General features: G+C 73.0%; 77 protein-coding genes and 1 pseudogene (1 of these 78 only partly in view). 31 read left to right on the forward strand and 47 right to left on the reverse strand.

The genetic code is table 11. The annotated features are described in order from the left end of the window. A protein-coding gene (locus tag ACFXDE_RS12820; RefSeq protein ID WP_380493597.1) for a tetratricopeptide repeat protein crosses the window boundary here: on the reverse strand, positions 1–1,142 show its 5' portion. 1,015 nt of this gene lie to the left of the window's left edge; only the first 1,142 of its 2,157 coding nucleotides appear in the window; it begins with the start codon at positions 1,140–1,142; the stop codon falls past the left edge of the window. Between the two features lie 699 nt (positions 1,143–1,841). On the opposite strand from ACFXDE_RS12820, the gene ACFXDE_RS12825 reads away from it, so the two are divergent. Both ACFXDE_RS12825 and ACFXDE_RS12830 read left to right on the forward strand, forming a co-directional pair. Further along, positions 1,842–3,008 (forward strand): sensor histidine kinase, encoded by a 1,167-nt coding sequence (locus ACFXDE_RS12825; RefSeq protein ID WP_380493599.1) that lies wholly within the window; start codon positions 1,842–1,844, stop codon positions 3,006–3,008. A gap of 133 nt (positions 3,009–3,141) precedes the next feature. Continuing rightward, positions 3,142–3,807, forward strand: a complete 666-nt coding sequence (locus ACFXDE_RS12830) for a response regulator (RefSeq protein ID WP_380444873.1) — start codon at positions 3,142–3,144, stop codon at positions 3,805–3,807. A gap of 6 nt (positions 3,808–3,813) precedes the next feature. Here ACFXDE_RS12830 and ACFXDE_RS12835 read toward each other — a convergent pair whose 3' ends face one another. Both ACFXDE_RS12835 and ACFXDE_RS12840 read right to left on the reverse strand, forming a co-directional pair. Further along, the gene (locus ACFXDE_RS12835) at positions 3,814–4,347 is read right to left on the reverse strand and encodes a signal peptidase I (RefSeq protein WP_380493602.1); all 534 of its coding nucleotides are present in this window, start codon (positions 4,345–4,347) and stop codon (positions 3,814–3,816) included. A 176-nt stretch (positions 4,348–4,523) separates the two neighbouring features. After that, a complete protein-coding gene (locus ACFXDE_RS12840; RefSeq protein WP_380493604.1) occupies positions 4,524–5,180 on the reverse strand; it encodes a hypothetical protein in 657 nt (218 codons plus the stop codon). Between the two features lie 260 nt (positions 5,181–5,440). Between ACFXDE_RS12840 and ACFXDE_RS12845 the strand changes: the two genes are divergently transcribed. Continuing rightward, the gene (locus ACFXDE_RS12845) at positions 5,441–6,319 is read left to right on the forward strand and encodes an LLM class flavin-dependent oxidoreductase (protein ID WP_380493606.1); all 879 of its coding nucleotides are present in this window, start codon (positions 5,441–5,443) and stop codon (positions 6,317–6,319) included. A 56-nt stretch (positions 6,320–6,375) separates the two neighbouring features. Here ACFXDE_RS12845 and ACFXDE_RS12850 read toward each other — a convergent pair whose 3' ends face one another. Beyond that, positions 6,376–6,819, reverse strand: coding sequence for a GntR family transcriptional regulator (locus ACFXDE_RS12850; protein ID WP_380493607.1), 444 nt, complete (start codon positions 6,817–6,819; stop codon positions 6,376–6,378). 249 nt (positions 6,820–7,068) lie between these two features. Next, entirely contained in the window at positions 7,069–8,352 is a 1,284-nt protein-coding gene (locus ACFXDE_RS12855; RefSeq protein ID WP_380493609.1) for a peptidoglycan-binding protein, read from the reverse strand. Between the two features lie 372 nt (positions 8,353–8,724). On the opposite strand from ACFXDE_RS12855, the gene ACFXDE_RS12860 reads away from it, so the two are divergent. Both ACFXDE_RS12860 and ACFXDE_RS12865 read left to right on the forward strand, forming a co-directional pair. After that, a complete protein-coding gene (locus ACFXDE_RS12860; RefSeq protein ID WP_380493611.1) occupies positions 8,725–9,417 on the forward strand; it encodes a response regulator transcription factor in 693 nt (230 codons plus the stop codon). 200 nt (positions 9,418–9,617) lie between these two features. After that, positions 9,618–11,006, forward strand: coding sequence for an ATP-binding protein (locus ACFXDE_RS12865; protein ID WP_380493613.1), 1,389 nt, complete (start codon positions 9,618–9,620; stop codon positions 11,004–11,006). Between the two features lie 228 nt (positions 11,007–11,234). On the opposite strand, the gene ACFXDE_RS12870 is transcribed toward ACFXDE_RS12865, so the two are convergent. Together ACFXDE_RS12870 and ACFXDE_RS12875 are read right to left on the reverse strand one after the other, a co-directional pair. After that, entirely contained in the window at positions 11,235–11,753 is a 519-nt protein-coding gene (locus ACFXDE_RS12870; protein ID WP_380493615.1) for an RICIN domain-containing protein, read from the reverse strand. Between the two features lie 219 nt (positions 11,754–11,972). Continuing rightward, the gene (locus ACFXDE_RS12875) at positions 11,973–12,902 is read right to left on the reverse strand and encodes a Gfo/Idh/MocA family protein (RefSeq protein WP_380493617.1); all 930 of its coding nucleotides are present in this window, start codon (positions 12,900–12,902) and stop codon (positions 11,973–11,975) included. Positions 12,903–13,344: 442 nt separating this feature from the next. Here ACFXDE_RS12875 and murJ point away from each other — a divergent pair, with 442 nt between their 5' ends. After that, positions 13,345–15,159 (forward strand): murein biosynthesis integral membrane protein MurJ, encoded by a 1,815-nt coding sequence (gene murJ / locus ACFXDE_RS12880; protein WP_380493619.1) that lies wholly within the window; start codon positions 13,345–13,347, stop codon positions 15,157–15,159. Between the two features lie 213 nt (positions 15,160–15,372). Here the strand turns inward: murJ and ACFXDE_RS12885 are convergent, their stop codons facing one another. Next, positions 15,373–16,164: a hypothetical protein gene (locus ACFXDE_RS12885; protein ID WP_380493621.1), complete on the reverse strand. Its 792-nt coding sequence runs from the start codon at positions 16,162–16,164 to the stop codon at positions 15,373–15,375. A gap of 232 nt (positions 16,165–16,396) precedes the next feature. After that, a complete protein-coding gene (locus ACFXDE_RS12890; protein ID WP_380493623.1) occupies positions 16,397–17,308 on the reverse strand; it encodes a LysR family transcriptional regulator in 912 nt (303 codons plus the stop codon). Positions 17,309–17,527: 219 nt separating this feature from the next. On the opposite strand from ACFXDE_RS12890, the gene ACFXDE_RS12895 reads away from it, so the two are divergent. Further along, the gene (locus ACFXDE_RS12895) at positions 17,528–18,898 is read left to right on the forward strand and encodes a TolB family protein (RefSeq protein WP_380493625.1); all 1,371 of its coding nucleotides are present in this window, start codon (positions 17,528–17,530) and stop codon (positions 18,896–18,898) included. A gap of 155 nt (positions 18,899–19,053) precedes the next feature. Here the strand turns inward: ACFXDE_RS12895 and ACFXDE_RS12900 are convergent, their stop codons facing one another. Then, positions 19,054–20,247, reverse strand: coding sequence for a glycine C-acetyltransferase (locus ACFXDE_RS12900; protein ID WP_380445827.1), 1,194 nt, complete (start codon positions 20,245–20,247; stop codon positions 19,054–19,056). Positions 20,248–20,359: 112 nt separating this feature from the next. Continuing rightward, positions 20,360–21,388 (reverse strand): L-threonine 3-dehydrogenase, encoded by a 1,029-nt coding sequence (gene tdh / locus ACFXDE_RS12905; protein WP_380445828.1) that lies wholly within the window; start codon positions 21,386–21,388, stop codon positions 20,360–20,362. Between the two features lie 469 nt (positions 21,389–21,857). Between tdh and ACFXDE_RS12910 the strand changes: the two genes are divergently transcribed. After that, on the forward strand, positions 21,858–23,312 hold the full coding sequence (locus ACFXDE_RS12910; RefSeq protein ID WP_380493628.1) for a serine hydrolase domain-containing protein: 1,455 nt from the start codon (positions 21,858–21,860) through the stop codon (positions 23,310–23,312). 60 nt (positions 23,313–23,372) lie between these two features. Here the strand turns inward: ACFXDE_RS12910 and ACFXDE_RS12915 are convergent, their stop codons facing one another. Beyond that, a complete protein-coding gene (locus tag ACFXDE_RS12915) occupies positions 23,373–24,434 on the reverse strand; it encodes an ATP-dependent DNA ligase (protein WP_380493630.1) in 1,062 nt (353 codons plus the stop codon). Positions 24,435–24,500: 66 nt separating this feature from the next. Between ACFXDE_RS12915 and ligD the strand changes: the two genes are divergently transcribed. From ligD to ACFXDE_RS12945, 6 genes are all read left to right on the forward strand, one after another. Beyond that, positions 24,501–25,508 (forward strand): non-homologous end-joining DNA ligase, encoded by a 1,008-nt coding sequence (gene ligD / locus ACFXDE_RS12920; RefSeq protein WP_380493632.1) that lies wholly within the window; start codon positions 24,501–24,503, stop codon positions 25,506–25,508. Between the two features lie 148 nt (positions 25,509–25,656). Beyond that, positions 25,657–26,022, forward strand: a complete 366-nt coding sequence (locus ACFXDE_RS12925; RefSeq protein WP_380493634.1) for a hypothetical protein — start codon at positions 25,657–25,659, stop codon at positions 26,020–26,022. Positions 26,023–26,119: 97 nt separating this feature from the next. Next, positions 26,120–26,818: an ABC transporter ATP-binding protein gene (locus ACFXDE_RS12930; protein ID WP_380493724.1), complete on the forward strand. Its 699-nt coding sequence runs from the start codon at positions 26,120–26,122 to the stop codon at positions 26,816–26,818. Between the two features lie 11 nt (positions 26,819–26,829). Further along, positions 26,830–29,028 carry an ABC transporter permease gene (locus ACFXDE_RS12935; protein WP_380493636.1) on the forward strand — a complete coding sequence of 733 codons (2,199 nt, stop codon included), beginning with the start codon at positions 26,830–26,832 and terminating at the stop codon, positions 29,026–29,028. Positions 29,029–29,139: 111 nt separating this feature from the next. Then, positions 29,140–29,790, forward strand: a complete 651-nt coding sequence (locus tag ACFXDE_RS12940) for a GNAT family N-acetyltransferase (RefSeq protein WP_380493638.1) — start codon at positions 29,140–29,142, stop codon at positions 29,788–29,790. Continuing rightward, entirely contained in the window at positions 29,787–30,650 is an 864-nt protein-coding gene (locus tag ACFXDE_RS12945; RefSeq protein ID WP_380493640.1) for an aminoglycoside phosphotransferase family protein, read from the forward strand. The genes ACFXDE_RS12940 and ACFXDE_RS12945 overlap by 4 nt, the downstream gene beginning before the upstream one ends. Here the strand turns inward: ACFXDE_RS12945 and ACFXDE_RS12950 are convergent. Next, positions 30,637–31,167: a hypothetical protein gene (locus ACFXDE_RS12950; protein WP_380493642.1), complete on the reverse strand. Its 531-nt coding sequence runs from the start codon at positions 31,165–31,167 to the stop codon at positions 30,637–30,639. The two genes, ACFXDE_RS12945 and ACFXDE_RS12950, sit on opposite strands and share 14 nt — an antisense overlap. Positions 31,168–31,306: 139 nt before the next feature. Between ACFXDE_RS12950 and ACFXDE_RS12955 the strand changes: the two genes are divergently transcribed. Next, the gene (locus ACFXDE_RS12955; protein WP_380493644.1) at positions 31,307–31,564 is read left to right on the forward strand and encodes a hypothetical protein; all 258 of its coding nucleotides are present in this window, start codon (positions 31,307–31,309) and stop codon (positions 31,562–31,564) included. Positions 31,565–31,690: 126 nt separating this feature from the next. On the opposite strand, the gene ACFXDE_RS12960 is transcribed toward ACFXDE_RS12955, so the two are convergent. Beyond that, positions 31,691–32,917 carry an 8-amino-7-oxononanoate synthase gene (locus tag ACFXDE_RS12960; RefSeq protein ID WP_380493646.1) on the reverse strand — a complete coding sequence of 409 codons (1,227 nt, stop codon included), beginning with the start codon at positions 32,915–32,917 and terminating at the stop codon, positions 31,691–31,693. A gap of 193 nt (positions 32,918–33,110) precedes the next feature. Here ACFXDE_RS12960 and ACFXDE_RS12965 point away from each other — a divergent pair, with 193 nt between their 5' ends. Next, the gene (locus ACFXDE_RS12965) at positions 33,111–35,603 is read left to right on the forward strand and encodes a DEAD/DEAH box helicase (RefSeq protein ID WP_380493648.1); all 2,493 of its coding nucleotides are present in this window, start codon (positions 33,111–33,113) and stop codon (positions 35,601–35,603) included. A gap of 130 nt (positions 35,604–35,733) precedes the next feature. Here the strand turns inward: ACFXDE_RS12965 and ACFXDE_RS12970 are convergent, their stop codons facing one another. Further along, positions 35,734–36,579 carry a hypothetical protein gene (locus ACFXDE_RS12970; RefSeq protein WP_380445837.1) on the reverse strand — a complete coding sequence of 282 codons (846 nt, stop codon included), beginning with the start codon at positions 36,577–36,579 and terminating at the stop codon, positions 35,734–35,736. Positions 36,580–36,850: 271 nt separating this feature from the next. Between ACFXDE_RS12970 and bioB the strand changes: the two genes are divergently transcribed. From bioB to ACFXDE_RS12990, 4 genes are all read left to right on the forward strand, one after another. Further along, complete coding sequence (gene bioB / locus ACFXDE_RS12975; RefSeq protein ID WP_380493650.1) at positions 36,851–38,122, forward strand: biotin synthase BioB; 1,272 nt, start codon at positions 36,851–36,853, stop codon at positions 38,120–38,122. A 97-nt stretch (positions 38,123–38,219) separates the two neighbouring features. Next, positions 38,220–39,527, forward strand: a complete 1,308-nt coding sequence (locus ACFXDE_RS12980; RefSeq protein ID WP_380493652.1) for an adenosylmethionine--8-amino-7-oxononanoate transaminase — start codon at positions 38,220–38,222, stop codon at positions 39,525–39,527. Then, entirely contained in the window at positions 39,524–40,318 is a 795-nt protein-coding gene (bioD, locus tag ACFXDE_RS12985) for a dethiobiotin synthase (protein ID WP_380493654.1), read from the forward strand. Before ACFXDE_RS12980 ends, bioD begins: the two co-directional genes overlap by 4 nt. Before the next feature lie 76 nt (positions 40,319–40,394). Continuing rightward, positions 40,395–40,841 carry a hypothetical protein gene (locus ACFXDE_RS12990; protein WP_380445841.1) on the forward strand — a complete coding sequence of 149 codons (447 nt, stop codon included), beginning with the start codon at positions 40,395–40,397 and terminating at the stop codon, positions 40,839–40,841. 49 nt (positions 40,842–40,890) lie between these two features. On the opposite strand, the gene ACFXDE_RS12995 is transcribed toward ACFXDE_RS12990, so the two are convergent. Further along, positions 40,891–41,340: a heme-binding protein gene (locus ACFXDE_RS12995; protein WP_380493656.1), complete on the reverse strand. Its 450-nt coding sequence runs from the start codon at positions 41,338–41,340 to the stop codon at positions 40,891–40,893. Continuing rightward, complete coding sequence (locus ACFXDE_RS13000) at positions 41,337–42,317, reverse strand: NADP-dependent oxidoreductase (RefSeq protein WP_380445843.1); 981 nt, start codon at positions 42,315–42,317, stop codon at positions 41,337–41,339. The genes ACFXDE_RS12995 and ACFXDE_RS13000 overlap by 4 nt, the downstream gene beginning before the upstream one ends. A gap of 143 nt (positions 42,318–42,460) precedes the next feature. On the opposite strand from ACFXDE_RS13000, the gene ACFXDE_RS13005 reads away from it, so the two are divergent. The 3 genes from ACFXDE_RS13005 to ACFXDE_RS13015 all read left to right on the forward strand — a co-directional run bounded on the left by ACFXDE_RS13005 (position 42,461) and on the right by ACFXDE_RS13015 (position 44,848). After that, on the forward strand, positions 42,461–42,850 hold the full coding sequence (locus tag ACFXDE_RS13005) for a winged helix-turn-helix transcriptional regulator (RefSeq protein ID WP_380445844.1): 390 nt from the start codon (positions 42,461–42,463) through the stop codon (positions 42,848–42,850). 184 nt (positions 42,851–43,034) lie between these two features. Next, a complete protein-coding gene (locus ACFXDE_RS13010) occupies positions 43,035–43,889 on the forward strand; it encodes a polysaccharide deacetylase family protein (protein ID WP_380493659.1) in 855 nt (284 codons plus the stop codon). Next, the gene (locus ACFXDE_RS13015; protein WP_380493661.1) at positions 43,886–44,848 is read left to right on the forward strand and encodes a TAXI family TRAP transporter solute-binding subunit; all 963 of its coding nucleotides are present in this window, start codon (positions 43,886–43,888) and stop codon (positions 44,846–44,848) included. Before ACFXDE_RS13010 ends, ACFXDE_RS13015 begins: the two co-directional genes overlap by 4 nt. A gap of 50 nt (positions 44,849–44,898) precedes the next feature. Here the strand turns inward: ACFXDE_RS13015 and ACFXDE_RS13020 are convergent, their stop codons facing one another. From ACFXDE_RS13020 to ACFXDE_RS13035, 4 genes are all read right to left on the reverse strand, one after another. Beyond that, positions 44,899–46,311, reverse strand: a complete 1,413-nt coding sequence (locus ACFXDE_RS13020; protein ID WP_380493663.1) for an ATP-binding protein — start codon at positions 46,309–46,311, stop codon at positions 44,899–44,901. Continuing rightward, a complete protein-coding gene (locus tag ACFXDE_RS13025) occupies positions 46,308–47,015 on the reverse strand; it encodes a response regulator transcription factor (protein WP_380493665.1) in 708 nt (235 codons plus the stop codon). The genes ACFXDE_RS13020 and ACFXDE_RS13025 overlap by 4 nt, the downstream gene beginning before the upstream one ends. A 25-nt stretch (positions 47,016–47,040) precedes the next feature. Continuing rightward, the gene (locus ACFXDE_RS13030; protein ID WP_380493667.1) at positions 47,041–48,411 is read right to left on the reverse strand and encodes an MFS transporter; all 1,371 of its coding nucleotides are present in this window, start codon (positions 48,409–48,411) and stop codon (positions 47,041–47,043) included. 148 nt (positions 48,412–48,559) lie between these two features. After that, a complete protein-coding gene (locus ACFXDE_RS13035) occupies positions 48,560–48,928 on the reverse strand; it encodes a MerR family transcriptional regulator (protein ID WP_380493669.1) in 369 nt (122 codons plus the stop codon). Positions 48,929–49,024: 96 nt separating this feature from the next. Here ACFXDE_RS13035 and ACFXDE_RS13040 point away from each other — a divergent pair, with 96 nt between their 5' ends. Beyond that, a complete protein-coding gene (locus ACFXDE_RS13040; RefSeq protein ID WP_380445852.1) occupies positions 49,025–49,810 on the forward strand; it encodes an amidohydrolase family protein in 786 nt (261 codons plus the stop codon). A gap of 306 nt (positions 49,811–50,116) precedes the next feature. Here the strand turns inward: ACFXDE_RS13040 and ACFXDE_RS13045 are convergent, their stop codons facing one another. From ACFXDE_RS13045 to cseB, 4 genes are all read right to left on the reverse strand, one after another. Then, a complete protein-coding gene (locus ACFXDE_RS13045; protein ID WP_380493672.1) occupies positions 50,117–52,672 on the reverse strand; it encodes an ABC transporter permease in 2,556 nt (851 codons plus the stop codon). A 27-nt stretch (positions 52,673–52,699) separates the two neighbouring features. Continuing rightward, positions 52,700–53,449 carry an ABC transporter ATP-binding protein gene (locus tag ACFXDE_RS13050; protein ID WP_380493726.1) on the reverse strand — a complete coding sequence of 250 codons (750 nt, stop codon included), beginning with the start codon at positions 53,447–53,449 and terminating at the stop codon, positions 52,700–52,702. A 148-nt stretch (positions 53,450–53,597) separates the two neighbouring features. Then, entirely contained in the window at positions 53,598–54,842 is a 1,245-nt protein-coding gene (locus tag ACFXDE_RS13055) for a sensor histidine kinase (protein ID WP_380493674.1), read from the reverse strand. A 5-nt stretch (positions 54,843–54,847) separates the two neighbouring features. After that, a complete protein-coding gene (gene cseB / locus ACFXDE_RS13060; protein WP_380445855.1) occupies positions 54,848–55,564 on the reverse strand; it encodes a two-component system response regulator CseB in 717 nt (238 codons plus the stop codon). A gap of 251 nt (positions 55,565–55,815) precedes the next feature. Between cseB and ACFXDE_RS13065 the strand changes: the two genes are divergently transcribed. Beyond that, a complete protein-coding gene (locus tag ACFXDE_RS13065; RefSeq protein ID WP_380445856.1) occupies positions 55,816–56,244 on the forward strand; it encodes a hypothetical protein in 429 nt (142 codons plus the stop codon). A 73-nt stretch (positions 56,245–56,317) separates the two neighbouring features. Here the strand turns inward: ACFXDE_RS13065 and ACFXDE_RS13070 are convergent, their stop codons facing one another. The 5 genes from ACFXDE_RS13070 to ACFXDE_RS13090 all read right to left on the reverse strand — a co-directional run bounded on the left by ACFXDE_RS13070 (position 56,318) and on the right by ACFXDE_RS13090 (position 62,116). Next, positions 56,318–57,739, reverse strand: coding sequence for a SufS family cysteine desulfurase (locus ACFXDE_RS13070; protein WP_380493677.1), 1,422 nt, complete (start codon positions 57,737–57,739; stop codon positions 56,318–56,320). Then, positions 57,726–59,147, reverse strand: coding sequence for a family 2B encapsulin nanocompartment shell protein (locus tag ACFXDE_RS13075; protein ID WP_380447643.1), 1,422 nt, complete (start codon positions 59,145–59,147; stop codon positions 57,726–57,728). The genes ACFXDE_RS13070 and ACFXDE_RS13075 overlap by 14 nt, the downstream gene beginning before the upstream one ends. A gap of 223 nt (positions 59,148–59,370) precedes the next feature. Next, complete coding sequence (locus ACFXDE_RS13080; RefSeq protein ID WP_380493679.1) at positions 59,371–60,231, reverse strand: NAD-dependent protein deacetylase; 861 nt, start codon at positions 60,229–60,231, stop codon at positions 59,371–59,373. 16 nt (positions 60,232–60,247) lie between these two features. Further along, entirely contained in the window at positions 60,248–61,327 is a 1,080-nt protein-coding gene (locus ACFXDE_RS13085) for a PP2C family protein-serine/threonine phosphatase (protein WP_380493681.1), read from the reverse strand. Between the two features lie 72 nt (positions 61,328–61,399). Beyond that, on the reverse strand, positions 61,400–62,116 hold the full coding sequence (locus tag ACFXDE_RS13090; RefSeq protein WP_380493683.1) for a rhomboid-like protein: 717 nt from the start codon (positions 62,114–62,116) through the stop codon (positions 61,400–61,402). Between the two features lie 140 nt (positions 62,117–62,256). Between ACFXDE_RS13090 and ACFXDE_RS13095 the strand changes: the two genes are divergently transcribed. Beyond that, the gene (locus tag ACFXDE_RS13095; RefSeq protein WP_380493685.1) at positions 62,257–62,955 is read left to right on the forward strand and encodes a DUF3152 domain-containing protein; all 699 of its coding nucleotides are present in this window, start codon (positions 62,257–62,259) and stop codon (positions 62,953–62,955) included. A gap of 5 nt (positions 62,956–62,960) precedes the next feature. On the opposite strand, the gene ACFXDE_RS13100 is transcribed toward ACFXDE_RS13095, so the two are convergent. Next, on the reverse strand, positions 62,961–64,196 hold the full coding sequence (locus tag ACFXDE_RS13100) for a glycosyltransferase (protein ID WP_380493687.1): 1,236 nt from the start codon (positions 64,194–64,196) through the stop codon (positions 62,961–62,963). 654 nt (positions 64,197–64,850) lie between these two features. Between ACFXDE_RS13100 and ACFXDE_RS13105 the strand changes: the two genes are divergently transcribed. Continuing rightward, positions 64,851–65,573 (forward strand): response regulator transcription factor, encoded by a 723-nt coding sequence (locus tag ACFXDE_RS13105; protein WP_380447631.1) that lies wholly within the window; start codon positions 64,851–64,853, stop codon positions 65,571–65,573. Positions 65,574–65,647: 74 nt separating this feature from the next. Here the strand turns inward: ACFXDE_RS13105 and ACFXDE_RS13110 are convergent, their stop codons facing one another. Beyond that, positions 65,648–65,866 carry a heavy-metal-associated domain-containing protein gene (locus ACFXDE_RS13110; protein WP_380447629.1) on the reverse strand — a complete coding sequence of 73 codons (219 nt, stop codon included), beginning with the start codon at positions 65,864–65,866 and terminating at the stop codon, positions 65,648–65,650. Between the two features lie 254 nt (positions 65,867–66,120). Here ACFXDE_RS13110 and ACFXDE_RS13115 point away from each other — a divergent pair, with 254 nt between their 5' ends. Further along, complete coding sequence (locus ACFXDE_RS13115) at positions 66,121–66,537, forward strand: GNAT family N-acetyltransferase (RefSeq protein WP_380493690.1); 417 nt, start codon at positions 66,121–66,123, stop codon at positions 66,535–66,537. A gap of 11 nt (positions 66,538–66,548) precedes the next feature. On the opposite strand, the gene ACFXDE_RS13120 is transcribed toward ACFXDE_RS13115, so the two are convergent. The 5 genes from ACFXDE_RS13120 to ACFXDE_RS13140 form a co-directional block, all read right to left on the reverse strand. Continuing rightward, positions 66,549–69,098 carry an FtsX-like permease family protein gene (locus tag ACFXDE_RS13120; protein ID WP_380493692.1) on the reverse strand — a complete coding sequence of 850 codons (2,550 nt, stop codon included), beginning with the start codon at positions 69,096–69,098 and terminating at the stop codon, positions 66,549–66,551. After that, entirely contained in the window at positions 69,092–69,835 is a 744-nt protein-coding gene (locus tag ACFXDE_RS13125; protein WP_380493694.1) for an ABC transporter ATP-binding protein, read from the reverse strand. Before ACFXDE_RS13125 ends, ACFXDE_RS13120 begins: the two co-directional genes overlap by 7 nt. Positions 69,836–69,930: 95 nt before the next feature. Beyond that, a complete protein-coding gene (locus ACFXDE_RS13130; RefSeq protein WP_380493696.1) occupies positions 69,931–71,760 on the reverse strand; it encodes a sialidase family protein in 1,830 nt (609 codons plus the stop codon). A gap of 409 nt (positions 71,761–72,169) precedes the next feature. Beyond that, on the reverse strand, positions 72,170–72,592 hold the full coding sequence (locus tag ACFXDE_RS13135) for a tautomerase family protein (RefSeq protein ID WP_380493698.1): 423 nt from the start codon (positions 72,590–72,592) through the stop codon (positions 72,170–72,172). A 68-nt stretch (positions 72,593–72,660) separates the two neighbouring features. Then, on the reverse strand, positions 72,661–73,368 hold the full coding sequence (locus tag ACFXDE_RS13140; protein ID WP_380493700.1) for an SDR family oxidoreductase: 708 nt from the start codon (positions 73,366–73,368) through the stop codon (positions 72,661–72,663). 116 nt (positions 73,369–73,484) lie between these two features. Between ACFXDE_RS13140 and ACFXDE_RS13145 the strand changes: the two genes are divergently transcribed. Then, on the forward strand, positions 73,485–74,075 hold the full coding sequence (locus ACFXDE_RS13145) for a TetR/AcrR family transcriptional regulator (protein ID WP_380493702.1): 591 nt from the start codon (positions 73,485–73,487) through the stop codon (positions 74,073–74,075). A 51-nt stretch (positions 74,076–74,126) separates the two neighbouring features. Here the strand turns inward: ACFXDE_RS13145 and ACFXDE_RS13150 are convergent. The 7 genes and pseudogenes from ACFXDE_RS13150 to ACFXDE_RS13180 all read right to left on the reverse strand — a co-directional run. Then, positions 74,127–75,007 (reverse strand): IS5 family transposase gene (locus ACFXDE_RS13150; RefSeq protein ID WP_380493704.1). Its coding sequence is split into 2 segments (ribosomal slippage): positions 74,127–74,653 and positions 74,653–75,007, totalling 882 coding nucleotides; the frame shifts between segments, so codons are not numbered across the junction. A 166-nt stretch (positions 75,008–75,173) separates the two neighbouring features. Further along, on the reverse strand, positions 75,174–79,118 hold the full coding sequence (locus ACFXDE_RS13155; RefSeq protein WP_380493706.1) for a glycosyl hydrolase family 18 protein: 3,945 nt from the start codon (positions 79,116–79,118) through the stop codon (positions 75,174–75,176). After that, a complete protein-coding gene (locus ACFXDE_RS13160; RefSeq protein WP_380493708.1) occupies positions 79,115–79,651 on the reverse strand; it encodes a hypothetical protein in 537 nt (178 codons plus the stop codon). The genes ACFXDE_RS13155 and ACFXDE_RS13160 overlap by 4 nt, the downstream gene beginning before the upstream one ends. An 81-nt stretch (positions 79,652–79,732) precedes the next feature. Next, the gene (locus ACFXDE_RS13165; protein ID WP_380493710.1) at positions 79,733–80,002 is read right to left on the reverse strand and encodes a hypothetical protein; all 270 of its coding nucleotides are present in this window, start codon (positions 80,000–80,002) and stop codon (positions 79,733–79,735) included. Then, positions 79,999–80,394, reverse strand: a complete 396-nt coding sequence (locus ACFXDE_RS13170; protein ID WP_380493712.1) for an ATP-binding protein — start codon at positions 80,392–80,394, stop codon at positions 79,999–80,001. Before ACFXDE_RS13170 ends, ACFXDE_RS13165 begins: the two co-directional genes overlap by 4 nt. Positions 80,395–80,594: 200 nt before the next feature. Beyond that, positions 80,595–81,023, reverse strand: a complete 429-nt coding sequence (locus ACFXDE_RS13175) for a hypothetical protein (RefSeq protein ID WP_380448359.1) — start codon at positions 81,021–81,023, stop codon at positions 80,595–80,597. A gap of 33 nt (positions 81,024–81,056) precedes the next feature. Next, a pseudogene (locus ACFXDE_RS13180) lies at positions 81,057–81,659 on the reverse strand (hypothetical protein); the annotation flags it as partial. A gap of 213 nt (positions 81,660–81,872) precedes the next feature. Here ACFXDE_RS13180 and ACFXDE_RS13185 point away from each other — a divergent pair. Beyond that, entirely contained in the window at positions 81,873–82,436 is a 564-nt protein-coding gene (locus ACFXDE_RS13185) for a polysaccharide deacetylase family protein (RefSeq protein ID WP_380493714.1), read from the forward strand. Positions 82,437–82,484: 48 nt separating this feature from the next. Here ACFXDE_RS13185 and ACFXDE_RS13190 read toward each other — a convergent pair whose 3' ends face one another. Both ACFXDE_RS13190 and ACFXDE_RS13195 read right to left on the reverse strand, forming a co-directional pair. Then, positions 82,485–83,276, reverse strand: coding sequence for a hypothetical protein (locus ACFXDE_RS13190; protein WP_380493716.1), 792 nt, complete (start codon positions 83,274–83,276; stop codon positions 82,485–82,487). 328 nt (positions 83,277–83,604) lie between these two features. After that, a complete protein-coding gene (locus ACFXDE_RS13195; protein ID WP_380493718.1) occupies positions 83,605–84,876 on the reverse strand; it encodes a hypothetical protein in 1,272 nt (423 codons plus the stop codon). 253 nt (positions 84,877–85,129) lie between these two features. On the opposite strand from ACFXDE_RS13195, the gene ACFXDE_RS13200 reads away from it, so the two are divergent. Further along, positions 85,130–86,242, forward strand: a complete 1,113-nt coding sequence (locus ACFXDE_RS13200) for a peptidoglycan recognition protein (protein ID WP_380493720.1) — start codon at positions 85,130–85,132, stop codon at positions 86,240–86,242. 121 nt (positions 86,243–86,363) lie between these two features. Here the strand turns inward: ACFXDE_RS13200 and ACFXDE_RS13205 are convergent, their stop codons facing one another. Beyond that, on the reverse strand, positions 86,364–86,627 hold the full coding sequence (locus ACFXDE_RS13205; RefSeq protein WP_380493722.1) for a hypothetical protein: 264 nt from the start codon (positions 86,625–86,627) through the stop codon (positions 86,364–86,366). Positions 86,628–86,765 lie beyond the last annotated feature (138 nt).

Raw genomic sequence — 86,765 nt, forward strand, 5'->3', positions numbered from 1 at the left:
CGGGCGAGTCCGACCATCGCGGCGATCTGGCCGTGGCGGTCCCCGTCGGCGAGGTGGAGGTGCAGCGCGGCCTGGTGGGTCTCCACCGCGCTCTCGTACCGGCCCTGCGCCTCCTGGACCAGGCCGAGCCCCGAGAGCGCGTACGCCTCGCCGGTGCGGTCGGCCAGGCCCCGGTACAGCTCCAGTGCCTGGGAGTACCGCTCCTCGGCCGCCGCCTGCTCGCCCGTCAGCCCGTCCAGCTCGGCCAGGTTGAGGAGCGTCTCGCCCCGGCCCGGCCGGTCGCCGATCAGGACGGCGCTGTCGAGCGCGAGGTGGTGCAGGACGCGGGCCTCCTGCCAGTGGCCCCGGCCGCGCAGGTAGGCGTGCAGCGCGGCCGGCAGGTGGACGGCGTGGGCGTGGCGGCCGTGCCGGATGGCGAACTCCACGGCGGCCTGCAGATTGGCGCACTCACCCTGCATCCAGGCGATCGCCCGCTCCGGGGTGGACAGGTCCGGGGCACGGTCCGCGCCCGGCGCGAGCCGTCCGGCCGCGAGGAGGGGGCGGCGGGCCACCTGGCGGTCGGCCGCCGTCGCGCAGGCGAGGTAATGGTCCAGGAACCGGTTGATGGCCGCCGCACGGGTGTTGGGGCCGTCACCGAAGGCCAGCACGCGGGCCGGCTCACGCAGCAATTCCGGCAGCCGGAAGCGCCCGTCGGCCGGCTCCTCGACGAGGTGGCGCCCGACCAGGCCGTCCAGCAGGGCCCCGACCGTGGCCGGATCGCTGTCGACGAGGGCGGAGGCGGCGAGGACGTCGAAGTCCGGACCGGGAACCAGCCCGATCCTCCTGAGCAGACGCTGCTGCGGAAGCGCCAGGTCGCGGTACGCCAGGTGGAACGCGGCGGCCACGACGGCGGGGACGGTAGCGGGCACGGTGGGTGCCCCCGTCGACCGCCGTGCCGTGGCGTCCAGTTCGGCGGTGAGGCTGCCGAGCGACCAAAGCGGCCGGTCCCGGAAACGGGCCGCCGTCAGCCGGACGGCGAGCGGGTGGTACCCGCAGCGGGCCACCGCCTCGGTCACCGCCGGGTCCTCCTCGGCGAGCCCGGCCCGGGCGGCCTCGGCGACGAAGAGCCGGGCGGACTCCCGGGCTGCCGGGGTGTCCGGCACGCCGGGAAGTCCGGGGAGTCCGGGGAGTCCGGGGAGTGCCACCGCCTCCGGGCCGCGATCGGGTGATGTCCTTGCCCGGCTGTCGGGTCGGGGCCTGGGCGGGCGTCCGGACGCGAGGGTCACGGCGGCCCGGACAAGGCCGGTGCTGCGGGTGCGAAGTCGGCGGATGCTCATGGCGCTTTCTCTGCGGAGTGGTCGTGCCGGATCGGCGGAGGCGGACGGAGGTCAGCGGGGCCGACCGACGGAGAGAGAGCCTCCGCTCTCCTTCGCGCCAGGGGTAGGCAGGTCGGTCGCCTCGGCGGACCGGAGGCCGGCCAGGATCCGACGGAGGACGGCCTCATGGGCGGTCCATTCCGCGGGAATGTCCTCGGGCAGGACGGGAATTGCGGGCACGGGGATTCCTGTCTTCGGAAGGGTGATCTCTCGGGCGCCAATGATCATGCCTGTGCCCATCCGTCCCGGCCACGGCCGAAGGTGGTCGGAAACGCATCCGGAGTTGTGAAATGCATTGCCATTCGTGCATGGCGAATCCGGCGTCGCCACGGAATACTTCCCCGCTCCGACCGCACCCTGCCGATGATCGAATTCCGCCCGCCGAGACGCCGCAGCAGTCGGGAGTCCGCAGCGATCAAGCACGAAAACGTCTAGAATCATCATCTTTCGCCCGAATCAGCCGCATTCGATCAAGGACCGCCCCCCGTGACGCCCTCCATCGCTCCGGACGCCTTCGAGCGCTGGTACACCGCCTTCACGAAGCCGGCCGGCCGGTCCCGGTGGACGCGCGCCGACCTGCTGATCGTGGGCCTGGTGGGCATCGGGTCGGTGAACAACGCCCTCAAGCCGACCACCGGCCTGCTGTGCGACGTCGTGCCCAGCCTCGTGGTCGCCCTTGTGGTGACGGCAGGCTTCCTGTGGCGTCGGCAGGCCCCCCTGGCGGTCACGGTACTGACCCTCGCGGGTCTCGTCCTGGACGGTGCCCGCACGCCGGTGTTCCTCGCGCTGTTCAGCCTCGCCAGGTTCCAGCCACGGCACCGCGCGGCGGTCATCACAGCCGCCGGCGTGCTGTCCGTCCCGTTGAAGGCGCTGCTCCCCGGCCGCCCCGGGGAGTCGTTGACGAACGACCTCCTCACCGCGGCCTTCTACGCCTTCTTCCCGGTCGTCTGCGGGTTGGGCGCACGGGCCTACGAGCACAGCATCGTCGCCCTGCGCGAGGAGCGCGAGCGCCGGGTGGCCCAGACCAGGGCGGAGGAACGCGTCCGGCTCGCCCGCGAGATGCACGACGTCCTCGGGCACCGCATCGCGATCATCGCCATGCACGCCGGAGCCCTCGAATTCGTCCCCGGCGTCAAGCCGGAGAGCCGGCAGGTGGCGCGTGCCATCGGCGACACCGCCCGGGCCGGCCTGCGGGACCTGCGCCAGGTGCTGGGCGCGCTGCGCGACGGCGACGACTCGGTGATCGCGGGCCACTGCCTCTCCGACCTGGAGAAGCTGGTGGCCGAGGCCCGCTCGTCCGGCCTGCCCGTCACCCTCGCCACGAACGTCTTCGGCCCCGTCCCGCCCGAGATCGCGCTGACGGCGTACCGCACCGTCCAGGAATCGCTCACCAACATCGTCAAGCACGCCCCGGAGGCGAGGACCGAGGTGCGGGTCTCCACGGCGGAGGGCAGGCTCGAAACCATGGTGCGCAACGACCCATCGCCGGTCCCCGCCCGGCGGATCGCGGTGGCGGGTGACGGCTTCGGGATGATCGGGCTGCGGGAACGCCTCTCGCTGCTCGGCGGGGACTTCCACGCCGGGCCGACCGACGGAGGCGGCTGGCGGGTCGTGACGTCCGTCCCGCTCGACGACCCGGCCGCAAGCCCGTGACTCCGGTGAGTCCCGTGAGTCCCCACTTTCGGCGGGCGCACCATTCACTTTCGTGAACATCCGCCGTGCGACCCTCGGAGATCTTGATCCGGAGCCCCGGATCGGGACAGGGACGAACCCAGAGGAGACGGACGTGATCCGCGTGCTTGTGACGGACGACGAGCCACTCGTCCGGTTCGGACTGCGCGCGCTGCTGGACGCCACCGACGACATCACCGTCGTCGGCGAGGCCGCCGACGGGGCCACGGCCCTCGCACAGGCCCGGGCCCTGGCGCCCGACCTCGTGCTGACCGACCTCCGGATGCCCGGCATGGACGGGATCACCGCCACCAAGCAGCTGCTGGCCCTGCCGAATCCGCCGATCGTCCTGGTCCTGACCACCTTCGACACGGAGGAGGGCGTCACCGAGGCCCTCCAGGCCGGTGCCGCCGGCTACCTCCTCAAGGACGCCCCGCCCGAGCAACTGGTCGGCGCGATCCGGCTGGTGGCGAGCGGCGGCACGGTCCTGGCCTCGGCCTCGGCGGCCCACCTCGTGAACGCCTCCCGCGACCGCTCCGACCAGGCGGTCCGAGTCCCCCCGGACCAGCGGCGCCGCCTGGAGAAGCTCAGCGAGCAGCAACGCGAACTGCTGCGCCTGGTCGGCGGCGGCCTGTCCAACGCGCAGATCGCCCAGCGGATGTACCTCGCCGAGGGCACCGTCAAGGCGTACGTCTCACGGCTGCTCACCGCACTCGCCGTCGAGAACCGGACCCAGGCCGCCATCCTGGCGCACAACGCGGGGCTCCTCGACGGGGAGTAGAAGACCTCACGCTACCGGGACGGCCACCCCGGACCGCCGGGAACCGGTCCAGCAGCCCCGCAGCAGCAGGACGTACAGCGCCACGGCGACGGCCAACGGCCCCCAGTCCCCGTCCTCGGCCCAGGTCCAGGCCTTGCCGGCCCACGGAACCGCGACCGTGACGATGCCCGTGAACTCCCCGGCCCTGACGAGCAAGGGGTCCGGATCGGGGTTGGCATCGCCCTTGGTCCGGTAGGCGGCACCACCCTCCAGACGCTCCACGGCACGGTGGGTCGTCGGGCGGCCGTCGTGCAGGGGGTCCTTGAACGAGATCACCGCTCCGCCGCCGACCTCGTCGAGGTCCGCGGACCGCGTGACGACCACATCGCCCCTGCTCAACGCGGGCCTCATGGAGTCGGAGACGACCACGGACGGACTCCAGCCCCAGACCAGCGCCGCCAGGGGCATCAGCACCAGGCTCGTGACCAACGTGACGACCGCACGGCAGAGCGCGACGCCTGCGACGGCCCACCAGCTCTCCACGTCGTCGGCGGCCGACACCTGATCGACCTTATGCCCCGTGGTGTCGCTCTCCGGAGTACCGCCGCTCTCGCCCACCGGCGTCGGCTCAGCTGTCATTTCCGTCATTTCCGCATGCCTTCCTGCCGCAACCGGTGGCCCCACCCTCGTGGGCGGCGCTCCAGACCTGTCTGAAGCGCCGCCCACGAGGTTCAAGATCAGGCCACCGTGTCGATCTCAGCACCGAGGTCGAACGTGATGGTCGACTTCGCAGCCTTCTCCGGCGCCTGCGGGTCCAGCGACCACGTCAGCCCGACCTTGGAAGCGTTCTCGGGAGCCTTGGGGTCGTTCCGGTTGAGCTTGGTGTCCAGCAGGATCGAGCGGCCGCCCTCGCCCTGACCCCACTGCCACCACTCGGCCAGGGTCTTCTCCACGACCTTGGGGGCCACGCCCTTGCCCTGATCGATGGTGAACGCGAGGTGCAGGTGCTTGGCGAGCTCGGAGTCCGCCACCGCCGGAACCACCTTGCCGTCGGCGTCCGTCGCCTTGTCGACCCGGAGCACCACGTGGCCCCGGCTCTCGTAACCGCCGTCCGCCTTGCTGGGCGCGAAGGTGTAGTTCACACCGGCGTTGCCCTTGTCGCCGGGCATCAGGCCCGAGACCTCGACGACGGCCTTGTCGCCCTTGTCGCTGGTGACCTTGGACTTCGTCCAGGTGCCGGACCGGACGGTGTTGTCCTTGTTCCAGGCCGAGGCCGTGACCGTGGCGTGGGTGGCGCCGAGCACCATCGCCCCCGCGGCCAGGACACCGACCGGCACGGCCGCCAGCTTCGTCCAGCGCTTGACGGTCTCGGTGCGCCGGTTGTTCATCGTCATTGAATTGATCTCCGCTTTTCGGATTTCTGCGAGCCGGCCGGGTCGGCCGAGCACCCATTGATCAAACCCCGGTCGGGCGAATCCAAAGTGGACCGGCCGGGCAGCGAAAGTGGCATTCCCCGGTGTTACCGTCCTTCTGCGCCCATTCGACCGGGAAGCGCCATGAATAACACCGCCCGCACACCGGAGTGGAATTCCCCGCACGCGGTTCGGGTCGGGACTCCACGGCTCCGCGACCCGAAAGGCTCCCCTCAACTCCGATGGAATTGATCGTCGATGATCAGGCGCCGATCCACGTGTCGGGCCGCGAGCACGCGTTGACGGGCACGGCGGCCGCCGCGCAGGAGGCCGTCCGGCTGGCGGTCGGCTGCGAGGAGCTGGGCTGGGACGGCTACTGGGCCGCCGTCGACCCCGGCACGGTCCGTCACTCGCACATGCTCACCGCCATGGCCTCCGCGGCCGCCACCATCACCGGATCCATACGGGTCGGAACCGGATTGGTCCTGCCCGAGGACGGAGGCCCGGTCCGCGGCGCCGCCGGGTTCATGTCGCTCGCCCACCTGCACCCGCGGCGGACCGATCTGATCGTCGCCACCGATCCGGACGCCGCTCACGGCACGCCTTTCCCGGGCCCCCGGCTCACCGCGTTGCTCGCCGCCCTCCGCCATGAGGAGGCACATGACTCCCCCACCGCTTCACCGCGGATCTGGCTGACCGGACAGCGCGCCGAGGACGCCGCCGTCGCGGCGGCGTACGGGCTTCCGTTCTGCCTCGGGCTCCCCGCCGATCACCTGCCGCGCCCGGACTTCCTGGACCACTACCGGAAGTTCTGCCGCACGGAGGCCGGCCCCGGGGCACCGCGCGTCGCGCTGGCGCTACGGATCGCGTGCGCCGACGACCCCGGCGAGGCCGCCGCGCTTCAGGCCCTGCTCGCCTGGGCGGAGCCGCCTACGGCCACCGCTCGGCCGCGGACGCTGGTCGGCACGCCGGACCGGATCAGGCCACACCTGGCCCACCTGCTCGACCTGTATCGGCCCGACACCCTCGCCGTCTCCACCCCGTGCCCGGACCACGCGCTGCGCATCCGCTCGTACACCCTCGTCCAGGACCTCGTCACCGGCCTGCGCCCCGCCCCTTGAAACACGAACAGCTGAAGCGCGAACAGCGCCCCTGCCCGGGGTGCTGTTCGCGGCGGTCACGGCCGTTCCTCGTTGACGTAGGTGCCCGGCGAACCGGGCCTGACCACCAGCAGGTGCTGTTCGATCAGCGCCTCGACGGCCTGGTTGACCACGTCGAGACTCACCCCGTACGCCTCCGCGAGCGCCCGCCGCCCGGGGATCCGCCCTCGCAGGCTGCGCGCCTCGATGCGCTCGCGCAGATCCGCGGCCACGCCCAGCCACGCCACCGATCCGGGGGGCTGCGGCAGGAGCCAGGGCGGTCGCCGGAGCAGGGTGACCGCAGCCCGCCGGACGAACTCCGCCGTGGGGACGGGGATTCGGTACAGGCGAGCGATCCGCCCGACCGCCGGGACCCGCTCGGGCGACCTGGGCCGGGGCAGCCGGCCGACCAGGTCGGCGGCGAGGTCCCGGTACTCGGGCCGCCTCTTCGTCCGCTCCGACCGGCCGACGTCATCGCACATCTCTTCCTCGATCCCTGTCGATGGTTCAGGCGGGTCGGTCCCACCGTGCATCGATCCTGGGTCCTCGCCAATCCCCCCGGTAGAGCGGAAAGTCGCCGGGGGGATGCACCAAAGTGCATCGAGGAAACCGCAGACCGGTACCCGCTCAGGGGCCCTCGATGCGCTCCACGATGAGGCTCGGTCCTACGTGTCGAGGACAGTGCCCGGGCCACCGTCCACACATGGCTGACCCGGCATCACGCATTCTCCTCAACGGAACAGCAGTCGCCACGTGTGCTCTCCCGGGTACCCGTCCGCGTCGACGCCGTGCCAGCCCTGGTCGGCCTGGAAGGCCTGCACCGCGCGGCGGTCCGACTCGCTCCAGGCAGGCCCCGGGCCCTGTCGGTAGTACCGGCCGTAGCCCTTGGCCACCAGTTGCCTGCCGAGCAGCGCCACGTGGTCGTTCCGCTGGCCCGGCCTGAAGTGCCCGGCCCCGGGAAATGCCGGGGGCCGGTTCGCGGGGTGGTCGGCGGGGCGGTCCGCGCCGGGTCCGATGTCCTTGCCCCGGCCCTCGACGAGCAGTCGCCAGGTCTGCGCCCCGGGGATCCCGTCTGCGGCCGCCCCCGACCATCCCTGCGCCTGCTGGAACGCCCGGGTGGCATCGCTGTCGGGACGGCCCCAGCGCGGGCCGGGCCCGTGCTGGTAGAAGCGCCCGGCGCCGCGGCCGATCAGCATGGTGCCGAGCCTGGTGACGTCCGCGTTGTCGGCCCCGGGGCCGAACCGTGCCGCGCCCGGGAAGGCACGATCTGAACCGTCTCCTGGTGCATCCTCCTCCCGAACGCCGTTGTAGCGGTACGGGATGTAGGAAGACCCGTGCGAGGTGTACGCATAGGGAATGGTCCGCTTGACCGCACCACGCCCGCCGGCCTGCTCCAGCACCACGTACCGCGTGTGCTCCCCGTCGGCCCAGCCGCCGAACAGCACCACGTGCGAACCCCGTTGGGGGTTCGCGGTGTTGTGGAAGAGCAGCATGTCCCCCGGGCGCAGCTCCGTCTTGGTGATGCGGGTCGCGTACTGGTGCAGGTCCCCGGTCCAGTGGCTGCCGGGCAGGGACCACGCCATCGAGACGAAGCCGGAGCAGTCGGTGCGGTAGCCCTGGCGGTAGCGGTTCATGCTGTACGGGACCTTGGCATCGATCCAGCCCTGGGCCCGGGCCAGGATCTGGGCGCGGGTCAGCCGGGGTGCGGCGGTCGCCGCGGAGCCGGTGGCGGGGCTGGGCATGCCCTGCGGGGACGGCGAGCCGTCGTCGTCGCCCGTCGGTGTACCGATGGGCGCGGACGGTGTGGCGCCCTCCGCCGCAACGGCCTCGGTGGTCCCGGCGGTCCCGGCACCGGCGAATGCCGCCGCGGTCATGGCACCCGCCGCGACCAGCCTGGTCGCCCGTACGCGGGTCGAACGGGCCACGGCCGCCCGGTCCTGCGCGGCGGCCTCGGCGCAACCGGGGCACGGGCAGTCGGCGGGTGCGGGGATCTCGCTGAATTCCGGCAACGACATCGTGGGCGTCCTTGTCTCGTGAGCAACGACGTCCTCGGCAGCAGAGCCGGGGCCGAGGACGGAAGGTGAATCGGCGGTCGGTGCAAGGAGCGGTCCGAGCTCAGCCTCCGGGCGCATCCCCCGCCGGACCGGCCGGTGACGGCCGGGGCCTCGCGATCGGGCGCTCTTCCGTGCATCGACGCCGGGAACACGCGGGCCCGGCGAACACGCGGGCCCGGCAAACACGCGGGCCCGGCAAACATGCGGGCCCGGCGCCGAACGTCCGGAGCCGCTGGGTGAAAGCTAGACCACGTACCGGCCGCCACCGGCGGTCTCCTGAAGTCTGCTTCAGGGTTACCGGAGGGTTGCGACGGCGGGCGTCATGCTGGCGTCATGCGTCTGCTGCTCGTGGAAGACAACGCCAGATTCGCCGACCTGCTCCGCCAGGGCCTGGCCGCCGAGGGCGTCGACGCGGATTGGGCCCCCGACGGGCACACCGGCCTGCGGCGGGCCTTGGAGGGCGGCTACGACGTGATCGTCCTCGACGTGATGCTGCCGGGGATGCACGGGTACGAGGTGGTCGCGCGCCTGCGGACGGTCGGCGACCGGACGCCGGTCCTGATGCTCACCGCCAAGGACGGGGAGTACGACATCGCCGAGGGGCTGGAGACCGGCGCCGACGACTACCTGGTCAAGCCCTTCTCGTTCGTCGTGCTCCTCGCCCGCCTGAAGGCGCTGGTGCGGCGCAGCGCGCAGCGGACCCCGACGGAGTGGCTGGTGGGCGACCTGCGGGTGGACCCGGTGTCGACCCGGGTCTGGCGCGGGGAGACGGAGGTCGAGCTCACCGGCAAGGAGTTCGCCGTCCTGGCCTGCCTGGCCGAACGGGCGGAGCAGGTCGTCGCGAAGCCGGAGATCATCAAGCGGGTCTGGGAAGGAGGGTCGCCCCGGCCGCTCAACGTCGTCGAGGTCTACATCAGCGCCCTGCGCCGGAAGCTCGACACTCCCTTCGGGCTGGTGAGCATCCTCACCGTGCGGGGCGCCGGCTACCGGCTCACGGCACGGCACCGCGGCACCTCCCGCCCGTGAGCCCCGTGAGCCCCGCGAACCCAGCGAACCAGCGAATGGCGAACTGACGCCGTACTCAGGACTCGTGGCCGGACCAGCCGGACCTGCGCACTCAGGCATCCTGGTGGGATGCGTCTGCTGCCCGTTCCGTCAGCCCCTCCCGTCACGACCGTCTCCTGTGAACAGCCCCGGGACGACGCCGCCCGGCCGATCGGCCGCCGGTGAACGAGCAGTCAGCGCGGTTGAGGCGGTCGGCTCCGCGAACGCTGCGCGCCCGGGCCACCGTCGCCGTCACCGCGGCGTTCACCCTCGCGCTGGTCGCGGCCTCGGCCGCGTTCCTCGCTGCCCTGCGGGCCGACCTGTGGGAAGCCGCGAGGGACGAAGCACGGCGGAACGCGGTCTCGGCCGTGGAAGTGCTGGAGGCGCGGAGCAGCTCCTCCGGCGGCAGCTACACGGTCCGGGGCGGCGCCGCCGGCGCCGTCAGCCTCGGCGACCCCGGTACGACGACCGCGCAGTGGGATCCCGGACCGGTCGCGCAGCACCCTTCCGCGTCGGTGTCACCGACCTCTGCCTCCCCGTCCGCCGGCGCCCCCTCGGACGCGACGGCCATCGTGAACTCGGGCGACGGCCGCTTCCAGGTCGCCGCGGTCGTCGACTTCGACGCCGCGCGCGCGACGCTGCTCAGCATGTCGTCGTGGATGATCCCCATCCTCCTCGTCCTCGTGCTGTTCTGCGCCTGGCTGACCTGGACCGCGGTCGGCCGTGTGCTGGCGCCCGTCGAAGCGCTGCGCCGCGAGGTCGCCGACATCACGGCCGGTGACCTGCACCGGCGCCTGCCCGTACCCGGCGGGCGCGATGAGATCGCCCGCCTGGCCACGGCCATGAACGCCACGCTGGACCGGCTCGACCACGCGGTGGCCAGGCTGCGCACGTTCACCGGGGACGTCTCCCACGAACTGCGCAGCCCCCTCGCCACCCTGCGTACGCGCCTGGAGCTGTCGCTGGCCCACCCGGACCGGACCGACTGGCCGCGGACCGTCGCGGACGCCCTGGAGGACACCGACGAACTGGCGGGGCTCGTCGACGACCTGCTGCTGCTCGCCCGGCTCGACGCGCACCGCCCGGGCCGCGAGAGCGAGGTGGACCTCGCCGAGCTGGCTCGTACCCACGGAGCGGTCCCGTCGAATTCGGCCGCCCCCGTCGTGCTCGTCGATGCGCCCGGCCCGGCAACGGTCCGGGGCGCTCCCGCGCACCTGGTCCGCGTCCTCACCAATCTCGTCGACAACGCCCGCCGCCACGCGCGCGCCGCAGTCCACGTCAGGGTCGCGACGGAGGACGGCAGCATCACGCTGGAAGTCGCCGACGACGGTCCGGGGATCCCGCCCGCCGACCGGGAACGGGTCTTCGAACGGTTCACGCAGCTCGACGCGGCCAGGACCAGGGGCTGCGGAGGAGCCGGCCTCGGCCTGGCGATCGCCCGGTCCATCGCCACCACCCACCACGGCACGCTCACGGCCGAGGCTCCTGCGGGGACGGTGCCCGGCGCCCGGCTCGTCCTGCGTCTGCCCGCCGCCGAGCGCCGACCACGGCCCAGGACGGACGGGAGCTGAGACCACGAAGGACCGCCAGACGTCAATGACGCCTGGCGGTCCCGGAATTGCTGCGGCGCCCGGCGTCCTTCAGGCCGGCACCGGATCCGCGTGGAAGAGCATGTCCCTGCTTGCGCCGCTTCTCCGGCCGGACCTTCTCCCTGGCGCCGACGGGCTCCTGCGGGTGCCCACCACACCGGGGAGAGTCATGCAGCGGTCCAACCACTGCGGAGATCGGCTCCGGGGTTGTCAGCCCACCTGAAGCTTCCACTGCTGATCGGGGATGTCGAGGCAGTCCCACTGGAGGGCGTCGGCCCCCTCGTTCTTGCTGCCCTCCCGGATGCCCAGGCAGTAGCCCGAGTTGCTGTTGACGAGCTGCCAGTTGGAGCCGTGGACGAAGTTGAGCTTCCAGTGCCGGTCGTTACTGCCGTCACACTTCGCCTGGACCGCCGGGGCGCCCTTGTTCTTGCTGCCTTCCTGTATGCCGAGGCACAGGCCGTGACCGTTCTCGATCGTGTACCCCTGCCCCACGGCCTTGAACGTCCAGCTCTGATCAGGCTTCTTGTTGCAGTCCCACTGCTGGACGAGGCGACCGGGTTCGGACCCAACAGGCTTGACGCCGAGGCACATGGCGGACCCGACGTTCTTGATCGGTGAACCACTTCCGGACGAGGCTTCGACCGCCGATGCGGTCGAAGCCCCTGCCAGCAGCAAGCCGCTGACCAGTGCGCCGATTGTTCCCGTGGCGAGGATTCCCTTGGAACGCAAGACATCTCCCTCTGAAGTCAATCAACAAGCCGTCCGCAACCCGGATGTTCGGGCGCATCAGCCGATGATCATGAAGGCTAGGCTTGCCAGTGAGTGCGCCCCAGAGGGCGGAGGTCCTGAAGAATCGGTCGGACGTCCTGTAGCCGGACGAAGCTTTCTGCACAGCACCCGGCGCAATGGGGACTGGTGGGTTCGAGGAAGCCGTCGACCGGTACCCGCTCAGGGGCCCTCGATGCGCTCCACGATCAGTTCGCACAACTCGTGGGTGCGCAGGGCGTCGTGGGCGTCGAGCGTCTTCCCTCCGCGGACGGCGTCGAGGAAGCCGAGGACGCACTGCTCGATGCCGCGCTGGCGGGCCACCGACACCCAGTCGCCGCGGCGGCGGGTGGTGGGCTGGCCGCGGTGGTCGATCACCTCGGCGAGGTTGTGGACCTCGCGCTTGGAGTCGGTGCCGGAGACCTGGAGGACCTCCTCGGTCGAGCCGCTGCGACGGTTCATGATGCCGAGGGCTGTGAAGCCGTCGCCGGCGAGCGTCAGGACGACGTGCTCGACCAGGCCGTCGACGCGACGGGCCCGGACGTCCACGTGCTCGACCTCGCCGGGGACGAGGAAGCGCAGGGTGTCGACGACGTGGATGAAGTCGTCGTACACCAGGGTCCGGGCTGCCTCGGGCAGGCCCTCGCGGTTCTTCTGGAGGACGATCAGGTCGCGGGGGCGCTCCAGGGCCTGCACGTAGCCGGGGGCGTGGCGGCGGTTGAAGCCGACCATGAGCGAACGGCCGGTGCGGTCGGCGAGGTCGACGAGGCGGCGGGCGCCGTCGAGGGTGTAGTCGAGCGGCTTGTCGACGTAGACGTCCACGCCGGCGGTGAGCAGCTCCTCGACGATCGGGACGTGCTGGTCGGTGGCCGCGTGCACGAAGGCGGCGCGGATGCCGCCCTTGATCAGCTCGCCGAGGTCGGTGTGGCGGTGGGCGGGGTCGATGCGGTGGGTGTCGCCGATGCGGTCGAGCTTGGCGCGGTCGCGGGTCATCAGGCGCAGGTCGAGGCCGGGCAGCGCGGTGAGGACGGGCAGGTAGGCCTTCTGCGCGATGTCGCCGAGGCCGACCACGCCGACGGGGAATGCGCTTTCGGGGGCGTCGGGCCTGCTCACGGGGTCTCCGTTCGGGTGGACGATCATCGGCCCCAGCCTATGCGCGAACCAGCCGGGGCAGGACGGGGCGGGGTCACCGACGGCGGAGGCGGGCGCCGGCTCCTCGCCGGCCGGTCCGGACGTCACGGCTCCTCCCGAGGCGACGGCCGGCGACGGCCGGTGAGGGCCGGCGACGAACCCGGCCCGACGCCGAGCCAATCGTCCGTGCACCGGAAGGTCAACGCTCCACTTCGCGCACCGGCACGAAGTCGCCAACTCCCCCGGCAGGTCGATCCCGACGGCCGACGGGCGGGCCGTCCCGACCGGTGGTCGCCGCCCGTCCGGCCCACCGCGCCGATTCGCCGAATTTCGTGAGTGCGGAAGTTCACCGAAGTCGATTTTCCGATGCCTAGTTTTCCTTCGGCATGGGCTCCGTGCAATCTCGAAATGCGGGAGGGAATTGATGGATCCGCTGCAACGCACCTTCACGACCAGCGGGACCGGTGCGATCGACGGGCTGACCGTGCCCAGGACCGGCGAGCCGGCCGGTCCGTGTGCCGACCCGATATCCCGCGGCAGCCTGATCATGGCGCTCGGCTCGCTCACCTCGCGCGCGCTCGGTTTCGTCCGGGCCGCGGTGATCGCCGCCGCCCTCGGCACCGCCGCGGTCGGGGACGGCTACGCCGTGGCGACCCTGCTGCCGAACACGATCTTCATCATGCTGATCGGCGGCGTCCTCAACTCGGTGTTCGTCCCGGAGTTGGTCCGGGCCGCCCAGCAGCACGACGACCACGGCGTGGCGTACACCAACCGGCTGCTGACGGCCTGTGGGACGGCGCTGCTCGTGATCACCGCGCTCGCCTTCACCTGTGCGCCGACGATCGTCGACGCGTACACCGGTTACGGTCCGCGCGACACGGCGCAGCGCGAACTCACCCTCGCGCTGGCCAGGTACTGCCTCCCGGCGATCCTCTTCCACGGGCTGTTCGGGCTGCTGGGGCAGGTGCTCAACTCGCGCGACCGCTTCGGGGCGATGATGTGGGCACCGGTGCTCAACAACGCCGTCGTCATCGCCGTCTTCACCCTCTACCTGGTGCTCTACGACTACGCGGGTTCGGCGGAGGACGTCTCCGACGGCGGAGCCGCGCTGCTCGGCCTGGGCAGCGCCTTCGGCATCCTGGTCCAGGCGCTCGCGCTGCTGCCCTCGCTGCGCGCCTCCGGCTTCCGCTACCGCCCACGGTTCGACTGGCGTGGCGCCGACCTCGCCGGCCCGTTGCGGGCGGCCGGGTGGGCCCTTCTGCTGGTTGTGGTCACCCAGTTGTCCTTCCTGGCCATCACGAACCTGGCCACCGGAGCGCTGTCCAAGGCCCACGGGAACGGACTGACCGCCGGTCTGGGCTACAGCGCGTACAACAACGCCTACCTGCTCTTCGTTGTCCCCCAGGGCATCGTCTCGGTCTCCCTGGTGACGGCGATCCTGCCGGGCCTGTCCCGCTCGGCGACGGCGGGCCGGTTCACCGAGGTCGGCCGGGAACTCGCCCGGACCCTGCGGACGACGGCCGGGATCATCGTCCCGGCGACCCTGGGCCTCCTTGCCCTGGCGGGCCCGATCACCGACCTCGCCTACGGTCACGGCGGCGTCTCGACCGCCGACACCGAGGTGATCGCCCAGACCCTGGCGGCCTTCGCGCTCGGCCTGCCGGCCTTCTGCGCCCAGTACACACTGGCCCGCGGCTTCTACGCGATGGGCGACGCCCGCACCCCCTTTTGGCTCACCACGGTGACCGCGGGGAGCAACGTGCTGCTCTCCTCCGCCGCCTTCCTGACGCTGCCCAGCCGCTGGATCATCGTCGGCATGGCGGTCGCGCACACCTTTGCCGTGGTGACCGGTGCCGCCATCACCAGCAGGGCGCTGGACCGTCGACTCCGCCAGGAGGCCGCGACGCTCCGGACCAGCTCTCCGCCAGCAGGCACCCAATACACGCCGGCCCGTAGCGGGCTGGACGACGGCGGGATCGTCCGCCTCCACCTGACGCTGGTGATCGCCGGCGCGCCCGGCGCGCTGGCCGGGTACTGCCTGGCCGGATGGTTCGACGACCTGCTGGACGGCGGGGCGATCGCCGCCATGACGTCACTTGGCTTCGGCTCGGCGGCCGTCCTCGCCTCGGTGCTGGTGCTGGCCCGCCCGCTCGGGGCCGACTCCGTGGTCGCCCCGCTGGCCCGCAGGCTGCGCATCCCCTGCCCGGCTCCGGCACGCCGGGGCAGACACCGCCGATGAGTCCTCACTTCCTGCGGGCGTCCGGAATCTGCGGGGAATCGTCGACAAGAAGACCGCGCGGCCAGAGAGCCAGAAAGCCAGAGAGCCAGAAAGCGAGTTAGTGGCTTCTGTGACACCACCTGCATCAGGCTCGCAGCGCCGATCCAACCCCGGCCTGACGGGAGCGGGCACGGCCGGATCCCTCCCGATGCGACGACACGCCTGGCCAGTAAGTCAGGCCCTGTTCCCGTCGGCACCACACGGGAGCGCGGCCCCGGGGTGGGCTGCTTGGAGGTCGTGCAGAACCTGGGTTTCGACGGTGTGGATGGCTGTGGGTGGGACGTTGATGAGCCGGTCGAAGGGCCGGTCGACGTTCTGGATGATGACGAGCGCGCCGCCCAGCAGGACCGTGATGGCGACGAGCGCCGCGAGCTGCCCGCGGTTGTCCCGGTGTGGCACGGCGATGCCCAGGGCGATCACCGTCATCGCGAGCACGGTCAGCAGGAACCAGAAGATCGGAGCCGGGACGCTGGGGCTGGCCTGCGCCACCCGTTCCTCTCGCGCGAGGGAGCGCTGGTCGTCGGCTGCGACGAGCATCCCGAACGCCTGCTCGGTACGCAGTGTCCGGAACACTCCGCGAAATGCGTGGCTCCACTGGTCCGAGGCGTCCGAGCTGCGTACGGCGGCCATGGCGGGCCATTCGGCCGTCCGTACGGTACGGGCGTAACAAACCACGTCCTGGAGCAGCTGGCTCTGCTGGGGCTCGGGGGCGTAGGTGGCCATGGCGGCCAGGTGGGCCAGCTCGTGGGCTTCGCGGCGGGCCGCGTCGCCGGCCTGAGCGTACGAAGCGGAGGCGGTGACCAGGACGAACGCCAGCAGCAGGATGGTCAGGGTCTGCATGGGGCCGATCAGTTCCTGGACCTTCATCCCCTGGTCGGTCTCGGTGACCATCCTTGGGCGCAGGTACCGGTTCGCAGCAACCGACGCCGACAGCGCGGCGGCGAGGACCACGATGATGACGATCACGACGGGGGCCACCTCCTGAAGCGATCTTCACGACACCGGATGTCCCGGGCGGGTTGACCCGCCGCACGCGCCGCCCGAACGGGTGAGACCGATGTCCGGCCATGTGCGCAGGTGAATGCCCGGCGGGCTCCGCTGGCGCTGTGGAAGCCTTCACTGCGCCAGATGTTGGGGCTGATGCCGAAGCCCGGTGCCGATCGGCTCGTTCTCCCGGGCCCGGCAGTTCGGCACGACCTCAGGCGGTCGTCGTGCCCGCCTCGGCCAGGGCCTCCAGCACCGGGCGGATCAGCGGGTGCCCGTCCGCGCCCGCGCGGACGGCGGCGAAGACGCGGCGGGTGGCGAGCTCGCTGTCCACCGGGCGGACGGCCACCTGCCCGAGGTCGACGCCGCGCAGGGCCGAGCGCGGCACCAGGGCCACGCCCGCGCCGGCGGAGGCGAGGGCGACGACGGCCCGGAAGTCGTCCGAGGAGTGGACGAGGCGGGGCTGGAAGCCGGCGTGCTCGCAGGCCAGCAGGACGACGTCGTGGCAGGGGTTGCCGGGGTAGGGCCCGATCCAGGGCTCGGCGGCGAGGTCGGCGACGGCGATCGGGCCGGTGCCGGCGGCCAGCGGGTGGCCGAGCGGCAGGACGGCCTCGAACGGTTCGGCGTACAGCGGCACGCGGGTGAGCCGGGCGTCGTCGGCGCGCGGGGCGCCACGGTACTCGACAGCCACCGCGAGGTCCGCGCGCCCGTCCAGGACCATCGGGAGGCTGGCGTCGCCCTCGGCGTCCAGCACCTTGAGCTTCACCCCGGGGGCCCGGTCGGCGAGCAGGCCGATCGCCGGGGCGAGGACGAGCGCGATGCCGGTCGCGAAGGAGGCGACGGTGACCTCCCCCGCGACACCCGCGCTGTACGCGGCGAGGTCGGCCTCGGCCCGTTCGAGCTGGGCGAGGACGGCGTCGGCGTGGCCGAGCAGGATCTCCCCGGCGGCGGTGAGGCGCACGCCCCGGCCCTCGCGGGCGAGCAGGTGGTGGCCGGTCTCCTGCTCCAGGGCGGCCAGCTGCTGGGAGACCGCGGAGGGGGTCAGGTAGAGGGCCGCCGCGGCCGCGGTCACGGTGCGGTGGTCCGCCACGGCCCGCAGGGTCCGCAGCCGTCGTGCGTCGATCACACCCCAATTCTGCCAGCGCGCCGGGGTGATCCCGGCCGCGCCGGCCGGGAGTTCGTCGACGGCCGCACGGATTCCGTTGTGCGGCAAGGATGTTGGCGGTTTTTGCGCCAATCTTCACGCTCGGACGTTGACCTTCCGCCGGAAGCCCGGTTGGCTCGATCCCGGCCGGCCGTGGGGGTACTCAGGACGGCCGGCTCGTGACCTCGGGAGGGAACCCGCATGACCACGAACCGTTGGCTCCTGCGCGGCGGAGGCGCCGTGCTCGCCGCGGCGGTGCTCACCGCCGTCGCCGCGCCTGCCGAAGCCCGGCCGCCCAAGGGCGACACCGCCCGGGTGAGCGTCGGCCTCGACGGCGCCCAGCCGAACGGCGACTCCACCGCGCTCGGGCTGAGCGCGAACGGCCGCTACGCGCTCTTCTCGTCCACGGCCGCCAACCTGGTGCCGGGCGACACCAACAACGCCTACGACGTGTTCCTGCGCGACCTGCGCAACGGCCACGTACAGCGGGTGAGCGTCGCCGACGACGGCTCCCAGCTGAACGGACCGACTACCCAGGCCTCGCTCAGCGCCAACGGCCGGTACGTCGTCTTCAGCTCCGGCGCGACCAACGCGGTCGCCGGGCAGGCGACGAACAACGCCGAGAACATCTACGTCCGCGACCTCTGGGCCGGCCGCACCGAGCTGATCACGGCCGGCGACCCGCACCCCGCCCAGGACCAGACCGGCCGCGGCTCCCACGACCCGGTGATCAGCGCCGACGGCCGGTACGTGGCGTTCGCGTCCTCCCGCAGCGACCTGGTGCCCGGCGCCAAGCGCGGCAAGGAGCACGTCTTCGTCACCGACCGCCGCGCCGGCACCACCAGGCAGCTCGACGTCGGCCCGGACGGCAGCACCGGCTCCAACAACGCCTTCCGGCCGTCGATCAGCGCGGACGGTGCCGTCATCGGCTTCACCTCGGCGGCGGGCAACCTGCTGCCGGACGCACCGGCCGCATCGGATGCCCCGGCAGGTACGGCGGAGCTCGCCGCCGGCATCCGCTGGTACTCCTTCTACGTCTACGACCAGCGCACCGGAAAACTCACCGGCGGCAGCCTGGACCCCGCCGGCGCGCTCCAGCCGACCGGCAACGACGGCGTGATCAGCGCCGACGGCCGCTACGCCGTCTACTCCCTCCCGGAGCCGGGCGGCCTGCCGCCGCACGCGGGCGTCCACCTGGACGTCTACCTGCGCGACCTGCGGGAGGGCACGGTGACGAAGGTCAGCGCGCCGCTGCCGGGCACCACCACGCGCGGTTCCTCGCAGGAGCCGGCCATCTCGGCGGACGACCGCTACGTCGTGTTCAGCTCGGACGCGGACAACCTCGTCCCCGGCCTGACCGCCAACAACGGCAACGTCCTGCGCCGCGACCTGCGGACCGGGCGCACCGAGGTGGTCAGCGTCGCCGGGGACGGCTCGGTGAGCCAGGGCGGCTCGTCCTACGGGCCGTTCATCGACGCCGACGGCGACAAGGTCCTGTTCAGCGCCTTCGACGGGACGCTCGTGCCGGGCGACACCAACAACGCCTCGGACGTGTTCCTGCACCGCTTCTGACCCGGATCCGCCGCCGGAACCGCGAACGGGAGGGGGAAGCCGCGGGGGGACGGCTTCCCCCTCCCGGGCGGGAGGGTGGGGCAGTTGGTTCTTGGAGCCCGTGGCCGGTCCGGTTCCGAGCGGACCGGCCACGGGCAGCTGAGGGGTGCCGGGGACTACTCCCCGAGCGCGGCGCGCGCGTCGACGAAGGCCGCCACGGCGCGCTCGACGTCCTCGGTGGAGTGCGCGGCCGACAGCTGCACCCGGATGCGGGCCTGGCCGTGCGGCACGACCGGGTAGGAGAAGCCGATCACGTACACGCCGCGCTCCAGCAGGAGCTCGGCGAGCCGGCCCGCCTTCGCCGCGTCGCCGATCATCACCGGGGCGATCGCGTGGTCGCCGGGCAGGATCTCGAACCCGGCCTCGGTCATCTTCGTGCGGAACAGCGCCGTGTTGGCCGCGAGCCGCTCGCGCAGCTCGTTCGAGTTCTCGACCAGGTCGAGCACCTTGAGCGAGGCGGCCGCGATCACCGGGGCGAGCGAGTTGGAGAACAGGTACGGGCGAGAGCGCTGGCGCAGCAGGGCGACGATCTCGCGGCGGGCGGCGACGTAGCCGCCGGAGGCGCCGCCGAGGGCCTTGCCGAGGGTGCCGGTGATGATGTCCACGCGGTCCATCACGCCGTGCAGCTCGGGGGTGCCGCGGCCGCCGGCGCCGACGAAGCCGACGGCGTGCGAGTCGTCGACCATGACCATCGCGTCGTAGCGGTCGGCGAGGTCGCAGATCTCGCGCAGCGGGGCGACGTAGCCGTCCATCGAGAAGACGCCGTCGGTGACGATCAGGCGGCGGCGGGCGTCCTGGGTCTCCTTGAGCTGCTGCTCCAGGTCGGCCATGTCGCGGTTGGCGTAGCGGTGGCGGCGGGCCTTGCTGAGCCGGATGCCGTCGATGATGCTCGCGTGGTTGAGCGCGTCGGAGATGACGGCGTCGTTGGCGTCGAGGAGGGTCTCGAAGACGCCGCCGTTGGCGTCGAAGCAGGAGGAGTACAGGATGGTGTCCTCCTGGCCGAGGAACGCCGAGAGGCGGTCCTCCAGCTCCTTGTGGACGTCCTGCGTGCCGCAGATGAAGCGCACCGAGGCCATGCCGTAGCCCCAGCGGTCCAGCGCGTCCTTGGCGGCGGCCAGCACCTCGGGGTGGTCGGCCAGGCCGAGGTAGTTGTTGGCGCAGAAGTTGAGCACCTCGCCGGGGCGGCCGCCGCCGGTGACGGTGACGGCGGCGCTCTGCGGAGAGCCGATCACCCGCTCCGGCTTGAACAGGCCGGCCTCGCGGATCTCGTCGAGGGTGGCGGCGATGTCGGCGCGCACGTTGTCGAACACGAACGGTCTCCTAGTCGATTCGGCGGGGCGGGTGCTCGGGCGGGCGGTGCTCGGGCGGGCGGAGCGGGGCGGTGCTCAGGCGGTCCGGCGGGGCTGACGCGCTCCGGCGGGCTCAGGCGGTCCAGTCGAGGATGATCTTGCCGCAGTTCCCGCCGGCCGCGTCGTCGAAGGCGGCCTCGAAGTCGTCGGCGGCGTAGCGGCCGGTGATCACCGGGCTGAGGTCCAGGCCGCCCTCCAGCAGCACGGACATCGCGTACCAGGTCTCGAACATCTCGCGGCCGTAGATGCCCTTGATGGTGATCATCGAGGTGACGACGCGGGCCCAGTCGACCGGGAAGTCGTCGGCGGGCAGGCCGAGCATGGCGATCTTCCCGCCGTGGGTCATGTTGGCGATCATCGACTGCATCGCCTCGGGGCGGCCGGACATCTCCAGGCCGACGTCGAAGCCCTCGCGCAGGCCGAGCTTCTGCTGGCCCTCCTCGATGGTGTGCTCGGCGACGTTGAGCGCCAGCGTCACGCCGACCTCTCGGGCCAGGTCGAGGCGGTACGGGGAGACGTCGGTGATCATCACGTTGCGCGCGCCGGCGTGCTTGGCGACGGCGGCGGCCATGATCCCGATCGGGCCGGCGCCGGTGACCAGCACGTCCTCGCCGACCAGCGGGAAGGACAGCGCGGTGTGCACGGCGTTGCCGAACGGGTCGAAGATCGCGGCCACGTCGAGGTCGACCGGCACCCGGTGCACCCAGACGTTGGAGGCGGGCAGGGCGACGTACTCGGCGAACGCGCCGTCGCGGTTGACGCCCAGGCCGATCGTGTTGCGGCACAGGTGGCGGCGGCCGGCCAGGCAGTTGCGGCACTTGCCGCAGACCAGGTGGCCCTCGCCGCTGACCAGGTCGCCGACCGCGATGTCCGCGACGCCGGCGCCGATCTCGGCGACCTCGCCGACGAACTCGTGGCCGATCACCATCGGGGTCTTGATGGTCTGCTGCGCCCAGCCGTCCCACTTGCGGATGTGCAGGTCCGTGCCGCAGATGCCGGTCCGCAGGACCTTGATCAGCACCTCGCCGGGGCCGATCTCCGGCTTCGGGACGTCCATCAGCCAGAGTCCGGGCTCGCTCTTGTGCTTGACGAGTGCCTTCACGGGCTTCGGCTCCTGACGTGCGAGTGGGCGCCTGCGGACGTGGGCAGGCCGAGGCGGCCCGCAGCGGCCGCTCCTGGCGACCGCACCTCCGGGCAGGCAGAAATCTGCCTGGTGGGGAGGGGTGCGGTCCATCGAGGAATTCTTAAGGGCGGCCACAGCTGGGCTAAACGATCGTGCCCGAGCTGGGCCCCGGCGCGGGTGCGGCGTGCCGTCGGCCACCCGTTCGGCGGAGCGTGCGGCCGCCACGGCGACACCAACCGGGCGTCCGGACGGGGTACTTGACAGCGCGCCGCCAGCCGGATTGGGGCACTCGGCTGACGGCGGGCCCGTTCGGATCAGCCGGAAGTCGGCCCGCGCGCGGCCGGTCGGCAGCGGTGCTTACGGTGGCGCTGCTCCCGTGCGGCCCCGTGGAGCAGCGGCTCCGGGGCCCTCCGCCCCAGAGATTCGCCCCAGAGAGGCGCCTCGATCCATGACCAAGACCCGACGGCCGCGCCCGGCCGTTCCCCGGTCCATAGCCGTCCCCCGGTGCACCGCCACGCCCAGCCCGGTCCGCCGGGCGGGCGCCGCCGCACTGGCGCTGACCGGCCTGCTCTCCGCCGCGGCCTGCTCCGGCTCGTCGTCCGGGAAGCAGGCCGCGGAGCCGGTGATCACCGCCGAGCCGGCCGCGCTCAGCCCGTCCTACGCCTCCCCGTCGGGCAGCACGTCCCCGAACGGCGTCGTGGCGCTCACCCCGGACGTCACCGCCAAGCTCGACGCGGCGGTCCAGCGGGTCCTGACCCAGACCGGTGTCCCCGGCATCAACGTCGGGATCATCACCCCCGGCGGGACGTACCTGAAGTCCTTCGGTGTCGCCGACAAGACCGCCGGAACGGCCATGGACCCCTCGCTACACCTGCGGATCGGCAGCGAGACCAAGACCTTCACGGCGACCGCCGTGCTGCGCCTGGTCGACCAGGGCAAGGTGGGCCTGGACGACCCGATCTCCAAGTACGTCGACGGCGTCCCCGGCGGCGACGGGATCACCGTGCGCGAGCTCGGCGAGATGCGCAGCGGGCTGTTCCCGTACAGCTCCGACCCGGACTTCGTGAACACCCTGATCAACGACCCGAACCACGTGTTCACCCCGGACCAGCTGCTCGCCTACGGGTACAAGCATCCGGCCGTCTCCCCGCCCGGCACGCAGTTCCAGTACAACAACAGCAACTACATCATCCTGGGCAAGCTGGTCGAGAAGCTCGGCGGGCAGCCGGCCGAGCAGTTCATCACGGACCAGGTGATCACGCCGGCCTCGCTGAGCCAGACCAGCTTTCCCTCGGGCACGTCCATCCCGTCCCCGTACGCGCACGGCTACACCGAGCAGACGCCGACCGGGGCGATCGCGGACGCCACGAACTGGGACCCGTCCTGGGCCTGGACGGCGGGCGCCATCGTCAGCACCGTGTCGGATCTGGAGAGTTGGGCGAAGACCCTGGCCACCGGCACGCTCGTGAAGCCGGCCACCCAGGTCGAGCGCCTCAAGGCCCTGCCGACCGGCGACGCCGGCGTCGGTTACGGCTTCGGGCTGTTCAAGAACAACGGGTGGATCGGGCACAACGGCTCGCTGCCGGGCTACGAGAGCGTCGCGGTGTACCTGCCGCAGGCGCAGAGCACGCTGGCGCTCCAGCTCAACACCGATGTGCTGTACCAGGGTTCGGAGCCGTCCTCGCTGTTCGCGAACGAGATCACCAAGATTCTCTCGCCGAAGTACGTGTACTCGATCCCGCCGTCGACGGCCGCGCCGTCGGCACCGGCGTCGACCTCGGCCTCCGGCTCGGCTTCGGGGTCGCCTTCGGGTTCGGCCTCGGGCTCCGCGTCGAGTTCGGCGTCCACCGGGATCTCGCCGTTGCTCCCGGCTGGCAACTCGCCCTCCACCGTACGGGCTTGAGCGCATCACCGAACGGTGCCCGACCCGTCGCGCGGGTCGGGCCCCGCTCTTGACGCACCTTCACATGCCCAGCACCCGGGCCAGGTCGTACGACACCGGCTCCTCCAGCTGGTCGTACGTGCAGCTCTCCGGCGTGCGGTCCGGGCGCCAGCGGCGGAACTGGGCGGTGTGCCGGAAGCGCGTGCCCTCCATGTGGTCGTACGCGACCTCGACCACCCGCTCCGGGCGCAGCGCCACCCACGAGAGGTCCTTGGTGCCGGTCCACCGGCTGACCGCCCCCGGCAGCCTGCCCTCCGCGTGCGCGGCCTCGTCGGCCCAGGCGCCCCACGGGTGTCCGGAGAGGTCCGTCATGCGCAGCGGCGCCAGTTCCTCGGCCAGTTCGCGGCGCCGGGCCATCGAGAAGGCGGCGCACACGCCGACGTGCTGGAGGCGGCCCCCGGCGTCGTTGATGCCGAGCAGCAGCGAGCCGACGACCGGGCCGCTCTTGTGCTCGCGGTAGCCGGCCACGACGCAGTCGGCGGTGCGCTCGTGCTTGATCTTGAACATGGTCCGCTCCCCCGGCCGGTAGGGCTGGTCCAGCGGCTTGGCCACCACGCCGTCCAGCCCCGCGCCCTCGTACTCGGCGAACCAGGTCTGCGCGAGGTCGCGGTCGGTCGAGGCGGGGGCGGTGAACACCGGGTCGGCGGCGCCGGCGAGCGCCGACTCCAGCGCCGCCCGGCGCGCCGACAGCGGCTCGTCCAGCAGCGACGCGTCGCCGAGCGCGAGCAGGTCGAACGCGACGAACGAGGCGGGCGTCCGCTCGGCCAGCAGCTTCACCCGGCTCGCGGCCGGGTGGATGCGCTCCAGCAGCTCCTCGAACCGCAGCCGCCCGTCCCGGGCGATCACCACCTCGCCGTCGACCACGCAGCGCTCCGGCAGCTCCCGCCGCAACGCCGCCACCAGTTCGGGGAAGTACCTGGTCAGCGGCTTGCCGGTGCGGCTGCCGAGCTCGACGTCCGCGCCGTCGCGGAACACGATCGTGCGGAAGCCGTCCCACTTGGCCTCGTACTGCATCCCCGGCGGGATCTTCGCCACCGACTTGGCGAGCATCGGCGCCACCGGCGGCATCACGGGCAGGTCCATGGGTCCGATCCTCGCGCGCGCCGCCAAAAGGCGCGCGGCGGGCGCGGCGCGCTTAGCGTGAGAGGCATGGGCTCAGCCGTGGAACTGGAGGTCGCCGGGCGCACCGTCCGCCTGTCGAACCCGGACAAGGTGTACTACCCGGAACGCGGGTTCACCAAGCTCGACGTCGCGCAGTACTACCTGGCCGTCGCCGACGGCGTGCTGCGCGGGCTGCGCGACCGGCCGACCACGCTCCAGCGCTTCCCGGACGGCGTCGAGGGCGAGTTCTTCTACCAGAAGCGCGCGCCCAAGGGCCTGCCCGAGTGGCTGCCCACCGCCCGCATCAACTTCCCCAGCGGGCGCTCCGCCGACGAGATCTGCCCCACCGAACCCGCCGCCGTCCTGTGGGCCGCGAACCTCGGCTGCCTCACCTTCCACCCCTGGCCGGTCCGCCGCGCCGACACCGACCACATCGACGAGCTGCGCATCGACCTCGACCCGCAGCCCGGCACCGACTTCCACGACGCCGTCCGCGCCGCCCACGAGCTGCGGGCGCTCCTGGAGGAGTACGGCCTGCGCGGCTGGCCCAAGTCCTCCGGCGGGCGCGGCCTGCACGTCTACGTCCCGCTCGCGCCGGAGTGGACGTTCACCGACGGCCGGCACGCGGTGATCGCGCTCGGCCGGGTGCTGGAGCAGCGCATGCCCGGGAAGGTCACCACCGCGTGGTGGAAGGAGGAGCGCGGCGAGCGCATCTTCGTCGACTACAACCAGATGGCCCGGGACCGCACCATCGCCTCCGCCTACTCCCTGCGCGCCCGCCCCCGCGCCACCGCCTCCGCCCCGCTGCGCTGGGACGAACTCGACGACGCCTCCCCCGAGGACTTCGACCTGCGCACCGTCCCCGCCCGCTTCGCCGAACTCGGCGACCTGAACGCCGGGATGGAGGGCGAGGCGTTCCGCCTGGAGGCGCTGCTGGAGCTGTACGACAAGCAGCTGCACGACGAGGGCCTCGGCGAACTCCCGTACCCGCCCGACCACCCGAAGGCCGAGGGCGAGCCGACGCGGGTCCAGCCGAGCCGGGCGAAGAAGAAATAGCGTGGTGCGACGCCGACCAAAGTGAAGTTGACGATCACTTTTGTTGACGATGCGTCGGCTAGCTTCCTTCCCAACAGAGTCCGTTGTTCACGGGCGGCACCCTTTCCGAGATTCTCGGATTGCTGTGACGCCCTCAGGAAGGAATTTCATGTCGATGCGTTACACGGCCCGAAAGGCGGCCGTCTGCATCCTCGCCGCCGGCGCAATTCTGGGCGCCTCTCCGGCATTCGCGCAGAATCACGAGTCCAACATCCGCGGGGCTTCCGCCTGGAGCAAGGGCGACAACGCCACCCTCTCGGTGAAGGACACGGAGGCGGACAAGCACGGCGTCTACGCGCGGTACTTCCGGCACAACAACGGCGGCGAGAAGCGGCTGAACAACTACGCCGGCGAGGGCACCACCACCACCAGTGCCAGCGATGCGAAGCACTACGTGACACAGCTCAAGGCATGCGTGGACATCCAGTGGGGAGCCGACCGGTGTGACGGCAGCTGGCAGCTGACCGAGGACTGAGCCAGGCATCAATCAATGGCAGTGGGATGGCGGAAGCCACCCCACTGCCATTGGCATGTGTCCCGTGGGAGATTTCGAGGAGGATGCGCCGATGGACATGGGAAGTAGCTTGGAAGCAGGAGAAGTTCTGGATGTGCGGGGGTTGTCGTATTCGATAGGCAGCCGGCAGCTCTTCCACGGCCTGGATCTCGAGGTGGGTTCCGGCGAGTCGGTGGTGGTGATGGGGCCGAGCGGGTCGGGCAAGAGCACACTGTTGTCCTGTGTCCTGGGACTGGTCAGGCCTGATGCCGGAACGGTGGCCGTTGCCGGAGCCGAGATGACTCTGCTCAAGGGCCGGGCACTGGCGAAGCACAGGCGCCGCAGTATCGGGATGGTCTTCCAGTTCGGCGAACTGCTGCCCGAACTCTCCCCCGCCGACAACGTGGCGCTGGCCGCGCTGCTCTCCGGCGTGCCCCGGCGCCAGGCGTACCAGACCGCCCATGATTTGTTGACCGAGCTCGGTGTGCCGTCGGTCGACCGTGCCGACCGGCTCTCGGGAGGGGAAAGGCAGCGGGCCGCAGTGGCGCGCTCCTTGATCAACGCGCCGGAGCTGTTGCTCGCCGATGAGCCCACCGGGGCGCTGGACGAGACGACTCGGGACAGGGTGGCCGACCTGTTGTTCGCCCAGCCGCGTGCCCGTGGGTGCGGGCTTCTGGTCGTCACCCACGACATGCGGATCGCCGATCGGGCCGATCGGGTCCTGCAGTTCCGTGACGGTGTGCTGGTCGCGGGCGCAGCTGCGGGCGGTGTGCTGTGAGGACGCGCGGGTTGCGAGGGCAGCTGCTGCGGATCGGCCTGGCTGCCGGCAGGCGCGCGGAGGCCGGGAAGGTGAGGTTCGTCGCGCTGCTGTGCGCCACGGTCGCCCTCGCGGCCGCCTTGCTGACCGCTGCGGCCACCTATGCCACGTACGAGGGCCGAGAAGCGCGTCAGACCGCCAGGGCCCCGGTCCTGGCCGACGACGACTCCGACCGGCCGGCCACCGCGCGCTGGGGCGCGGCATTCGATTCCGTCGGCGGAAGGCAGTTCTCGATCGTCTATCTGGAGCCGCTGGCCCCCGATGCGCCGCTGCCCCCCGGGTTGGCCCACTGGCCCGCCGCCGGAGAGGCGGCACTGTCTCCCGCGCTGCGCGCGGACGGGGCGTCGGAGGCGATCGCCGACCGGTACGGCACCGTGGTGGAGACCATCGGGGCCGAGGGTCTGGCCGTACCGGGAGAGCGGCTGGCCTACATCCGGCCGGCAGCCGGTCTCACACCGGATGCGCAGCGGATGGACCGCATCACCGGCTATGGACAGTCGACCTGGAACGACTTCTTCGGAGACCCGATCTTCATCGGCAAGCAGTGGCTGTTCCAGCTGGGTGTCGCCGGGCTCCTCGTCCTGCCCGCCCTGATGCTGACGGTCGTCGCCGTACGGTCCGGTGCCACCGCCCGGGACCGGCGCACCGCCGTGGTGTCCGCGCTCGGCGGCGCCCGTCGCGACACCGCCTGGATAGCCCTGGGCGAGGCAGCCGTGCCCCTTGCCGCAGGCGCGGCCGTCACCGCGGCGGCGCTGGCCGCTGCCATGGTGTCGGATCGGCGCATCCCGGTGGTCTCGTACCAGCTCGCCGCCACCGACCTGCGCGATCATGCCTGGCTCATGCTGTCGACCTGGCTCCTCGTCACCGCGGTGATGGTGGGAGCGGTGATGGTCACCGGCTCCGCGCGGCCTTCAGGGGCGGCGAGGCGGTCCAGGCGGGTACGGCCCACGACCGCCGGTTCCCGGCGATCCACCACCTGGTGTGCGGTGCTGTGCCCGGTGATGCTGCTGCTCGCGGTCCGCGGCCCGGACTACGTCGGCCCGCGCACGGCACTGGTCGGGTTGGTCCACTACACAGGTGTGATCGGCACACTGGCCACGCTGCCGGCCGTCGTCGGCCTCGGCACGGCTGCCGCAGGCCGGTGCCTGGCCCGCTGGGGGCGCCGGCTCGGCAGCCCCGGCACGCTGATCGCCGGCCGCCACATGGCGGTGCATCCGTCGGCCGCCACCCGCGTCGTCGCCGGAGTCGTGGTCGCGGTCGGCCTGCTCCTCCAGGTCCAGATGTGGTACACCGCCAGTTCCGCGCTCGCGGTCCAGGCCAAGGCCATCCACCGCCAGTTCGGCGACACCATGCTCCAGTTCCGCCCCACCAACACCCCCACCCAGGACCAGGTCTCGGCCTTCCGCGCGCAATTGCCCGCCAACGCATCACCGGTAGCGCTCACCGACCCGGGCGGCGACAGCCCCGCCGGACTGCTCATCCGCGGGAGCTGTGACGTCCTGATGTCCCTGGAACTGCCGTGCGCCGCAGACCCCGTCGACATTCCCCCGACGGCCGGCGATCGGCGAGCCCGCATGCTCCTCTCGTTCTACCGCGCTTCCGGCCGGACACCGCGTGCTCAGGCCGGGGAACCCGCCATCACCAACGCTGGCAGCACGATCGTCCTTGTGTCGACCGACGGCCGGGACCTTCCCGTCGCCCGAATCAAGAACGCCGCCTACCACAGCATTCCTCAAGGCGCGGAGGTCTCCAGCGTCGGAGGTGAATGGCTGGTCGGGACCAACGCCACCGGCGACCAGGCCCGGTGGATCATGCTCTTGGGAGCCGCAGCCATCGCAATCCTGGCCGCCGCCATCGGCATCAGCAGCCTGGCGGAATTCCTCCGCTTCGGTACCGTCCTGGCGCCGACCACCGTCCTATCCGGGACACCCGGTGTCTACGGCGTCGCCGCGGCCTGGAGCGTCCTGCTCCCCATGGCACTGGCCGGACTCGCCGGAGACGCCGTCGGTGCCTGGCTCGCTGCTTCCCTCCCCGTCGGGGGAGCCGAGCTGTCCACCAGCACCCTGGCCTACTGCGCCCTGGCCACCGTCGCTCTCGCCACCGTGCTCTGGGCATGGGGCACGGTCACCAGCGTGCGGCAGGCCCGTACCTGGACACCGGGCAAGGACTGACGGAGGGCCAGGGCCCGTCCACCCCGCTTCCGGTCCGGCCGAGGGCGAGCCGACGCGGGTCCAGCCGAGCCGGGCGAAGAAGACGTAGCGTGGCCCGCTAGGCTCGGCGCCATGGGAACACGGGGGCTGGCGGAGATTCTGGCGGACGCGGCGGGCGGGGTCTTCCCGCCGTCGGACGGAGCGGTGACGGTCGTCCCGCAGCCGTCGGAGCGTGAGGCGGGCGTGCTGTCGCTCTCCGCGCACGCGGTCGTCTTCACCGACGAGGACCCGGCCTGGGTGCACGGGACGCTCGCCGCCGTGCCGAGCGATCCGCTCGCCGCGCCGCTCTGCCCGCCGTTCCTCACCGCCTTCGCCGCGCGCACCGGGCGCGTGGTCAACAACATCGACCTGCTCACCGTCGCCACCCGCCTGCCCGGCCCGCCGCCGCTCCCGCTGGCCCCCGTCGAGGACCGGGAGCACCCGCGCGTCGTCCGCGCCCTGCGGTACCGCGAGGACGTCCGCGTGTTCACCGCCGAGGGCGGCGTGCTCGTCCTCGGCCGCGGCGTCGCCGGCCGCTGGGAGGCCGCCATCGAGGTCGACCCGCAGGCCCGCGGGCGCGGCCTCGGCCGGGCCCTGGCCACCGCCGCCCGACACCTGCTGCCCGAGGGCGACGTCCTGTGGGCGCAGCAGGCGCCCGGCAACGCGACCAGCGTCCGCGCGTTCCAGGCCGCCGGCTACAAGCCGGTCGGCGCCGAGACGCTGCTGGTGGTGGGGCGGCCGTGACGACCACCGTCCCGAACGACGTCCGCGCCCGGTTCGCCGTCCGCTTCGGGCCGTCGGCACAGGCCTGGTGCGACGCGCTCCCGGCGCTCGTGGACGGGCTCGCGGCCCGTTGGGGCCTCCGGGTGGGCGCGGCCGGCGGGGGCGGGACGGCCCGGGTGTTCCGCTGCACGGACGGCGCCGGCGCCACCGTGTGGCTCAAGCTCACCCCGGACCGCCGGGTCGCGGCCGAGGAGGAGGCGGCGCTGCGGGCCTGGGCGGGCCTGCCCTCCGTCGTCCGACTGCTCGCGCACGACGACGCGACGGGCGCACTGCTGCTCGCGGGCGTCGCCCCGGGGACGACACTGCGGCAGCGGGTGTGGCGGCCGGAGGAGGTCGCGGGTGTGCTGTCGGCGCTGCGGTCCGTCCCCGTCGACGGGGTTGCCCTGCCGTCGCTGGCCGAGCGGGTGGACTTCCTGTTCGACCTCACCGAGCGCCGTGCCCCCGGGGTCGTCCCGGCGTCGGCCCACGCGTTCGCCCTCGCGCTCGCGGCGGACGGCCCCGTCGCCATCGTCCACGGCGACCTGCACCCCGGCAACGTCCTCGACGGCCCGGACGGACCGGTCGCCATCGACCCGCGGGCGACGCTCGGCGACCCGGACTTCGACCTCCTCGACTGGGTGCTCGACGCCGTGGCGTCCCGCGCGGACCTCGACCGGCGCATCGCCGCCCTCTGCCCGCTCGTCCCCGGCTCCGACCCCGCCCGCGTCCTCGCCTGGTGCCGCGCGATCGCGCCGATCGTCGCCGGCCCGCGCATCGCCGCCGGGCGGGGCGGCGCGGACACGGCGTTCCTGGCGGAGCTGGGCGGCCTCAGAGGCCGGTGAACCCGAGGCCGATCCAGAGGGCGCCACAGATCATCAACAGCACCACCAGCAGCATCACCGCTATCGCGCCTGCGGCACCGACCCAGGTGCCGATGCCCCCGTCCTCGAATTCCTCCCTGGCCAGCCCGACTCCCACCAGCGCCAGCCCGACCGCCCCCGGCAGCAGCGCGAGCCCGATGAGCGTGAGCGTCCGGGCGGTCTCGGAGGCCGACACGCGGTGGCACTCGTCGCCCTCGCACACTGCCCGCACGGCCTGCCGCACCGGAGCGCCGGACCAGATCCGGGCCCGCTCGTTCGTCGTCCCGCCGCCGTCCGGCCGGAAGACGCCCCGACAATCCGAGGCCGGCGGCCCGTCCTCGTAGCGCGGGATCATGCACTTGTCGGCCGTGAACCGCCCCGACACCCCCACCAGCCCGGCCGCCTTCTCGAACTGCCCCACCGGCCCGCCCACCAGCCACCAGGCGAACCACAGCAACAACACCCCGACCGCCGGAGCGACCACCCGCCGAGCCACCATGCGCCCACCCCCGCCAAGGGGGACGCCGCGCGCGGGCCCCTGGTTGCCGTCACTCGATCGGGTGATACCCGCCCGGTCCGGGCACAAGCGGGCGTGCGCCCGTGTTCCTTGGCTTCGACGAGACCGAAAGGAGCACACCATGACCGACGCCGAGATCCGCCTTCCGGCCGAGGCCCACGATCGGCTCACCGCGATGGCGGCCACCGAGCGCCTGTCGCTGCGCGCTTACCTCGTTCGCCTGGCCGGGATGGCGCTCCCTCCGACGGGCGGTGGCGAGCAGGCCTGCACGGCCCTCGCGGCCCTCAAGGCGTGGAACGGTTACGACCCGAGCCCCGAGCAGGCCGAGGCGTTGGACGCCGAGCTCGGCCGGCGCGTCGCCGAGGCGGTGACCGGGTGACCGGGTGACCGGGTGGGTCGGTGACGAGAGCCGCGTGCGGTCGCCGACGACGCCGCCATAGCGACCGCGCGCCGGGGAAGCCCTGGCTTCCCGCCGCGCCCGCTCCGGACCGCCCGGCCGGCGGCGTCAGTGCAGCCGGGCGCCGGCCGGGGCCAGGTCGGTGATGGTGCGGACGGCTTCGGCGATCTGGGCGTCCGTCAGGTCGCCGCGGGCGGTGAGGCGCAGGCGGGAGATGCCGTCCGGGACGGACGGGGGGCGGAAGCAGCCGACGGCGAGGCCGGCGCGGCGGCAGTCGGCGGCCCAGGCGACGGCGGCCTCGGGGCCGGGGGCGCGGACGGAGACCACGGCGGCGTCCGGTTCGCAGGCGTGCAGGCCGGCGGCGGTGAGGCGGGCGGCGAGGGTGCGGGCGACCTCGCGGGTGCGGTCGGCGCGGTGGGGTTCGGCGCGCAGGAGGCGCAGGGCGGCGAGGGCCGCGCCGGCGGCGGCGGGGGCGAGGCCGGTGTCGAAGATGAAGGTGCGGGCCGTCTCGGTCAGGTGGCGGATGACGCGGCGCGGACCGAGGACTGCGCCGCCCTGGGAGCCGAGGGACTTGGAGAGCGTCACCGTCGCGACGGTGTCGGGCTGCCCGGCGAGGCCGGCCGCGGCGAGGGCGCCGCGGCCGCCGGGGCCGAGGACGCCGAGCCCGTGGGCGTCGTCGACGAGCAGCGCGGCGCCGTGGGCGCGGGCGGCGGCGGAGAGGGCGGGCAGCGGGGCGGCGTCGCCGTCCACCGAGAAGACGGAGTCGGTGACGACCAGCGCCCGCCGCTGCGTGCGCTCGCCGAGCGCCCGGCGGACGGCGTCCGGGTCGCTGTGGGGGGCGCGGTGGACGTCGGCGCGCGCGAGGCGGCAGCCGTCGATGAGGGAGGCGTGGTTGTAGGCGTCGGACACGATGACGGTGTCCGGGTCGGTGAGCGCGGTGAGCGCGGCGAGGTTGGCGGTGTACCCGGAGGAGAAGACCAGCGCGGCCTCCACCCCGCAGAACGCGGCCAGTTCCTCCTCCAGTTCGGTGTGCAGCGCCGTCGTGCCCGTCACCAGCCGCGACCCCGTCGACCCGCCGCCCCACCGCAGCGCCGCGTCCGCCGCCGCCCGGGTCACCACCGGGTGCCGGGTGAGCCCGAGGTAGTCGTTCCCCGCGAGGTCCAGCAGCCCGTCCTCGGCCTCCCGGCTGCGCAGCGTCCGCGTCAGCCCGGCGTCGGCGCGCAGCGCGGCGGCCTCGTCCAGCCAGTCGAAGACCCCGGCCGGATCGAAGACCCCGGCCTGGTCTGCGGCGGTCGAGTGCGATTCGGGGGCGTCGGACGCGAGGGGGTGAGCCATGCCCGGCACTCTGGCACGCGCCCCGACGACCGGGCAATGTGCGACTCGGCACATGATCGGCGCCCGCGGTTGTACGCGCCCCGCAGGACGTCCGGCGCGCCGATCGTGCGCCCACCGTGCCGTCGTGAGGGGGCGGGCTTTGCCCGGGGTGGCGGCCAGCAGGCAAGATAGCCGGGTGAGCCTCCTAGATCTGATGCCGAAGCCCGCCACGCCCGATGCGCTGTTCGAGACGTTCGCAGCCTGGGCGGAGGAGCGTGGGATCACGCTGTACCCGGCGCAGGAGGAGGCGCTGATCGAGTTGGTGTCGGGGAACAACGTCATCCTCGCGACGCCGACCGGGTCGGGGAAGAGCCTGGTCGCGGCGGGGGCGCACTTCGCCGCGCTGGCGGAGGGGCAGCGGACGTTCTACACCGCCCCGATCAAGGCGCTGGTGTCGGAGAAGTTCTTCGACCTGGTGAAGATGTTCGGCACCGAGCAGGTCGGCATGATGACCGGCGACGCGAGCGTGAACCCGACCGCGCCGATCATCTGCTGCACGGCCGAAGTGCTGGCGCAGATCGCGCTGCGCGACGGTACCCGGGCGGACATCGGGCAGGTCGTGATGGACGAGTTCCACTTCTACGCGGAGCCGGACCGCGGGTGGGCGTGGCAGATCCCGCTGCTGGAGCTGCCGCAGGCGCAGTTCCTGCTGATGTCGGCGACGCTCGGCGACGTGCGCCGGTTCGAGGAGGACCTGACCCGGCGCACCGGGCGGCCCACGACCGTGGTGCGCAACGCGACGCGTCCGGTGCCGCTGTTCTACGAGTACCGCCGCACGACGATGCACGACACACTGGAGGAGCTGCTGAAGACCGGCCAGGCGCCGGTCTACGTCGTGCACTTCACGCAGAAGGAGGCGGTGGAGCGGGCGCAGTCGCTGATGAGCATCAACATGTGCTCGAAGGCGGAGAAGGACGCCATCGCCGACCTGATCGGCAACTTCCGCTTCACCACCAAGTTCGGCCGCAACCTGTCGCGGTTCGTGCGGCACGGCATCGGCGTGCACCACGCGGGCATGCTGCCCAAGTACCGCCGGCTGGTCGAGCGCCTGGCGCAGGCGGGTCTGCTGAAGGTCATCTGCGGCACGGACACGCTCGGCGTCGGCGTCAACGTGCCGATCCGCACGGTGCTGTTCACCGCGCTGTCGAAGTACGACGGCACCCGGGTGCGGATCCTGCGCGCCCGCGAGTTCCACCAGATCGCCGGGCGGGCCGGGCGGGCCGGGTTCGACACGGTCGGCCAGGTGGTGGCGCAGGCGCCCGAGCACGTGATCGAGAACGACAAGGCGATCGCGAAGGCCGGGGACGACCCGAAGAAGAAGCGCAAGGTCGTCCGGAAGAAGGCCCCGGAGGGCTTCGTCGGCTGGACCGAGGAGACCTTCGAGAAGCTGATCGCCGCCGACCCGGAGCCGCTGGTGTCGCGGTTCAAGGTGAGCCACGCGATGCTGCTGTCGGTGATCGGCCGCCCGGGCAACGCCTTCGAGGCGATGCGCAAGCTGCTGACCGACAACCACGAGGAGAAGGCGGCGCAGCGCCGGCACATCCGCACCACCATCGCGATCTACCGCTCGCTGCTGGAGGGCGGCGTGGTCGAGCGGCTGCCGGAGCCGGACGCCGAGGGCCGGATCGTGCGCCTGACCCTGGACCTCCAGGAGAACTTCGCGCTCAACCAGCCGCTGTCCACCTTCGCGCTGGCCTCCTTCGAGCTGCTCGACCCGGCCTCGCCGTCGTACGCGATGGACGTGATCTCCGTCGTGGAGGCCACGCTGGACGACCCGCGCCAGATCCTCGCCTCGCAGCAGAACAAGGCGCGCGGCGAGGCCGTCGGCGAGATGAAGCGCGACGGGATCGAGTACGAGGAGCGCATGGAGCGGCTCCAGGAGATCACGTACCCGAAGCCGCTGGAGGAGCTGCTCACCCACGCCTACGAGGTCTACCGCCGGGCGCACCCGTGGATCGGCGACCACCAGCTGGCGCCGAAGTCCGTGGTCCGCGACCTGTACGAGCGGGCGATGACGTTCTCGGACTACGTCGGCCACTACGAGCTGGCCCGCACCGAGGGCATCGTGCTGCGCTACCTGGCGGGCGCCTACAAGGCGCTGGAGCAGACCGTCCCCGAGGACGTGAAGACCGACGACCTCAAGGACGTCATCGCGTGGCTCGGCGAGCTGGTCCGCCAGGTCGACTCCAGCCTGCTCGACGAGTGGGAGCAGCTCGCCAACCCGACCGAGGCGGCCACCGCCGAGGTGACGCTGGAGGACAAGGCGGCGCCGGTCACCGCCAACGCGCGGGCCTTCCGGGTGCTGGTGCGCAACGAGCTGTTCCGCCGCGTGGAGCTGTGCGCACTGGAGCACTGGGCCGAACTCGGCGAGCTGGACGGCGAGTACGGCTGGAACGCGGACCGCTGGGCGGACGCCATGGACGGGTACTGGGACGAGTACGACGACCTCGGCACCGGCCCGGACGCGCGCGGCCCGAAGATGCTGATCATCGAGGAGGAGGACTCCGCCTGGCGGGTCCGCCAGATCTTCGACGATCCGGCGGGCGACCACGACTGGGGGATCAGCGCGGAGGTCGACCTGTACGGCTCGGACGAGGAGGGCCGCGCCGTGGTGCGCGTGACCGCGGTGGACCGGCTGGGCGGCTGACGATCGGCCGACGGCCCGTCAAGACGTGAAGGAGGGGGCCCGCTTGAGCAAGCGGGCCCCCTCCGGCGTACTGCGGTGGCGGGCCGGGACGTGTCCTTCGGATCACCCGGGCTGATGCGGAAGACGCGCCCTACATCCAGACGAACTGCGCGCCCGCCGTGTACGACACGGCGCGCGTCGCCTCGTCGAGGACCTGCTCGGGAGTGGGCGCCGGGGTCCCGGACGCCGACGGGCTCGCCGCGGGCGCGGAGCCGGGCACGGTGCCGGGCGTCGCGGACGGCGCGTGGGCGTCGGCGGGCAGGCGGGAGCTGGTCACCGTCACGTAGTGCCCGACCGCCTCGACCCGCGGCTCGGTGCCGGGCTTGGCGGCAGCGGCGGCCGGGGAGTTGTCCACGTCGGCGTTGGGGAGGATGAAGGCCAGCGCACCGGGCTTGGCGCGCAGCGCCTCCGCGGCCCGGCCGGCGGCGGCCTGGTCGGCGAAGCGCAGGATGGTGACGCTGCTGAGCACCGGCTTGTCCTGGCCGGTGACGCTGACGGTCAGGTAGGCCTGGCAGCCGCTGTCCTTGAGCAGGTCCTGGGCGCGGTCCTGCTGCGCCTCGACGCAGTTCTCGCCGCGCCGCGCGCCGTTGCGCTTGCCCTTGTAGGCGCCGAGCTCGATCAGCCGCTGGGACGGGAAGTACGTCTCGACGTTGAGGGCCTCGGGGTCGGTGGGCGGCGGCGGGGCGCCGACGACCGGCGGGGTCCTGGCCGCGTCCTTGGCGGACGGGCCGAGCCCGGGTATGTAGTCGCCGGGATTGGGCCGGGTGATGATCCAGCCGCCGGCCACGACCACGCCCACGACCGCCGTCCAGCCGATCAGCCGCCGGGCGGACGGCCGCCTGCCCCGGTACGCGCCGGCGCCCCCGCCGAACCGCTGCCCTGCCTGGCCCGTCTGGCCGTCTCCCGGAGTCGGGGTGCGCTCCCCCTGCGTGGTCATGGCGCAGATTCTAAGCAACGGCCGGGTGGCCCAGATCACGGGGTCGGCGCTTGTGGATCATCGCTCGCTACTGCCGGGTAACAGCCCGCCACGCACTGCGTTCGGCGGCGAACCAGCCGCTCGCGGGCCGTCCGGGCGGCCGTGTCACCGCCGACGTGACTCGCGTCACTACCGTGAGCTCCGACACTGTGACAACTCGCACATCCTCCCGCCGATCTTCTGGTGGGTTTGCTCTGGCGTCGGCCGAACACCAACAGGCAGGATCAGGCCCATGGATCTGCTCGATACCCTCACCGCCAAGGGCCTGCGCGGCGAAGTCCCGACCCGCGAGGAGGCGCTGGCCGTCCTCGCCACCACCGACGACGAGCTGCTGGACGTCGTCGCCGCCGCCGGCAAGGTCCGCCGCAGGTGGTTCGGCCGCCGGGTGAAGCTCAACTACCTGGTGAACCTCAAGAGCGGGCTCTGCCCGGAGGACTGCAGTTACTGCTCGCAGCGGCTGGGCTCCAAGGCCGAGATCCTCAAGTACACCTGGCTCAAGCCGGAGCAGGCCGCGGACGCGGCGCGCGCCGGCGTGGCGGGCGGCGCCAAGCGCGTCTGCCTGGTGGCCAGCGGCCGCGGCCCGACGGACCGCGACATCGACCGCGTCACCGACACCATGGCCGCCATCAAGGACGCCGACCCCGAGGTCGAGATCTGCGTCTGCCTGGGCCTGCTCTCCGACAACCAGGCGGAGCGGCTGAAGGCGGCCGGCGCGGACGCCTACAACCACAACCTCAACACCTCCGAGAGCACCTACGGCGACATCGCCACCACCCACACCTACGCGGACCGCGTGGACACCGTGCAGAAGGCGCACGGCGCCGGGCTCTCCGCCTGCTCGGGCCTCATCGCGGGCATGGGCGAGAGCGACGAGGACCTGGTCGACGTCGTGTTCGCGCTGCGCGAGCTGGGCTCGGACTCCGTCCCGGTCAACTTCCTCATCCCGTTCGAGGGCACGCCGCTCGCCCAGGAGTGGAACCTCACCCCGCAGCGCTGCCTGCGCATCCTCGCGATGGTGCGCTTCGTCAACCCGGACACCGAGGTGCGGATCGCCGGCGGGCGCGAGGTGCACCTGCGCTCGATGCAGCCGCTCGGCCTGCACGTCGCCAACTCCATCTTCCTCGGCGACTACCTGACCAGCGAGGGGCAGGCCGGGCAGACCGACCTCGACATGATCAAGGACGCGGGCTTCGAGGTCGAGGGCGCGGGCGAGGCCACCCTGCCGCGCCACCGGGCCGACATCGCCGCCGCCTCGGGCTGCGGCTCGACGGCCTCCGGCTGCGGCACGAGCGCCGCCGCCCCCACCGCCTCCGGCTGCGGTTCGGCCGCGTCGGCCTGCGGCAGCGGCGGCGGCTGCGGCCCGTGCGGCGGGCACGGCCACGCGGAGCCCGCCCCGGCCGCTGCTGTCGCGAGCGACGCCGCCGAGTCCACGGACGGACTGCGCAGCGACCTGGTCAAGGTCCGCCGCCGCGGCGCCGGCACCGAACTCGCGCCCAACGCCTGACGGTTCGGCCGCCACCGGGGCCGCGCGGCCGCCGCGCGGCCGTCCGGCCGGCACCGGACCCACGCTCCACGCCCGACAGTCCAGGAGAACCCCCGTCATGTCGTCCCAGCTGTCCCCGGACACGCTGCTCTCGCTCGACCGCGCCCACGTCTGGCACCCGTACGGCCCGATGCCCGGCACCGCCACCCCGTTCGTGGTGGAGTCCGCCTCCGGCGTCCGGCTGCGGCTCGCCGAACCGGTCGCGGGCGGGCGGCGGGAGCTCGTCGACGGCATGTCGTCCTGGTGGGCGGCCGTCCACGGGTACCGGCACCCGGTGCTCGACGAGGCCGTCCGGGACCAGCTGGGGCGGATGAGCCACGTGATGTTCGGCGGGCTCACCCACGAGCCCGCCGTCCGGCTCGCGGCCCGGCTGGTGGAGATCACGCCCGAGCCGCTGCAGCACGTCTTCCTCGCCGACTCCGGATCGGTCTCGGTCGAGGTCGCGATGAAGATGTGCCTCCAGTACTGGCGCTCCACCGGTCGCCCCGAGAAGCGCCGGCTGCTGACCTGGCGCGGCGGCTACCACGGCGACACCTTCCACCCGATGTCCGTGTGCGACCCCGACGGCGGCATGCACCACCTGTGGGGCGGGGTGCTGCCCGGGCAGCTCTTCGCGCCGCAGCCGCCCGCCGGGTTCGACGAGCCGCTCGACCCCGCGTACGCACGGGAGTTCGAGGCGCTGATGGAGCGGCACGCGGACGAGCTCGCCGCCGTCATCGTCGAGCCGGTCGTCCAGGGCGCGGGCGGGATGCGCTTCCACTCCCCCGCCTACCTGCGGATGCTGCGCGAGCTGTGCGACCGGCACGGCGTGCTGCTCGTCTTCGACGAGATCGCGACCGGGTTCGGCCGCAGCGGCGCCCTGTTCGCCGCCGACCACGCGGGCGTCTCCCCCGACGTCATGTGCCTGGGCAAGGCCATCACCGGCGGGTACCTGACGCTGGCCGCCGCGCTCTGCACGGGCGAGGTCGCGGACGGGATCAGCCGCGGCGAGGTGCCGGTGCTGGCCCACGGGCCGACGTTCATGGGCAACCCGCTGGCCTGCGCGGTCGCCAACGCCTCCATCGACCTGCTGCTCGGGCAGGACTGGGAGACCGAGGTGAAGCGCATCGGCAACGGCCTGCGGGACGGGCTCGCGGCCGCCGCCGACGTACCCGGCGTGCACGACGTGCGCGTCCAGGGCGCCATCGGGGTGGTGCAGTTGGACCACCCGGTCGACGTCGCCGCCGCCACCGAGGCCGCCGCCCGCGAGGGCGTCTGGCTGCGCCCCTTCCGGGACCTGATCTACACCATGCCCCCCTACGTGACGCAGGACGAGGACGTGGCCCGCATCGCGGCCGCCGTAACCGCCGCGGCGGTGGCGGGATGAGCGCGAGTCGCCGCGGCGGTGGCGGGACGAGCGCAGGTCGCCGCGGCGGTGGCGGGACGAGCGCGCGGATCGTGTTCGTCACCGGGACGAACACCGACGTCGGCAAGACGATCGCCACGGCGGCCGTCGCGTCGGCGGCCCTGCGCGGCGGCCTGCGGGTCGCCGTGCTCAAGCCCGGACAGACCGGCGTCGCGCCCGGCGAGCCCGGGGACGCGGCCGAAGTCCGGCGCCTGGCGGGCGATCTGACGATCCGTGAGCTCGTGCGCTACCCCGAGCCGCTGGCCCCCGACACGGCGGCCCGCCGGGCCGGGATGCCGCGCCTGGCCCCGGAGGACGTCGTCGCCACCGTCCGCGAGCTGGCGGCGGAGCACGACCTCGTCCTGGTCGAGGGCGCGGGCGGCCTGCTGGTGCGCTACGACGACGAGGGCCGGACGCTCGCCGACCAGGCCAGGGCCGTGCTGGAGGCCGGACTGCCCGCCGAGGTGCTGCTCATCGCGTCGGCCGGACTCGGCACCCTCAACATCGTCGCCCTGACGGCGGAGGCCCTCGCGGCGCGCGGACTTCCGCTCGCGGGCGTCGTCGTCGGCTCCTGGCCCGCCGCGCCCGGCCTCGCCGAACGCTGCAACCTCGCCGACCTGCCGCGCTCGGCCGGCGCCCCGCTCCTCGGCGCGCTCCCCGAACGCGCCGGCGCCGCCGCCGACTTCGCCGCGCTGGCCCTCGCCTCGCTGGCCCCGGAACTGGGCGGTACGTGGGATGCGGAGCACTTCGCCGAGGCCCACCGGCCGGAATGAGCCGGGCTTCGCTCGAAGGTGTGATGTCGGCCCCCGAACCGTGTGCGGGCCGGTTCGGCTCAATACCGTTCTCCTCATGACAGACGGGCTGACGGTAGACGAGGCTCTCCGAGCCTTGGCCGCCCTGGAGGCGGCGTGGAAGGACGACGACGAGGCCCTGTCCGCCCTCTCCGCGGGCGGGCCGGACGAGCAGACCCTCCCGGCACTGGTGGCCGCGTACGGCGAGCACGCGATGGACACGCTCATGGCGCTCGCCTTCGGCCTGCGCTCGACGATGAGCGACGAGGAGATCGCCGAGCTGTCGGACGCCGTGAGCGCCAACATCGGCGCCCGGATGAGCGCACTGCTCACCCGGGCGCTGAAGGTGTGGGGTGCGGTGGCCCCGCCGGACGACCTGGTCGTGACGAAGGCCATCGCCCACGTGGTGATCGACGCGATGCGGGCGGTCACGGAGGACCCGAACAAGACCGAGGTCCTGCCGCTGCTCGCGACCTTCCGCTCGTACGCGCTCAACAACCCCTGACCGCCGCCGGGGCGGGGTGCCCGTGCCGCGTCCGGCGGTGTGACGGCCCCTACCGGTCGGCGGGCAGGTCGAACCCGAGCGCGGCCAGCGCCTCCTCGGCGGCCTCCCGGTCCTGCTCGTGGCTGCCGCCGGAGACACCGAGGCCTCCGACGCACCGGCCGTCCGCGAGGACCGGGTAGCCGCCGCCCACCGCCATCAGCCGCGGGTGCCCGGCCAGCGGCGTGACCTGCGGATCGGCCAGGTAGCCGTTCCACGCGTGGGTGGGGATCCCGAACGAAGCCGCCGTCCACGCCTTGTCGACGGCCACCTCGGCGGTGAGGAAGGGCGCCCCGTCGGCGCGGTCGAAGGCCTTCAGGTGCCCGCCCGGGTCGACGACGGCGACGGCCGCCGGGAAGCCGATCCGGTCGGCGGCCGCGCGCACGGCCGCGATCAGCTCGGCGGCGGCGGTCCGGCTCACCGCCTGGGCGGGCGTGGTGTTCGCGGACGTGTCGGTCCTCACGAGGCCGCTCCTTCGGTGACGGTCAGGACGATCTTGCCGCGGGTGCGGCCGGTCTCGCCGAAGGTGTGGGCCGCGCCGGCCTCTTCCAGCGGGAAGGTCTTCGCCACCTCGACGGCGACCTCGCCGGCGTCGATCAGGCCGGCGATCGCGGTCAGCGCCGTACCGTCCGGCTCGACCAGGAACGGGGTCACGCGCACGCCGGCCGCCTCGGCCGCGGCGGCCAGCTCCGGGGAGACGCCGGCCGGGATGGTGACCAGCAGGCCGCCGGGGCGCAGGACCTTCAGCGACCGGGTGCTGCTGTCGTCGTGGGCGTCGCCCACCAGCTCGATGACGACGTCGACGTCGGCGACGACCTCCTCGAAGCGGGTCGTGGTGTAGTCGACGGTCTCGTCCGCGCCGAGCTCCTTGAGCCAGGGGTGGCGGGCGGCGCTCGCGGTGGCGATCACGTGGGCGCCCAGGTGCCGGGCGAACTGGACGGCGAAGTGACCGACGCCCCCGGCGGCGGCGGTGATCAGGACCCGCTGCCCGGCCTGGACGTGGGCGGTGTCGACGACGGCCTGCCAGGCCGTCAGCGCGGCCAGCGGCACGGCGGCGGCGTGCACGTGGTCGAGGGCGGCGGGCTTGCGGGCGAACTGCCGGGCCGGGGCGGTCACGTACTCGGAGTAGCCGCCCGCGAGGCGGGGGAACCACGGCATGCCGTAGACCTCGTCACCGGGCTTCAACGTGGTCACGCCGAAACCGACCTCCTCGACCACGCCGGACACGTCCCAGCCGAGGGTGAACGGGCCCTCGCCCAGCAGGCCGGCCATGCCCGAACCGGCACGGGTCTTCCAGTCCACCGGGTTGACCCCGGCGGCGTGCACCCGCACCAGCACCTCGGTGGGCAGCGGCACCGGGCGCGGCACCCGCTCGACCCGCAGCACCTCCGGGCCGCCGAAGCCGTTCTGGACCATCGCGCGCATCGTGTCCGTGGACATGTGTCATCTCCTGCGAAAGGCGCTTCCGGAGAGGCTCTCGCGGGCCTCCCCCTGACGTCGGCGACGCTATCCGCAGGGATGTGGTTACCTTCAAGGGACACTACTTCCTTTTGGAAAGCATCCTGCTGAGGAGAGTAAGAAGCATGGCGACCAGCTGCCCCAGCGGCCAGCACGACCACCACGACGTCTACACCGCCCAGTGCCCCTGCCGCCCCCTGCTCGATCTGCTGGCCAACAAGTGGTCCGCGCTCGCCATCGGCGCCCTGGAGGAGGGCCCGCAGCGCTTCGGCGCGCTCCAGCGCCGGCTCGGCGGCATCAGCCCGAAGGTGCTGACCCAGACGCTGCGCCGCCTGGAGGACTTCGGCATCCTCGACCGCACCGTCTACCCGGCGGTCCCGCTGCACGTCGAATACTCCCTCACCGAGCTCGGGCGCAGCGCCGCCGTCCCGCTGAACCACCTGCGCAGCTGGGTGGAGCAGAACCTGGACCAGGCGGCCCGTACGGAACCGGTCGCGGAGGCCTTCACGAGGTGAGCGAGGTGAGTGAGATGAGTGGGATGAGTGGGGTGAGCGAGAAGTCGGGCCCGCCGACTTCCGGTGTTCCGCGGGAGTACGCTGCTGCCTCGCGAACCCTCAGAGCGGTGACCACGGCAACCGGACCGGGCCGCCACCGCGTCCGAGGGGCAGGACCGGCAGAAGGACACGGGGGAGACGGCTCATGGGAATGCGGCGACCTGACCGGGCGGACGACGAACGGGCGGTGGCGCGGCGGCAGTTGCTGACGTGGGCGGCGACGGGCGCCGCCGTGCTCGGGACCGGCGGCGCGCTGGCCGGGTGCAGCAGTTCCGGGTCCGCGAGCGCCGACAGCGCCAACGGGGACTCGCCGAACGACTCCTTCTCCCCCGCCGCGCCGACCGACCCGCCCGCCGTCCCCGGGCTGCCGGTGCCGTCGGCCACCCCCGTCGGGGTGCGCAGCAAGCCGGTCTTCAAGGTCCACGACCTGCTGCCCACCGCGCCGTCCAACGCCGTAGCCCTGACCATCGACGACGGCCCGAGCCGGCTCTACACCCCGCAGGTGCTGCAGCTGCTGCGCAAGTACGACATCCGCGCCACGTTCTCCGTGGTCGGCAGCGAGGCGCACGCCAACAAGGACGTCATCCGGCAGATCGCCGCGGACGGCCACGTGCTGGCCAACCACACCATGACGCACCCCCAGCCGTTCTCGCACCGCAGCGCCGCGCAGATCCGGCAGCAGCTCACCGACACGCAGTCCGTCGTCGTCGACGCCGGGGCCCCGGTGCCGACGCTGTTCCGCTCGCCCGGCGGCGACTGGTCCCCGACGGTCTTCCAGGAGGCCGCGCGCCTCGGCCTGACCCCGATCGACTGGGACGTCGACCCGCGGGACTGGGCCCGGCCCGGCGTCAACAAGATCACCGAGAAGCTGCTGGCCGCCAAGCCCGGCGACATCCTGCTCTGCCACGACGGCGGCGGCGACCGCTCGCAGACCCTCGACGCCCTGCGCTCGGTGCTGCCGGCGCTCAAGGCCAAGGGCTACGCCTTCGTGACGCTTTGATCGGCGGACCGCCCGTCACCCGCCGGGCCGCGCTGCTCGGCGGGGCCGCCGCCGTCCTCGCCGGGTGCTCGGACGGGGGCGGGCCGACGGGGTCGCTGCGGCTGGCGAGCGGGCCCGAGGGCGGGCCGTACAACGCCTTCGGACGCTCCTTCGCCGACGCCGTGGCGGCCGGCCGCCGGCGGCTGTCCGTCACCCCCGTGAGCACCGCGGCCAGCGTGGACAACCTGCGGCGGCTCGACGGCGGGTCCGTCGACCTCGCGCTCGCCACCGCGGACGCCGCCGAGGACGCGGTGCTCGGCCGCGACACCTTCGCCCGGCCGCTCGCCGTGACGGCGCTCGCGCGGGTCTACGTCAACTACATCCACCTCATCGCGCCCGCCGACGGGCCGGTGCACGAGCTCGCCGACCTCGCCGGGCGGCGCGTCGCGACCGGTGCGGCGGGCTCCGGGCTCCAGGTGACGGCCAAGCGGCTGCTCCAGCAGGCCGCGCTCACCGGCGGCGCCGCGCCGGTGCAGGAGGAGACGCTCGGGCTGGCCGAGTCGCTGGCGGCGCTGCGGGCGGGCGAGGTGGACGCGGTGTTCTGGTCCGGCGGTGTGCCGACGCCCGCCGTGGCCGGGCTCTCGGCGCAGCTGCCGGTGCGGTTCGTGCCGCTGGACGACGTCGCCGGGACGCTGCGCGAGCGGTACGGCCCCGTGTACTCGGCGGTCACGCTCCCGGCCGGGGCGTACGGCCTGCGGAGCCCGATCGGCACCGTCGGAGTCGGCAACTACCTGACGGCCCGCCCGGGTGTGCCGGAGGACGCCGTGCGCGAGCTGCTGCGGATCCTGTTCGACCGGTGGGCCACGCTGCTGCGCGCCGTGACGGCGGGGGCCCGGCTGGAGCCCCGGTTCGCCGTCTCCACCGGGGCGGTGCCGCTGCACCCGGGGGCGGCGGCGTACTACCGGTCGGTCTACGGCTGAGCTTTCCGTCCAGCGATTCCAAGATCCCGGACAGAGCCGAGCCGAGGCGTTCAGCGCCGGGGTACCGGAACCCGGCCCGGGCTCTGCCCGTCCGCCCCCGGGAGCCGGAGCTCGACGGTCAGTCCGTGCGGGCTCGTCGGCGCGACGGTCAGGGTGCCCCCGCAGGCCCGCGCCAGCTCGTCCGCGATGGCCAGGCCGAGGCCGGTGCCGGGGACGTTCTGGTGCTCGGGCGCTCGGCTGAATCTCCGTAGCAGCAGCGGGAGTTGCCCGGCTTCCACGCCGGGTCCCGTGTCGGCCACCCGGACGACGACCGTGCCGTCTCCGTCGGGCGCGGCCTCGGCCGTGACGTGGATCCGCTCCCCCTCCGGGACGAACTTGCCCGCGTTGTCCAGCAGCGCGTCCAGCACCCGTCCGGCCGCGTCGGGCAGCGCGAGGGCGCGCAGGCCGGGGGTGACGTCCGCCGTCAGCTCCTGGCCGCCGGCGCGGAACACGGGCGCCCAGGCGGCCACCCGGTCGCGGACGGCCGCCGACACGTCGTGTTCCGCGAGCGGCTCGGACGCGGACTCCATCCTCGCCAACGCCAGCAGCCCGTCCAGGAGTTCGGCCAGCCGGTCGGCCTCGTCCAGGGCCAGGGCGTGCGCGGCGAGGCCGGGGCCGGGCGGTACGTGCGGTTCGGCGTTCTCCAGTTGCAGGACCAAGGTGGCCAGCGGGTTGCGGAGTTGGTGGGAGGCGTCGGCGACGAAGTCGCGCTGGCGGCGCAGCGCGTCGGCGACGGCCTGCGCCATGCCGTTGAAGTGCCGCCGCAGCCTGCGCAGTTCCGGCGGGCCGCCGTCCGACACCGCCCGCGCCTCCAGCCGTCCGTCCGCCAACCGGGCCACCGCGCGGTCGAGTTCGTCGACGGGCCGCAGCAGCCAGCGGGCCAGCCCCGCCGCGACGAGGGCGGCGGCAACGAACGCGGTGACGGCGCCCGCGGCGATGAGCGCCCACCGGACGAGGACGTCGTGGCGCGCGGCGGCGGTGGGGACGGTCAACAGGACGGCGCCGTTGACGCGTTCGTCCTGGCCCACGGGTTCGGCGAGGAGGACGGTGTCCGGCCCCCAGGGGAGGATGGTGGGCAGCATCTCGGTGGAGCGGCCGGTGAGGGCCCGGCTGCGGGCGTCCTCCGCGATGGCGTCCGTGGGGGTAGCCCCGGCCCGGCCGAGGACCCCGCCGGAGGGGTCGACGACGGTCACTGCAGCGCCGTAGAGCTCGGCGTAGCGGGTGAGTTCGGCGGTGAGTTCGCGGCGGTCGGCGTCGGTGCGGATCCGGTTGGCGAGGTCGGCGAAGCGGACGGCGTCGGCGCGGCGCTGGAGGAGGAGGTGTTCCGTCCGGCCGCGGGCGTAGGAGTCGGCCAGGGGCAGCGAGAGGAGCAGCACGGCGGTCCCGATGAGCGCGGTCAGGACGGCCAGCAGGCGGCGCCTCATCCGGTACCGCGCTCCCGCCCCAGGTCGCCGAGCTGGTAGCCGTACCCGCGGATCGTGCGGACGAGTCCGGCGCGCCCGGTCTTGGCGCGGATCCCGGCGACGTGGACGTCGAGGGAGCGCGAGGAGCCGAGGAACGCGTCGCCCCAGATGCGGTCGAGGATCTCCTCGCGCGAGCGGACGTCGCCGGGCTGCGCGGCGAGCAGTGCGAGGACGTCGAACTCGCGCCGGGTGAGCCGGACTTCGGCGCCGCCGACGGTGACCGTCCGGCCGGCGAGGTCGACCGCGACGTCGCCGGTGCGCACCTGCCGTCCGTCGCCGGGGCCGGGTCCGGTGCCGTCCGGGGGCGCGGGCCGTCCGAGCCGGCGGCGCACGGTGTCGACGCGGGCGATGAGTTCGGCCATCCGGAACGGCTTGATCACGTAGTCGTCGGCCCCCGCCCGCAGCCCCTGGACGATGTCGCGCTCCTCGCTGCGGGCGGTGACGACGATCAGCGGCACCTGGCAGACCGTGCGCAGCTTGCGCAGCAGGTCGAGGCCGTCCAGGTCGGGCAGGCCGAGGTCGAGCAGGACGAACCCGGCCTCCCGCACGTGCCGCAGCGCCTCGGCGGCGCGCACCACCCGGCGCACGGTGTGGCCGCGGCGGGCGAGGGCGGTGGCGAGGGCCTGGGCCATGCGGTCGTCGTCCTCGACGAGAAGCACGTGCACGCGGTCCTCCCCACCTGTGAGGTGACTACCGTACGGCCTGCGCCACCGCACCCGCGTCGGGGGTCCCGGCCGGGTCGAGCTCGGCGTCGCGGGTGTCGGGCATGAAGAGGTACGTGACGAGCGACACCAGCGCGCAGGCCGAGACGTACCAGAAGAAGCCGGACTCGTGGCCGGCGTTCTTGAACCAGAGCGCCACGTACTCGGCGGTGCCGCCGAAGAGCGCGTTGGCGAGCGCGTACGGGAGGGCCACGCCGAGGGCGCGGATGCGGGTCGGGAACAGCTCCGCCTTCACGGCCGCGTTGATCGACGTGTAGCCGGTGACGATCAGCAGGGCCACCACGGACAGACCGAGCGCGGACCAGTACGAGGAGGCCGAACCCAGCGCGGACATGAGCGGGTAGGTGCCGACGGTGCAGCCGATCGCGAAGGTGATCAGCAGCGGGCGGCGCCCGATCCGGTCGGAGAGCAGCCCGGCGAGCGGCTGCACGGCGGCGAAGACCGCGAGCGCGGTGAAGCTGACCAGCGTCGCGGTGTTCTTGGGCAGGCCGGCGCTGCCGATCAGGTACTTGGTGAGGTACGTGGTGTACGTGTAGTAGGCGACGGTGCCGCCGAGCGTGAGCGCCATGACCAGGACGGCCTGGCGGCGGTGCTCCCACAGCCCGCGCAGCGTGCCCCGGGCGCCCTCGGCCCGGCCGGCGGTCTCCTTGGTGAACGCGTCCGTCTCCGGCAGCCGGCGGCGCAGCCAGAACACCACGAGTGCGAAGACGGCACCGAGGAGGAACGGCACGCGCCAGCCCCAGGCGTGCAACTCCTTGGTGGTGAGGGTGTGTTGCATCACGATGAGGATGCCGAGGCCGAGCAGTTGGCCGACCGTCATCGACACGTACTGGAACGACGAGCCGAGCCCCCGGCGGTTCGGCGCCGACGCCTCCGTCAGGTAGGTCGCACTCGCCGCGTACTCGCCGCCGATGCTCAGGCCCTGCAGCAGCCGCGCCACCAGCAGGACGGCCGCCCCGAGGTACCCGGCCTGCCCGTACGTCGGCGCGACCGCGATCAGCACGGCCGCCGCCGACATCATCGTGACCGTCAGGGTCAGCGCGCTCTTGCGCCCGTGCCGGTCGGCCGCCCGCCCGAGCACCCAGCCGCCGACCGGCCGCATCAGGAACCCGACGGCGAAGATCCCGGCGGTGTTCATCAGCTTGGCCGTGGAGTCCGACCCGGGGAAGAAGTCGTCGGCGAAGTACACCGCGAAGCTGGCGTAGACGAACCAGTCGTACCACTCCACGAGGTTCCCCAGCGACCCCCCGACGAGCGCGAGCCGCCGCCGGGCCCGCTCCTCGCGTGACGGCTTCGGAGGGGCGGCGGACGACGACGAGGGCAGTGACGACGACGACATGGAGGCTCCCACGGGTGTTCCAGGGCGGGTGAGGTGCCCCAGAGCGTGCAGCCGGGCCGCGACCGGCGGCAAGGAGTGCGGCCCAGATCTAACGTCCCGCTAAGGTCGGCCAGGACGGCGCGCGCCGGGCTGCGGAGGCCGCCCCCGATCAGGCCGCCGGCGGCAGACCGGCCGCCGCGGTGGCCGCGATGGCCTGCCGCAGGGCGTGCCGGGCCTGGTCCAACTCATCGGCGCGGCGGTCGAGTTCGGTGAGCTGGGTGCGCAGCTTGCGCAGCACCCCCGGACACGCGCGCAGCGGGCCGTCCGGCTCGCCGCAGGGCAGGAGCTGCTGGATCGTCCGCGTCGGCAGCCCGGCCGCGAGCAGGGCGCGGATCTGGCGCACGGTCCGCTCGGCGGACGGTTCGAAGTCCCGGTAACCGTTGGGGAGACGCGTCGATGTGAGCAGGCCGACCCGCTCGTAGTAGCGGATCAGGCGCTCGCTCGTGCAGCTGCGCCCCGCCAGTTCGCCGATCCTCATCGTGCCCCGCTCCCCCGTCCGGCTTGACCTTGTCACGGTGTCAGGGTTGAACACTAGTGCCCGTCCCCGCACGGCGGCACCGACCAGGAGATTCCGTTGATCATCGACGCGCACAGCCATGTCCACGACCCGGTGGACGGCCACCTCGCCCTGCTCGACGAGGCGGGCGTCGACCGCGCCGTGCTCTTCGGCACCCGGCCGCACCCGGAGCGGGCCGGCGACCTGGCCGGCTTCAAGCGGGAGATGAGCGTCCTGCACGACACGATCAGCGGCCGCTCGGCCGGCGCGGATGCCCACGCGGCGGCGGTCGACGAGCTCGCCGCCGTCTGCGCGGCGCACCCGGACCGGTTCATCGGCTTCGGGAAGGTGCGGCTGGACGTACCGGCCGAGCGGATCGCCGAGGAGGTGCAGCGGGACGTCGTCGCACGCGGCTTCCGGGGCATCGGCGAGCTGACGCCGCCGCCGGACGGCGCGGGCCTGGTCGAGCCGGTGCTGCGCGCCGCCGCCGACCACGGCGGGCTGCCGGTCGTCGTCCACGGCTTCGCACCGACCACCGCCGGCGACATCGCGACGCTGGCCGAACTCGCCCGCCGCCACCCGCGCGTGCCGCTCGTGCTCAGCCAGCTCGGCGGACTCCACTGGCTGCAGGCGATCGAGCTGGCGCGGGAGACCCCGAACCTGTACCTCGAACTGTCCACGGCGAGCGTCGTGTTCGCCGTGCGACTGGCGATCCGCGAGGTGCCCGACCGGACGCTCTTCGGCTCGGACGCGCCCTACGGCGACCCGGTCGTCACCCGCGCGATGGTCGAGCGCGCCACGCCGCCCGGCGAACTGCGGGACCGCGTGCTGGGCGGGACCTTCGCCGAACTCCTGGGCCTCTGAGGCCGTTTGAGGCTTCCGCCCGCCCCCGACGGGGGTGGGGGCGGGCGGAACGGGTGCCGCACGGGCCGGCCGGACGCAGGCCCGGCGGGCAGGGCGTGACGCGCCCGGGCAGGGAAGCGACGACCCGCGGAGCGACGGCCCCACGTCCCGGCCGGAGCGCGGACGAACCGGCCGGAACGCAGGCCCGGCGGGCGGGGCGTGATCCACCCTGGCCTCGCGGACTTCGGGGTGAACCGAAAGGCACGCCCCACCCCCACGGGCCGCCGCGGGTCGCGCCACCGTCGGGGCACGAGCGCAACCCGGGTCTCACGCCTCGGCGGCCGCCGCCAGCGGGCCCAGGGCGGCCGCCCGGCGGGCCGGGACGGCGGCCGCGAGGGCGCCGATCACGAGCGAGACCGCGCACACCAGGAGCAGCGTGCCCCACGGCAGCGCCGGCGTGTAGTGCTCCACCGCGCCGGTGGCCAGCGGGCCGACCGCCCACGCGCTGGCCAGGCCGGCCGCCAGGCCGAGGAGGGTGCCGTACGCGGCGACGGTCACCGCCTCCAGGCGGATCATCCGCCGGACGCCCGCGCGGTCCAGGCCGACGGCGCGCAGGACGCCGATCTCGCGGGTGCGTTCGGCGACGGACACGGCCAGGGTGTTGACGATGCCGAGCGCGCCGATCAGCGCGCCGACGGCGAGCATGCCGTACATGACGGCCAGCAGGTCGCCCATGACCCCGGCCGCCTCGCGGACGAGCTGCGCGCGGTCCTGCACCTTCACCAGCGGGCTGTTGCCGACGGCGGTGCGCAGCCGCTGTTCGAGGGCCGGGGAGGTGGCGCCGTCGGCGGTGCGGACGAGGATGCGCTGGACGGAGCCGGGCAGGTGGCTGTTCTGCGCCACCTCCGCGCGCGCGGCGAGCACGTCCCGGGCCGTCGGGTCGTCCCGGTAGACCGCCACGACGGTGTACGGGCGGGCGTCCTGGGTGCGGCCCATGCGGGCGTCGAGGTGGTCGCCCGGGGCGAGGTGGTGTTCGCGGGCGACGGTGGCGGAGACGGCGACCCGGCCCGGACCGAGGTCCTGGAGCGAGCCGCCGGTCAGGTCGAGCCGCAGGACGCCGCCCGCCGTGTCGGGGTCGACGCCCGCGACCTCCAGGACCGTACCGCCGGCCACCAGGGTGGAGTCCGTGACGGCGCTCGCCGTCCGCACGCCCGGGGTGGCGGCGATCCGTGCGACGGCGGCCGGGTCGACGCCGTCCATGGTGGAACGGGAGCCGATCACGTAGTCGGCGGCGAGCCCGGCGGCGGCCCGGTGGTCGAGGGCCTGCGCGGCGGAGTGCCCGATGGTGGCGAGGCCGGTGACGAGCGCGGTGCTGATCATGAGGGTGGCGGCGGTCGCGGCGGTGCGCCGGGGGTCGCGCAGCGCGTTCTCCCGGGCGAGGCGCCCGGCGACGCCGAGGCGGCCGGTGAGCCTGCCGAACGTCCGGATCACCGGGGCGGCGAGCACCGGCGCGAGCGCGATCAGGCCGCAGACGAGCACGGCGCAGCCGAGCATCGCGCTCTGCAGGTTCGCCTCCGAGGCGTCCTTCGCGCCGCGCAGCGACACCAGCAGGGCCGCGGCGAGCGCGACCAGGACGAGGCCTGCCACGGCGCGGAGGTGCAACCGGTGGGCGGGCGGCGGCTGTTCGGCCGTCCGCAGCGCCTCGATCGGCGCGACCCTCGCCGCCCGGCGGGACGGCAGCCACGCGGCGAGCACGGTGACGCCCACGCCCACGGCGAGCGCCGCCGCGACGGGCGCGGGGCCGATCACGAGGGGGCCGCGCGGCAGCCCGTCGCCGAGGAGTCCGGGCAGTGCGGCGGCGATGCCGAGGCCCAGCAGGAACCCGGCCGCCGATGCGGCGAGCCCGACCACGAGGGCCTCCAGCAGGACGGCCCGCGCCACCTGGCGGCGCTGCGCGCCGATCGCCCGCAGGAGCGCGATCTCGCGGGTGCGGCGGGCGACGAGCATGGTGAAGGTGTTGACGATGAGGAATGAGGCGGTGAAGAGCGAGACGCCGGCGAAGACCAGCGGCAGCTTCTCGTAGCCGCGGGTGAGGGTGTCGACGAGGATCGTCTGCTGGGCGGCTTGGGCGGCGCCGGTGGTGGCCTCGGCCCGGTCGGCGGGGAGCACGGCGGCGACCTTGCGGGCGAGGTCGACCTGGTCGGTGCCGGGCGCGGCGGCGAGGTCGATGCCGGTGTAATGGCCAGGGGTGGCGAACAGCTGCTGGGCCGTCGCCCGGTCGAACAGGACGAGGGTGCCGCCGGCCGTCACCCGGGTGTCGTCGGTGGTGACGAGGCCGACGAGGTGCTTGGTCATGGCCGGCCCGTCGGTGGCGAGGGTGACCGGGTCGCCGATCCTCAGCCGGCCGGCGGCGGCCGTGCCGCGGTCCACGGCGATCTCGTCGCCGCCGCGGGGCGCGCGGCCCTCCGTCAGCGGGTAGCGGCCGTCCGTCCCGTCCTTGCCGGGGACGTAGGCGGCGGCCTGGTTGGCCCAGCGCGCGCCGACCCGCAGCGGGGTGCCGTCCGCCGCGTTCAGGACGGCCGAGCCGTCGGCGGACGGCCGGACGGCGGCGACGCCGGGCACGTCGCCCAGCTTCCGCACGAGCGCGTCGTCGAGCACACTGGTCGGCTGGTCGGCGCCGGCGCCGGGCCGGGGCTCCTTGGCGGTCACGGTGAGGGCGACGCCGGCGAAGTTCTTCGAGGCGGCGGCGCGGTGGGCCGCCGTGGTGGAGTCCGCGAACACGAGGGTGCCGGACACGAACGCGACCCCGAGGCAGACCGCGAGCACGGTCATCGCCAGCCGGGCCTTGTGCGCCAGGACGTTGCGCAGAGTTGTTGTCAACATGGGTTTCTTCCTGGGCGGTTGGCGGCGTCAGCGGGCGGCGCGCGCGTCGAAGCTCTGCATGACGTCCAGCACGCGGTCGGGGGTGGGGCGCACCATCTCGTCGACCAGCCGGCCGTCGGCGAGGAAGACCGCGCGGTCGGCGAAGGCGGCGGCGACCGGGTCGTGGGTCACCATGACGACCGTCCGGCCCAGTTCGCGGACGGAGTCGCGCAGGAAGCCGAGGACCTCCGTCCCGGCGCGGGAGTCGAGGTTGCCGGTCGGCTCGTCCGCGAACACCACGGCGGGCTGCCCGGCCAGTGCGCGGGCGACCGCGACGCGCTGCTGCTGCCCGCCGGACAGCTGCGCGGGCCGGTGGCCGAGCCGCTCGGCGAGGCCGACCATGGCGACCACCCGGTCCAGCCAGCGCTGGTCGGGGCGGCGCCCGGCGATGGCCAGCGGCAGCGTGATGTTCTCCAGCGCACTGAGCGTGGGCAGGAGGTTGAACGCCTGGAAGACGAAGCCGATCCGGTCCCGGCGCAGCCGGGTGAGCTGCCGGTCGTCGAGCGTGCCGAGCTCGGTGGTGCCGATGCGCACCGAGCCGGAGGTGGGGGTGTCGAGCCCGGCGGCGCAGTGCATCAGGGTGGACTTGCCGCAGCCGGACGGGCCCATGATGGCGGTGAACTCGCCCTCCCGGAAGCCGATGCTGACGCCGTCGACGGCGGTGACCCGGGTGTCGCCGGAGCCGTAGACCTTCGTCAGGCCGCTGGTGGCGGCGGCGATGCCGGGCGCATGGTGCAGGGTGAGCGGATCGGGTGTCACGGGGGCTCCTCTTCGGTGCGGGGACGTGCACTTCAGAGGGTGTCGGGGGAACGTATCGGAGCCCTGGGCGGCCGTGTATCGATGGCCGGTCCCGTTCGTAGCAGTTCCGTAGCGCGTCGGACGGGCGTCAGTCCGGCGGCAGGCGCAGGGTCGCGAGGGCGCCGCCGTCCGGGGCGTTGTCCAGGCGCAGGTCGGCGCCGAGGAGCCGGGCCTGGCCGAGGGCGATGGTCAGGCCGAGGCCGTGGCCGGTGCCGCGTTCGCGGGCGCCGGTGTGGAAGCGGCGCGGGCCGTGGAGCAGCAGGTCCGGCGGGTAGCCGGGGCCGTGGTCGCGCACGGCGACCGTCCGGCCGTCGACGCGGACGTGCACGGGGGCGGCGCCGTGGCGGTGGGCGTTGACGACGAGGTTGCCGACGATGCGCTCCAGCCGGCGCGGGTCGGTCTCCACCCGGAACTCCCGGTCCGCCACGGTGACTTCGGCGTCCAGGCCGGTGCGCGTCACCGCCTCCGCGACGACGGCGCCGAGCGGCACCGAGGCGCGGACGGGGCGTTCGGCGCCCGCGTCGAGGCGGGAGATCTCCAGGAGGTCCTCGACCAGGCCGCGCAGGTCGCGCACCCGGGCGCGCAACAGGTCCTCGGTCTCGCCGGGCACCAGGAGGTCGACGGCGGCGAGCAGGCCGCCCACCGGGGTGCGCAGCTCGTGGGCCACGTCGGCGGTGAACTGCCGTTCGGCGCGCAGGCGCCGGCCGAGGCTGTCGGCCATGAGGTCGACCGCGGCGGCGATGTCGGCGACCTCGTCGCGGCCGCCGGCCGGCCCGGTGCGGGCGTCGAGGTCGCCGGCGGTGATGCGGCCCGCGGTCTCGGAGACGCGGCGCAGCCGGCGGCCGAGCAGCCCGGCGCCGTAGACGGCGACGGGCACGGCGGCGCCGAGGGCGATCAGCGAGGCGACCGTGACGGTCGCGTCGAGGCGGCTCAGGGTGTGGAGTTCGGGGCTCGTGTTGACCCGGACGGCGAGCACCGGGCTGCCCGGGCCCGCGGTGCGCTGGGCGCCCCAGACGCTCGGGCCGAGGTTGCCGTGGACGCTCCCGTCGTAGGCCGTGTGTCGCTGCCCGTCGACCGGGTCGCGCAGTGCGGCGGGCAGGCCGGCCGGGTCGAGCTCGGCGCCGTCCGCGAGCGCGCCGGTGCGGCGGTAGACGTCCATGGCGGAGTAGACGGTGTTGAAGGCCTGCGCGTCGGCGCGGTCGCGGATGTCCTGCGCCGTCCACACGTGCACCAGCACGCCGACGGCCGCCGCGACCAGGCAGGCGGTGAGGGCGGCCAGCGCGGCGATCTTCCAGCGCAGGGACGTGCGGCGCGGGCGCCCGGGCGTTCGCACCGGGCTCAGCGCCTGAGCTTGTAGCCGAAGCCCCGGACCGTCTCGATCCGGTCCCGCCCCAGCTTGCGGCGCAGCCGCTGCACGCACAGGTCGACGACCCGGCTGTCGCCGTCCCAGCCGTAGTCCCACACGTCGCGCAGCAGGGTGTGCCGCTCCAGCACGACGCCCGGCCTGGCGGCGAACTCCAGGAGCACCTTCAGCTCTGTCGGCGTCAGCGCCACGGGCGCCCCGGCGACGGACACGACCATCCCGGCGGTGTCGATGGCGAGGTCCCCGAAGGTGAGCACCTCGCCGTCGGAGGCGGCCGGCCCGGCCCGCTCCGGCCGCGGGCCCGGCGCCGGTGCGTACGTGGCCCGCCGCAGCAGCGAGCGGATGCGCGCGACCAGCACGAACGTGTCGACGGGCTTGACCACGTAGTCGTCCGCGCCGGCCTCCAGCCCCGCGACGACGTCGAGCCCGTCCCCACGGGCGGACATCATCAGCACGGGCACCAGGCTCGTCTCCCGCACCCTGCGGCACAGCCCGATCCCGTCCAGGCCGGGCAGCATGACGTCCAGGATCAGCAGGTCGAACTCCCGCTCACGGAACAGCTCCAGCCCGGTGAGCCCGTCCGCCGCGGCCGTCATCGCGTACCCGTACCGCTCCAGCGCGACGGTGAACGCCCGCCGCATCAACGCGTCGTCCTCGACCAGCAACACACGGACCGGAGGGACGTCGGACACGGGACGGACGCCTCCTCTACGGACGGTCGGCGGGGCGGGGGCAGGAACGTGAAAGGGACGATACCGCAGACATCGGACACCCCCGCCGCACCGGAGGACATCGACGCCGGATCAAGCGCCCGTCGATACACGACGGATACAAATCCCTCATCGCATTACCCATTAACGCATCAGTCTTTACTGATTCTTGGTCATCAACTAGGCTCTCGGGGTTCCAACCACCGACCCGCACCCAAAGGGCGCACCATCCCGTGAGAGTTCCCCGCCTCGACGGCGCCAGGCTCGCCGTCGTCACGGCCCGCGTCGCGCTGGTCGCCGAGGTCCTGCTGAGCCTCTGGATCGCGTACGCGGCGTGGAGCATGCGCAGCGTGGCCTACCTGGACGACGACGGGACCGATTTCTCCCGCTACGGTGTCGCGGTCTTCCCCGCGCTGGGCCTGGTGTGGGCGGCGCTCTGCGGGTGGGGCGTCGTCGCGTCCGTGCGGCGGTCGCGCTCCGGGGAGCGCGGTGTGGTCTTCGGCCTGACCGTCGTCGCGGTGGCGCACTTCCTGGGCGGGATCTGGAGTGCCGTCTGCGGGGGTTGGCACCTGGGCGGGGGACTGTTCCTCCTCTCCGTCCTCTACGCGACCGCCGCCAACCCGGCCCGGCCGCACCGGGAGCCCGGCCTGACGGGCGGCTGACGGGCGGCTGACGCGCCGGGGCACGGCGAACGGGCGGACACCACCTGCGGGGTGGTGTCCGCCCGTTCGCGGGTCAGGAGGTGGCCTGGACGCCCTGGAGGGCGGTGACCAGGCTGTCCACGTCCTGGACGGTGTTGTAGAAGGCCAGCGACGCGCGGACCGCGCTCTGGACGCCGTAGGTGGCGAGGGCGGGCTGGGCGCAGTGGTGGCCGGCGCGGACGGCGATGCCCTGCTGGTCGAGCCGGGCGGCGACGGCCATCGGGTCGACGCCGGCGAGCAGGAAGGTCAGCACGCCGATCTTCCCCCGCGCGTTGCCGATCAGCCGGAGCCCGGGCACGGTGGCCAGGGCCGCCATGGCGTACGCGGTGAGCTGTTCCTCGTGCGCGGTGGCCGCCTGGCGGTCGAGGCCGGACAGGTAGCGCAGCGCGGCCCCCAGGCCGGCGACGCCGGCGATGTGGCCGGTGCCGGCCTCCAGGCGGTGCGGGACGGGGGCGTAGGTCGTCCCGTCGAAGGAGACCGAGTCGATCATGTTGCCGCCGCCCTGCCACGGGGGCATGGCCTCCAGCACGTCGCGCTTGCCGTACAGGACGCCGATGCCGGTCGGGGCGAAGATCTTGTGCCCGGAGAAGGCGTAGAAGTCGGCGTCCAACGCCTTGACGTCGACCGGGAAGTGGCTGACCGCCTGGGCACCGTCGACCAGCACCCGGGCACCGTACCGGTGGGCGAGCGCCGTCATCTCGGCCACCGGCGGGACGGTGCCCAGCACGTTGGACGCGTGGGTGAGCGCGACCAGCTTGGTGCGGTAGCCGAGCAGGTCCCGGTAGGCGTCCTGGTCGAGCTGCCCGTCGGGGAGCAGCGGGATCGGCACGACCCGGGCCCGCCGCTCCTTGGCGATCAGCTGCCAGGGCACGAGGTTGGAGTGGTGTTCGGCGGCGGAGACGAGGATCTCGTCGCCGACGCCGAGGTTGGCCCGGCCCCAGCTCTGCGCCACGAGGTTGACGGCCTCGGTGGTGCCGCGGACGAAGACGATCTCGTCCGGGTCCGGGGTGCCGAGCAGCCGGGCGGCCTCGGCGCGGCCCTCCTCGTAGACCTGGGTGGCCTGTTTGGCGAGGGTGTGGGCGCCGCGGTGGACGTTGGAGGTGCTCGTCGCGTAGTGCTCGCCGACGGCCTCGACGACCTGGCGGGGCTTGAGGGTGGTGGCCCCGTTGTCCAGCCAGACGAGCGGGTGGCCGTTCACCTCCCGGTGCAGCTGCGGGAAGTCGCGGCGGACGGCCTCGACGTCGAACCCGCCGGCGGGCGCGGCGGGCGCCGACGTGGCCTGCGGGGCCCGCGGCGCCGAAGGGGCCTGCGGGGCCGAAGGGACCTGCGGGGCCGAAGGGGCCGCCTGGGGCGGCAGCCAGTAGAACGGGATCGCGGTCATGTCGGTCCCGTACGGCGGCCGTTGGGCCACTCCGTGGATCCCGGAGCCGCGCCCGAACCCGTCAGGAGTAGTCATGGTAGTTGGACACCTCGACGTTCTGGAGCACGGCGACCGCGTCGTCCACCAGGGCGGCGGTGGAGAAGTAACTGGTCACCAGGTACGAGGTGATGGCCTGCCGGTCGACGCCCATCGCCCGCACCGCGAGGCCCGGCTCGACCTCGTCCGGCACCTTCGCCGGGCGCAGGCCGACGACGCCCTGGCGGTCCTCGCCGACGCGCATCAGCAGGATGTTGGTGGTGCCGGGCGCCGAGTTCGCCGAGCCCTTGAGGTCGAGCTTGTCGGAGGGCAGCAGCGGCACGCCGCGCCAGGTGAGGAACGGGCTGCCGAACAGCTCGACGATCTGCGGCGGCACCCCGCGCCGGGTGCACTCGCGGCCGAACGCGGCGATGGCGCGCGGGTGGGCGAGGAAGAACGCCGGCTGCTTCCAGACCCGGGTGAGCAGCTCGTCCATGTCGTCCGGGGTCGGCGCGCCCTTGCGGGTGCGCACGCGCTGGCTCGCGGCGACGTTGTTGAGCAGGCCGTACTCGGCGTTGTTGAGCATCTCCCACTCCTGGCGCTCGCGCAGCGCCTCGACGGTCAGCCGCAACTGGGCCTGGACCTGGTCGATGCCGGAGTTGTAGACGTCCGCGACGCGGGTGTGCACCCGCAGGACGGTCTGCGCGATGCTGAGCTCGTACTCGCGCGGGCTGTCCTCGTAGTCCACGAAGGTCTCGGGCAGGTACGGCTCGCCGGCGTGGCCCGACTGGAGGTCGATCGGGTGCTCGCGGTCGGTCGACGGCCGCACGGAGGCGGCGGCGAACTCGTCGAGCTGCGCCCGCAACGAGGGCTCGCGGTCGGCGAGTTCGACGAGCGTGCGGCGTTCGACGGAGAGCACGGTGCACGCGCTCACGGCCTTGACCCGGTACGTCGTGTCCGTGCCGTTCGCCCACTCGGCGCCGTCGAAGAAGTCGCCCTCGCCGAGGACGGCCAACAGGGCGTCCGCGCCGTACTCGTTGGTGGCGCGCTTCTCGGCGCGGCCGAACGCGATGATGTGCAGCTGGTCGGCGGGGGCGCCGGCCTCGACGATGAGCTCGCCGGGCGCCACCTCGCGCTCGACGAAGGCGCTGGCGAGCGCGGCGAGCAGCGGGCTGTCCACCTGGCTGAGGAAGGCCAGTTCGCGCAGGTCCTCGGCGACGACCTGGTTGGCGCCGGCGCCGTCGACGTAGGTGCTGATCAGCCCGTCGCCGAGGATGAAGCCGCGGCGGCGGTTGACGCGGAAGACCCCGGCCTCCAGGTCCACCCAGGGCAGCGCGCGCAGCAGGTAGCGCGGGGTGATCCCGAGCATCTGCGGCACGGTCTTGGTGGTGGTGGCGAGGTTCCGGGCGGCGGAGGTACTGAGGCTCTGCTGACTCTGCTGGCTCTGCTGGACGGCCTCGGTGGTCACGTGTGGTCCCCTCCCGTAAATCGGCTGATCCGACGATGCGTCAGATTGTTGCGGCCGATCCGGGTTCGTGTGAGGACGTTTAGGTTCACCGATCTGTGGACGCACCAGTACGCAGGGCTACCGAGCCCCGCCAAACTCACTCGAACGAGTGAGTTTGGCCATAAGCGCCCCGGATGTGTTCCCAAGCAGGGCTTTGAACGGCGCGGTAAAACGGGGCCCGACGTCAGCCCACCCGGTGCGCCGCCTCGGTCAGCACGGCACCCAGCGGCAGGTCGATCCGGGCCGCGGCCAGGTCGTCGCCACGGGTCCGCCCCTGGTTGACGATCGCCACCGGGGTGCCCGCCCGGGCCGCGTGCCGCACGAAGCGCAGGCCCGACATCACGGTGAGGGACGACCCGAGCACGACCAGCGCCTGCCCGGCGTCGACCAGCCCGAAGCAGCGCTCCACCCGGGGCTTCGGCACGCTCTCGCCGAAGAACACGACGTCCGGTTTGAGGACCCCGCCGCACGCCCCGCAGGGGGCGACCCGGAACGCGTCGACCAGCTCCTGCGGCAGCTCGGCGTCGCCGTCCGGGCGGACCTCCGCCCCCGCCGCGCGGAAGCCCGGGTTCAGCTCCTCCAGCCGCCCGTCCAGCTCTTCGCGCGCACTGGTGCGCTCGCACTCCAGGCACACCACCCGGTGCAGTCCGCCGTGCAGTTCGACGGCCGCCCGGGTGCCGGCGGCACAGTGCAGGCCGTCGACGTTCTGCGTGATCACCGCCGCCACGTGGCCCGAGCGGCGCAGCCGCTCCACCGCCCGGTGCCCGGCGTTGGGCTCGGCCGCCGCGATCGTGCGCCAGCCGGTGTGGCTGCGCGCCCAGTACCGGCGGCGGGCCTCCTCGCCGGCGGTGAACTCCTGGTACGTCATCGGCGCGCGGCGGCGCCGGCTGCCGGTGGCGCCCCGGTAGTCGGGGATGCCGGACTCCGTCGACAGCCCCGCGCCGCTGAGCACCACGACGCCCCGCCCGGCCAGCAGCCGGACCAGCGTCTCCAGGCCTTCGAGGTCGGCCGCCGTGGCGTCGTCGAGCGTCGCGTGCGCACTCACGGGGCAAGAGTAGAACTCATGGACGAGTGACGGCGAGGACGGCCATGTCGTCGTCCCGCGGGCCGCCCGTCCAGGCCGCCACGTCGCGCCCCAGGGCGTCCAGCACCTCCCCCGGCCCGGCGAACGGACCCAGCGGGGCGAGGCCCCTCACCGGGTCGTAGAACCGCCCGGCGCCGTCCCGGGCCTCGGTGACACCGTCCGTGACCAGGAGCAGCGTGTGCCCGGCCGGGAACGGCCACCGGTCCGGCGCCGAGCGGTCCGGGCCCAGCGCGCCCATGCCGAGCGGCAGGCCGGGGTCGGCCGCGTCCAGGCGCCGCACGCCGCCCGGGCCGCCCAGCAGGTACGGCCCGGGGTGGCCGCAGCTCAGGACGTGCACGGCGTCCCGGCCGCCCGGGAACTCCGCGAGCAGCGCCGTGCTGAACCCCTCCGTCCGCACCTCCTCGTCGCGGTGCTCGCTCTCGCGTGCCAGCGACTGCTCCAGGGCGTCCGCGAGCGCGACCAGGTCCGAGGCGCGCGAGGCGTTCTCCCGGAACGCCCCGAGCAGCACCGACACCGTCGCCACCGCCGGCAGGCCCTTGCCCCGCACGTCCGCGATCATCAGCCGCACGCCGTACGGAGTCTCCTGGACGGCGTACGCGTCGCCGCCGATCAGCGCCTCCGTCTGGGCCGCCCGGTAGCAGGCGGCCACCGTCAGCTCCCCCGCCCGGTCCGGCGGCGCGGGCAGGACGGCCAGCTGGGCGGCCTCGGCGACGCTGCGCACCGTGGCCAGCCGCCGGCCGTGGCGGGCGACGACGCGGTTGATCCAGACGCCCAGCAGCGCGGCGAACACGGTGTTGGTGAGCTCCAGGTAGCCGCCCTCGGTGCCGATCGTGCCGTCGCGGAAGGACAACGCGACGATGCCCACCACGTTGGCGGCGCCGACGGCGAGCGTGTCCCGCAGCGGGAGCAGCGCGCCCGCCAGGACCGCCGCGGCGGCCACCATCGGGTCGCCCCAGTAGTTCGTCGTGTCGATGGCGTTCCACAGCAGGCCGCCGGCGACCAGCAGCCACGGCAGCACGCGCAGGTAGCGCGGCCACGGGCCGTCCCTCGGTGTCATCGGCGCCACCCGCCTTCCTGGCTCCGCTCGCGGGGGCGGTCTCGCTTCCGATCCTAGGGCGAAAGACACGCCCTAGAAGCTCCGGGACCGGCTGGGGCGCCCATGCCCGCGGACCCACTGCCAGGCGGTGCGCGCCGCCGCGACCGGGTCGAAGGCGGCGGGCCGCCCCCGGGTGAACGGGTAGCAGGCGAGGCCGATGAGGACGGCGGTGAAGTGGCCCGCGCTGGTGAAGTCGCGGTTCTGCAGCAGGCCGTAGCCGTAGAACACGACCACACCCGCCGCGTACACGTACCGCCACGGGCGGACGAGGGCGTACGTGAGCACGGCGACGACGCCCGCGAGGGCGTAGCTCACGCCGACGTCGAGCGTGTACACGGCCCGGTGCGGGGCGAGGCCCCGGCTGATCGCCCAGTACAGCGCGCCCTCGCTGATGTACGTCGCACCGATGTGGGCGATCAGGACGACGGCGAGCCAGCGCACGGTGCCGAGCCAGCGCTCGGCGGGCACGTGGAAGACGTTGTAGAGCACGAAGTAGAACCACCAGCCGCCGCCCTCGATCCACAGGGCGCTGCTGAACAGCACCTTCAGCGGCGCGACCTCCAGGTGGTGCAGGTTGGTCGAGCGCTTCTCCAGGATGTGGTGGGCCACCCTCGGGCTCACCCGGTCGATCACGAGGGTGGTGCCGAGCAGGATCGCCAGCCAGACGAACGTACCCGGCGCGCTCCGGACGTACGACCAGACGGCCCGGGCCAGCACGGAGGTGCGGCCCGGCACGCGGGCGTGGCTCATCGAGGATCCTCTCTCCGTTCGCCCAAGCCTCGCCCAAGCCCATCACACCCCGGCGACGGAACAGGGCCGTCCGGGTGAACCGGAAGCACTGCGGGGAGCGTCGTCCTCTCCGTAAGCCCCCCGTTCAGGAGATCGCACCCATGGCAGCCATCCGTCCGACCCCCGGCCGAATACGCACCGGCCTGCTCGCCCTCGCGGTGGCCGCCGCGCTCACCGGCGGGCTGCTCTGGTGGCAGCCGTGGCACCACGAGCCGAAGCAGCTCGCGTTCACCACGGCCACCGGCGGCACCGACCGCGCCGGCACCGGCGAGCACCTGTACCGGTACAAGGTGCGGGTGGAGAACGGGCTGCCGCAGCGCCCCGAGCAGTTCGCGGCCGACGTGGACGCCGTCCTCGGCAACGTCCGGCAGGGCTGGGCGGCCGGCGGCGCCGTGTCCTTCCAGCGGGTGGCCGCCGACCCGGTGGACTTCACGGTGTACCTGGCCACCCCGGAGTCCACCGACCGGATCTGCGGCCAGTACGGACTGGACACCGGCGGCACGGTGAACTGCGCGGCCGGCAAGCAGGTCGTCATCAACGCCAAGCGCTGGACCGACCTCACGCAGTTCTACACCGGGCGCCCCGAGCTCTACCACGCGCTCGCGGTCAACCACGAGGTCGGCCACATCCTCGGGAACGGGCACGTCGACTGCCCCGGCGCGGGCGCACCCGCGCCGGTGATGATGCAGCAGATCAAGGGCATCCACGGCTGCGTGCCGAACGGCTGGCCCTACTCCGAGGCCGGCACCCTGCTGACCGGCCCGCCCGTCCCTGCGTCCACGGCCTCGCCGGCGCCGTAAGCGGTTCACACGGGCCGGCGCCCCGCGCCCACCAGCTCCACCAGGTGCTCCGCCGCCACCGCGGCACCGTCCGCGCGGACCGTGCCCGCGACGGCGGCGGCCCGGGCGCGCAGCTCCGGGCCGAGGGCCGTCCCGAGCGCGGCGGACAGGGAAGCCGCGGTCGGCACCGGACCGTCGTGCGCCACGCCGATGCCCAGGGCGGCCACGCGGGCGGCCCAGTACGGCTGGTCGACCACCTGCGGCACCAGCACCTGCGGCGTCCCGGCGCGCGCGGCGGCCGTCGTGGTGCCCGCGCCCCCGTGGTGCACGACCGCGGCGACCCTCGGGAACAGCGCCTGCTGGTTCACCTCGCCGACGACGAAGCAGTCGTCGGCGCCGTCGATCGGGGCCAGGTCCGCCCAGCCGCGCGCGACGACGATCCGGCGGCCCTGTGCGCGGACCGCGTCGACGACGTCCTCGGCGATCGTCTCCTTCGACTGCCCCATCGGCATGCTGCCGAATCCCACGTACACCGGGGCCTCGCCGGCCTCCAGGAACGCCACCAGGTCCGCCGGGAGCGGGCGGTCGTCCGGCAGGATCCACGCGCCGCTCTGCACGGGGTCGACGCCGGCCGGCCGCTCCCAGGGCCCGAGCACCGGGTCCGTAGCCAGCCACGGACGGTCGGTGTTGACGTGAGTGCGCACGTCGTCCACCCGGGGCAGGCCCACCGTCGCCCGGTGCTCGTTGACCACCCCGCCGAACACCTCGTTCATGACACCGACGTGCAGCTCCCACAGGACCCGGTTGTCGGTGACGTCCTCGGGGAACGGATGCCCGGGATACGTGTACGGCCGGTGGTGCGGGGACGGCAGCATGGTCGGCTGCAGCGCCACGTAGGCGAAGTGGACGCCAAGCTTCTCGGCCGCCGACCGCGCCCCGGCCACGGTCGGGAACAGGCCCGTCGCCACCACCGCGTCGGCGCCGTCAGCCGCCGCGGACACCGCCTCGAAGTAGCCGGCGGTCAACCGCGCGGCGCGCTCCTGGATGCTCCCCGCCGGCGGCCGCACACCCGTCACCATGTCCCGCACCGACGGACCGGCCGGCACCAGCTCCACACCGACGCCGGCCAGCCGCTTGGCGAACTCCTCGTCCGGCGGCGCACACACCCGCACCTCCGCGCCGCGTTCGCGCAGCCGCACGGCCAGCGCCGCCATCGGCTCGACGTCTCCGCGCGACCCGTACGTCGACAGCACCACTCGCATCGTCGTGACTCCCCGTTTCCGCAGGTTGAGACCTCGTTGAGATCTTGAGGTGGTGATTCTGCAGGACGGCGGGGGCCTTGCCGCAAGACCCCCGGTGCGCTATAAGTTGAGAGTGGCAGGGAGTGGGCACACCTCCCTGACGCCGACTCAAGTCACCCGATTCTCCTCAAGGCTGACCGAAAAGCAGGTCCTCACGGCCGACCGGCACCCCCCTGATGTGACACCGGCAACAAGGGTGTTGTCATCAGCGGCAGGGCAAGGGGAGGATGGTTGCGGGGCGTAGCAATATCCCACGATCCGTGCCGAATTGGCACCGGCCGCTCGGCGTGATCGGGAACGCCCCCACGCAAGTGATGAGTGCACGAAACGGGGGAATCGTGGACTGGACACGTCGACAGGTGTCGCGCGCGGGGCCGCCACGGACCGGGCGTCCCTGCGCACACGCCTGCCCGCTCACGGGCTGAAACTCCCCGGGCTCTCCCCCACCTCGTTCCCGGCGAATTCGACGACCGCTCAGACGACCGCTCAGACGACCGCTTCGACGACCGTCCCGCCGGCCGTCCGGCCGGTCACGCCCGGGACCGGTCCCACCGGTCCCGCCCCCACCCACCGCGGAAGACCGACCCACCCGCGCCACCGAACCTGGAAGGCATCATGCAGGTGCTCATCGTGGAAGGCCAGGAAAGCGTCTCCCGAGCGCTCGCGGTCAGACTGGAGCAGCACGGCTACGAGGTCGCGACCGCCCCCAGCGGCGCAGCGGCACTGGAGTCCTGCGACGACACGGACATCATGCTGCTCAACATGGAGCTCCCCGATCTCGACGGCCTGGAGGTCTGCCGGCGCATCCGCACCATCAGCGACACCCCCATCGTCGCCTTCACCGACCGGACGGCCGACCTGGGCCGGATCCGCGGCCTCCGGGCCGGTGCGGACGACTGCCTCGACAAGCCGTACGAGTTCCACGAGCTGCTCGCCCGGATCGAGGCGATCATGCGCCGCGTCCGCCGGGTCCTCGGCGTGCCGTCCGTGCCGGTGCGGGTGCTGACGATCGGCGACGTCTCCATCGACGGCGCCACCCGCGAGGTGCGCCTGCGCGGGCGGGCGGTCCAGCTCACGCGCAAGGAGTTCGACCTGCTGCACTACCTGGCCCGGCACCCCGGCACGGTGGTCTCGCGCCGCCGCCTGATGAGCGAGATCTGGGACGACACCTCCGCCCACGCGCTCGGCCCGCGGGCCAGCCGCACGCTCGACACCCATGTCAGCTCGCTGCGCGGCAAGTTGGGCCACAGCGGCTGGATCGTCACGGTGCGCGGCGTCGGCTTCCGGATGGGCCACGTCTGTACGAGCCGCGCCCGGCCCGACGCCGAGGCGGGCTGATCCGGCGGCCCGCTCCGGCCCGGCCACCGGCCCGGGGCCGGTGGCCGGAGCGGAGCCGGTGGCCGGAGCGGGGCTCAGACGCGGCTGACGAAGGTGAACCCGGCCCCGTCGACCGCGCTGCGGAGCGTCGCCTCGTCGAGCGGCTCGGCCGACGCGACGGTGACGCGGCCGGACGGCGCGTCGGCGACGACGTCGGTGACGCCGGGCAGGGCCGAGAGCCCGGCGCTGACCGTCTTCTCGCAATGGCCGCAGCTCATGCCGTCGACGGTCAGGACGGTGGTGATGGTGGACATGCGGGTACCTCCGGTATCGGACGCGGTCGGTGGGCGACGCCGACAACGACACCCCAAACCACGCCCGCATCCCAGGGACACGCCGCCCGGATGGCACCATCGAGTGGTTCCGGGAACCGATCGCCCCACCCGCCCGACGGGGCCCGCGGCGCGGCCCGGCCGCGTACCCTCGACAGCGGTTACGTCCGACCGACTGCCTGGGAGGCGCAGTGGTGATCGCCGTCCGGTCATTCCGTTCCGACGACGCTCCGCGGGTGGCGGAGATCGTGCACCGCTGCCTGCGGGAGGTGAACAGCCGGGACTATCCGGCGGAGGTCATCGACCGGATGTGCGAGCACTTCACGGCTCGGCGGTTCGTCGAGCTGTCCGCGGACCGGCACATCTTCGTCGCGGAGGACGAGGGGGTCGTGGGGACGGTCTCCCGGGACGGCCACAAGGTCTTCAGCATGTTCGTCGATCCGGATTCGGCGGGGCGCGGGATCGGCCGCCTGCTCATGGACCACATCGAGGCGCTGGCGGCGGCCGAGGGGCACGCGCACATGGAGGCCGGCTCCAGCATCACCGCGCACCGGTTCTACCTCCGGCGGGGGTACGCCGACGTCCGGGAGAGCGACTCCGGGTTCGGCCTCACCTACCTCGTCCGCAAGCCCCTGCGGCCGTCCGCCGGCTGAGCACCCCCGCCTCACGCCGCCCCGCGCAGGATGTCCTCGCCGTCCCGGCCCCGCAGGGCGAGTGCGGCCGGGAGGACGGCCGCCGTGAGGGCGACGGCCGCGCAGGCGGCGGCGAGCGCGCCCATCGTGCCCCAGGGCATGGCTGCGGGCGTCGGGCCGATGAGGTGGACGAGGGCCGCCCAGGAGCCGCCCACACTGATGGCCGTACCGAGGACGCCCATCGCCGTGCCGGCCGCCACGCACATCAGCGTCTCGACGGCGACGGTGCGCAGCACCTGGATCTTGGTGGCGCCGGCGAGGCGCAGCAGGGACAGTTCGCGCCTGCGGTCGGTGACGGTCATGACCAGGGAGTTGGCGAGGGCGATGGCCGCGTAGCCGATCGCGAGGCCGAGGATCATCAGCAGGGCGTTCCAGGCGGCCTCCGCGTCGGCGTTGGTCGCGGCCTTCCAGATGTCCTCGGGGGTGGCGAGCCGCGCCCCGAGTCCGTGGACGGCCGCCTCCAGGCCCGCCTCCGCCTGCTGCCGGTCGGTGCCGGACGGCAGCCGCAGGTCGATCCGGCTCGCGAGGGCGGGCCCGCCGACGCCGTCGGTGACGGCGTTCGGGCCGGTGACCCACGCCTGGACGGCCTCGGCGCCGGTGCCGAGGACGGCGGCGACCCGCAGCGTCCTGGGAGTGCCGTCGGCCAGGCGGACGGGCACCCGCTGCCCGACCGCGGGCGAGCCGGGCCAGGTGCGGCTGAGCACGATCGTGTCGGGGCCGAGGTCGGCCACGGAGCCGGCGACGACCGGCAGGCGGTCGACGGCGGCGAGCGCGGCGGGGTCGGCCGCGGCGGCGCGGAAGGGCACCAGGGACTCGCCGTCCTGCTCGGCCATCACGGAGGTCGGGGTGATGACGAGGGCCTGGACGCCGGGCACGGCGCGGACCCGGTCGACGACCGCCCGGTTCAGCCCGGGGGTGCCGGCGGGCGTGACGACGAGGTCGGCGGCGGCGAGCTGGTTGCGGACCTCGGTGGCCTGCGCGCGGTCGATGGTGTCGAGGCTGCCGAGCAGGCACCCGGCGAAGGCGACGATCAGCACCACCGGGGTGGTGGTCGCGGCGGTGCGGCGGAAGGCGGTGAGCGCGCTCTGCCGGGCGGTGGCCCAGACGATGCCGCCGCCGTCCTCGGCGGGGCGGCCGCGCAGCCGGGACGAGAGGCCGGGCAGCGCGGTCAGCAGGCGGAGCACCGGTCCGGCGAGCACGCCCGCGAGCAGCACGCACCCGGCGACGACGGCGAGCAGGAGGGCGAGCGAGTCGGCCGCGTTGGCGGCGGCGTCGGGCCACTGCCGGGCGGTGATCACGAGGGCCGCGATGCTGCCGCCGAGGACGAGCAGGCCGCCGGCCCAGCGGACGGCCGACGCGGCCCGGGAGTGCCGTTCGACGTCCGCCTCCGCCAGCGCCTCGCCGGGGCTGACCAGGCCGGCCTTGAACGACGAGAGCACGACGCCGCTCATCGCGGTCAGCAGCCCGATCAGGCCCGCGACGAGCAGCCCCCACCAGGTGATCGGGACGGTGAAGCCGTCCGGGACCATGCCGTGGCCGATCAGCCAGTGCCCGGCCACCGGCGCCCCGGCCGCGCCGAGCGCGCACCCGGCGGCGGAGGCGAGCACGCCGACCACGAGGGCCTCGCGGTTGACGAGGGTGCGCAGCTGCTTGCGGGTGGCGCCGATCAGCCGCAGGAGGGCGAGTTCGCGGCGCCGCTGGGCGATCGACAGCGCGAAGGTGGCGCCGACCACGAACACGGCGGTGCCGCCGGAGACCGCGGCGGCGAGGCCGAGCGGCGTCTGGACGTCGTCCAGCCGGCTGCTGACCTCGGCGTAGTGCGGGTCGGCCAGGCGGCGGTCGGCGCCGGTGAGCACCTGGGCGACGCTCGTGCCGCCGGTGGCGGCCACGGCCGCGCGGACGGCGTCGGCGTCGCCGAAGGCGGCCAGCACGCCGACGGCCGGGCAGTACCGGGCGGCCCGGGCGTCGGTGAAGAAGACGGCGTGCTCGAAGGGCTCCGCCTCGGTGATGCCGGAGACGGTGGCGCTGTGCGGGCCGTCGGCGGTGGCGAACCGCACGGGCTGCCCGAGCTGCTCGGGGCGGCCCCCGCCGATGACGACCTGGTCGTCGGCGGCCGGTGCCGCGCCGGCGGTCAGCCGGTAGCCCCCGAGGGCCGCCGAAGACCAGGCGCGTCCGACCTGGTCGCGCGGGCCGTCGGCCAGCTGGGCGTAGCAGGTGTGGTCCTGGACGGTCCGTCCGGTGCCGGCCACGGCGGCGATCAGGTCGGCCGGCAGGCCCGGCTGGAGGGGGACGGGCGTCGGCTGGGTGTCGCCGTGGACGCTCGTGAAGTCCACGCTCCGGGCGGCGGTCACCAGGACCGGGGCCTGCGAGTAGCGCTGGCGGGCCTGCTCGGGGACGCCGGCGGTGGCGGCGATGACCAGGATCGACGTGGCGATCAGGGCGACGCCGCAGGCCAGCGCGACGAAGCTGCCGACGAACGAGGCCCAGCGCAGGCGGACGGTGGCGATGGCGAGGCTCAGCATGCCACGGCCTCCAGGGCGGTCATCCTGGCGGCGACCTGCTCGGCGGTGGGCTGCTCCAGCGAGCCGGCGAGGCGGCCGTCGCGCAGGAAGACGACGCGGTCGGCGTGGGCGGCGGCGACCGGGTCGTGGGTCACCATGACGACGGCCCGGCCCGGGGCGTCCGCCATGGTGCGCAGCAGGGCGAGGACTTCGCGGCCGCTCTTGGTGTCGAGCGCACCGGTGGGTTCGTCGGCCAGCAGGACGGCGGGGCGGGTGATCAGGGCCCGGGCGATGGCGACGCGCTGCTGCTGCCCGCCGGAGAGTTCGCCCGGCCGGTGTCCGGCGCGGTCCGCGAGGCCGACGGCGGCCAGGGCGGCGCTCACCTCGGCGGCCGCGGGGCGCCGCCCGGCCAGCTTGGCGGGGAGCGCCACGTTCTGGGCCGCGGTGAGGGCGGGGAGCAGGTTGAAGGACTGGAAGACGAAGCCGATCCGTTCCCGGCGCAGCACCGTCAGCTCGTTGTCGCGCAGGCCGCTGAGGACGGTGCCGTCGACCCGCACCTCGCCCCCGTCGATCGGCTCCAGGCCGGCGGCCGACCGCAGCAGGGTCGACTTGCCGGAACCCGACGGGCCCATGACGGCGGTGAAGGTGCCGAAGGGGAAGCCGACACTCACCTCGTCCAGGCCGACGACCGGTTCGGGCCCGCGGCGGTAGGTGCGGTGGACCGCTCGGAGTTCGACGGCGAAGTGCGTGGCGTTCATGATCCAAGTCAACCGGCCGGGGCGGACGCGGCTCAATGGCCGGGGGTTCAGTCCTGGGGGTGTAGCTGGCTACACCCCCAGGGCGGCGTACCGGCCTACTTGTGCGGCACCGGGATCGAGGTCACCAGCTGCTGCTGGAGGTGGTCCGGGTTGGTGCCGTCGTCGTAGGTGGTGACGGAGGTCGTGTAGTCGGTGGTGCCGGAGACGCCGCTTCCGGCGATGGTGTTGCCGAAGTAGTCGCCGATGAACGTCGACGAGCCCTCGACCGGGGAGTCGAGCTGCGGGTCGAAGGCGTGGGCGCTCAGGCGGGTGTTGTGGCCGATCGGGCCGAGGGCCGGGTCGTAGAACTGGATGCTCGTGTTGACGCAGTAGTTGGCGGCGCCGTAGGGCGCGACGCCGGGGCTCTTGGCGTTGGCGGTGTCCAGCGCGAGCCCGGCGGCCGTCGCCTCGGGGCTGCCGGCCGCCGGGCAGGGGAGGCGGCGGTCGTAGAAGGCGACGCTGACGGTGCCGTCGGGGCCCGTCGTCAGGTTGGGCTGGAACTCGTCGACGGGCGCGGCGTTGTCGTTGACCCGGACCGGGGCCGACCAGGTCGCGCCGTCGTCGTAGGAGGCGGTGAGCAGGACGTTGACGACGCCCGTGCCGTAGTCCTCGTACGCCGAGTAGAGCGGGTAGTGGCCGTTCACCGGCTGCGTGCCGAGGGTGAAGGTGTCCTCGATGCCGTCACGGAACGTCGTATTGGCGTACGAGCCGGGCGGCGGCGTGATGTTGCCCTGCACGGTCGAGACGGTGGACCAGGTCCGTCCGCCGTCGTGCGAGGCGTCGAGGAAGATCGTGGTGCAGCAGAACTTGTGCGCCGGGTCGGAGTTGGTGAGCGTCGTGTACACCGTGCCGTCGGGGGCGACGTGCGGCAGCAGGTAGGTGGCGCCCTGCGGGGTGGACGGCGGCTCGGGGAGCGCCTGCGGGGCGGACCAGTCGGTGTGGGAGCCGTCCGGGCGGGCGTCGGCGTAGGCGACGTACGGGACGGGCGTCTTGCTGTGGAAGTCCACCCACATCGCGTAGATGCGGTTCCGGTGGGCGCTGTCGGGGTTGGTGTCGACGGCGATCCACTGCTTGTCGGGGCCGTTGCCGATGCTGTCGTAGGTCGCGACGTAGTCCGGCCGGCCGTTGTGGGTGGTGATCCACTGGGTGGCGGTGGTCGCGCCGTGCGGGCGCACGGAGAGGGAGATGGCCTGCGACGGGACGGCCGGGTTGGCCTCCTGGGCGGTGCCGGGGATGAAGTCGTGGGTGCCGTTGGGGTCATAGACGAACTGGTAGGGCAGGAGCAGGGAGTAGTAGTTGCCCCACGTGTCGAAGGCGCCGACGGGGTCGGTGTTGTCGGTCCAGCCCTCGTAGCCGGGGATGTGGCCCTGGACCGGCCAGGTGCGTCCGCCGTCGTGGGACTCGAAGAAGCCCAGCAGGTGGTTGTAGCCCTCGGCGCTCACGACCCACTTGGACGCGCCGATGAGGTGGCTGGGGTCGGTCGGGTCGACGCGCAGGTCCGACTCCGAGTGGCCCTTGACGAGCATCGGCGTCGCGGCCGGGTAGCCCGGGTTGCTGCCCGCCTGCGTCGCGTACGGCCCGGCGGCTCCGGTGTCCTCGCCGGTGGTGGCACCCGAGGCCGGGCAGGGCGTCATGCCGCTGTAGGCCCCGGCGGGGCCGCTGTTCACGGTGTAGGGCACCTCGGGGCGGTAGCAGCTGGTCCGCTGGGCGGTGGCCAGGACGTTCGTCACGTGGGAGGCGGCCTGGCTCGCGGCGTAGGCGGCGTCGGTCTGGGTGCCCTGCGGGAGGGCGGGGGCGGTCGCTGCCGAGGAGGAGAACGGGGAGAGGAGGGAGAGCCCGAGCAGGGCGGGGCCGAGGAGCAGGGAGAGTCTTCTACGGGTACGCAAAGGGAGGGCCTCCTACGTTCTGGGGTGAACCTGGGGCACTGCGTCCTGGAACGACGGGTCGGACGGCTCGTGGAGCGGGACCGGCGACTCGGCGTGATGACGGTAGGTGGCCGCGGGCACGCCAACAAGGTCGTCCGCGCGAACTTGACGGTCCGTTGACCGCGCCCCGGGGCCCCCTTTCCCCGGGGCGCGGACCTTGACCGGCGGCGAACACCGAGGCGGGGGCGGCCTGTTGGTCGATCGTGGCGACCGGTCGTTCGGCCGGTACGGACCAAGGGCGCCCCCGCCCGGCGGTGGTGACCGTCAGTGGCCGCCGCGCGAAGGCTCGCAGTCGGTGCCGTCGGGGTAGCCCGCGAACGCCTCTGCGGTGGCGCTCCCGACGTGTTCACCGCAGACCGCCCTTGGGGGATCAGTACGCGCTCGGCCGGTTCTCCTTCACCCAGCGCTCCTCGGCCTCGCTCCCGGTCGGCGGCGGCGCGAAGCCGTCGATCATCCAGAGGTCGCGTGGCGTTTCGTCGATGTGGAACTCGCAGTACAGCCCACGGTCCTTGGTGTGGGGCGCGAGCAGCGCGGAAAGCCTCTCCCTGGTCCGCCGGCGCTGGTCCGGGTCGTCCATGTGCCGCGCGATGTGCTCGACGACGATGCGCACGGCGTCCGGGGCGGGCTCGCCGCCCACGTGGAACGAGTCCGCCGCGACCTCGTGGAAGAGCGTCATCACGTAGAACGGCGGCAGCCCGAAGCCGGTGTAGAAGCCGGTGATGTCGTCGGCGAGCTGCTTCTTCTGCTGCGGGGTGTAGGTGCCGGGCGGGTGGTACACGTGCCAGAGCGGCATGGCTCTTCCTCCTGTGCGGATATGACGTGTGGTCGGTTACGGCCGGGCGTTCGGTTACGGCCGGGCGTTCAGCTGCGGCCGAGGACCGCGAGACCCTCCACCGGCCCGGACAGCGCGGCCTTGATCGCACGGGTCGCGTCGTCGACGAGCACCTCGCTGTCCCCGCGCTCGACGCCGTCGAGGACGATCCGGGCGACGTCGGCCGCCGCGATCTTCTCCACGGGGATGGCGGCGACCATCTCGGTGTCCGCGAACCCCAGGTGCACGCCGACGACTTGAGTGCCCTGCGCGGCGAGTTCGAGGCGCAGCGAGTTCGTCAGCGACCACAACGCGGCCTTGGACGCGCCGTACGCCCCTGCCCCGGCCCCCCACGACAGGAGCGAGTGCAGGTCGACGACGGCTCCCCCGCCGCGCGCGGCGAGCACGGGCGCGAAGGCCTGGGCGATGCGCAGCGGGCCGAGCACGTTGGTCTCGAACGTGTCCCGCACGAGGTCCAGGTCGGCGGTGAGGAGCGGCGACGGGTGCAGGACGCCGGCGTTGTTGAAGACGAGGTCGACGTCGCGGGCGTGCGCCGCGAGGGCGGCGACGGAGGCGCCGTCGGTGACGTCCAGCGGGAGGACCTCGATCCGCGCGTCACCGGCGGGGGTGGGGGCGGGCTTGCGTGCGGTGGCGTAGACCTTCGCCGCCCCGCGCCGCAGGAGTTCCTCGACGAGCGCCTTGCCGATGCCGCGCCGGCCTCCGGTGACCAGCGCGACGGAGCCTTCGATGACGGTCATGTGCCTTCTCCTCGCTTCACTTCGCTCTCGGATCAGGTTTAGATTATTACCATCATCTAAGTGGCCGCGGAAGTAGGCTCTTCCCCAGCCCCCCGGAGGAAGAAGGGACCGCCGACATGCCCCGAGTGTCACGAGCCGAGGCGCAGCAGCACCGGCAGCAGGTGATCGACGAGACGTCCCGGCTGATCCGGGAGAAGGGCGCGAGCCAGGTCAGCGTCCCGGAGGCGATGGCCGCCGCCGGGCTGACGCACGGCGGCTTCTACCGCCACTTCTCGTCGAAGGACGACCTCGTCGCCCAGGCCCTTCGGGCCGCGTTCGGCGAACGGCGCGAGGCCATGGACCGGCTCACCGGGGAGGGCCCCGCAGAGGGCCCCGAGGAGGGCCCGTCCCCGCGCACCGAGTTCGTGTCGCGCTACCTGTCGACGGTCCACCGCGACAACCCGGGCGGCGGCTGCCCGGCCGCGACCCTCGGCGCCGAGGCAGCGCGCGCCGAGCCGGGCAGCGCGGTCCGCACGGCGTTCACGGCCGGCCTGCGCGACCTCGTCGACGGCCTGCAACGGCTGGACGGCGACGGGCGCGAGACCGCACTCGCCGACCTGTCCACCCTCGTGGGCGCGATCCTCCTCGCCCGCGCGAGCGACGACGCCGAGCTGTCCGAGGAGATCCTCACCGCCGCACGCCACCACCTGACCACCCCGGGCGCGTAGGAAGTCGACCCCGCCGACTTCTCGCGCACGGCCTAGGTTCTGTACGGCGGATCATCGTCGGAGCCAGAGTCGGATTGATGCGACGGTGACGGTGCCGTGGAAGACGTAGGCGCGCTTGTCGTATCTGGTGGCGACCGCTCGGAAGCCTTTGAGGCGGTGGATTGTGCGCTCGACTTCGTTGCGCCTCTTGTAGGTCTCCTTGTCGAATCCGGTGGGCCGGCCGCCCCGGCTGCCTCGCCGCAGGCGGTTGGCCCGCTGGTCGCGGGGCTCGGGGATGGTGTGGCTGATTGCGCGTCGGCGCAGGTAGGCGCGGATGCGACGCGCGCTGTAGGCCTTGTCCGCGGTGACGTGGTCCGGCCTGGTGCGCGGCCGGCCGCCGCCCGGTCGCGGGACCCTGATCCGTTCCATGACGGCCTCGAACTGTGTGGAGTCGCCGGTCTGGCCCGGTGTGACGAGCAGGGCCAGCGGGCGCCGGCCGCCCTCGCAGGCCAGATGGATCTTGGTGGTCAGTCCTCCGCGGGAGCGGCCGAGGCCTTCGTCGCTCCGGTGCCGCGCCGGGATCCCCCTTTTCGGCGGATCGTCGGCGTCTCCTTCCTGGCGCCGGCCGCGTGCTGGTGGGCCCGACACGATGTGGAGTCGACGCTCGCCAGGCTCCAGTCGAGGCGGCCCTCGGCGTCGGCCTCGGCCTGCAGGGAAGTCAGGATCCGCTCCCACGTGCCGTCGGCGCACCAACGGCGATGCCGGTCGTACACCGTGGTCCACGGCCCGAAACGCGGCGGCAGGTCCCGCCACGGCACTCCGGTGCGCGCCCGGTAGAGAATCCCGTTGATCACCCGTCGATGACTGGCCCACCGGCCGCCCTGCCGCCCGTTCGCCGGCAGGTGCGGCTTCAGCCGGTCCCACTCGTCCTTGCTCAGATCTCCCCACCCCATGACCAGTACAACGAGCCGATCATGCGACGGTCACAAGATCCGCCGTACAGAACCTAGGCCGCCCTCGGCCGCCCGCCACATCCAAATTCCCGCGATCGTCGCACCCAAGCGTCGTGCGCCGGACCAGGGCGAACCCCGGTCCGGCGTACGACGTGTCACAGCTAGCTCACCACCGGTGCCACTTCACCTGGACCCCCTGGTAGACAACGAGGTTGCCGTCGTCCTGGATCTTCAGGTACGCACCGGGGCTGCCGCTGGTGGAGGTCGTCCAGAGCATGGCCCCGCCCGTGCCGTAGAGCACGAGGTTGCCGTCGGTCTGCATGGCGAGGTGGTCGCCGCGGCCGACCGTGTCCCAGGTCTGGGCCACGCCTCCGCCCGGGGCGTACATCACCAGGTTGCCGTCGGTCTGCATGGCCAGCCGGTACCCGCCCGGCGCGGTGATGGACTCGCCGCGGTAGAGGGTCTCCCCGGCGGCCAGAACCGCGTCAGGGCCCTGGGCGAGGCCGAGATCCTTCCACGGGTAGGAGTCCTTGCCCGGCGTGTCGCTGGTGCCGGGCGCGACGTGCTGGGTCCACCACTGGGCGAGCCAGTTGTGCCCATTGAAGAACACCGTCCGGTCGGACGCGGCCTGGTCGGGCGTGTAGACGGCGCTGGCGTCCCAGTCCTTGGCACGGGGTGCCCGGGGGCTGTCGTTGAGGTACCACAGCTGGTTGGTGTTGCCGGTGTCGCAGCCAGCGACGAGCGGCTGGGCCATGGCGCCCTCGTACGTCAGGCAGTGCGTGCCCTGCTGGTTGTGCAGGTACACCGTGCCAGTGCCGTCCGGTCCCGGCGCGACCCACCAGCGCTGGCTGGAGCCACCGTTGACGCCCCTCGCGTACACCTTCCAGGTCGCCGGGTCCAGGTCGAGGGCGGCGTTGTCGGAGTTGGCCCGCAGCAGGAGCCAACCGCTCCGGTCGTCGACGCTCGCCGCCGTCCAGTCCCAGGCGTGGCCGTCGTCGGCGAACGGCCAGGTCTCGGCCGTGCCCGCGTTGGAGCCGGTCAGCAGCGCGCCGTTGGCGGCGGCGGACTGGATCCGGTAGCTGTTTCCGGCGCTCAGGGCGACGCTCGGCTTCCCGGCGAACATCGGCCCGCTCTGCGGCGGGTCCGGCACGGGCAGCACGCAGGTCCCGGCCGCGGCGGCCGGGGCCACCGTGCCGACGCCCCGCCGGTTGTCACTGGTCAGGCCGTAGGTCTGGCCGCCCTGGGTGAGGGTGAAGTCGACCGGTCCGGTGATCGGCAGGTAGTACTTCAGCGGGATATCCCTGGACGCGCCGCTCGGCAGATCCTCGCACGCGCCGAGACGGATCGTGACGCGGTGGAAGTCGCCCTTCAGGCCGCCGACGTTGCTGCCGGTGTGCCCGGGCGCGACGTTCTTGATCTCCTTCCAGTTGCCGTCCTTGACCAGCGCGGGCGCGGAGGTCGGGATGTCGAAGGCGATCTGCGCGTCGCCGCGCAGCGTCACACCGCTGTTGTTGGTGATCCGCAGGGTCGGCTGGAGCGGCCACAGGTCCTTGACGGCCGTCGGGAAGGCGACCAGCTCGGCCTTCACGTCGGCCACCTGGGAGGGCAGCGTCACGCTCGAACCGGCCGCCCGGGAGTTGCCGTAGGCACCCTGGCCGCGCAGCTTCGAGTCGAGCAGGCTGGTCATGGTGTAGCCCGTCCCGCACTCGCCCTGGGCGGGGCAGGCGTAGTCGCCCGCCAGCTCCCAGATCATCACGCCGCCCGCGCCCTTGGCGGACACGTAGTCGGCGACGGCGCCCACGCCCTGCTCGTCCTCGGTGGAGATGAACGTCTTCGTGGTGTCGTTCCACAGCCACGAGGACTTGAGGGTGTCGTCCCACTGCCGGGTGTAGCCGCTGGAGACGCTCTGGCCGCCGAGGCCGTAGGCGGGCAGGTAGGAGGGCGTGATGCCGCGTTCGAGGTTCTTGGCGTGCCACATCGGGTTCGACCCCGCGCCGAGCTCGCTGCCGTCCGGGTTGGTGTCGTGCCACAGGTTGTCGACGCCCGTCGCGCCCGCGCCGCAGGGCGAGGTCCCTCCTTGCTGACCGGTGCCGGCGGGGCACTTCGTCTGGTCGGGCATCGACGCCGTGCCCCACAGGCCGTTGCCGACTCCGCCGGTCACTCCGCTCCAGCCGCGGGTGTAGTACGGCACGCCGAGGTTGATCCGCCCGGCTTGCAGGGCGCCGCGGTAGTAGTGGTACGCCCAGTCCGTGTTGAAGTAGCCCTCCGCACGGTACTCGGGGTTCTTCGCCGTGTCGTAGATGCCGGCCGCGGCCAGCTCGCTATCCCGGCCGTCGTCGTACAGCGGCGCGTTCGGGCCGACGTTGTTGTTCCAGCTGCCGTGCAGGTCGTAGGACATGACGTTCGCGAAGTCCAGGTACTGGAGGGCGGCGAAGTTCTCCATGCCGCGCACCATGTAGCCGGAGCCGGAGCCGGCCGTCGTCAGGAGGTAGTACCGGCCGTCGGCCGTCGCCGCGCGGTCGAGCTTCTCGCGGATCGTCTTCATCAGCGCCGTGTAGCCCGCCGACAGGCCCGGGCGGCGGCTGTCCGACACCGGACGGTCGCTCGGGTTGCCGGCCTGCGGGAGGGCGGTCGGGTACTCGTAGTCGATGTCCACGCCGTCGAAGGAGTACTGGCGCAGGAAGTCCACGACGGAGTCGGCGAAGGTGTCGATCCGGTCCTGGGCGACGCTGCCGTCGCCGTTGACGGTGAGGGCGTAGAAACCGCTGGACTGCGCCCAACCGCCCACGGAGATCAGGGTCTTGACGCGCGGGTGCTGCCGCTTGTAGCGGGTGAGGAGGTTGAGCTCGCCTCGGTACGGGAGCGACTCGTCCATCTCCGCGCCCGGCACGCCCGGCCACGTCATGCCGACGTTCGGGTTGCTCGCGTCGGCGGGGTTCCCGACGGAGATGCGGTTTCCGTCGATCCAGGCGAAGGCGTAGTTGACGTGGGTGACCTGGCCCCACGGAATGCTGTTCGGGAGGTACATGTCCTGCCCGTTCTGCCCGGTGCGCCAGCTGCTTTGGTAGCCGACGACGCGACGGGGGTGGGCGGCACCCATGCGCTCGCGGCCCTGGTCGTCGTACGCGGTGCAGTACGGGGCCGAGACGCCCGCGGTCGGGGTCATGCCGTCGGGGCGGCAACTCGACTGGTCACCACCGGGGTTGGGGGCCCAGTGGTCGGCGGCGTCGGGGTCGGGCGGGGCGGTGGGGCCGTTGCGGGCTTGCACGGTTCGGTTGTTGATGGAGTTCAGCACGGTCACCATCGCGGCCATGGCGACCGCAGAATAGCCCAGATAGCTCTTCCGGTCCCGGATCGCACGAGAGATCTTGTCCCAGTCCTTGATCTCGGTGAACATTCGCGCCGCTCGCCAGACGTTCCCCGACCACATCGCGCTCCTGATGTTCTCCCGGACCAAGCGGTTACGGATCGATTCCGGGAACGCCACGACCAGGGTGGCCAGAGCACCCTTGAGCTCGTCGAGGCTTCGTAGGGACGCCGCGTTCAGAAGGGCGTCGACCGCAGCCTGCAGCGAATGGACACCGACGTCAATGTTGAGGGAATCACGCCCCATACCGCCGTAACTGGCGTCGAACGACAGCACTTTCCGCTCCACAACGACGTCCCTCGCCAGCCCAAGGACGTTCCTGATGGCGTCAGTGGTTAGCGCCTCACCCGAGAAGACGTAGGCCGTCTTCGTGGCAGTGACGTAGAAGGCATCAATGAACGTGTTCCTCTGCTTGAGGATCAACTGAACCGCGTTCTCGGCGACCTTGCCGTCGGTCCCCAAGTCACCTACCCCAAAAGCCAAGTACCCGGGCGTGGTGGGCAGAGTCGTCCCCGGGTGGGTGTAGTGAACGTTGCTCCCGCTCGCTCCCATCCCGTCGACGGCCACCCGGGCCGCGCCCGCGAGCGCCTGGAACGCCGTACGAACCACCCCGGTCCGCGTGAAGTACCGCGCGGCGTACGCTTGATCGGCATTCGGAGCGACGGCGACGGCCTCCGTCGGCGTCACCACGGCGAACAGGGCGAGGGTGAGCAGCGCGGCAAGCGCGCGCAGCGGGCGCCTCATGCCCAGTACTCATAGGTCGCACGGACATTCCACTTCCAGGTGAAGTACGCGATGGTGTACTTCTTGCCCTTCTGCAGGTCGAGGTCGTGCCGGCCCATTCCGCTGGTGTCGGTGACGAACGTCGACCCCATCGAATCGCAGGAACCGCTGCGCGGGCAGGCCCAGTCCCAGACTTTGTACTTCCCCAGGTCGGCGTCCGCGGGTAGATCACCCTCGTAGATCGCGATCCAGTCCGACGCGCCGTTCGGGTCGTTGTCGGCAGGTCCCGACCAGTTCACGGTGATCCCACGCACGGCGAACGTTCCGTCACCCACCGAGGCCTGTCCGACGGAGACATTCGTGATCTCGTACTCGACGTTCACCGACGGCTTGTTACCCGACCGCTCCGAGATCGTCCCCGGCCCCGAACGGGACACCCGGGTCGGCGGCGGCGCGTCGTCGCCGGACGCGGGCGTCATCTGGACCATGGTCGCCGCGAGCGCACTCATGAGGGCGACGGCGCCGACCGCGCGCCGCCACAGGGTTTTGGACATGAGGAAATGCCTTTCACGTTGTCGGGCCGGGAGGGCCACGGACCGGTGGCGGCAGTAGACCAGCCCGGCGTCGACAAAAGATCAACGACAGTCGTTGACCCACCGGATGCGGAGCTCGTGGGCGCCGAGGGGGATCGAGAAGGTGGAGTGGAGGGTGAGGTAGGTGGAGAGGGAGCGCTCGGCGCAGGGGCCGAGGAGGTAGCGCTCCAGGAAGTGGTGCTGGTCGCGGGGCATGGGGAGGAAGCGGATCGCGTCCCAGAGGGAGGCGAGGTTCGCGGCGGTGAGGTCGAAGGCGACCGGCGGGCGGTGGATGCCCGTGATCTCGACGGTGATGACGTGGTCGGCTCTCATCGGGCGAGGACCTCGCACCAGACGATCTTCCCGATGGGATCGCGGGGGCAGCAACCCCACGTGTCAGTGACGGATTTGACGAGCTGGAGCCCCCGCCCGGCCTCCTCGTCGAGGCCGGGCGGGGAGGGGACGGGCTCGCGGTCACCCCGGGCGTCGTGGACCTCGATGCGGAGACGGGAGGGGGAGACGTCGAGCGCGAGGTAGATGAGGTACCCGGTGGGCGTGCCGTGGAGGACGGCATTGGTCACGAGCTCGGAGACGGCGAGGAGCCCGGGCTCGAGGAAGCAGCTGCTGTTCGGGACGCCGGCGAGCAGCGAGGAGAGCCGCCGCCGCGCCTCGCCCGGCGCCCGCCGGCTGCGCGGCAGCCGGATGGAGGAGATGTTGACGGACATGGCGAAGTCACCAGCGGTACCTGCCAACTGCAGATCTCGGCGAATAGGTCAAATGGACCTCGATGCTCTCACCGCCCCTCGACGCCGGGCAACGAACTTCAGATCGGCAGATCCCAACCCGGACCGTCCTCCGTCCCGATCCACACCCGCTGTCCCGACCCCGAGACGGTGATCCCGAAGCCTTCCTGGTGAGGCTCGCCCTACTTCTGCCACGCCTCGATCGCGCTCTCCACTTGGTCCCAGAGGCGGAGCGGGCCGCGCTGCCCGACGGTCCAGCCGCCGTCCGGGGTGGGCATGGTCCGGGCCTGTGATCCGGTGGCCACGTCGGAAAGGATCTGTTGCCCGCCGACCCCCATCCGTTCGGCCGAGGGAGCCGCGAGCTGGGCGACCCAAGCGCCGGTCCACGTGCCGATCATCTCGGGGTCGATCCGGGTCCGGCGTTCGTCCCCGAGGAGCAGCGAGAGGCTCTGGCGGTGCGGCCGGTCGTGCGGTCGGGCGATCATGAAGCTGGTGTAGCCGGGCAGGAAGCGGCCGGTGGCCTCGCCGGGGCGCGTGACGACCAGCCGGGCGAGCCCGAAACCGAAGGACCAGCCGGACAGGGTGACCAGGATGGCGCCGCCGGGCTTCACTTGGTGCAACCACGGGGGCGGGACGTACCGGACCGCACAGGTGGCGATGAGCCGGTCGTACTCTCCGCCGTCCGGGTCGCCGAGCAGCCCGTCAGCGATGATCAGCCGCGGGGAGTACCCCGCTGCCCTGATGGCCGTGGCTGCTGCCGCTCCGATTTCCGGGTCGTAGTCGATAACCCGGGCGGCGGCTGCCCGGCCGCGACCCTCGGCGCCGAGGCGGCGAGGGCCGAGCCCGGCAGCGCGGTCCGCACGGCGTTCACGGCCGGCCTGCGCGACCTCGTCGACGGCCTGCAACGGCTGGACGGCGACGGGCGCGAGACCGCACTCGCCGACCTGTCCACCCTCGTGGGCGCGATCCTCCTCGCCCGCGCGAGCGACGACGCCGAGCTGTCCGAGGAGATCCTCACCGCCGCACGCCACCACCTGACCACCCCGGGCGCGTAGGAAGTCGACCCCGCCGACTTCTCGCGCACGTGTCGCGGCGGCCCGTCGGTTGTGGGACGGCCCCAGGGCTCCGGGCGGTGCTCGAACTGTTGCCGCTCCGGCATTCGGGTGAAAAGACCCGGAATGGCCTGGCGCGAATGGAAGGCGGTTCGGGCGCTGCCAGAATTCGGTTTCCTTGAACTCCACCCCCACAGGCGGTTCCGCCGAAAGCTGGAGCAGACCGTGCGAATCATCACATCACGCAACACCCCGGAACAGGCGACCGGTGGAGTCGCGGGGCGTTTCCCGTGGACGTTGATGTACCACTCCGTGGCGGCCGCAAGTGAGGATCCCTATCTGATCACCGTCGACCCTGCGCGGTTTCGCCGTCAGCTCCGCTGGCTGGCTTCCCGAGGACTGCGCGGGGTGGCGGTCGGCACCCTGCTGCGCTGTCATCGGAACGGCACCGCCGGGGGGATGGTCGGGCTGAGCTTCGACGACGGGTACCGCGACTTCGCCGAGGAGGCCATGCCCGCGCTGGTGGAGCACGGCTTCACCGCGACGGTGTACGTGGTGGCCGACCGCGTCGGCGGATACAACGACTGGGACCGGAAGGGCCCGCGCAAGCCGCTGATGACGGCGCACCAGGTCGACGAAGTCGCCGCCGCCGGGCTGGAGATCGGCTCGCACGGGCTGACGCACCGGCGGCTGGCCGGCCTGGACGCGCGGGACCTGGCGGCCCAGGTCACCGGCAGCCGCCACGCACTGGAGGACCTCACGGGCCGGGCGGTCGAAGGGTTCTGCTACCCCTACGGTTCGCTCGACGCCGCTGCCGTGGAGGCGGTGGCCCGAGCCGGCTACGACTACGGGTGCGCGGTCAGCCCCGGTGCCCACAGCGGGGTGTACGCGCTTCCTCGCTGCTACGTCGGCGACCGGGACGGGCCGCTGCGCATGACGGCGAAGCTGGTGCGCGACCGCTGGCGGCGATGACGGCCGACGGAGGCCCGCCGGGCGCCGCGGAGAGTGATGGCCGACCGGTCACGGCGCGACGGCGACGGGTTCCAGTCGTAGCCAGGACTCGTGCCAGAGCAGAGCGCACTGGCGGTCGCACCCTGTGATGAGCGGCTCGCCGCCGCAGCGCAGCCCGTGAAGGATGAACCAGCGCCCCGCGGCGGGCTGTTGCCACCAGGCGAGCGACCGGTGGCGGAGTTCGGAGGCCCCGTGCCGGGTGCCGGCGTGACGTTCCATGCCCGGCTGGAACGGCACGCCGTTCAGGCGGCCGTCGGGCCCGAGGGTGGCGCTGATCTCCGCGAGGCTGCGGACGGTCGCCCACCGGACGGCCGGCCGGGAGGCGGGTACCGGCGCGGGAGCCGGCTCCAGCCACTCGTCGCGGAACAGCAGCGCGCAGTCCAGTCCGCAGCCCTGCGTGCCGTCGGCTCCGTGACAGGTGGCACCGGCCAGGGCGACGGTGCCCGACAGGCGCCGCATGCGGTAGTGGTCGTCGACCATGCGCCGCACGATGCGCTCGACCCGGTAGACACCTCCGCAGAACGACCACTGGCTGAGGGTGAACCACAGGCCGCGGTGGCGGTCCTTGGCATCGAGGGTGGCACGCACCGCCGCCTCGTCCTTGACACGGACCCAGTCCCCCGCGGAGAAGCGGGAGGGTCGGCCGAGTGCCGGAACACCACTGTGGCGCTCCCGCAGGCCTTCACGTGCGATCCGGGCGCGGCGCACGACACCGAGCGGGGGAAGATCGCGCAAGGGGAGGTTCTTGTACTGGCACCGGTTCGCGGCCGTTCCGCAGCGCAACTCCGTGGAACCGGTCAACCAGGATTCCTCGACGGTCATCGGTAAAATCCCATCGGGTCGGAGATATTGGCACAGGCTAGCGCACCCTGACCATTCCGGACCGGCCCACCGGACCCTGTGGCTGCCATGTCGGGAGAAATACAGGCCCTCGGTGCGGCCAGCCATAGGACGCGGGTTCGATTCCACTCCCCACTCCCTTCTCCGGGAAAGTGGCACGGAGATTCCGGATCGGGGGAATTGCCGGATCAGTGACCCACGGAACCGGCCTCCACCAGGACGACGCCTGGTGGAGGCCGGTTCACGAATGCCCTCGAACCCTACTCACGCTCCCGCGCAACGGGTTCGATCAGGTGCGCCGTCGGCTGAGCCGCATGGCGGCCGCGCCGGCCGCGAGGAACGCGGCGGAGAGCCCGAGGAGGACCGGCATCTCCGGAGCGCCCGTATGAGCCAGCTCGCCGTGGTGGTGTCCGGCGAGGTGCTCCTCGCCCCCTCCGTGGTGGCCCGGCACCACCTCGTGCCCGTGCCCGCCGTGGTGGGCCGGCTTGTGCGGCGGCCGCACCGCCAGCTCCTCCGCAATCAACTTGATCTTGTTCAGGTTGTACGCGGACTGCTGGTTGGTCTGGCTCTGCTGGTTGGAGAGGTTGTTGGCCTGCGAGGCCGACTGGTTGTTGAGGGCCGTGTTCTGGGCGCTGTTCTGCGCGGAGTTGTTCGAGTTGCTGGTGGCGCTGTTGTTGGCGCTGTTGTTCAGGTTGTTGGCCACGGTGTTCTGCACGATGACGGTCACGTCGACGTGCTGGTCCTGACCCTGGTTCTGGTCCTGCTGGGTGTTCTGGTCCTGCTGGGTGTTCTGGTTCTGGTTCTGGTCCTGACCCTGGTTCTGGTTCTGGTCCTGACCTTGGCCCTGGTTCTGGTTCTGCTGGTCGTTCTGACCCTGGCCCTGCTCCGAGCCGCCGTGTTGGCCGTGCTCGCCGTGCTCCCCGTGCTCCCCGTGCTCCCCGTGCTCCCCGTGCTCCCCGTGCTCCCCATGTTCGCCGTGTTCGCCGTGCTCGCCATGTTGGCCGTGCTCGCCGTGTTCCCCGTGCTCGCCGTGGGGCTGGCCGTGCCCGGCGGGGGCGCCGGGAACAGCGGGCAGGCAGATGCACTCGCCGGGGCCTTGTCCGGGGATGTGGCCGTGCGACTCGTGGCCGGGCATCTGGTCGCAGTGCTCGCCGCCGTTGGCCCAAGCACCCTCGGGAAGCACCGATTCCGGCGCCTGCTCCATCGGCCGGTCCTGGTCGCCGGGCCGGAGGGCACCGTCCAGCGGCACTGCACCCGACTCCTGGCCATCGACCGAGAGCCCCTCGGGCTCGCTGCCGCCGTCGGTCCGGTGGGCCGGTCGGGCGGCCTGCGTCGACTGGAGATCGCTGCGGCCGGCGGAGGCCCAGTCGCCGCCGAGCGAGACACCGTCCTCCCGGGCGAGCCGCAGAAGGCTGTCGACCCATTCGCCCTGGGCCTGCGGCGAGTCAAAGGCCACACTGTGGTCGCTGATGGGCGAGGCATGGGCCACCCCGCCGGCACCCCACACGAGGGCGGCCGACGTCAGGCCCGACAGGACCAGGGTGGTGATTCGAGTACGCATGGCGCTCCTGGATGATCCGCAAAACGGATCTTCTGAATACGCGCCTGTACCACCGGGCTGCGGCGCGCGGCGCCGCGAGTTAACCGGCCTGGCCCAATGAATTACCGAGTACGGGCGAATGCCGCCCGCGTGGGCCGCCCTACCGTCCACGCCGCTGCTCCACTGCCACACCCGCGCCCCGACGACACCCCGTGACCGCGCGACCGCCTTCGGCGACATGCAGGGATCGTGGTTTGCGGTGAGCATCCCTTCCATGAGGATCTCACTCCCGGCGGCGGCCCTTGCCTGCTGCACCGCCGCCCTGCTCGTCCATCCCTCGGTCGCCGCCGCGGACAGCCCGGTTGCACCTATGCCGCGCACCTCCGCCGGAGGCGGCTCGGTCACCTCGGTGGCCCTCACTCCCGGCGGAAGAGTCATACCCCGCGCCACCCGCGCGTTCGAACTCCTCGGCGTGGTCTGGGACGGCTCCCCCGCTGCCCTCGCCGGGGGGTCCGTGCGGGTCCGCACCCGCGACGCCGTCACCGGCCGCTGGAGCAACTGGCACACGCTCGAGACCGATGCCGTAGACGGCCCCGACACCGTCCCGCACGGTGCCACCGCCCCCTTGTGGGCCGGCCGCAGCGACGGCGTCGCGGTCGACGTGCGCCCCGGTCCGGCCGGTCTCCCGCGCGGGCTGCGGGTCGAGCTGGTCGACCCCGGCCAGGGCGCGGCCCCCGTCGACGCCCGGACCCTTCCCGAGCGCCCGGCCGGGCCCGCCGCCCCCGCCGCACCGCGGCCCGGCATCGTCACCCGGGCGGGATGGGGCGCGGACGAGTCCATCCGCGAACAGGGCTTCGTGTACACCGGCGCGGTCCGGGTGACCTTCGTCCACCACACCGCGACCGCCACCGACTACGCCTGCAGCGACGCACCCCGGTTGATCAGATCGATCTACCAGTACCACGTGCAGAGCAACGGCTGGCGGGACATCGGCTACAACTTCCTGGTCGACCGCTGCGGGACCATCTACGAGGGCCGCGCCGGCGGCGTCGACCAGCCCGTCTTCGGCGCCCACACCCTCGGCTTCAACACCAACTCCTCCGGTATCGCCGCCATCGGCACCTACAGCTCCGACGATCCCCCGCAGGAGCTGCAGGACGGCCTCGCGAAGATCTCCGCGTGGAAGCTCGGCCTCACCGGCCGGACGGCCGACGGGACGTACCAGCTCACCTCCGGATCCGACGCCAGCCGCTACCCCAAGGGCACCGTCGTCGACTTCGACGCCATCTCGGGCCACCGCGACGGCTTCGCCACCGAATGCCCCGGTGACGCCCTCTACTCCAGGCTCCCCGCCATCCGCGGCACGGCAGCCGGCCTCCAGGGGTAGCTCCGGCCGCGTCAGCCGCACAGGAGCGGAATGACCTGTGACTGCCGGTCGTCCTGCCCGAGGGTCAGGACGCCCGGCAGTTGGCGTTCCCTGCGGTCGGCGGAGCCGGACTTCGCGAACGTCAGGCCGGAGCCCAGCGGATGCGGAGCTCGTGGGCGCCGAGGGGGATCGAGAAGGTGGAGTGGAGGGTGAGGCAGGTGGAGAGGGAGCGCTCGGCGCAGGGGCCGAGGAGGTAGCGCTCCAGGAAGTGGCGCTGGTCGCGGGGCATGGGGAGGAAGCGGATCGCGTCCCAGAGGGAGGCGAGGTTCGCGGCGGTGAGGTCGAAGGCGACCGGCGGGCGGTGGATACCCGTGATCTCGACGGTAATGACGTGGTCGGCTCTCATCGGGCGAGGACCTCGCACCAGACGATCTTCCCGATGGGATCGCGGGGGCAGCAACCCCACGTGTCGGTGACGGATTTGACGATCTGGAGCCCCCGCCCCGCCGCGGCGTGGGGGCCCGGCGGGGTGCGGCCGGGCGCG

Origin of the sequence: Kitasatospora sp. NPDC059408, from assembly GCF_042751525.1 — a bacterium.
GTDB lineage: Bacteria > Actinomycetota > Actinomycetes > Streptomycetales > Streptomycetaceae > Kitasatospora.

Coding starts and splice junctions, on each gene's coding strand:
- ACFXDE_RS13155 (WP_380493706.1), bottom strand. CDS start 79,118: ATGAGGCGCCCGCTGCGCGCGCTTGCCGCGCTGCTCACCCTCGCCCTG.
- ligD (WP_380493632.1), top strand. CDS start 24,501: ATGGGCTCAGCCGTGGAACTGGAGGTCGCCGGGCGCACCGTCCGCCTG.
- ACFXDE_RS13125 (WP_380493694.1), bottom strand. CDS start 69,835: ATGAACGCCACGCACTTCGCCGTCGAACTCCGAGCGGTCCACCGCACC.
- ACFXDE_RS12840 (WP_380493604.1), bottom strand. CDS start 5,180: ATGACGATGAACAACCGGCGCACCGAGACCGTCAAGCGCTGGACGAAG.
- ACFXDE_RS12850 (WP_380493607.1), bottom strand. CDS start 6,819: ATGTGCGATGACGTCGGCCGGTCGGAGCGGACGAAGAGGCGGCCCGAG.
- ACFXDE_RS13165 (WP_380493710.1), bottom strand. CDS start 80,002: ATGAGAGCCGACCACGTCATCACCGTCGAGATCACGGGCATCCACCGC.
- ACFXDE_RS12925 (WP_380493634.1), top strand. CDS start 25,657: ATGTCGATGCGTTACACGGCCCGAAAGGCGGCCGTCTGCATCCTCGCC.
- ACFXDE_RS13205 (WP_380493722.1), bottom strand. CDS start 86,627: ATGAGAGCCGACCACGTCATTACCGTCGAGATCACGGGTATCCACCGC.
- ACFXDE_RS13030 (WP_380493667.1), bottom strand. CDS start 48,411: ATGTCGTCGTCGTCACTGCCCTCGTCGTCGTCCGCCGCCCCTCCGAAG.
- ACFXDE_RS13200 (WP_380493720.1), top strand. CDS start 85,130: ATGAGGATCTCACTCCCGGCGGCGGCCCTTGCCTGCTGCACCGCCGCC.
- ACFXDE_RS12910 (WP_380493628.1), top strand. CDS start 21,858: ATGACCAAGACCCGACGGCCGCGCCCGGCCGTTCCCCGGTCCATAGCC.
- ACFXDE_RS13045 (WP_380493672.1), bottom strand. CDS start 52,672: ATGTTGACAACAACTCTGCGCAACGTCCTGGCGCACAAGGCCCGGCTG.
- ACFXDE_RS12845 (WP_380493606.1), top strand. CDS start 5,441: ATGGAATTGATCGTCGATGATCAGGCGCCGATCCACGTGTCGGGCCGC.
- ACFXDE_RS12860 (WP_380493611.1), top strand. CDS start 8,725: ATGCGTCTGCTGCTCGTGGAAGACAACGCCAGATTCGCCGACCTGCTC.
- ACFXDE_RS13035 (WP_380493669.1), bottom strand. CDS start 48,928: ATGAGGATCGGCGAACTGGCGGGGCGCAGCTGCACGAGCGAGCGCCTG.
- ACFXDE_RS13195 (WP_380493718.1), bottom strand. CDS start 84,876: ATGCGTACTCGAATCACCACCCTGGTCCTGTCGGGCCTGACGTCGGCC.
- ACFXDE_RS12960 (WP_380493646.1), bottom strand. CDS start 32,917: ATGGCTCACCCCCTCGCGTCCGACGCCCCCGAATCGCACTCGACCGCC.
- bioD (WP_380493654.1), top strand. CDS start 39,524: ATGAGCGCGAGTCGCCGCGGCGGTGGCGGGACGAGCGCAGGTCGCCGC.
- ACFXDE_RS12990 (WP_380445841.1), top strand. CDS start 40,395: ATGACAGACGGGCTGACGGTAGACGAGGCTCTCCGAGCCTTGGCCGCC.
- ACFXDE_RS13110 (WP_380447629.1), bottom strand. CDS start 65,866: ATGTCCACCATCACCACCGTCCTGACCGTCGACGGCATGAGCTGCGGC.
- ACFXDE_RS12955 (WP_380493644.1), top strand. CDS start 31,307: ATGACCGACGCCGAGATCCGCCTTCCGGCCGAGGCCCACGATCGGCTC.
- ACFXDE_RS13160 (WP_380493708.1), bottom strand. CDS start 79,651: ATGTCCAAAACCCTGTGGCGGCGCGCGGTCGGCGCCGTCGCCCTCATG.
- ACFXDE_RS12855 (WP_380493609.1), bottom strand. CDS start 8,352: ATGTCGTTGCCGGAATTCAGCGAGATCCCCGCACCCGCCGACTGCCCG.
- ACFXDE_RS13100 (WP_380493687.1), bottom strand. CDS start 64,196: ATGCGAGTGGTGCTGTCGACGTACGGGTCGCGCGGAGACGTCGAGCCG.
- ACFXDE_RS12895 (WP_380493625.1), top strand. CDS start 17,528: ATGACCACGAACCGTTGGCTCCTGCGCGGCGGAGGCGCCGTGCTCGCC.
- ACFXDE_RS13095 (WP_380493685.1), top strand. CDS start 62,257: ATGGCAGCCATCCGTCCGACCCCCGGCCGAATACGCACCGGCCTGCTC.
- ACFXDE_RS12940 (WP_380493638.1), top strand. CDS start 29,140: ATGGGAACACGGGGGCTGGCGGAGATTCTGGCGGACGCGGCGGGCGGG.
- ACFXDE_RS13170 (WP_380493712.1), bottom strand. CDS start 80,394: ATGTCCGTCAACATCTCCTCCATCCGGCTGCCGCGCAGCCGGCGGGCG.
- ACFXDE_RS13070 (WP_380493677.1), bottom strand. CDS start 57,739: ATGACTACTCCTGACGGGTTCGGGCGCGGCTCCGGGATCCACGGAGTG.
- ACFXDE_RS12965 (WP_380493648.1), top strand. CDS start 33,111: ATGCCGAAGCCCGCCACGCCCGATGCGCTGTTCGAGACGTTCGCAGCC.
- ACFXDE_RS13000 (WP_380445843.1), bottom strand. CDS start 42,317: ATGTCCACGGACACGATGCGCGCGATGGTCCAGAACGGCTTCGGCGGC.
- ACFXDE_RS13105 (WP_380447631.1), top strand. CDS start 64,851: ATGCAGGTGCTCATCGTGGAAGGCCAGGAAAGCGTCTCCCGAGCGCTC.
- ACFXDE_RS12970 (WP_380445837.1), bottom strand. CDS start 36,579: ATGACCACGCAGGGGGAGCGCACCCCGACTCCGGGAGACGGCCAGACG.
- ACFXDE_RS13005 (WP_380445844.1), top strand. CDS start 42,461: ATGGCGACCAGCTGCCCCAGCGGCCAGCACGACCACCACGACGTCTAC.
- ACFXDE_RS13120 (WP_380493692.1), bottom strand. CDS start 69,098: ATGCTGAGCCTCGCCATCGCCACCGTCCGCCTGCGCTGGGCCTCGTTC.
- ACFXDE_RS13020 (WP_380493663.1), bottom strand. CDS start 46,311: ATGAGGCGCCGCCTGCTGGCCGTCCTGACCGCGCTCATCGGGACCGCC.
- ACFXDE_RS13135 (WP_380493698.1), bottom strand. CDS start 72,592: ATGCCGCTCTGGCACGTGTACCACCCGCCCGGCACCTACACCCCGCAG.
- murJ (WP_380493619.1), top strand. CDS start 13,345: ATGGATCCGCTGCAACGCACCTTCACGACCAGCGGGACCGGTGCGATC.
- ACFXDE_RS13090 (WP_380493683.1), bottom strand. CDS start 62,116: ATGAGCCACGCCCGCGTGCCGGGCCGCACCTCCGTGCTGGCCCGGGCC.
- ACFXDE_RS12980 (WP_380493652.1), top strand. CDS start 38,220: ATGTCGTCCCAGCTGTCCCCGGACACGCTGCTCTCGCTCGACCGCGCC.
- bioB (WP_380493650.1), top strand. CDS start 36,851: ATGGATCTGCTCGATACCCTCACCGCCAAGGGCCTGCGCGGCGAAGTC.
- ACFXDE_RS12950 (WP_380493642.1), bottom strand. CDS start 31,167: ATGGTGGCTCGGCGGGTGGTCGCTCCGGCGGTCGGGGTGTTGTTGCTG.
- ACFXDE_RS13010 (WP_380493659.1), top strand. CDS start 43,035: ATGGGAATGCGGCGACCTGACCGGGCGGACGACGAACGGGCGGTGGCG.
- ACFXDE_RS13145 (WP_380493702.1), top strand. CDS start 73,485: ATGCCCCGAGTGTCACGAGCCGAGGCGCAGCAGCACCGGCAGCAGGTG.
- ACFXDE_RS13085 (WP_380493681.1), bottom strand. CDS start 61,327: ATGACACCGAGGGACGGCCCGTGGCCGCGCTACCTGCGCGTGCTGCCG.
- ACFXDE_RS12915 (WP_380493630.1), bottom strand. CDS start 24,434: ATGGACCTGCCCGTGATGCCGCCGGTGGCGCCGATGCTCGCCAAGTCG.
- ACFXDE_RS13140 (WP_380493700.1), bottom strand. CDS start 73,368: ATGACCGTCATCGAAGGCTCCGTCGCGCTGGTCACCGGAGGCCGGCGC.
- ACFXDE_RS12930 (WP_380493724.1), top strand. CDS start 26,120: ATGGGAAGTAGCTTGGAAGCAGGAGAAGTTCTGGATGTGCGGGGGTTG.